We start from the raw sequence: 115,343 nt of genomic DNA, 5'->3' as shown, positions 1-115,343 counted from the left end.
GCTGCGCCGGCGCTGCGGAACACCCTCCCCGCGGTCCACGGCGACGTCGAGGTCCTTCTCGGCGGCGAGGTCCCCGGCCAGCGGGACGCCGACGGCCTCGACGAGGGCGTCGGCGTCGAGGCCGGTGGGTGCGGGGCCGCGCACGACGAGCCGGAGCCGGCTGGTGCGGGGCGCGAGGAGCTCGGCGACCCGGCGTGCCGCGGCGGCGGCGCGCACCCGGGCGGGGACCACGAGGAGGACCTCGTCGCAGGCGGCGAGGGCGTCGAGGCCGGCGCCGCGGGGGCGGGCGGGCAGGTCCCAGACGGTGAGCTCGTGGGAGCGCCGGGCGGCGGAGAGCACGGACTCCACGGCGTCGGTGGGCAGCTCGTGGCTGGCCTCGCGTCCCCAGGACAGCAGGTGCAACCCGGGTTCGGGGGCCACCACGGCGTGCAGCACGTCGGCGCGCAGCCTCCCGCGCACCCGCAGCAGGTCCGCCCAGCGCAGGCCGGGGAGGTCCTCGGCGCCGAGGAGGAGGTCGAGCCCGCCGCCGAGGGGGTCGCCGTCGACGAGGAGGGTGGCGCTGCCGCGGGCGGCGGCGGTGCCGGCCAGGGCGCTCGCCAGGACGCTGGCGCCGGCGCCGCCGCAGCCGCCGACGACGCCGACCACCTGGCCCGTGTCGGTGAGCTGGTCGGCGAGGTGGTCGGCGAGGTCGGCGAGGCGCTCCAGCAGCCACGCCTCGGCCTCGGGCAGGACGGCGACGTGGCAGGCGCCGGCGTCTGCGGCGCGCTGCCACAGGTCCTCCGGGGCGGGTGCGAGGCTCAGGACGACGACCTCCGTGCCGGACGGGAGGCGCCGGCCGGCGCGGCTGCCGGTCAGGACGTCGGCGCCCACGAGCAGCAGGCGCGCCCGCGTGCCGGTGGGGGCCGGGCCCGGATCGGGCGTCCGGCGGTGCGGCAGGGACGCGCAGCCGGCGGCGGCGGCGATGCGCTGGACCGCGGCGGCCAGCTCCTCGTCTGCGGTGCAGAGCACGGCGGCGTCGCCGGGGTGCGGGCTCGGGTGGCGGGTCGGGGCGGCCACGGCGGGTCCTCCTCGGTGCGGTGGGCGGGGGACCACCGTGGTGCGCCGAGGAGGCGGGGACGGTCGGGAGCGGCGCAGCTGTGGACGCGCGGCCCGGAGGGGCCGGTTGTGGACCGGGCGCGGGTCCTCGCGCCGGGAGGCCGGGGCGGCGACCGCGCATCCGGCGCCGGACGTGGAACGGCCCCCGCTGGGGGGGAGCGGGGGCCGTCTACGGTCCGGCTCGGGGGGGATGAGCCGGGTCCGGTGTGTAGCCCAGAGGGCCTACAGCAAGCATCTTCACCCCAATGGGGCAGCGATGGCAATTCCTGGGGCATGCCGAGTTGCGTGTCGCCCGGGAAGTGCTCTCGCACCCCGCCGACGGGTGCCCGTGGGTGCGCGCTGCACGAGGAGGGCGCTCACCCTAGCGCGAGCCGCTCGAGGAAGGCACGGGCGACGGGAGCGGCGGTGCTGCCCCCGCTGCGCCCCTCGGCGACGAACACGGCGAAGGCCGTGCTGCCCTGCCAGCCGACGAGCCAGGCGTGGGTCTCGGGAGGGACCTGCTGCCCGTGCTCGGCCGTGCCGGTCTTGGCGAAGACCTCCCCGCCGGGGCAGTCGCGCAGCACGGGGGCCGTGCCGTCGGTGACGACGGCGCGCATGAGCTCGTGCAGGGTGGCCACCGACGCGGCCGGCAGGTCGACGGGCGGTGCGGCCGCGCCCTCGGGGGCGGGGTCGACGACGAGGCGCGGCTCGACGGTGGCGCCGCGGGCGACGGAGGCGGCGGCGACGGCGAGGGCGAGGGGGCTGACGAGGGTGCGGCCCTGCCCGAACGCGGCCGCGGCCCGGTCGACGGCGGACTCGGTGACGGGCACGTCGCCGTCGAAGGCGTCCACCCCGACGTCCCAGCCAGTGCCGATTCCGAGCCGGGCCGCGGCGGCGGCCAGGTCCCCGTCGTCGAGGCGGGAGCTCAGGTCGGCGAAGGCGGTGTTGCAGGACATCGCGAAGTCGGTGCGGAAGGTCGTCTCCCCGAGGGCCTCGCCCTCGAAGTTGCGGAAGCTGCGCCCGTCGACGGTGAACGTCGGGGGGCAGGGCACCGGCTCGTCCGCCGTGAGGCCCTTCTCCAGCAGCGCGAGGGTGCTCACCACCTTGAAGGTGGAGCCGGGTGGGAACCGGCCGGTGAGGGCGCGGTCGCCACCGGTGGCGGGGCCGTTGGCGACGGCGAGGACGTCTCCGGTGGGGACGTCGACCGCCACGATCGCGGACTGCGGGCCGACGGTGGCGAGCACCTCGTCGGCGGCGTTCTGCACGCGCTCGTCGAGGGTGGTGCCGACGGCCTCGCCGGGGCTGGCGGGGACCTCGAAGAGGGTCCGCGCGGCTGCGCCGGTCCCCCCGGTGAGCTGGACGAGGACGCCGGGTGCGCCGCCGAGGCGCTCGTCGTAGCGGCGCTGCAGCCCGGACAGCCCCACCCGGTCGCCGGGGACGTGGCGGCCGCCGGACTCCTCGACCAGCTCGGCCGTCACCTCCCCGACCCCGCCGAGCAGGGACCGGGCGAAGGCGCGGGTGGGGGCGAGGGGCAGCACGCCGGCGCGGAAGACCACGCCCGGGACGGGCCGGAGCCGTTCCTGCTGCGCGTCGAAGTCGGTGCGGCGCAGGGTGAGGACGGGCACGAAGGCGTCGGGTTCCGCTGTTCGGATGCGCTCGGTGAGCTTGGCGGCGTCGACGTCGAGGACCTCGGCGACCGCTGCGGCGGTGGCTGCGGGGTCGCCGGTGCGGGCGGGGTGGACGCCCACGTCGACGACCTGCGTGTCGGTCACGACGGGGGTGCCGTCGCGGCCGAGGACCTCGGCGCGGGGCGGCTGCTCCCGGACGGCGGTCAGGGTGGCCCCCTCGGTGAGCTCGGGGTGGATCAGGGAGGGCGCCCACCGCACCCGCCAGGTGTCGGGCTCGCCCTCCGGGGGGCGGACGAGGTCGGCGGTGCTGCGGTAGGTCCACCGCTGGGGGCCGGCCTGCCACGACACGTCGTAGGTGGCGCGGGCGCGGCCCTCGGCGAGCCGGGTGCTGTCGACCCCGGCGAGCGCGACCTCGGGTCCGGTGACCCCTCCCGCGGCGAGCCCCTGCGTCGCGGCGGCGTACCGGTCCGTCACCGCGGCGGGCGTGACCGGCCCGTCCCAGGTGACCGCGTCCCACCGGCTCTCGTTCCAGGCGGCCGCGACGGCTTCCGCCGCTCGGCGGGCGGGTTCGGGATCGGGCCGGCGGGTGAGCACCACGGCGGCTCCGGCCCCGGCGGCGACGACGGCACCCGCGGCGCCGGCGATGAGCGCCGTCCTGCGCCTGACTCCCCCGCCCGGCCGGGTCCCCGAGCCGCCCCCCGCGCCGTCGGCGGTGCGTCCGGGACGGGTCGGCGGGTGGGGCGCCGCGGGCTCGCTCACGCCCCGATCCTGGCACGGGCCTCCCCGGTGGCGGCTCCGCCCGAGGGCGACTGCTAGCCTTTTGAGCGGAGGTGTCGCCTAGTCCGGTCTATGGCGCCCGCCTGCTAAGCGGGTTGGGGGCTACAACCCCCTCGCGGGTTCAAATCCCGCCACCTCCGCAGTGGAAAGCCCCGTCCCGGTTCGCCGGGGCGGGGCTTTCGTCGTCTCGCGGACGTTCCCGATGGTGGCCGCGGGAGCCGTCCGGGACCCGCCTGCGGCCTCCCCGCCGCGCCCAGCGCGGCTCGTCCACCGGACGGGGGGCGATTAGGCGCTGACGGGACGGGCCGCTATGGTTGACCCCGGCCGCTGCGCCCCGACACGGGATGCGGCGCCTGCGCCCGTAGCTCAACGGATAGAGCATCTGACTACGGATCAGAAGGTTAGGGGTTCGAATCCCTTCGGGCGCACTCGTTGAGACAGCGACGTGAGAGGCCCCCGAGCATGCTCGGGGGCCTCTTGCGTGTGCGCTCGCGGGCGCCCGGTCAGCTCCGGTCGGCGTTGACCGCCGCCAGGACGCGGTAGACCACGGCCGTGAGGGGAACCGCCAGGAGGGCGCCGGTGATGCCGAGCAGGAGCGTGCCGGCGGTGACGGCCACGAGGGCGACCACCGGGTGCAGCTGCACCGCCCGGCCCACGACGAGGGGTTGCAGCAGGTTGCCCTCCACCTGCTGCACGAGCAGCACGATCCCGAGCACGATGAGGGCGTCCTGCGGGCCGTTGGTGACCATCGTGACGAGGACGGCCACGGCCCCGGCCACCGTCGCTCCCAGGATGGGCACGTAGGCGCCGACGAAGGTCAGCAGCGCCAGCGAGAGCCACAGCGGGACTCCGACGAAGAAGAGCCCCGTGCCGATGAGCACGGCGTCGGCCAGGGCCACCAGCGTCAGGCCGACCACGTAGCCGGTGAGCGTGCCCCACGCCGCCCGTCCGGCGCGGTCCACCGTCGCCCGGTGCCGGGGCGTCACGCGGCGGACGAGCCAGCGCCACATCTCCTCTCCCTCCTTGAGGAAGAAGAAGACCGCGAAGAGGCCCAGCGCCACGGCGGTGAGCAGTTGCAGCAGGGTGCGCGCCCCGCCCACCGGGGTGGGGACCGCGCTGCTGACGGCGCTGACCATCTGGTTGCGCAGTTCGGCGACGCGGGCCGGGTCGAGTTGCAGCGGCCCGGTCGTCAGCCAGTTCCGGATGTCGTCGATGCCCTGCGTCACGACCGGGGTGAGGTCCTCCACCTGCTCGCTGACGCGGGACCACACGAGGGCGGCGACCGCGGCCGGGATGCCGACGAGGAGGATCAGCGACAGCAGGGCGGCGAGGACCGCGGGCAGGCCACCGCGGCGCATCCGGAGGGTGAGCGGGGCGAGCAGCGCGGTGAACAGCAGGGCCACCGCGATCGTGGCGCTGACCAGCCAGAGGCGGAGCACCACCGTGCCGACGAGCCAGCAGACCGCCGCGACGGCCAGCACGGCACCGGAGTAGGCGAGGGTCCGCACGGTCCAGGCCGGGACCCGCCTCCCGGGGTACCGCTCGGGGCGCTCCCCGGCGGGGCCAGCGGGCTGCTGCTCGGCGGCGTCCTCGGAACGCCGGCCCTCCGGTTGCCCGAGGACCGGATCAGCCTTCTCCATCGTCGCCTCCGGCGTCGCGCCCGGCGGGCAGGGGGACGACGACCGGTGCGGCCGGGCCCGCATCGGCGTCCGAGGGGACGGGCTCCGCCGGCACAGGTTCCAGCGGCGCGGGTTCCAGCGGCGCGGGTTCCAGCGGCGCGGGTTCCAGCGGCGCGGGTTCCAGCGGCGCGGGTTCCAGCGGCGCGGGTTCCAGCGGGGCCGGTTCCAGCGGCGCGGGTTCCAGCGGCGCGGGCTCCGACGGCGCGGGCTCCGACGGCTTCGGCGGCTTCGGCGGCTTCGACGGCGCCGACGTCTTCGGCGGTGGTGCCACGGTGTCGTAGTCCTCCCTGCCGACCGCGGTGCGCGCGAGGCCGGCATCGGTGGGCACCTCCACCGCGGCCCCGTCCACCACGACGCGGACCCTGCGCGTGGCGGGCAGTTCCGTGGCCGTCCACACCAGCTGGGCGACCGCCAGCAGCTGGTCGCCGCCGGAGACGCTCGCCAGCTCCCCGTCCGCCTGGACGACCACCGTCTCCGGGGACACCCCGTCGCGGGCGAGGACCTCGAGCCGCTGCGGTGCCAGGGCCGTGCGGATGCCCGACGCGGCCTCGGCGCCCGTGGGCCCGGCGACCAGGGCCTCCAGGGCGGCCTGGGGCGTCGCCTCGGCCAGCTCGCGGCGGACGGGGACCAGGCGGCCGTCCCGGACGAAGTACGCGGACATGACCATGGCCCCGCGCCGGGGCTCCCCCACGGTCGGCAGGTCGGGGGCGGACTGCCGGGGCAGCGGCACCGGACGCTCCTGCGGGGGGATGCCGCACGTCGTGGCCGTGGTCAGCAGGAGCGTGCACAGGCCGACCGCGGGCAGCACGCGCGCCCGGCGGACGCTCAGCGTCGCCACGGTGCCACCTCCAGCGGCAGGAGCACCCGGAACCGCGCACCGCCCTCGGGGCTGTCCACCACCGTGACGGAGCCGCCCAGGAGCTGCAGGTGCCGCTCGACCAGCGACAGCCCGAGCCCCGCCCCTTCGCTGCTGCTGCTCGCCGAGCCGCGCGCGCGGGCGAAGCGCTCGAAGATGCGCTCGCGCTCGGCGGGGTCCACGCCCGGTCCGGCGTCGTCGACGAGCACCTCGGCGTTGCGGCCCACCCGGGCGACCGTCACGCGGGTCAGGCCGCCGCCGTGCTTGTCGGCGTTGTCGACGAGGTTGGCGACGACCTGCCGGAGGCGGCGCTTGTCCGTGCGGACGACGAGGCCGTCGCCATCCGGCCCGCGGGTCACCAGGGGGTGGGCGTGCTCGGGCAGCGCCTGGCACACGAAGTCGGCGAGGTCCACCTCCTCCAGCACCAGGTCGTGGCTGCCCGCGTCGCTGCGGGAGATCTCCAGCAGGTCCTGCACCAGGCGGGAGAAGCGGTCCACCTCCTCCTGCAGCAGGTCCAGGGCCTCCCGCCCCGTTCCGGGCAGGCGCTCGCGGTGCTGCTCGACGAGGGAGAGCGCGCCGAGCATGGCCGTGAGCGGGGTGCGCAGCTCGTGCGCCACGTCGGAGGCGAACCGGGCGTCGGCCCGCACCCGCCGCTCCAGGGCGGCGGCGGTGCGGTTGAAGGACGTCGCGAGCGGCACGAGGTCGGGGTCGCCGTGGTGGTCGATGCGCGCGTCGAGCTGGCCCGAGGCGATCGCGGCGGCTGCGGCTCCCACCCGGTCGATGGGCCGCAGCGCCGGCCGGGTCAGCCACCAGCCGAGGCCGAGCGCCAGGACGGGCACGACCGCGCCGGCGACCAGGAGCACCGTGCCGAGCGTGCGGTACGTCTCGTCGAGCTCGTCGAGGGGGAACACCTCGAAGTAGGCGCGCCCCTCCCCCTGCAGGGGCACGCCGACGGCGAGAACGGTGTGCCCCCCCAGCTGGATGCGCTGGTGGGACGCCTCCCCGCGCAGCGCGGCCCGGCGCAGCGGGAGGGGGAGATCGTCGCGCCCGACGCGCAGGGACGTGGTGAACCACTGCCCGCCGTCGACCAGCAGCGACGTGGAGCCCGTCTCGCGGGGCAGCTGGGCGAGCAGCTGGGGGGCGGAGAGCCCCTCCGTCCGCAGTCCCCGCTGCAGCCGGTCGGCGTTGGCGAGGCTCTGGGCGGTCGTGACGCGTTCCCGCTGCAGGAGCAGGTACTGGGAGACGGTCAGCCAGACCCCCGTCGACGTGACCGCGGTGAGCAGGGCGGCCAGTGCGGTGAAGGCGAGCGCGGCGCGTCCACGCAGGCTGCGCCACCTGCGGAGGCGCCCCGCTCCGTGGCGGCGTCCGCTGCCGGTCGCATCGCCAGGAGGCGCGGTCACGGCTGGATCCGGTACCCCATGCCGCGCACCGTCACGATGTGCGCGGGCCGGCTGGGGTCGTCCTCCACCTTGCCGCGCAGCCGGTGGACGTGGACGTCGACCAGCCGGTTGTCGCCGAAGTAGCCGTACCCCCACACCCGCTCCAGCAGCTCCTCGCGGGAGAACACCCGGCCCGGGGAGGAGGCGAGTTCGCACAGGAGCCGGAACTCCGTCCGGGTCAGGTCCAGGCGCGTGCCGTCGCGCAGGACCACCGCGTCCTCGGGTGAGATCTCCAGCGGCCCCACGGTGATGGTGTGCGGGGCGCTGGCACCGTTGGCGCGGCGCAGGGCGGCTCGCACCCGCGCGGACAGCTCCTTCGGCACGAAGGGCTTGGAGACGTAGTCGTCGGCACCCGCCTCCAGCCCGGCGACGACGTCGTGGCTGTCCGCCCGGGCCGTCACCATGATGATCGGCACGTCGCTGCCGCGGCGGATCCGGCGGCAGACCTCGAAACCGTCGATCCCCGGCAGGACCAGGTCGAGCAGGACGACGTCGGGCTGGTGGTGCCGCAGGGCGTCCAGCGCCTCCTCCCCGGAGCCCGCCTCGACGACCTCGAAGCCCTCCCCGGCCAGGGTGAGCTGGACCACCCGGCGGATGCGCGCGTCGTCCTCGACGACGAGCACGGATCGGGTCACGGTCGCTGATCCTCCCCGAGCCCCGCGGTTCCCGCCACGCGGAACCGGGCGGGAACCGCCGGCCGCTCACTGGCTGGGCGGGACGGAGGCGTCGACCTCCTCCGCGACGACGAAGGCCCTGTCGTCGTTCTGGCCCAGGCCGGGGTCGATGTCCACGTCGAGGCCGGCGATGACCTCCTCGAGGTCGTCGATCTCGCGGACGGTCCCGGTGACCTGGACGGTCTCCCCCTCCGCGATGCCCTCGACGCCGCTGGGGGCGACGATGAGGAGCGGGTTCGCGCCGTCTCCCTCGGTGCTGCCGAGCACGAAGGCGGCCGGGGGGTGGACGCTGACGACGTCCCCGAGGATGGTCGCCTCCCCGTCGACCTGATCGCCGATGTTCTGCGCGAACTCGAGGTCGTAGACCTGGGGCGGGCCGCCCTGGATCGCCGGGCCGGGCTCCTCGCCGGGGGGCGGGTAGTTGTGCGGCGCGCCGGCGCCCTCGCGGGCCTCCGACGCCACCAGCTGGCCCTCGTCCTCGTCGTAGGCGGCGCAACCGGTGAGGCCGAGCAGGGCCACGGCCAGAGCGGCCGTCGCCGCCGCGGGGGTCCGGGGTCGTCGTCCGATGACCATGGGGGTTCTCCTCCTGCTGCGGTGGTGATGACCGTCCCCGCCCGCCTCGGCGGGGGACGGGCGGGGACGGCGTCCGGGGCCACCGGTGACCGGGGAGGTCACCGGTGGGGCGGTCACTGGGCGGGTGCGACCTCGGTGTCGACGCTGGTGGCGGCGATGTAGGGCTTCTCGCCCCACTCCTCGCCGATGTCGTCGCCGAGGTCGATGCCCATGCTCTCCTCGACCTGCGGGAGGTCGAAGGTCTCGTGGACGGTGCCGGTGACCTCGACGACCTGGCCCTCCTCCACGCCGGCGACCTCGGTGGCGCTCACGATGAGCAGCGGGTCCACGGTCGTGCCGGCGGTTCCGGCGATGACGAACGCGGTGGGCGAGATGACCTCGCTGACCTCGGCGGAGACCGTGACCGGCTTGTCGTAGAAGCTCTTGATGTCGTTGTAGAACTCGGGGTCGTAGGCGCCCTCGTAGGTGCCCACGACGGCGTTGGAGTCGTCGACCCCGATGTCCCCGCTGACCTCGCCCTCGCCGAGGCCGGCCTCGGTCTCCTCGCCGACCTCGATGTCCTCGGCGACGTTCTCCTGCACGTCCTCGACGGTCGTGCCGCGCTCGGGGCCCGCGGTGTCCCCGCAGGCGGACAGGCCCAGGGTCGAGGCCACGAGGACGCCGGCGGCGGCGACCCCTGCGCGGTGACGCGTGCGGAATGTGATCGTCATAGCTCCTCCTCGTTCTGGGTGGCTCGTTCTCGACGGCTCGTTCGTGCGCCACATCGACCGTGCCCCCGGCCGCGGGGGCCCACCAGCCGGATCCGACCCGCAGGCGCGAACGTCACACAGGTGTCATCCGGGCGGCCGGGTTCGTGACGCGCAGATGACGGTGGACGTGGCGGGGGGTGCGTGCAGGCGCGGGCGGCGGCCCCTCCTGCGCCGCCGGAACGGGCGGAGCCCCCGGCCGGGTGGCCGGGGGCTCCGTGTGACGATCCCGCGAGGGGCGCCCGCTCAGCGGACGGGGACGCTGCGCTGCGGCTGTCCGACGTAGTGGCTCAGCGGCCGGATGAGGGCGTTCGCCTCGAGCTGCTCGACGATGTGCGCCGTCCACCCCGTGACCCGGCTCATGACGAAGAGGGGCGTGAACACCTCGATGTCGAAGCCGAGCAGGTGGTAGGCGGGCCCGGTCGGGAAGTCGAGGTTGGGGTGGATGCCCTTCTCCTCCGCCATGGTGCGCTGCAGCTCCTCGTACATGCGCACCCACTTCTCCCCGCCGCGGGCGGCCGCCAGCTCGCGGAACGCCGCCTCCATCGTGGGGACGCGGGAGTCGCCGTTGCGGTAGACGCGGTGGCCGAAACCCATGATCTTCCGCTTGGCTGCGATCTCGCCGCGCAGCCAGTCCGCGGCCCGCTCGGGGTCGCCGATCTCGAGCATGGCGTGCATGACGGCCTCGTTGGCCCCGCCGTGCAGCGGTCCCTTCAGCGCCCCGATGGCGGCCGTCACGGCGCTGTGCAGGTCCGACAGCGTGGAGGTGACGACGCGCGCGGCGAACGTGGAGGCGTTGAAGGAGTGCTCCGCGTAGAGCACGAGGGAGACCTCGAAGGCGCGCACGGACACCTCGTCGGGGACTTCCCCGAAGCACATCCGCAGGAAGTTCTCGGAGTAGCCGAGCTCCGCGTCGGGTTCGACCGGCTCCAGCCCGCGGCGGCGGCGCATGTCGTGGGCGACGACCGCGGGCAGCTGGGCGAACAGGGTCAGCGACTTGGCGAGGTTGGTCTCGCGGTCGTCGCGCGCGGCCCGGGGGTCGCGCGCGCCCAGGACGCTCACCGCGGTGCGCAGGACGTCCATCGGGTGGCAGGTGGTGGGCAGGGCGTCCAGCACACCGCGCAGCACCGGGTCCAGCGCCCGCTGGGAGCGCTCCTCCTGCTGCTGGGCCGCCAGCTCGGCGGCGGTGGGCAGTTCCCCGTGCCAGAGCAGGTGCGCGACCTCCTCCATGCTGCACGACTGCGCCAGCTCCTGGACCGGGTAGCCCCGGTAGGTCAGCGAGTTGGTCTCGGGAACCACCTTGGAGACGGCGGTGGTGTCCACGACGACCCCCGCGAGGCCCTTGCGGATCTGCGGCTCCTCCGCACCGGACCCCGCGCCTGCCGCCGTGCCGTCCGTCGCTGCCGTCATCGCTGCGCCCCTTCCTCGTCCCGGCCCCCGGCGTCGTCGCCGGCGGCTGTCCCGCTGGAGCCGCCCTGGGCGGCGGTCGCACTGGAGCCGCCCTGGGCGGCGGTCAGGCTGAAGTCGTAGATGGCCGTGTCGAACTGGGCGTACGCGGAGTAGTCCAGCAGCTCGTACAGCCGGCCCCGGGTCTGCATCTGCGGGACCAGGCTCTCCTGGGTGCCCTCCGCCGCCATGGTCCGCAGCCCCGCCTCCACCGCGCCCATGGCGATGCGCAGCGTGGTCACCGGGTAGATGACGACGTTGAACCCCAGCGACTCCAGGGTGGCGGCGCTGAGCAGCTTCGACTTGCCGAACTCCGTCATGTTGGCCAGCAGCGGCACGTCGACCGCGGCGCGGAACGCCTCGAACTCGGACTCGTCGGCGAGCGCCTCCGCGAAGATCATGTCCGCTCCGGCGTCGGCGTAGGCCTTCGCCCGGTCGATCGCCGGGGTCAGCCCCTCCACACCGCGGGCGTCCGTGCGGGCGCAGAGGACGAAGTCCGGGTCCCGCCGCGCGGACACGGCCGCCCGGATCCGGCCGAGCATCGTCTGCACGTCCACGACGGCCTTGCCGTCGAGGTGGCCGCAGCGCTTGGGGTTCACCTGGTCCTCCAGGTGCATGCCCGACAACCCGGCGTCCTCGGCTGCGCGCACCGTGCGGGCCGCGTTCAGTGGTTCCCCGAAGCCGGTGTCGGTGTCCAGCAGCGAGGGCAGGCCCGTCGCGCCGGCGATGGCGCCGCCGCGGGAGGTGACCTCGGTGAGCGTGGTCAGCCCGATGTCCGGCAGGGCGAGGTCCGCGGAGAGGACCGCACCGGAGACGTAGACGCCGTCGAAGCCGATCTCCTCGATGAGCCGGGCGACGAGGGGGGAGAACGCGCCCGGCATCCGCAGCAGCCGCCCGGAGGCCAGCCCCGCGCGGAAGGCGGCGCGCTTGTCGGTGGCGGAGGTGGTGGAACCCAGCATCAGAAGATCCCCCTGCTCGTCCCGGGGGTGTCGCCGAGCCGGTCCGCGGGCACCTCGAACGTGAGGCGGTCCAGGTCGCCGGCTCCCAGGTCGGGCAGTTCCTCCACCGCGGCGAGGAAGCGGTCCTGCTCCTGCGGCTCGAGGACGCCCTCGGCGAGGGTGCGGAACTTCTCCACGTACTGCGGGCGGGAGAAGGGACGCGCCCCGAGCGGGTGCGCGTCGGCCACGGCGAGCTCGTCCTCCAGGACCGTGCCGTCGTCGAGGGTGATGGTGACGTGCCCGCCGAAGGCCTTCTCCGCGGGGTCGTGGGAGTGGTAGCGGCGCGTCCACTCCGGGTCCTCCTCGGTCCGGATGCGGTGCCACAGCTGGACAGTGTCGGGACGCTGCGCCCGCTCGGGGAGGTAGGAGTCGACGTGGTGCCAGCGGCCGTCCTGCAGGGCGACGGCGAAGATGTACGGGATGGAGTGGTCGAGGGTCTCCCTGCTGGCGTGCGGGTCCATCTTCTGCGGGTCGCCCGACCCCGTGCCGATGACGTGGTGCGTGTGGTGGCTCGTGCGGATGACGACGCTCTCGACCCGGGAGGTGTCCGGCACCCGCTCGCGCATCCGGCGGGCGAGGTCGATGAGGGCCTGCGACTGGTACTCCGCGGAGTGCTCCTTGGTGTAGGAGTCGAGGATTCCCCGCTTCGGCTCCCCGGCTGCGGGCAGCGGCACCGTGTAGACGTGCCCCGGCCCGGACAGCAGCCAGGCGATGAACCCGTCCTCGCCCTCGTAGATCGGGGCCGGGGAGGTCTCCCCGCGCATCGCCCGGTCCACGGCCTCCACCGCCATCTTGCCCGCGAAGGCCGGGGCGTACGCCTTCCAGGAGGAGATCTCCCCCTTGCGCGACTGCCGGGTGGTCGTGGTGGTGTGCAGCGCCTGCCCGATGGCCTGGTGGACGGTGTCCGCCTCCAGGCCGAGCAGGGTTCCGATGCCGGCCGCGGCGGCGGGGCCCAGGTGGGCGATGTGGTCGATCTTGTGCTCGTGGAGGCAGATCCCGCGCACCAGGTCGATCTGCACCTCGTAGGCGGTCGCCAGGCCGCGGACGAGGTCGCGCCCGCTGCGTCCGGTGTGCTGGGCCACGGCGAGCACCGGCGGGATGTTGTCGCCGGGGTGGGAGTAGTCGGCTGCCAGGAACGTGTCGTGGAAGTCCAGTTCGCGCACGGCCACGCCGTTCGCCCACGCCGCCCACTCCGGGGAGCTGCGCCGGTCCGGGGGCAGCCCGAACACGGTGGCTCCCGGCTGCATCGGGTGGGCGAGCGCCTGGGCGCGCGCGGAGACCACGGGGCGGCGCGCAACCGAGGCCGCGGCGACGGCGGCGTTGTCGATGATGCGGTTGCCCAGCATCTCCACGACCTCGTCCTCGACCTCGACCGGGTCGGTGGCCACGAGCGCCAGGCGCCAGGCGAGTTGCTGTTCCTTCGCCGGACCGTCAGCGGATCGGTGTGGGCGGACGGTGTGCGACTCCATCGTCGGTCCTCTCGACGTCCTGTGGGACGCACGCAGACTACGCCGCCGCCCGTCGCCGCCCGCGGCGCCTCATCTCCCTGCGCGCGACGGCCGGAGAAGGAGCCGCCGCACAAACGGCGACTTCCCCGGAGTTGGGCACTGGAGTTGGAATTGGAACACCGATTCACGTTTTTCCCGCGCTGCCGTTAGCATGGTTCGCGAACCCTCGGTTATGCAGGGAGAACGCCCGGCGGAACAGCCCGGCGGACCGCCCTGAACCGGGACGCTCACACCGACCGCTGAACCCGCTTCCCCCCAATCCGGAGTGCAGAATGGCCACACACGACGTCGCTCTCAAGGTCGCATCCGAACTCTCCGTCGGCAGCACCGACCTCGAGGTGCCGGTCAAGAAGAACGGCCGTCGTTACGGCGTCCTCACCATCAGCAGCAACGGTCTGCAGTGGAACCCCTCCACGAGCCGTCCGCCGGTCGGCGTCTCCTGGGACGACCTGCAGGACGCCCTGACCGCTGCCGCTTCCGGTGGGGAGGCCCCCGCGGCGAAGTCCGGCGGGCGTGCGGCGAAGTCCGCCCCGGCGAAGAAGCAGGCCTCGAGGTCGGCCGCCAAGTCCGTCCCGGCGCCGGTCGTCGAGGAGGCGCCCGCGCCCGCCGCGGAGGAGGTGCCCGCCGCCCCGGCGAAGAAGCAGGCCTCGCGGTCCACCGCCAAGCGCGGTGCGCAGAAGCCGGCCAAGGCCGACGTCGCCCCCGCGGCCGAGGAGACCCCGGCCGCGAAGACCGCCGCCAAGGCCCCCGCGAAGTCGGCGGCCAAGAAGTCGGCTCCGGCCAAGTCCGCTCCGGCCAAGTCGGCTCCGGCGAAGTCCGCGGCCGCCACCGTCGACGCCCGCGCGGTGCGCGAGTGGGCCGCGGAGAACGGCATCACGGTCGCGTCCCGCGGCCCCATCTCCACCAGCATCATCGAGCAGTTCCAGGCCGCCACCCGCTGAGCGGGCCGGCGCGGGTGCCCCCTGGCGGGGCGCCCGGACGCACGGGCACCTGAAACGCACGACGGGGGCGCCGGTCCGATCGGACCGGCGCCCCCGTCGTGCGTTCGGCGTCCCGCCTGCGGCGCCCCGGGCGATCGGCCCTCAGCGCTGCACGCGGCGCGCACGCCGTCGCCGGCCCGGCACCGGCAGCACCGGCGGAACGCGCTCCGCCCCGAAGATCTCGGCGCAGATGCTGAGGTAGAGCCGGTCCGGGACCGGCAGCCACTTCACGACCCGCAGGGCCTGGTCCTGCCCCGCGGACTCCATCACGAACTCGCCGTAGTGCAGCAGGCGCCCCAGCAGCGACTGGTTGTAGCTCATGTCGGTCACCTTGATGACCGGCATCATCGCCACCCTGCGGTTGAGCACGCCGTAGCGCAGCAGCAACCGGCGGTCCGTGGCGATGAACCAGTCGGCCCGCCACTCCAGGAAGCGCCACAACGTGCGCAGCAGGAGCGCGAACCACGCCAGCCAGAGCACGTCCCGCAGGTAGGGGATCACCGGCGCCACCACGTCCAGCCACAGCACCAGGGCGAAGCCGGCGACCACGCTCGCCACCGGCTCGGCGAGCTGCGCGGGGTGCCGCCGCACGGCGACGACGACCCGCTCGCTGGGCAGCAGGTAGCGCGACAGCGGGCCGACGACGTCCACCGGCAGCACCGTGCCGGCGCCACCCGTCTCGATGGCTCCGACCTCGACGGCGCCGATGTTGGCAGCGCCGATGTCGATGGCCCCGGTGGCGCGCTCGTCGCCGTTCACCGGCTCGTGACGGGGCACGCCCTCCTGCCCGCCGAACCCCGGCTCGGGCGCCCTGTGTGCTGGCACGACGCGCCTCAGCTCTGCAGGATCCGGTCGAAGAAGTTGAAGATGCTGCTGATCGCCGTGCTGATCCAGTCACCCACGCTGCGCACCGCGCTCGCGGCCTGCTCCGGCGACTTGTAGACCGCGTACAGCGCGAAGATCACCACCGTCCACCACAGGATCTTGCGCCAGTTGATCTTCATCCTTCATGCCTCCCCGATTGACGTGCCTGGATGGTGCTGACCCTGCGTGCTCACCCTGGACCCTGATGTGCACGCAGGGTCAGCATGCCTGATCTTCATCGTCACGCCGAGTGTCCGGGCCGTTCTCGTGCCGTCACGTCGGTGGATTCCCGCCCCGACGGGACGGCGACGGTGGAGGGACCGGTCCAGGAGGCCTCAGACGATGCCGTAGAGGCGGTCCCCCGCGTCCCCGAGCCCCGGGACGATGTAGCCGTTCTCGTCGAGGCGCTCGTCGACCGCGGCCGTGACGACGGTGACGCGCGCCTCCCCCTCGAACGCGGAGCGCACGACCTCGACGCCCTCGGGGGCGGCCAGCAGGCACAGCGCCGTCACGTCGACGGCACCGCGCTCCAGGAGGAACCCGATGGCCGCCACGAGGGTTCCGCCGGTGGCCAGCATCGGGTCCAGCGCGAAGCACTGCCTGCCGGAGAGGTCCTCCGGCAGACGGGTGGCGTAGGTGGTGGCCTGCAGCGTCTCCTCGTCCCGGATCATCCCCAGGAAGCCGACCTCCGCCGTCGGCAGCAGGCGCACCATGCCGTCGAGCATGCCCAGACCGGCGCGCAGGATGGGCACCACCAGCGGCTTGGGCGCGCTCAGGCGGACGCCCGTCGTCTGCGCCACCGGCGTGTGGATGGGGAACGGCTCGACGCGCACCTCCCTCGTCGCCTCGTAGGCGAGCAGGGTCACCAGTTCGTCCGCGAGGCGGCGGAACGTCGGCGAGTCCGTGCGCTCGTCCCGCAGCGCGGTGAGCTTGTGCGCGACGAGGGGATGGTCGACGACGTGCAGGCGCATGGCGGAGAACCTACCCGGACGGGCCCCCGCGCCGGGCTCTCCCGGTCCGGGACCGCGCGAGTCCGCCGTCGCGCGCTTGCCTCGACCGGCGTGGCGGGGGGTGCCACGATGCTTCCGTGCCCTACTTCACCGCCGTCCTGGCCTCCGACTCCTCCGGGTGGCGCGCCCGCGACGTCGACGTCCCCGCGGGTTCCCTCGAGGAACTGGCCGACGTGCTGCGCGCGGCCGCCGCGGGGGACAGCCCCGTCCTCGCCGCCATCGAGAGCGAGGACGAGTGGTTCGCACTCGTGCGGGCCGACGAGGGCGGCGACGTCCGCTTCTTCGTCTCCGACGCCCCCGCGGCCTCCTCGGGCAGCTACGGCCCGCTGTTCTCCGAGGAACTGCTGGAGACCGACTTCCCCCGCCCCGCCGCGGCCGCCACCGCGGACGGCGACGAGGACGCGGAGGACGCTGACGGTGACGACCCGGAGGACGGCGTGCGTCCGGTCGCCGAACTCGGCGGCGAGCCGGCATGGGCGGGGGACCCCGCACTCCTGGCGGACCTCGGCTGCCCGGCGGACGACCTCGTGGAACTGGCCGAACGCGGCGACGACCCCGCCGCCGCCCTGGTCGAGGTCGGGGAGCGCCTCGGCTGCGCGGACGTGATGGAGTCCCTGCGCTGACGGGGCTGCGCGTTCCGCCGCAGTACGAGGAGTGGATGCGGCTGGCGCTGGAGGAGGCGCGGGGCTGCCTGCGCACCGGCGACGTCCCGGTCGGCGCGGTGGTGGTCGACGACGCCACGGGCGCGGTGCTGGGCAGCGGCCGCAACGCCCGGGAGGCCGACGCCGATCCGACGGCGCACGCCGAGGTCCTCGCGCTGCGGGCGGCCGGCGCCGGCCGGGGCGAGTGGCGGCTGGCCGGCTGCAGCCTCGTGGTGACGCTGGAGCCCTGCACGATGTGCGCGGGCGCCCTCGTGCTGGCCCGCGTCGACCGCCTCGTGCTCGGCGCCTGGGACCCCGCGGCGGGGGCGGCGGGCTCCCTGCGCGACGTGGTGCGCGACCGCCGCCTGAACCACCGCGTCGAGGTCGTGGGCGACGTGCTGGCCGGGGAGTGCGCGCAGTTGCTCCGGGAGTTCTTCACCGAGCACCGGCGCTGAGGCGCCCGCACCACGCGCACCTCACCACTGCCGCCGCCCCTCGCCGTGTATCGTTTCCCGCGGTGGCGTGTCCGAGCGGCCTAAGGAGCACGCCTCGAAAGCGTGTGAGGGGGCAACTCCTCCGTGGGTTCAAATCCCACCGCCACCGCTCGTGACCGAGGGCCCCGCACCGGATGGTGCGGGGCCCTCGGTCGTCCGCGGCGTTCCGGCCCTAGGGCGCCGGGGCGGGCGGGCACCCTTCGGGCAGCGGCGGAGCGGGTGCCGGGAGGAGCGCCTCCTCCGGGGCGAGCTGCTCGTAACCCTGCCCGAGCACGAGCGCCACGTCCGCAGCCGCCGGGTCCTCCCGCAGCAGCGCACCGGGAACGCGGACCGCGAGGGCGTGGGCCGCGGGCGCCGCGGCAGGCGGGAAGACGATGTGGGCGCTCTCCACGACGGGTTCCCCGCCGCTGTTGGCGACGTTCGTCACGAGGAAGCCGCGGCGGCGCAGTTCCTCGGCGACGTTCCCGGCCAGCCCCCGCCGGTCCGTGGAGTTGAGCACCCGCACCCGGACGTCCGCGGGTGCCGCGACGGGCTGGACCGGGACGCTGCACGAGGGCTTCGCGGGCGCGGCCACCTTCCCCGGGTCCAGGTCCAGCTGCCAGCGCCCGGTGACGACCATGGCCGCCCCCGCGCCGACGGCCAGGACGAGGAGCACGACGAGCAGGAAGACGATGCGCTGGCGCCGGATGCGGCGCAGGCGCTTGCGGCGGGCGAACTCCTGGCGCTGCTCCCACTCGGCCTCGTCGGCGGCGTCCCAGCTCTCGCCGTCCCAGTCCTCGCCCTCGGCGTCCCAGCTCTCGCCGTCGGGTGGTTCGTCGGACAGGGCCTCGTTCGGGCGCGTCGCCTCCGGATCCCCGTCGTCCCGGGCGCCCCCCGGGGCTCCGCGGCCGCCTCCGCCGCGCACTCCGCCGTCCGGCACGTGCACCCCTTCCCTCGTTCCAGCCCGCCGGTCCACCCCGTCCGGCGGCGCGGGTCCCCGAACCCCGGTCGCGACCCCGGCCCAGCAGCAGTGTGGGCCAGGACCCGCCGGTCCGGGAGCAGACGCGTCAGTCCGGCAGCACCAGCACGCGCGCGTGCAGCACCGCCCGCTGGTGCAGCGCCGAGCGCACCGCCCGGTGCAGGCCGTCCTCCAGGTACAGCACGCCCCGCCACTGCACCACGTGGGCGAACAGGTCGCCGAAGAACGTGGAGTCGTCGGCGAGGAGGGCGTCGAGGTCGAGCGTGCGCTTGGTGGTCACCAGTTCGTCCAGGCGCACCTGGCGAGGGGCGATGTCCGCCCACTGCCCGACCCGCACGTACCCGTGGTCGGGATAGGGGCGCCCCTCCCCCACGGCCTTGAAGATCACCTGCTCAGTCTAGGAGCGATGCGGTGGACGCAGGCGGCGTTCGGCCCGACCGCGCGTCGTGTCGGCGACGGGCCGCGCGCGGTGGGGCCGGGGAACGGCAGAGGGGCCCGCACCTGCCGGTGCGGGCCCCTCGGGGGCGGAGGATAGGGGATTTGAACCCCTGAGGGCGTTAACCCAACACGCTTTCCAAGCGTGCGCCATAGGCCACTAGGCGAATCCTCCGTGGAGGAGCCTACCGCGACTGTCGGGGTGCGTGCTCCCCGGGCCTGCGGGCCGTCGCAGCGCACGCACCGGCACCCGGGAGCGGTGGGAGCGGTTGGCCGCGGCCCCGCGGCGCGGTCTACAGTGGGCGCGGCCCCCCGCGTGGTGCCATCCTGCTGAACCCCCCCAGGGCCGGAAGGCAGCAAGGGTAGGGAGGCTCTGGTAGGTGCGCGGGGGGTCCTGCACGTCCGCATCCGTGCGGACGACGGGCGGCCCCGGCTGTCGTCCGGCAGAGCTAGCCTCTGCGGGTGTCCACCGCCCTGTACCGCCGGTACCGCCCGGAGTCCTTCGCCGAGGTCATCGGTCAGGAGCACGTGACGGGCCCGCTGATGCAGGCCCTGGGCAAGGGCCGCATCACCCACGCCTACCTCTTCTCCGGCCCCCGCGGCTGCGGCAAGACGACCAGCGCCCGCATCCTCGCCCGCTGCCTCAACTGCGCCCAGGGCCCCACCCCCACCCCGTGCGGGGTCTGCGACTCCTGCCGCGAGCTGGCGCGCGGCGGGCCGGGCAGCATCGACGTCGTCGAGATCGACGCCGCCAGCCACGGCGGGGTGGACGACGCCCGCGACCTGCGCGAGCGCGCCACCTTCGCCCCGGCGAGGGACCGCTTCAAGATCTACATCCTCGACGAGGCCCACATGGTCACCCCGCACGGCTTCAACGCCCTGCTGAAGACCGTGGAGGAACCGCCGCCGCACGTGAAGTTCGTCTTCGCCACCACGGAGCCGGACAAGGTCCTCACCACCATCCGCTCCCGCACCCACCACTACCCCTTCCGCCTCGTGCCGCCGTCGCAGCTGTCCGCCTACCTGGAGGAGCTGTGCACGCGCGAGGACGTCCCCGTCGGCAAGGGCGTCCTGCCCCTGGTGGTCCGCGCGGGCGCGGGCTCGGTCCGCGACTCCCTGTCGGTGCTCGACCAGCTCATCGCCGGTGCGGGGCAGGACGGCCTGACCTACGACCGGGCGGTCGCCCTGCTCGGCTACACCCACGCCTCGCTGCTGGACGACGTCGTCGAGGGGCTCGCCGCTCAGGACGCCGCCACCGTCTTCCGGGTGGTGGAGCGCGTGGTGGACTCCGGGCAGGAGCCCCGGCGCTTCGCCGACGACCTCCTCCAGCGACTGCGGGACCTCGTCATCACCGCCGCGGTGCCCGACGACGCGGCGGCGGTGCTGGGCGTGCCCGAGGACCAGGTGGACCGGCTGCGCGCGCAGGCGGCCCACTTCGGGCGCGCGGAGCTGTCCCGGGCCGCCGACGTGGTCAACGCCGGGCTGGCGGAGATGACCGGCGCCACCTCGCCGCGGCTGCAGCTGGAGCTGCTCTGCGCGCGGCTGCTGCTGCCCGCCGCCGACGGGGCCGACGGTCTGGGTGCTCGGGTCGACCGGCTGGAGCGCCGCCTGGCCGCCGGGGCGCCGGCCGCTACCGCTCCTCTCGCGCCCGCACCCCGGGTCGGGCCGCCTGCCGGTGCCGCACCGAGCGCCGCTCCGGCCCCCGCGCCCGCCACCCCCGAGGCCGAGGCACCCGAGGCCGCCACCCCCGAGGCCGAGGCACCCGAGGCCGAGGCGCCCGAGGTGGCTGCACCCGCGGCGGCCCCGGCTGCAGCTCCGACTCCTCCCCAGGCACCGGCGACCCAGGCTCCGGCACCGGCGGCCCAGGCACCGGCTGCCGATCCGGCGCCCGCGCAGGCCGGCACCGCCGACGGCTGGCCGACGACGCGCCTCCCCGGCAGCGGGGCAGCGCCGGGGCAGACCCCGGCCCCGGCCGACGGTGCCGCCGAGGTGCCCGCCGCGGCGCCCGCCCCGCCCACCGGTGGCGGCGAGGAGGTCGAGGTGGTCCGCCGCCTCTGGACGGACGTGCTGGACCGGCTCTTCCGGCTGAAGCGGGGGGCCTGGACCCTGGTCTCGGAGAGCGCGACCGTCGCGGGCTGCCGCGGCGGCGTCCTCACCCTGCAGTTCAAGACCTCCGGGCTCGCCGCGACGTTCTCCCGCGGGACGTACGCGGACTACCTGCGCGAGGCGCTGCTGGACGCCACCGGCCTCGACTGCCGCGTGGAGGCGGTCTCGGCCGACGGGCAGTCCGCCGGCGGGCCGCAGGGCGGGCGGCGCGGTCCCGCCCGTCCCGCCCCCCGCAGCGCCGCCCCGCGCACCACCCAGCCGCAGCCCACCCAGCCGCAGCAGACTCCGCCACAGCCCGCCCAGCCGCAGCGCACCCCGGCCGGCCCCCCAGCGGGCGGACCTCCCACCGCCGCCCCGTCGCAGCCGGGCCGCCCCGAGCAGCCCGCACGCCAGGCCGGGCCCGCGCCCGAGCCCCCGGCCGCGGTCGTGCCCGGGCCGGACGACGACATCCCGTGGCCCGACGCGCCGATCGACGACCCCGGGGAGGAGCAGCTCAGCGCCCCCCGCCGCAGCCGCCCCGAGCAGCCCACCCCCGAGCAGCCCGCCCCCGCCCAGGCCACCCCCGCCCAGGTCCCCACCGGGCGTCCCGCGGCGCGCCCCGCACCGTCGGGTCCGGGCCCGCGTCAGCGCCCCGTCGCACCTTCCTCGCCGCCCGCGGCGGCCCCGGCGGCCCCGGCGGCCCCGGCGGACGACGAGCCGAGCCGCGACGACGTCGACGCCGAGGACTCCCCGCTGATGGGGCCGGCGGTCGTCGAGCAGATCCTCGGCGGGCGGGTCATCTCCACCGACGAGTAGCTGCGGCCGTCACCGCCCCGGACGCAGCCCGCCCGGGCGGCTCCCGGCCGGGCTGCGCTGTCCGCCCCAGGACGTAGGCTGCGGTCCGTGTACGAGGGAGTGGTCCAGGACCTCATCGACGAGCTGGGCCGGCTCCCCGGAGTGGGTCCCAAGAGCGCGCAGCGGATCGCCTTCCACCTGCTGCAGGCGGACCCCGCGGACGTGCAGCGGCTCGCCCACGTCCTCACCGAGGTGAAGACGCGGGTCCGCTTCTGCGAGGTCTGCGGGAACGTGGCGGAGGAGGCGCGCTGCCGGGTGTGCCGCGACCCCCGCCGCGACGTCTCGGTCATCTGCGTGGTGGAGGAGTCCAAGGACGTCGTCGCCATCGAGCGCACGCGGGAGTTCCGCGGCAGGTACCACGTCCTGGGCGGCGCCATCAGCCCCATGGAGGGCGTGGGCCCGGACGACCTGCGCATGCGGGAACTGCTGAGCAGGCTGTCCGACGGCGAGGTGCAGGAGGTCATCCTCGCCACGGACCCGAACCTGGAGGGCGAGGCCACCGCGACGTACCTCGCCCGCCTGCTGCGCCCGATGGGTCTGCGGGTGACGCGGCTGGCGTCCGGGCTGCCGGTGGGCGGTGACCTCGAGTACGCCGATGAAGTTACGCTCGGCAGAGCATTCGCTGGCAGGAGGTCACTTGATGCCTGAGCAGGACCTGGAACTGCTGGCCGTCGCGGGCACCACCGCGCTGGAGGCCCAGGGGTACCTGGACGCCGTCACCGAGGTCGCGACGGGCCGCATGAACGACACCGCGATCTCGGTGCTGCTCCTGGCCGTCAGCCAGGTGCTGCTCACGGGTGCGCGCCTGGGCGCGATCGGCGACTTCGTGCCGGTGGAGCGGTTCGAGCCCGACTCCGGTCCCGACCCGGACATCGACCCCGTGCGCGTCGGCCTGGCCAACGTCCTGGAGGGCCTCGACGAGTACGCCGACGTGGCGGACCCGCTGACCGATGCGCGGCTGGTGCCGGGGTCGCTGTCCGACGACCTCGCCAGCGTCGCCGCCGACCTCGTCCACGGGCTGCGCCACCACCAGGCGGGCCGGGTCGAGGAGGCGCTGTGGTGGTGGCAGTTCTCGTACCTGTCCTCGTGGGGGCTGCGGGGCACGGCCGCGCTGCGGACGCTGCAGTCGCTGCTGGCCCACCTGCGCCTGGACGTGGACGCCGAGGTCGCCGCGGGTGCGGAGTTCGACGCCCTGCACTCGCTCTGAGCGCCCGGAACCCCGTGGGACCGGAAACTTTCCGGCCTTCTCCCCTGTTCGGCCCGCTGCACTGAAAACTGGTCGGAAGTACTTCTGCGGCTCAGTAGGATGGTGCCTCGTGGCTCTCGTGGTGCAGAAGTACGGCGGTTCCTCGGTCGCAGACGCCGAGGGGGTCAAGCGCGTCGCCCGGCGCATCGCCGAGACGAAGCGGGCCGGTCACGACGTGGTCGTGGTCGTCTCCGCGATGGGCGACACGACGGACGAGCTGATCGACCTCGCGCAGCAGGTCACGCCGATGCCGCCGGCCCGCGAGCTCGACATGCTCCTCACCTCCGGTGAGCGCATCTCGATGGCGGTGCTGGCCATGGCCATCAACAACCTCGGCCTGGAGGCGCGCTCCTTCACCGGCAGCCAGGCGGGCGTCATCACCGACTCCGCGCACGGCAAGGCGCGGATCATCGACGTGACGCCGGGGCGCATCCGCACCGCCCTCGACGAGGACGCGATCGCGATCGTCGCCGGGTTCCAGGGCGTCAGCCAGGACACCAAGGACATCACCACGCTCGGCCGGGGCGGCTCCGACACCACCGCCGTGGCGCTGGCCGCCGCGCTCAAGGCGGACGTCTGCGAGATCTACACCGACGTGGACGGCGTCTACACCGCCGACCCGCGCATCGTGCCGACCGCCCGCAAGATCGACCGCATCACCAGCGAGGAGATGCTGGAGATGGCGGCCAACGGCGCGAAGATCCTCATGCTGCGGTGCGTCGAGTACGCCCGGAACTACGACCTGCCCATCCACGTGCGCTCCTCCTTCAGCCACCACGAGGGCACCTGGGTGACCGACGGCCCGGTCCCCGCGCACCTGACGTCGAACCCCCAGTCCAGCCAGGAGGGCACCGTGGAGCAGCCGATCATCGCCGGGGTCGCGCACGACCGCAGCGAGGCGAAGATCACCGTGGTGGGGGTGCCGGACACCCCCGGCACCGCCGCGCAGATCTTCGAGGCCGTCGCCGAGGCGGAGATCAACATCGACATGATCGTGCAGAACGTGTCGGTGGCCGCCTCCGGCCGCACCGACGTCTCGTTCACCCTGCCGAAGGCCGAGGGGCAGACGGCCGTGGCCGCCCTGGACCGGGTCAAGGCCGCGATCGGGTTCGAGCGCCTGGAGTACGACGACCAGATCGGCAAGGTCTCGCTCATCGGGGTGGGGATGCGCTCGCACCCCGGCGTCTCCGCGAAGTTCTTCAAGGCGCTGGGCGAGCGGAAGATCAACATGGAGATGATCAGCACGTCGGAGATCCGCATCTCCGTCGTGACGCGCGCGGACGAGCTGGACGACGCCGTGCGCGCCGTCCACAGCGCGTTCGAGCTGGACGGCGAGGCCGAGGCCACGGTGTACGGAGGGACCGGACGATGAGCACCCAGGAGAGCACCGTGAGCGACCAGAACGGCACCGGCCGCAGGAACGGCAAGCCCACCCTCGCCGTCGTCGGGGCCACGGGCGCCGTCGGCTCGGTGATGCTCGGGATCCTCACCGAGCGCGAGGACGTGTGGGGCGAGATCCGCCTCGTCGCCTCCGCCCGCTCCGCCGGCAAGGTGCTGCGCGTGCGCGGCGAGGACGTCGTCGTGCAGGCCCTGACCCCCGAGGTCTTCGACGGCGTGGACGTCGCGATGTTCGACGTGCCTGACGAGGTCTCCGCCGAGTGGGCGCCGATCGCGGTGGAGCGCGGCGCGGTGGCCGTGGACAACTCCGGCGCCTTCCGCATGGACCCCGACGTGCCGCTCGTGGTGCCGGAGGTCAACGGCGAGCAGGCCCGCAACCGGCCCAAGGGGATCATCTCCAACCCCAACTGCACGACCCTGACGATGATGGACGCCCTCGGCGCCCTGCACGCCCGCTGGCGGCTCACCGAGCTCGTCGTCGCCTCCTACCAGGCCGCCTCCGGCGCGGGGCAGCCCGGCGTGGACCGCCTCTACGACGAGCTGGAGGTCGTCGCCGGGAACCGCGGCCTCGGGCAGCGGGCCGGGGACGTCGCGGAGGCCGTCGCCGCCAAGCTCGGCGACGGGCCGTCCCCCTTCCCTGCTCCGCTGGCCCTCAACGTGGTCCCCGTCGCCGGGTCCGTGAAGGACGGCGGCTGGACCAGCGAGGAGCTGAAGGTCCGCAACGAGTCCCGCAAGATCCTCGGCATCCCGGACCTGAGGGTCTCCGCCACCTGCGTGCGGGTGCCCGTGCAGACCACCCACTCCCTCGCCGTGCACGCCACCTTCGCGGAGGAGATCACCGTCGAGGAGGCGCGCGCCGCGCTGGAGGCCGCCCCCAGCGTGGAGGTCCTCGACGACCTCGCCGCCGGGGTCTTCCCGACGCCCGCCGGCACCGTCGGCGGTGACCCCACGGTGGTGGGCCGGCTGCGCCAGGCGCTGGACTTCCCCAACACCCTCGACCTGTTCGTGTGCGGCGACAACCTCCGCAAGGGGGCGGCGCTGAACACCGCGCAGATCGCGGAGCTCCTCGCGGCCGAGTTCACCGCCTGAGGTCCGCGACCTGAGTTCCCCCCAGCGCGCCGGCGGCCCGGCGAGCGGCATCGAGGTGCTGCTCGCCGGGCCGCTGCGCTTCCTGCTGCCCCGTCCCGCCCGCACGACGGGTGCGGTGCGCAGCGCCGAGGCCGGGGCGAGCGCCGGGCACCTCGTGCAGTCGGCCGGGGTCCCGCTGACCGAGGTGGGCCGGATCCTGCTGGACGGGGCACCCGCCGGCCCCGGCACCCCGGTCCCGGCGGGGTCGCGACTGGAGGTCGAGCCGGTGTCCCGGCCGGAGGCGGTGCCGGCGGGCGGCTTCCTCCTCGACGTCCACCACGGCACGCTGGCCCGCCGGTTGCGGCTGCTGGGGCTGGACGCCGCCTACCGCAACGACGCCACCGACCCGGAACTGGTCGAGCAGGCCGTGGCGGAGAACCGGGTGCTGCTCACCCAGGACCGCGGGCTGCTCATGCGCCGGGCCCTGCCGCGCGGGGCGCTGGTGCGCGGGAGCGCCCCGGCCGCGCAGCTCGACGACGTCCTCGACCGCTTCGCCCCCGCCCTGGCGCCGCTGTCGCGCTGCCCCGCCTGCAACGGGGTGCTGCAGGACGTGGCGAAGGCGGAGGTGGCGCACCGGGTGCCGCCGGGCACCTGGCGCAGCTACGAGGAGTTCCGCGAGTGCACCGGGTGCGGGCGGGTGTACTGGCGCGGGGCGCACGCGGGCGAGATCGAGCAGGTGCTGCGACGCGCGGGCGCCGCCGACCGGTGATCCGCCGGGTGGTGGGCGGTCCGGGCCGCGGGCAGGCTGGATCCATGAGCGGACGCGAGGACGACGAGAAGAACGGCATCCCGAACCCGGAGACGGGGGTGGGCATCGGCGCGAGCGACGAGCCGAGCACCTTCGAGCCGGAGGAGACGGCCGAGGACGCTTGATCCCCGCGGGATCCACGGGTGCGACACCGAGGTGTCGCACCCGTGGATCCCGTCAGGATCGTGCGGAGCGGCTCGCGGCGGGAACCGCCCGGGCGGGCTGCGACGATGGGGCCGTGAGCGCCACCCTCGTCGCCAAGGACCTCGCCGCCGGCCACGGGGAGCGGATCCTCTTCTCCGGCCTCGACCTGGTCGTCGCCCCCGGTGACGTCGTGGGCCTCGTGGGCGCCAACGGAGCGGGCAAGTCCACGCTGCTGCGCCTGATGGCGGGGTTGGACGCGCCCGCGGCGGGCTCGATCTCGCTCAGCCCGCCCACGGCCGCGGTCGGCTACCTGCCGCAGGAGCCCGAGCGCCGGCCGGGCGAGACGGTCGCGCAGTTCCTCGCGCGGCGCACGGGCGTGACCGCTGCCCAGGACGCGATGGACGCCGCGGCGCAGCGGCTGGCCGAGGGCGCGCCGGGCTCGGACGACTCCTACTCCGAGGCGCTGGAGCGCTGGCTCGGCCTCGGCGGCGCCGACCTCGACGAGCGCAGCGCGGAGGTGGCCGCCGACCTCGGCCTCGACGTCTCCCTGGAGCTGCCGATGACGGCGCTGTCCGGGGGGCAGGCGGCACGGGCGGGTCTGGCGTCGCTGCTGCTGAGCCGGTTCGACGTCTTCCTGCTGGACGAGCCCACCAACGACCTGGACCTGGACGGCCTCGCCCGCCTGGAGCGGTTCGTGCAGCAGCTGCGGGCGGGCACCGTGCTGGTCAGCCACGACCGGGAGTTCCTGGCCCGGACGGTGGACCGGGTGGTCGAGCTGGACCTCGCGCAGCAGCTCGTCCGGGTGGTCGGCGGCGGCTACGAGGCGTACCTGGAGGAGCGGGAGGTCCAGCGCCGCCACGCCCGCGAGGAGTTCGAGGAGTACGCCGACACCCGGACGGGGCTGGAGTCGCGGGCGCACGCGCAGCGGGCGTGGATGGAGAAGGGCGTGAAGAACGCTCGGCGCAAGGTGAAGGACAACGACAAGATCGGCCGCAAGTTCCGCAGCGAGGCCACGGAGAAGCAGGCGGCGAAGGCCCGCCAGACGGAGCGGCGGATCGAGCGGCTGGAGGTCGTCGAGGAGCCCCGCAAGGAGTGGCAGCTGCAGATGAGCATCGCCGCCGCGCCGCGGGCCGGGGCGGTGGTGGCGACGCTGCGGCAGGTGGTGGTCCGGCGTGGGGGCTTCGCGCTGGGTCCGGTGGACCTGCAGGTGGACTGGGCGGACCGCATCGCCGTGACGGGGCCGAACGGCTCGGGGAAGTCGACGCTGCTGGCGACGCTGCTGGGCCGGCTCGCGCCGGACTCGGGTTCGGCGTCGCTGGGAGCGGGGGTCGTCGTGGGGGAGGTCGACCAGGCGCGGGGTCTGTTCCTGGGACCGGACCCCCTGGTGCGGGCGTTCGCGGACGCGGTGCCGGAGATGGCGACGGCGGAGGTGCGGACGCTGCTGGCGAAGTTCGGGCTGGGCGCGGCGCACGTCCTGCGGCCGGCCGCGGAGCTGTCGCCGGGTGAGCGCACCCGCGCGGCGCTGGCGCTGCTGCAGGGGCGGGGGGTGAACCTGCTGGTGCTGGACGAGCCCACGAACCACCTGGACCTGCCGGCGATCGAGCAGCTCGAGCAGGCCCTGGAGTCCTACCCTGGAACGCTGCTGCTGGTGACCCACGACCGGCGGATGCTGGACGCGGTGACGACGACCCGCCGCTGGCGCGTGACAGGCGGAACGGTGCACGAAGAGTGATCGCCTTCTAACCACTCGTGACCGTTCGTGGCGGACGTGTCACGACACGCGCCCGGTGATCGCCACAAGCTTGACGTGAACGTCCACGTCCCCTTCTCTCTTCCACCATGTCCCTACCCGGCGCCCTCCTCCTCGCGGCAGCCCCCGACACGGGCGCTCTCGCGAACATCGAGAATGCGATCGACAGCGTCTTCGCGCCTGTCACCAAGGCCATCAGCTCGGTGATCTTCTACACCGTCACCATCGGTGGAGCGACGTTCCCGCTCATCGTGGGCTGGCTCGTCCTCGCGGGCATCATCTTCACGATCTACTTCAAGGGCATCCAGGTCCGCGGCTTCAAGCACGGCGTCGACCTGGCGCGCGGCCGCTTCTCCGAGGCCGACGCCCCTGGCGAGGTCACCCACTTCCAGGCCCTGACCAGCGCCGTCTCCGGCACCGTCGGCCTCGGCAACATCGCCGGTGTCGCCGTCGCCGTGACCCTCGGAGGCCCCGGCGCGACCTTCTGGATGATCGTCGCGGGTCTGCTCGGCATGTGCACCAAGTTCGTCGAGTGCACCCTGGGCGTGAAGTACCGCGAGGTCCACGAGGACGGCACCGTCACCGGCGGCCCCTTCCGCTACCTGCCCGTGGCCTTCAAGAAGTTCGGCCCGCCCGCCGTCGGCAAGGTGCTCACCGGCATCTTCGCCATCGGGCTGTTCTTCTTCGGCGTGGCCGGCGGCAACATGTTCCAGGCCAACCAGACCTACGCGCAGATGCGCAACGTCACCGGCGGCGAGGACGGCCCCCTCGGCAGCGACGTGGCTGCCCTGATCTTCGGCATCGTCCTCGCGCTGCTCGTCGGTGCGGTCATCATCGGTGGCATCAAGTCCATCGGCCGCGTGACTGCCCGCCTCGTCCCGGCCATGGCGATCCTGTACCTGCTCGGCTGCCTCGTGGTCATCCTGGTCAACATCACCCAGGTGCCCGCGGCCATCGCCGCCATCTTCGCGGGCGCCTTCTCCCCCGAGGGTGTCACCGGCGGCGTGGTCGGCGCGCTCATCATCGGCTTCCAGCGGGCCGCGTTCTCCAACGAGGCCGGCGTCGGCTCCGCTCCCATCGCGCACGCCGCGGTGAAGACCCGCCACCCCGTCTCCGAGGGCTTCGTCGCCCTGCTCGAGCCGTTCATCGACACCGTCGTCATCTGCACCATGACCGCGCTGACGATCATCATCGCGAGCCCGACGCGCTGGGTGGACGCCCGCGCCGAGGTGGCCGCGACGGGCAGCATGAGCGAGGACGGCGTCGTCCTCACCTCCGACGCCTTCGCCGAGGTCATCTCCTGGTTCCCGGTCCTGCTCGCGATCGCCGTGGCGCTGTTCGCCTTCTCCACGCTGATCACCTGGAGCTACTACACCCAGAAGGCCTGGACGAACCTCTTCGGCCGCACCAAGACGAGCGAGCTCATCTTCAAGGTCGTGTACCTGCTGTTCACGATCGTCGGGACGGTGCTGACCTTCAGCGAGGTCCTCAACCTCGCCGATGCCATGCTCTTCGTCTGCGCACTCGTGAACATCGCGGGTCTCTACCTGCTGATGCCCGTCGTGAAGAGGGAACTGCGCGACTACATGGAGCACCGGCGCAAGGGTCACATCACCAAGGAGGACACCGCGCCGCTCACCTGACCGACCCGCACCCCCACCTCACGGGCGGGGACGTTCCGCGGCGACACACCGGCGTGTCGCCTGCCGAACGTCCCCGCCCGTTCGCGTGCCCGGGGGCGTCCCGGTTGGACCGGTCCCCGCAGCGCGTGAGAGCGTGGTCAGCGCAGGCACCGCAACGACGCGGTCGTGCAGTCCACGACCAGCACTTCCCGCGGAGCCCCTCTCGTGCCCCTCGCACTCCTCGCCCTCGCCGTCGGCGGCTTCGCCATCGGCACCACCGAGTTCGTCGCCATGGGCCTGCTGCCGGAGATGGCCGCCACGTTCGGCGTGTCCATCCCGACCGCCGGCTGGATCATCACGGCCTACGCCCTCGGGGTCGTCGTCGGCGCACCGACCCTCACCGCCCTGGCGCACCGGTACTCGCGCAAGCACGTCCTCATCGGGCTCATGGTGCTCTTCACCCTCGGCCACGTCGCCACCGCTCTGGCGCCGACGTTCGGCCTGCTCGTCGCCGCCCGCGCCGTGAGCGCCCTGTCCCACGGGGCGTTCTTCGGCGCGAGCGCCGTCGTCGCCCGCCACCTCGCCCCGCCCGGGAAGCAGGGACAGGCGATGGCGCTGGCCATCACCGGGCTCACCGTCGCCAACATCGTCGGCGTCCCGCTCGGCACGGCGCTGGGCCAGCAGTACGGCTGGCGGCTGACGTACGCGGTCGTCGCCGGCATCGGCCTGCTCACCATCGCCGCGCTGGCGCTGCTCGTGCCCGACGTCCGCACGCCCTCCGCGGGGCTGCGCGCGGAACTGTCCGCGTTCTCCCGCGCCCAGGTGTGGCTGACCATGCTGATCACCGTCATCGGGTTCAGCGGCCTCTTCACCGTCCTGAGCTACATCGCCCCGATCCTCACCGACCTCGCCGGCTACTCCCCCGGCAGCGTCTCGTGGCTGCTCGTGCTGTTCGGGGTGGGCGCCACCGCGGGCAACCTGCTCGGGGGCCGGCTGGCGGACTGGTCCGTGCCGCGCACGCTGCTGCTGGGGCTGTGCGCGCAGACCGGCGTCTTCGCCGTGTTCGCCGTGGCGGGCGGACGTCCCGTCGTGGCGGCGGCCGCGGTGTTCGCGTTCGGCTTCGCCGGGTTCTCGATGTCCACGGCGATCCAGACCCGCGCCATCGTCGCCGCCGGGGGCGGGGCGAGCATGGTCGCGGCGGCGCAGCAGGCGGGGTTCAACATCGGCAACGCGATGGGGGCCTTCCTCGGCGGGCTCGTGCTCGACGCGGGCCTGGGGTACCGCTCCCCGATGGTGGTCGCGGCCGGCCTCACCCTGACCGGACTGGCGGTGGCGGCGCTCGCGGGGTGGCTCGACCGCAGCGGGCGCGCCCCCCTGGAGCCGGCGCCGGCTCGACCGGGGGAACCCGCCGCCACGACCGGCTGAGATCGCGCGTCAGGCCGCGCGACGCCCCAGCGGGACGGCAGCGCAACACCGGCCCGGACGCTCACGGCGCAGGGACGACGACGGGGACGGCGGGGCGGGGTCGCCCCCGTCCCGCCGTCCCCGTCGTCGCGTCGGTTACTGCGCGGCAGCCTTGGCGGCGTCGACCGCGGCCGGTGCCACGGCGTTCGGACCGCCGAAGACCCAGCCCTTGCCGCTGAGCCGGGGAGCCTGGGCCTGGAGGTACTGCGTGGTCACGGTGCCGAGGGTCGCCTCATCCGCCGTGAACAGCAGCGGCACGCCCTTCGAGCCGGAGATCGGCGCTGCCGAGAGCGCGTCGATGGCGGCGCCGTCGCTCCCGCCGACCAGCGCGATGCTGTTCGGGTCGAAGTTCTCCTTGGCGACCGCCTCCTCGGCGACGAGGGCCGCGGTCTCCTGCCGCGAGTTGCCGGCGATGCGCTGGGTGGCCTTCAGCGACGCGTAGGTGGCGTCGGAGACCCGACCGGTGCCGCCGACCACCGTGCGGTTGGTGGACTGCAGCTTGTCGAGCGCAGCCTGCGTGGCCGCGGGAACCGAACCGGCCTCGGTCAGGAGGATCGGGTAGTTCTTCGCCCACGCGATCGGGCCGACGGTGAGGGCGTCCGCGGTGGACGTCCCCGAGGCGATGAACACCCGCTCCGGCGCGAACTGGTCCTCCACGAGCGCCACGGCGGCGGCGGTCGCGTACCGGTCGGGGCCGGCGAGGCGGTTGACCGTCATCCCCGCGTCCCTCCAGGCCTGCACCTGGCGGGCGGAGACCACGTTCTCGCCGCCAACGACCCAGATCTGCTTGGCGCCCAGGCGCTGCAGCTCCGCCTGGCTGACCGCGGGCAGGTTGTTGGTGGTGGTGTAGAGGATCGGCGCGGCCTTCAGCCCCGACAGGTACGAGGCGGTGAGGCCGTCGACGGTCGCCGTGCCGTTGACGATGACGACGTCGGTGGCGGACCCGGCGTTGGGGTAGAGCAGCTTCGAGGCGGCCACGGCGGTCTCGTAGCGGTCCGGCCCGGAGATGCGGGTGCTGAAGTCGAAGCCGGGAGCGGCGCTCGCCGGGGTGATGGACAGGACGAGGCCTGCTGCCCCGGCGAGGGCGACGGCCGCCGTGCGCAGGCGGCGGTTTCGGGGCTGGGTGCGGGTCGTGGTCATGATCGTCTCCAAGGGTGTGTGCGGCCGGGGCTCAGGTGGTCTTGATCTCGCCGTTGAGGCCGGCCGGGTAGAACCCGCCCTGGCTGACCCCGGCGCCGGGCGTGAGGTAGACGATGTTCATGACCTGCGACGGAGTGCGGGAGAAGGCGATGCCGTTGTCGTCGGTGGGGACGAGGTTGGCGCGCATGGCCTTCGGGTTTCCGGTGACGATGCCCTGGTCGAGGTCCTCGGGACCGTCGAGGGAGTCGCGGGCGTCGGAGATGGCGCCGGCTGCGGCGACCATGCCCCGGTCGTACATCTGGGTGCGGATGATGCCCGCGTGGTACGCCTCGACGGCGAGGATGCCCGCCGCGGCACCGATGAACTCGGTGTTGCCGATGAGGGGGGCCGCGCCCTTGTACGCCGTCACGCCGACGTCCTCGAAGAGGAACGCCCCGGCCAGGAAGGCCTCCTCGCTGGCGAACGGGTCGAACGTGGCGCCCGCCGGGATCAGGCCCGCGGCCTGCGCAGCCCCGGAGAAGCTCTCCTGGAGGTTGATGGCGGGACGGGAGACGGCGGCGGCGCCGAGACCGGTGCGCAGGAACTTCACGTGCGCGATCTCGTCGGCGGCGATCTCCTCCGCGATGTAGCGCATCTTCCGGCTCTTGAACGGCACGCGGTGCCCGCCGGTCACCGGACCCTTGGTGCCGGTGCCGTTGGTGAGGCTGTCGGCGATGCCGTGGCCGAAGGCGGCGAAGGAGTAGAACTCCGCCTCCAGGTACTCCAGGTTGAGCGCGAAGTTCAGCACGGCCCCAGCGCTGGGAGCGGCGGTCGCGGCGGAGGCGGCGGAAGCGGCCCCGGCACCGGCGAGCCCGGCGCCCACCGCGCCGGCGCTGAGCAGGCCGGCGGAGCGCAGGAAGTTCCTGCGGTCAGTGGCGTTCTCGGCACTGCGGTTGATCATGTCGATGACGAGCGACTTGCGGAACATGGACCATCCTCGATTCTCCCGGCCCGTACCGCAGCGCTGCAGTCGTGGCCGATCGGGCCGTCACGCACCCCGAGGGCCCGCAACGACGTGACGACTCCCCCCGTTCGAGCTGGAGCCGTACCCACTTCGTAGCAGGAGTGACAGCGGATGGCCAAAGATGCAGAAGTTTTCGGACCTCTACCGCGGGACCGGCTGGAGGGCTCCGCGCAGGCGGACGACACCGGGGCCGTAGCGCTCGTCGAGCTCTCGCTGCTCGGAGACCCGGGCCACGGGCACCCCCACCTCCACCGTCCCGGTGAGGACGTCGACCGAGCCCCAGGAGCCCTCGTACCGTGCGAAGACCTCATCGGCGATGCGCTGCACCTCCGCCTCGGTGCGCTGAGCAGGGCTGATGCAGAGGGCGCCGCCCCACACCTCGCGGACCGCCGCCTTCATCGCCTCCCGGTCGCCGACGGTCCGGACGTTGAGGACGACGCGCTGCGGGTCGTTGGCGAGCTCCTCGGGGATGTCCGTCCCAGGCGCTCCCGCGGGCAGGTTCTGGTCCATCCACGACCCGGCGTAGCCCTCGACGGCCTCGGCGCGGGCCGCCCCCGCTGAGAAGGCCTCGTCCGTGGCCCGGGCGGGATCGACGGGCTTCCAGCCACCGGGCGGGGTGGGGCAGGGGCTGCCGAAGTCGTGCTCGCGCGGCTCCTCGGACGCCAGGACGCCCCCGGCCGCCGCGGGCGGGCGTGGCGGCTGTGTCAGGGTGAGGGTGTCGCCCTCGACGGTGCCGACGACGAAGTAGTCGCCGTAGCGGCTGCCCGCCTTCGACTCGTACGACCCCGGCTCCAGCGCCGACCAGTCCCACCCGGCCAGCTCCAGCCCCCGGCACTGCGGCGGGTCGGAGGCGGCGACGGCGCCCGTGCACAGCTGCGGGTCGTGCGAGGAGTCCTCCAGCACTAGGCCCACGGCCCCCAGCGGCCCGTCGTAGCCGTCCGGCACCAGGTGCGGGGAGGGGGCCGGCTCGGCCGGGGCGGGGCCGGTCGAGGCGGGCGGGGCGGGCTCGGGCGGGGCGGGCGCCTGCACGGCGGCGCGCCCCGGGCCGCTGGGCTCCTGCCCGCACGCGGCGAGCAGCAGGCAGGCGAGCAGGACGCCGGGGCCGGTGCGGGCTCTCATGGGACCTCCGACGCAGCGACGGGCACGGGCGTTCCCCGGCTTGCGGGGACGTTCGGGCGACGACACGCGGCGCGTCGCCTGCGCAACGTCCCCGCCCCGCGCTCACTCCCCCGAGGCGGGGACGTTCGGCCGGGCGACACCGGCGCGTCGCCCGCACAACGTCCCCGCCCCGGGGTGGCACCCCACCCAGGGGCGGCAGTCACCCGGGGCGGCGTCAGGGCAGGTGGCGGCGCACGAAGTCCAGCTCGACGCGCATCTGCCGCACCCGCTCGTCGTCCACGAGGGAGCCGTGCCCCGCGTCGTAGCGGTACACCTCGTGCGCGGCGCCGCGGGCCCGCAGCGCCTCCAGGTAGTTCTCGATCTGCCGGATCGGGCAGCGCGGGTCGTTCTCCCCCGCCAGGACCAGCACCGGCGCCCGCACCGCGCCCACGTACGTCAGCGGCGAGGAGTCCCGGTACTTCTCCGGTACGTCCGCCGGGGAGCCGCCGAAGAGGGAGCGGTCGAAGGACTTCAGCCCCTCCATCTCGTCCTCGTAGGCGGCGACGTAGTCCGCCACGGGGACCCCGGCCAGGCCGAGCGCCCACCGCTCCGGCTGCGTGCCCAGCCCCAGCAGGGTCAGGTAGCCGCCCCAGGAGGCGCCGGCCAGCACCAGCCGCTCCGGGTCCGCGACGCCGGTGGCGACGAGGTGGTCGGCGACCGCGGCGATGTCGGCCAGCTCCGTGTGCCCGACCCGCTGCTCCAGGGCGTCGCGCCACGCCGAGCCGTAGCCGGTGGAGCCGCGGTAGTTGACCTGCACCACCGCGCACCCCGCGTCCACCCACGCCGCCGCGTAGGCGCGGAAGGAGTCCGTGTCGTGGTGGGTGGGCCCGCCGTGGGCCTCCACGACCAGCGGCAGCGGCCCCACGGCGCCCTCGGGCCGGCGCAGCAGCGCGTGGATGCGCCCGCCCTCGCCGTCCACCCACACGTCCTCCACGGGCACCGAGGGCGGCGCGACGGCACCGGTGGGCCGCAGCAGCACCTCCCCGGCGAGGTTGCGGACCGCGGTGGGCTGCGCGGCCGACGACCACGCCAGCCACACGTCGCCGTCGGGACGGGCCGTCGCCGCCCACACGCTGCCCTCGGTCGGGCCGATCGGCTCGGCGGCACCGGTCCCGACGTCCACCCGGTGCAGGAGGGTGCGGGCGTCGTGGTCGACGAGGACGACGAGGCCGCGGCCGTCGTGCGTCCACTCCGCCGCCGCGACCTCCCCCGGCACCTCCAGCCGGACCTCCTGCTCGGTGTCGGCGAGGACGTCCCACACGAGCAGCTCCCCCCTGCCGCGCCGCTCGTGCAGCACCAGCAGGCGCGGGTCGGCCGAGCCGTCGGGACGGGCCGGGGCGAAGGCCAGCGGGTTCAGGCCCTTCCCGGGGCCGTCCCACTTCTCCGCGACGGTCCCGGCGCCCTCGACGCGCAGCACCCGCAGGGCGTGGTGGCGGGAGTCGCCGTGCTCGCTGTGGGCGATCGCCACGAGGGCGTCGTCGGCGGACAGGTCCGCCACCCAGGCGTCCTCCCGGTGCTCGTAGAGCAGCCCCGGGGACCCGCCGGGGACGAGCACCTCGATGCGGGTGCCGTACTCGTCGTCGTTGCGCCCCACGACCACCACCCCGGTGCGGCCGAGCGCCAGGCCCGCGGAGTACGCGGGCAGGAGGCCGAGGGGGTCCTCGGTGGGGATCTGGGGGCCGGTGCCCCACGGCTGCCGCCGCCAGACGCCGTGCTCGTCGCCGGCGGTGTCGTCGAACCACCAGACCCACTCGCCGGCGGGGTCGATCGTGACGTGGGAGGTGCCCTCCGGCCGGGACGTCGCCTGCGTCAGCTCACCCGTCGCGGCGTCCCAGCAGTGCGCCTCCAGCACGCCGCCGACGGTGGCCTCGACGACCGTGCGCTGCGGTGCGAGCTCCGCCCACTCCGGCAGGCCGATCCGCCCGGCGCGGAAGCGCTGCTCCCAGCGCGGGACCTCCTGGCCGGGCTCCGCGGGGGCGTCCGACGCGGGGCTCGACCCGAGGGGCACGGCCGGGTCGGCGGCGAGGTGCGCGGGCTCCCGGTCAGCGACGTCACTCACGGTCCGATCCTGTCACGGCCTGCCCGGCGCGCTCCCCCGGCTTGCGGCGCTCCGGAGCCGTCCCCGACCGGGCGTCAGGGCAGGGGCCGCGGCAAGGCGAACCTCGTCGTCACCCGGTGCGCGAACAGCACCGAGTCCGGCGGGCGCACCGCGAGGCCGGGGAAACCCGCCGCGGCGAGCAGTCCCCCGGGAGCGGGAGGCACCCCCACCTCGTCGAGGGCGAGCACCTCAGCCCGCTGCAGCGGCCACGGCTCGTGCTCGTTCGCCACCCACCAGGTGCGGCCGGCGTGGGCGACGTGCAGCCCGAAGCGCGCGGTGAGGAAGTGCGCGAGCGGGGCGTCGGCGGCGTCCGCGGGCAGGTCCTCCCCCACCCGGACGACGATCCTGCTGCGGACGCCGCGCAGGCCGGGCCAGCGGCTGCGGGCCGTCCACACCAGCTCCCGGGCCCCCGCGCGGGTGCGTTCCGCCCCGCGCATCCGCGCCCACCGGTACGGCAGGCCGAACGCCGCCCGCGCGCCCAGGACGGCGCCGAGGCGGGAGGCGTCGAGGCTGGCGAACACCACCCCCCGCCGCCCCGCCGCGTCGCGGGAGTACATGCGGACGTTCGTCTCCCAGAACGTCCCCAGCCACGGCACGGCCGGGCCCCGGGCGGGGCCGAGCCCGACGAGGCGGAAGGGGATGAGGCCGACCCAGCTGCGGCCGCCGTGCTCGTCGGGGACCGTGCCCGGGGGCAGGTGGGGCGCCACCGCGCCGGGATCGACGGCCCAGTGCAGGAAGGCCACGTCGCACCAGTGCTGGCGCATCATCACGGGCCCGCGCAGCGGCGGGGCCTCGACCGGGAGGGGGGTTTCCACGTGCGGATCCTCCCCGAGCACCCGCGGTCGTGCAGCCGGGGCGGAGTGCCCGGCGGGGACGTTGCGCAGGCGACGCGCCGGCGTGTCGCGGCCGAACGTCCCCGCCGGGCACCACCACTCCGCACCACGCGTCGCGTCCGCGGGCAGCCCCGGCGGGGCGCTCACAGCCTCCGGAGCAGGGCGGCGTGGAAGTCGAGCGCCCGCAGGTAGGTGGGCACCCGGATCCGCTCGTCGCGGGCGTGCAGGGTGGCCCGCTCCTCCGCGGTGAGGTCGAACGGCTGGAACCGGTACACGCCGTCGCTGATCGCGCAGTAGTGGCGGCTGTCGCTGGCCTGCAGCATCACGTAGGGCACGACGACCGCCTCGGGGAACACCTCGGCCACGGTGGCGCTCAGCAGGTTCCACACCTCCCCCTCGGCCGGCGACACCGCGGAGGGTTCCGTCGCCTGCACCACCTCCACCGCCACCCCCGCGTCGCGGACGGCACGGCGGATGTGGCCGACGGCGGCCTCGACCGTGGAGCCGGGCGCCACCCGCACGTTGACGGCCGCCGCGGCGTCCTCGGCGAGCACGTTCGGGGCGGCGCTGCCCCGCAGCTGCGTGACGGCCTGGGTGGTGCGCACGAACGCCGCGGGAACCCCGCCCGCCCGGGCCAGCAGCGCCGCCAGCGGGCGCCCCGTGACCCGGAGGTTCTCGTACACCCACCGGTGCGGTGGCCCGGCGTGCGGGGCGACGGCGGCGAGCATCCGGCGCATCGTCGCGTCCACGCGGGCGGGGTGGGGGTGGCGGTCGAGGCGGGCCACCGCCCGCGCCAGGCGCGCGGTGGCCGTCACCCGCGGCGGCATCGCGGCGTGCCCACCGGGTTCGGAGACCCGCAGCACGACCGTGGCGATGCCCTTCTCCGCCACGCCCACCACAGCCAGGGGGACCCGCACCCCGGGCAGGATGCCCTCGACGACCGCCCCGCCCTCGTCGAGCACCAGCCGCGGGCGGGCACCGCGCGAGCGGAGCAGCGACACGACGGCCGGTGCGGCGGGGCCGGCGATCTCCTCCTCGTGGCCGAAGTGCAGGTAGACGTCGTGGCGGGGGCGGAAGCCCTGGGCGGCGAGCCGCTCCACGGCACCGAGGAGGGAGGCGAGGACCCCCTTCATGTCGAGGGCGCCGCGGCCCCAGACGACGCGGTCCGTACCCTCCCCGGTGACCTCCCCCGCGAAGGGCGGGTGGGTCCAGCCCTCCCCGTCCGCGGGCACGACGTCGTAGTGGGCCAGCAGCACCGCCGGTTGCCCCGCCTCGCGACCCGGCCACCGGTAGAGGGCGGTCCGGCCCGCGACGAGTTCGCGGTCCAGCACCTCGTGCGCCCGCGGGTAGAGGCCGGGCAGCGCCTCCAGCAGCGCGTCGAAGGCGGCCCAGTCGGTGGCGTCCGGCTCGATGCGGGAGACGGTGGGGAAGCGCAGCAGGGCGCGCAACCGCTCGACGGCGGCCTCCTGCTCCGCCGCAGCACCGGTCCCCGCGGCCTGGGTCACCCGGCCATCATGCCGGGAACCTCACGCCGGGACGAGGCCCTGCGACTCCCCCGCCGCCGGCGGCGCCCCTGCCAGTTCCCACGAGGCCAGGCAGGCGGCGGCGCTGAGGGTGGCGCGGTGCAGGCACTCCTCCAGCCCCGCGCCGTCCAGGCTCGCGGCGAGGAAACCCGCGAAGAAGGCGTCGCCGGCGCCGTTGGTGTCGACCACCTCGGGAACCTCCGCGGCGGGCACGTGGCGCAGTTCCCCGCCCCGTTCCGCGGCGAGGGCGCCGCGTGCTCCCTGCGTGCAGACCACCAGTCGCTTGCCCGCCGCCACCTGCGCCCGCACGAAGGCCTCCGGGTCGGCGAGGCGCTCGTCGCTGAGGAACACCACGTCCGCGGCGGCGAGGAACTCCTCGTGGAACGTGCTGGAGCCGTCGTAGTCGTGCAGGTCGCACCAGACCTCCTTGCCGGCCGCCCGTGCCGCGGGGAGGGCGGCGCGGGTGTGGTCGGCGAGGTCCGCCACGACCACGTCGGCCGCGGCGATCGCGGCGCGCTGCCGCTCGCGGCACTCCCCCGTCGTGTCGGGCGCGGCCTCGGGGAGGGTGAGGTACACCGACAGGCGGCGCCCCCTCGCGTCCATGAGGTTGGCGTGCCGCTCGGTGCCCTCGGTGCTGCGGCGGGCGAGGACCTGGACGCCGGCGCCGCGCAGTTCTCGCAGGACCCGCTCCCCCGCGGCGTCGTCGCCGAGCAGGGTGGAGAGCGTCACGTCGACGCCGAGCCGGCGCAGGTTCAGCGCCTTGCCTGCGGAGGTCCCGCCCAGCGTCTCGTGGTGCCGTTCGGCGAAGACGGTGTGGGGGCGCGGCTCGGGCAGTTCCGGAACGTGGACGAGCAGGTTCCAGGACACCGGGCCGATGACGTGCACTCGTGGCATCGGCAGATCGTGCAGCGGGTGGCAGCCGGCGTCCAGTGCTGGGCGGGGCGGGCTGGAAACCTTGCAGCGCCGCTGCCCCGCGCCGAGACCGGGACCGGGACCGGGACCGGCTGAGGCTGGCCCGAACGGGGTCCCGCGGGTGAGGATGGTCCCCGGCCCGGTGGGCCGGGGACGGGTGGACGGCATCGGGCGGGAGGTCGGACGTGACGGCAGGCGACGCCCTGACGGGGCTGCTGCGCCTCCTCGGCGCGCTCGCGGTCGTGACGCTGCGGATGACGGCCCTCGTGCTGCGGCTCTCCCTGGCCCTGGCCGCCGGCCTGCTGTCCCTGGCCGGCGTCGGACGGGGCGGCCGCGGCGAGCGGCGGCGCAGGCGGGGCGGGTCCTTCGCGCGGGGCTACCGCGCGGGCCGGCGGCTCTGGCGCTGAGGCCCACCGCCGAGGCCCACCGCGCGCCGGGGATCGGCACGCGGTGGGCGCGACCTCAGTAGCGGAAGCGGGAGACCAGCGACTGCAGCTCGTGCGCCATCGCGCTGAGCTCGGTGGCGGCGCGCTGCGACTGCAGGACGCCGTCGGTGGTCACCTGGGAGGCCGAGGCGAGGCCGGCGATGTTCGCCGCGATGCCGCCCGCGCCCTCGGCCGCCGCGGAGACGCTGCGGTTCATCTCACCGGTCGTGGCGGTCTGCTCCTCCACCGCGCTGGCGATGGTGGTCTGGTACTCGTTGATCTGGGCGATGATCGAGGAGATCTCGCTGATCGCGGTGACCGCGCCCTGGGTGTCGGTCTGGATGGCGTGGACCCGCGCGGAGATGTCCTCCGTGGCGCGCGCGGTCTCCTGCGCCAGCTCCTTCACCTCGCTGGCGACGACCGCGAACCCCTTGCCGTAGTCACCGGCGCGGGCGGCCTCGATCGTCGCGTTCAGCGCCAGGAGGTTCGTCTGCTCCGCGATGGAGGTGATGACGCCGACGACCGTGGCGATCTCGCGGGAGGAGTCACCCAGCTTGCCGACCTGCGCGGTCGTCGCCTGCGCGACGCTCACGGCGCTGGCGGCCACCCGGGCGGCCTCGTTGGCGTTGTGGGCGATCTCCCCGATGGAGATGCCCATCTCCTCCGCGCCCTTGGCGACCGTGGACACGTTGCCGGAGACCAGCCCGGCGGCGTCCGAGACGCCCTGCGCCTGGGAGGCGGCCAGGTTGGCGGAGGTCGCCATGGTGTCGGAGGTGGAGGCGAGCTCCTCCGCCGCGGCGGCGACGGAGTGCGCGGACGCCGACACCGACGCGACCACCGAGCGGACGCCCGTCTGGGCCTCCTCCAGGGCGCGGGCCATGACGCCGACCTCGTCGCGGGAGGTCACCGGCGCGGGCACCGTGAGGTCGCCGTCCGCCATCGCCAGCAGCGACTTCCGCACGAGGCGCAGCGGCCGGGTGATGGAGGTGACGACGACGTGGGCGAGCACGCACAGCAGGACGGCGGCGATGCCGACGGCGACCCACATGACCTGCTCCGCGCGGGTGCGGCTCTCGTTCGCCGCGGTCTCGGCGCGGGCGATGGTGTCCGCGAACAGGGCCCGCTCGTTCGCCAGGACGGCGCTCACGAGGTAGTTGTCGACGTCGATCTGCTCCCACGCCAGCCGAGCCGCGCCGGGGTCCTGCGCGGCTCCCGCCACGTAAGCCTTGATGGTGGTGGTGTACTCCGCGTAGACGCCGGTGAGGCGGTCGACGGCCGCGGACTCGGCCTCCGGCAGCGGAACGGCCTTCAGCTCGGCGAGGAGGGCCTCCGCGTCGGTGATCTTGTCCTGGAGGAGGGCCCCCTGCACCGAGGGGTCCTCGCGGACGATGGCCTGCAGCCCGTTCACCTTCAGCTCGCTGGCGACCCGGTCGAGCTGCAGGACGGTCGCACCGGCGAGGTTGAGGTCCTTCAGCTGGGTGGCCGTGGCGTCCGCGATGCGGCCGTTGTAGGTGGTCACGCCGAGACAGGTGGACAGCGCCAGCAGGGACGCAGCGACGAGCACGGTGAGCTTCTTGCGCACCGGCAGGTCGGTGAACGCCGCGGCGATGCGGTTCCCGCTGCGGGCGGGGGCGGTCGGGGTGCTCATGCGCGGGGCTCCTGGGATGCGGGGGGAGTGGTCGTCATCGGGAGCCTCAGCCCTTGACCTGCTCGGCGGTGTAGTACCCGCCGTCGACGAGGATCCGCTCGTAGTTGGTGGCGTCGACGTTGACCGGCTGGAGCAGGAAGGTCTTCACCTTCTTGACGCCGTTGTCGTACTGCTCGGTGTCGTTCACCATCGGGGTGCCTCCGGTGAGCAGCGAGTTCGTCATCTGCACCGCGACCTTGGCCAGTTCCCGGGTGTCCTTGTACACGGTCTGGGTCTGCTCGCCGCCGGCGATGAGCTTCACGGAGTCCAGCTCGGCGTCCTGGCCGGTGAGGACCGGCAGCGGCTTGCCGCCGGGGCCGTAGCCCGCGCTCTTCAGCGCGTCGAGGATGCCGCGGGTGATCCCGTCGTACGGGGAGAGCACGGCGTCCACCCGTGCGGAGGAGTAGGTGCCGGCGAGGAGCCCCTCCATGCGGGCCTTCGCCACGTCGCCGCTCCACTGCTGGGTGGCGACGTCCGCGAACTGCGTCTGCCCGCTGCGCACCACGAAGCGGCCGGAGTCGATGTGCGGCTGCAGGACGCTCATCGCCCCGTTGAAGAAGAACGTGGCGTTGTTGTCGTCGGCGGAACCGGCGAACAGCTCGACGTTGAACGGGCCGGGGCCGGCGCCCTCGAGGGCCTGCACGACGGCCCCGGCCTGCTGCACGCCGACCTTGAAGTTGTCGAAGGTCGCGTAGTAGTCGATGTTCGGGGTGTCGCGGATGAGCCGGTCGTAGGAGATGACGGGGATGTCCGCGTCCGCCGCCTTCTGCAGCACCGCCTTCAGCTGCGAGCCGTCGATGGCCCCGACGACGAGGGCCCGTTCCTTCTTGTCGACCATGTCGCCGATCTGCGCGATCTGCTCCTGGACGTCGTCGTCGGCGAAGCGCAGGTCCGTCTCGTAACCGAGCGCCTCGAACTGCTTGACGATGTTCTCCCCGTCGGAGATCCACCGCTGGGACAGCTTGGTGGGCATCGCGATCCCGATCGTGCCCTTGCTCGTCACGGCGGCGGGCTCGACGGTGGCGGCCGGGCTGGAGCAGGCGGTGCCCGCCAGTGCCAGCGCGGCGGCGGCCACGGCCAGGCGCATCAGCGCGTGCGGGCGGGGTGCGTAGGGGCGGCCCATGCGTCCTCCAGCGTCATCGGTGGAGGACCGGCGCCCCCCGTCCCCTCATCGGCAGGGCACCGGAGCTGGTTGAGCATCCAGGAGCGCCTTCCCTCCCCCGGTCGGACGTCGCCCGGACGGCCGACTCAAGCGGCTCCGGCCCCGGACCGATGATCACGGGTGGGTGGACTGCGCCACCCCGCCCGGCGGAGTCGCCGGTGACTGCAACGGCACCGCCATCGAGACGGCGGTGGCCGCGGAACTGGAGCGGCATGAGCGCGAGGAAGGCGGCGGGGCCGGCAGCCCGGCGCGAGCCTGCCCTCCCGGGACCGGTGGCGGCCGTGCGGCCGGTGGCGGTCGAGGGCCCGGGCCCGCTCGAGGTGGCGCTGGGCGAGGCCCTCGCCGAGGCCCTCGCCGAGCGCGACGCGGCCCGCGCCGAGCTCGCGGCGGCGGAGTCGCGGCGGGCGCTGCTGGAGGCCGCCGTGGAGTCCCTCGACGTCGGGGTGCTCGTGGCCGGTCCCGACGGGCGGATCGCCCTGGTCAACCGCACCGCCCGCCGCTGGCACGGCACGGAGGCCGACGCCCCCGACGCGGCCGTGCCCGCACCGGAGCGCTGCCACGTGTACGAGGTCGACGGGGTCACCCGCCTCAGCGCCCGCCGCTCCCCCCTGCACCGCGCCCTGCACGACGGGGAGGTCAGCGGCCAGGAGGTCGTCATCGCTCCCCCCGACGCCCCCACCACCACGGTCGTCTGCTCAGGGCGCGCCCTCACCGGCCCCGACGGCACCGTCCTGGGCGCCGCGGTGACGCTCACCGACGTCACCGTGGACCGCGCCCGGGAGGAGGCCCTGCGCGCCGCGCACGACCGGCTCAGCGAGCGCGGCGAGGAGCTCGACGAGACCGTGCGGGAGCTGACGCGCTCCAACGCCGACCTGGAGGAGTTCGCCGCCGTCGCCAGCCACGACCTCAGCTCGCCGCTGCGGGCGGTCGCCGGGTACCTGGAACTGCTCGGCGAGGTCCACGGCCACTCCCTGGACGAACGGGCCAACGAGTGGATCGACGCGGCCCTGCGCGGCACCCTGCGGATGCAGGAGCTCATCACTGCGCTCCTCGCCCACGCGCACGCCGGCGCCTCGGAGCACCCCCGGGAACTCACCGAGGTGCGGGAGGTCCTCGACCAGGCCGTGCTCGACCTGCGCGGGCGGCTGCGCGGCACCGGGGCGCGGGTGGTCAGCGACGGCCTGCCCCAGGTGCACTGCAACCCCGTGCTGCTGCAGCAGCTCCTGCGCCACCTCATCGGCAACGCCCTCGACCACCGCTCCCCGCAGCACCCCTGCCGCATCAAGGTCAGCGCGGAGCTCAGCGAGGACCGCTGGGTGTTCTCCGTCGCCGACAACGGCATGGGCATCCCGCCCGGGGAGCGCGAGCGCCTCTTCAGCCTGTCCGCGATGCTGGAGCAGGCGGCCCGCACGGGGCAGGGCATCGGGCTGGCGACCTGCCAGCGCATCGTCGAGCGACACGGCGGGCGCATCTGGGCGGAGGACGGCGCCAGCGGCGGCACCGTCATCCGCTTCACGATCCCGCAGCGGCAGCCGGGGCGGAACTAGGTGTTCTGACCACTGAGGTTGGTGACGCGGGAGGCGGGCGGTAGCCCGCCGAGTGCGGTGTGGTGACGGAGGGGGCACCTCCCGCTCGCGGGGGAACGACCAAGACCCACCTCGCTGTCGACGGGCGCGGCCGCCCGCCGGCGATCGTGCTGACCGCCGGCAACATCAACGCTCCCCCGCAAGCGGGCGGTACCCCCACCACCATTCTGCCGACCCTGCTCAGCCGGATTCGCGTGCTTCGTCGCAGCCCAGGACGGCCCAGAACCCGTCCCCCCGATCGAGTCGTCGGCGATGAGGGCTACAGCTCCCGCACCAACCGCCACTACCTCGCCTCCCGCGGGATCGCCGTCACGATCCCGGAACGCGATGACCAGCTCGCCAACCGCGCCGCGCTGCTACTGGCCTCGCCTCTGCTCTGGCTGAAGTGAAGACCCATCAGACATGACCTACGGCGTCTGCAGCGGCCCCGGCGCGAGGAGCACCTCGTCGTCGGGAACGGCGCCCGAGGGAGTACCGGACACGATCACCGTCGCTCGCTCCCAGGGGCGGTCCTGCTCCAGGAAGGGCAGTTCCTCGGCCATCCACTGGTGCCAGAAGGCGACCGTCTCCGCCGCGTCGCCGTTGACGCCCAGGGCGGCGTCGCGGGCGATGCCGCGGCGCTCCGCCTCCTGGAAGTCGGACTGCACCCACACCGACGCGTCGAGCAGCCCGGACACGGCGCGTTGACTCGAACCCACCCCCTCGACGATCACGAGGTCGAGCCCGGCGGGCACCTCGATCGCGCCGTCGCGTCCGCGGGCCTCCCAGGCGGAGGGGCGGTAGCGCACCGCCTCGCCCCGTCGCAGCGGCTCCAGCACCCTCTGCACCAACAGCGGCGCCCACCCGAAGTACGACTCGTGCCAGGAGATGTCGTCGATGTGGACGACGGCCGAGGCCGGGACGGCGGCGTGCAGGCGGTCGGCCAGGGTGGACTTGCCCCCGGCGCTGCGGCCGTCGACGGCCACGATGCGCGGGCGGCCCGCGGGCACCGGCGCCTGGTGCAGCAGCCGGAGCAGCTCTCCGAAGGATGCGGTGGCCCACGGACCGGCGGGCGGCTCACCGGGGGGCAGTGTGATCGTCATGGACCCAGCATGCCCGGCGGCGGAACCTCCCGGACGGGGGGTCACCTGGGCGGCCCGTCCCCGGCCACCGTGACGACGAGGTCGTGCCAGTCCTTGTGCGGTTCCGGGGCCGAGGCGGACATCACGTGCTTGAGCTGCGTGTACTCCTCCAGGCTGTAGGTGCTCATGTCCTTGGCCGAGCCGGAGGCCTTGTACCCGCCGTGCGGCATCTCGCTGATGATGGGGATGTGGTCGTTGATCCACACGCAGCCGGCCTGGATCTCCGCGGCGGCGCGCTGGGCGCGGAAGACGCTGCCGGTCCAGGCGGAGGCGGCCAGGCCGTAGCGGGTGTCGTTGGCCAGCGCCAGGCCCTCGTCGTCGCCGTCGAAGGGCAGCGCCACCAGGACCGGCCCGAACACCTCGTCGCGCACGATCTCGGAGTCCTGCGCGGCGCCGACGAGCAGGGTCGGCTGGTAGTAGGCGCCGCGGGCGAGTTCCCCGGTTCCGGGCGCACCGCCGGTGACGACCTCCGCCCCGGCGTCGCGGGCGCGGTCGACCATCGCCGCGACGCGGTCGCGGTGGGCGGTGCTGATGAGGGAGCCGAGGTCGGTGGCGGGGTCGTCCACGGCGCCCACCACCACGCCCGCCATCAGTTCGGCGACGCGCTCGACGAAGGCGTCGTAGTGGCGGCGCTGGACGTAGGCGCGGGTGGCGGCGGTGCAGTCCTGCCCGGCGTTGATCAGCGAACCGGCGACGGCGCCGCGGGCGGCGGCCTCCAGGTCGGCGTCGTCGAAGACGAGGAAGGGCGCCTTCCCCCCGAGTTCGAGGTGGACCCGCTTGATCGCACCGGCGGCGGTGGCGGCCACCTGCCGGCCCACGGCGGTGGAACCCGTGAAGGAGACCATGTCGACGTCCGCGTGGGCCACCAGCGCGGAGCCGACGGTGGAACCGTGGCCGGTCACGACGTTGATGACGCCGTCGGGGATGCCCACGCGCTGGGCGGCCTCCGCGAAGAGGACGGACGTGATCGGGGTGAGCTCGGACGGCTTCAGCACGATCGTGTTGCCGGCTGCGACGGCGGGCAGGATCTTCCAGCCCGCCATCTGGAAGGGGTAGTTCCACGGGGAGATGGAGCCGATCACCCCGATGGGCTCGCGGCGGATGCTGGAGGTGTGCTGGCCGGAGTACTCCGCCGACGCCTTGCCGTCGAGGTTGCGGGCGGCCCCTGCGAAGAACGAGACGTTGTCGATGGTCCCGGGGACGTCGAACCCGGCGGCGAGCTTGATGGGCTTGCCGCCCTGCGCGCTCTCCAGCGCAGCCAGTTCCGCGGACATGCCCTGCAGTTCCGCGGCCAGCGCGTGCAGCAGTTCCGAGCGCCGCGCCGGGGTGGTGCGCGACCAGCTCCGGAACGCCGCACGGGCGGCCGCCACCGCCTCGTCGACGTCCGCGGGCGAGGCGTGCACGTCCTCGGCGAGCCGCTCGCCGTTGGAGGGGTTGACCACCACGAGCTCCTCGGCGGACGTGCCCCGGCGCCGGCGTCCCCCGATGAACTGCTGCCCTGCGACGTCCACGGAAGCGGTCATGGTCTGGTGCTCCTTCGAGCGGGAGTTCGAGCGGTGGATCGGGATCAGGTCGGCGGTGGGACGCGCCCGGTCCGGACGGAGGACAGCGGCGGTCGTCTCCCCGCTCACCCCCAGGCGCGGGAGTTCGCCTCAAAGCTCTCCCGGTCGCTGTGCAGCGGTATGACGCAGAGGAGGTGGCCCCCGGGCGCCCGCAGCGTCCGGCAGTCGAGCCACCGCTGGACCTCCACCGCCCCGAGGCGCACCAGCCGTGCGGTCTCGGCCTCGACGTCGTCGGTCTCGATGTCGAGGTGGTAGCGGGGCTGGTCGTCGACCGCCTGGACCGATGTCACGACGTTCGGAACCGCTCCGGGCAGGGAGGTGAACTGCTCCTCGCCGGGGACCGGCAGCGCCGGCACCCCCAGCGCCGACGACCAGAAGGCCGCAGCGGACGGAGCGTCCTCGCGCGGTACGTCGATCAGGAGCGTCGAGACGCGGCTGCGGTGCACCCGGCGAGGGTAGCGACCCACCCGGCGCGACCCCGTGCTCCCGGGGTCCGGGGACGTCGGCTCAGCGCCCCTCGGCGCCGTCCGCCACCCGCTCCGCGCCCACGCGCTCGGCGCCGGCTCCCGTCGGCTGCGGGTCCTGCCGCCCCGGCTCCAGCACCCCGGCGCGCACGACGAGGTTGCGCCCCGCCCGCTTCGCCGCGTAGAGGGCGCGGTCGGCGCTGCCGATGAGGTCCTCCGGCTCCAGCATCCCCGGGCGCAGCTCCGCCACGCCGATGCTCGCGGTGGCCGACGGCGCCGCGTCCGGGCCCCGGACGCCCTCGATGGCGGCGCGGATGCGCTCGAACAGGACCGCGGCGTCGTCCTCCGCGGTCTCCGGCAGCATCACGGCGATCTCCTCGCCGCCGTAGCGGTACACGCGGTCGGAGGAGCGCAGCTGCGCACCGACCACCTCGGCGACGAGCTTCAGCCAGGCGTCGCCGGCCAGGTGCCCACCGGTGTCGTTGATCTTCTTGAAGTGGTCCAGGTCGATCATGCCGAGGCTCAGCGGGCGCCCGTGCCGGGTGCTGCGGGCCCACTCCACCGACATCTCCTCCTGCATGGTGTGGCGGTTCCCGAGGCCGGTGAGCTGGTCCTTCGCGGCGCGCTCGCGGGTGGCCTCGTGCAACTGCACCGCCTCCCAGTGCGCCGCCGCGCTGACGGTCAGGGTCTCCAGCGCGGTGCAGCCCGCAGGCGTCCCCGCCCCGTCCGCCAGGGCGTCGGGGAAGGCGACGTGCAGGACGGCGAGCACCTGCCCGGACCCGATGAGGGGCAGGGCGACGTGGTCCGGCCCCTCGCGCCGGCGGCCGTCGGTGGCCGCGGCCGCCACCACCTCCGCGTGCTCGTCGGTGCACGCCTGCAACGGGTCCGACCACGCCACGCAGCCGTGCGGCCCCTGCTCGGTGCGCACCCACAGCGACCCCAGCCCACCCGTCAGCTCGGCGCTGCTGCGCACCACGAGGCCCGCCAGCGCGGCCGAGGAGGTGCAGGCGGCCATCGCACGGCCCGCGGCCAGCACCGCCTCCAGCTGCTCGCGGGAACGGCGCACGTCCGCCTGCTGCGCCTGGGAGGTGGCGCGCTCGCGGTCCAGGTCCTGCGACAGCTGGACCAGGGCCGCGACCACGTCGTCCAGCTCCCCCGCGCCGGAGGCGGGCAGGTCACCCAGCACCTCGCCGCGGTGGATGCGGGCGATGGCGCCCTCCACCAGCTGCACCGGCGCCTCCAGCAGCTCCACCAGCCGGCGGGTGCGGCGCAGCAGCACCGCCACGGCCAGCGCCCCCAGGATCACCTGGGACAGCGCGAGGCCCTGCAGCGCGCGCTGCTGCACGCGCATCGCCGCATCGCGGCCCGCCGCAGACACCGCCACCGCGTCGGCGGAGACCCGCCGGTAGACGTCGAAGCTCTCCTTGCCCTGCACCAGGAACCGCGCGGTGTCCGCGACGGGCGCACCCACGGGCCGCTGAAGCGCAGGCTTCGCCCACTGCTGCTGCCACGACTGCTGCGCCAGCGCGAGGTCCACCAGCCGCGAGGCCAGCTCGTCGTCCGCGTGCAGGTGCCCGCGCAGCCGGGCCTGCGCCCCCGCCGCCGCGTCGCGGCCGGACTCGTAGGGCTGCAGGAACCTGCGGTCACCGGTGGCCAGCCACGCCCGCAGGCCCGTCTCCTGGTCGAGCATCGCCTCGTGGCTCACGCGCAGCTCACGGGTGATCGCGGTGTAGTCCTGCACGCGCGGCTGGGTGACGCCCAGCACGTAGGTCGTCACGGTCAGCATGAGGAGCACGGCCCCCACGACGGCCGCCAGGAGGCTGCGCACGGTGCCGCGCACGGCTCCGAGCAGGCTGGACCCGCGGGAGCCCGGAGGGGCGCCCGCTCCGGGGCCGACGACGCGGAGGAGTCTCACACTCCGGTGATCGGCACGCCCGCGCCGCCGCCTGAGGTCCCCCGTCCGCCGGATCCGCCACGCTCCGTGGCCGGCTCGTGCGCCCGACCCCACCCCGGAGAGGACCCTTTCCGGGGTGGGGAGGCCTCCCCGGCAACGGAAAGGGTCCTTTCCGTTGCCGGGGCGAGGGTCCGGCGGGGCGGGGCGGGAGCGGGGGCGGGGCTGGACGACGGCTCGGCTAGTGGGTGGCCGGACCCGCCTCGGGCGGGCGGGGCCGGTCCTGCGGGTGCAGACGCACCGCGACCAGCGCGACGTCGTCGTCCAGGGAGGCCGGCAGCATCCGCTCGAGGATGCCGTCGCAGAGCCCGTCGAGGTCCGCCCCCGCCAGGTCGGCGAGCACCCCCACGAGCCGCTCCAGGCCCTCGTCGAGGGACTGCCCCCGCCGCTCGATGAGGCCGTCGGTGTAGAGCAGCACCGTGCTGCCCCGCTCGACGGCCAGCTCCGAGTCGGCGCGCGGGAACTCCGGCGCCACCCCCAGCAGCAGCCCCGGGTGCCGGCCGTCGAGGACGGTGACGGTGCCCTCGGGGGAGACGAGGACCGGCGGCGGGTGCCCCGCGTTCGACCAGCGCAGGCGGGTCAGCCCCTCTCGCTCCTCCGCCGCGGTCTGCTCGACGCGGGCGACGAGCGCCGTCGCGGTCGTCTCCACCCCGAGCCCCTGCATCGTGGCGTCCAGGCTGCTCAGGACCGCCGCGGGCGTTCCCCCGCTGGAGTAGCCGATGCCGCGCAGCAGGGAGCGGATCTGGCCCATCGCCGCGGCGGCGTCGACGTCGTGGCCCATGACGTCGCCGATGACGAGGACGGTGCCGCCGTCCGGTTGCAGGAACGCGTCGTACCAGTCCCCGCCGACCTGCGCGGCCCGGGCGGCCGGGCGGTAGCGGACCACGATCTGGAGGTGGTCCGGCTCCGGCGGCGACGTCAGCATGCTGCGCTGCAGCCCCTCCGCGAGGCGCTGCTGCTGGGTGTAGAGGCGGGCGTTGTCCAGCGCCAGCCCCGCGCGGGCGGCCACGTCCAGGCCCGTGCCCACCACCGCGTCCGTGGCGTGCCGCTCCGGGTCGGAGCTGAAGAGGCTCAGCAGCCCGAGGACCCGTCCCCCGGCGTGCAGCGGGAGGAAGAGCACCGAGCGCGGCGCCAGCTCCGCCAGCAGCGCCCGCGCCTCCGCCGAGTGCAGGGCGCTCCCGATCGCCTGCACGGCTGCCTCGCGCACCAGCACCGGCTGTCCGCTGCGGAGGGCGCGCCGTGCGGGTGCGTCCTCGGCGAGCGCGGGCAGCCGCAGCGACGCGTACCGCTCCAGCACCTCGCGCAGCGCCGGGTCCTCGTGCCACCAGCCCAGGTCGCGCATGCCGCGTCCCGAGTCCTCGCCGGCCCGGTCGTCGACGGCGCTGACGATGCACCACTGCGCCAGCCCCGGCACCACCAGCCGGGCCAGCCGGCCCACGGCCTCCTCCAGGCCCACGGTGGCGGCGAGCGCCTCGTTGACGCCGGACAGCAGCTGCATCCGCTGCGCGGTGCGCTCCGCCCCCTCCCGGGCGGCCTCCGCCTCCCCGCGGGCGTCCTCCGCGGCGCGGCGGGCGTCCTCGGCCTCCTCCTGGGCGACGCGGCGGGCGGTGACGTCGAGGAAGTAGACCGAGAGGCCCTCCGGCGTCGGGGTGGCCCGGATCTCGTACCAGGCGTTCAGCGGATCCGGGTAGTGCGCGTCGAACGACACCGGCTGCCCCGTCGCCACCGCCTCGCGGTAGTGCTCCTCGATCGGGGAGCCCACGGCGGCGGGGAACAGCTCCCACACGTTCCGGCCGAGAACGTCCTCCCGCGACATCCCGATCAGCCGCTCCGCCTCGGCGTTGACGTAGGTGATCAGCCACTGCCGGTCGTAGGAGGCGTACCCCACCGACATCGTCTCCAGCACCCGGGCCAGGCGGGTGTCGGTGTCCTTGCGCGCCGTCGTGTCGTAGGCGGCGCCGAGCAGCCGCACCGCCCTGCCGCTCTCGTCGCCCAGCGCCCGGCCGCGGGCGAAGATCCAGCGCGTCCCCACGCCGGGCAGCTCCACGCGGTACTCGGCCTCGAACTCCCCGCACGCGGCGATCGCCGCCTCCAGCGCCCGGGTGACCCGGGGCAGGTCCTCGGGGTGGACGCGCTCGTAGAACGCCTCGATGCGGCCGCCGAAGCCGGCCCGGTCGTAGCCGAACATCTCCAGCAGCCGGTCGTCCCACTCCAGCTCACCGGTGAGCAGGTCCCAGTCGTAGCTGCCGATGCCGGCGGCCTCGATGGACAGTTGCCAGCGCAGGCGGCTCGCCTCGTACTGCACCGCCAGCGCGGACAGCTCCAGCTCGGTGACGGCGGCGACGGCGAGGTCGTCCAGCAGCGCCACGTCCGACGCGCGCCACGTGCGGGGTTCGGGGCCGAAGACGCACAGCGCGCCGAGGACGGTGCCGTCCTGGCCGCGCAGCGGAACCCCGAGGCAGGAGCGGACGGGGCCGGAGCGCACCGGCGGCAGCGACGCGACGCGCTCGTCCGCCGCGGCGTCCGCCACCACCAGCGGCCCCGCGCTCGTCGCGGCCGCCGCGCACAGCGCCGCCGCGAGGGGGACCTCCGCACCCGTCACGCTGACGTCCGAACCCGCCGCGGCGGCCACGGCCTGCGAGTCCGCCCCCAGCGACACCTGCGCCCACGGCGCCCCCGTCAGCCGCGCCGCCAGCTCCGCGAGCCGCGTCAGGGCCGGATGGCTGCGCACCGTCGCCAGCCGCCGGGTCGTCAGCTCCCCCGGCTGCGCGTCCCCTGTCTTGGTTCGCACCGCTTCGTCGTCGCCCCTGGGCGGCACCGCAGCACTCACTCCGCACTCCCGATCCGCAGACACCCCGGCCCGGGCGCTCGCCGTCGGGGACCTCTGCTGCGGCCCGTCGGGCACGTCAGCGCGCCCAGGATAGGTCGCCCCGTGGTCCGGGAGGGCCGCAGCGGGCCGCCCCGCTCACCCGAACCGGTCGACCGCCCGAACCGCCCGAGCGACAGGACCGGCCGACTGCCCCGAACCGGTCATGCCGGGCCGCGGGTCTCAAGGCGGTGGGGCACCGGCCCGATGGAAGGGGGCTGCGGGCCACCGCACCCGAGCACCGCACACGAGCACCGCGGGCCGGCACCGCGAGCCACCGGGAGGAGCGCGCATGACCGTCCGCCTGGGCGTCCAGCTCGCCGTCGTGGCCGCGCTGGTGCTGACCGCACTGGCCGTGCCCGCCCTGCGCACCCCCCTGCTGCTGGCGACGAACTGGCTGTCCGTCGCCCTGGTCGTCGCCGGGATGCGCCGCCACCGCCCCGGGCACCGCGGGGTGTGGGTGCTCGTGGTCGCGCTCGTCGCCCTGGTCGCCGCGGGCAACACGGCGGTGGCGCTGGCCGGCGCCGGGCCGGCCGCGCTCGCGGCGACCTCCGGCGCGCAGCTGACCGCGGTGGCGGCCCTGCCGCTGCTGCTGCGCACGGGTCCCGCGACCACCGCGGCGAGCACCGCCGGCGCCGGGAGGGCCCGGTGGCTGAGCGGACGCGTCCTGGACCTGTCGGTGCTCACCGTGGTCGTGGTGCTCGCCGCGAGCGAGCTGCTCCTGCGAGGCCTGGAGCTGCGCGCGGAGCGGGACCTGCCCTGGGTGCTGGTGGTCGCCCCGAGCCTCGACGTCGCCATGGCCGGCGCCCTGCTGTGGGCGGTGTTCTCCCGCACCCGGCTGGGCCCCGCCATGGTGCTGGCGATGACGGCCGGGTTCGGCTGCCTGGCCTACGACCTCCTCGTCACCCTCGACGGGCGGCGGGTCGCCCTGCCCGGGGAGCCGCTGCAGGCGCTGGGCATCGCGAACATGCTCCTGTTCGGCCTCGCCGCGACGCACCCGTCGATGGCCGCGCTGGGGGGCACCCGGACGCCCGCGCACCTGCGCCGCTCCTCCGTGCAGCTGCTGCTCCTCCTGCCGTGCGTGCTGGCGCCCACGGCGCTGCTGTCCGCCCGCGCCGCCGGCGCCCACCTCCACCTGCCCGGGCCGGTGCTGACGGCAGCCACGTTCCTCGTCATCGTCGCGGTGCTGCTCCGGGCCTTCACCGCGCTGCGGGGCAGCGAGGACGGCGCGGAGCGGGAGCCGCTCACCAGCCTGCTGAACCGGCGGGGCCTGGCCCGCGCCTACGCGGAGGCCACCTCGACGACCTCCACCTGTTCGCCCGTGCTGGTGATGGTGGACCTCGACGACTTCAAGCGCGTCAACGACCGGCACGGGCACGGCGCCGGGGACGCGCTGCTGCAGACGGTCGCGCAGCGGCTGCGCGCGGCGGTGCCGGCCCCCGGGGCGGTCGCCCGGCCGGGCGGGGACGAGTTCCTCGTGCTGCAGGACGCGGCGGGCGTCCCCGCCGCGGAGATCGGGCGGGCCCTCCTCGCGGCGCTCCGCGCCCCCGTCGACGTGGCGGGCAGCACCGTTCACGTGACCGCCAGCATCGGCGTCGTCGAGGTGCGCCGCGGCGACGACCTGGAGCGGGTCCTCGCCGACGCGGACATCGCCATGTACGCCGCCAAGGCGTCCGGGAAGTCGGCGGTGGCGGTGTTCTCCCCCGCCCTGCGCGAGGCCGCCCTGACCTCCTTCACCCTCGCCGAGGACCTGCGGGACCTGCTGGACGGCGGAGACCCGGCGCGCGTCGGCGAGCTCTTCGTGCTCCACCAGCCCCTCGTCGACCTCGGCACCGGCCTCGTCGTGGGGGCCGAGGCCCTGGTGCGCTGGCGGCACCCCGAGCGCGGCCTCATCCGCCCCGACGAGTTCCTCGGCGTGGCGGAGCGGCAGGGCACGGGCGCGCGGGTCGACGACCTGGTGCTGCACCGGGCCCTGGCACAGCTGCGCGCCTGGGACGCCGAGGGCCCCGCCGGGATCACCGTCAGCGTCAACCTCGGCCTCTCCAGCATCTGCGACCCCACGCTGGCCCGGCGCGTCCTCGCCGCGCTGGCCGAGCACCGCCTGGCGCCCGAGCGCCTCCACCTGGAGATCACCGAGCACGACGCCCTGCCCGACGACGACGCGGTGCGCGCCCGGCTGCAGGAGCTCGTCGACGCCGGGGTGGTGCTCAGCCTCGACGACTTCGGCGTCGGCTACACCTCGCTCAGCTACCTGCGCCGCTTCCCCATCAGCATCCTCAAGATCGACCGCTCGCTCGTCGCCCACGACGACGAGGCGTCACGGTCGCTGCGCGCGGGCATCGCCGCACTGGCGGCGACGCTGGACCTGCACGTGGTCGCCGAGGGCGTGGAGCACCCCCACCAGGCGCAGGCGCTGCGGGAGCTGGGCATCACCTTCGGGCAGGGCTACCACTTCGCCCCGCCGCTGGCGGCGGAGGCGTTCGCGCAGCACTGCGCGGCCCGGGCCGGCGCCACACCGGCGCCCCCGCCCGCAGCCCTCTCCCGATGAGGTGGCGCAGCGCGACGATCGCCGCCGTCGCCGCGATCTGACGCCACGACGGGGCGGTGGCCAGGCGCAGCAGGCCGGCCGCGAGGAGGAGGTCGAGGCCGATCCCGAGGGCGAGCGCGGGCCGTCGGGTGCTCAGCAGTGCACCCACCGCCGCCAGCAGCGCCGCGCCGGTGAGCAGGAGCGCGACGAGGCGGACGGCCTCGGCGGCGCTCGTCACGGCGCGCTCCGGTCCTTCCCCCCGCCCGTGGCCGACGGCCTCCCGTCGGCGTCGTCCTCGGCGATCTGGCGGCGCTCCTCCGCGATCTCCTTGGCGAGGAAGTAGTTCAGGGCGGTGCGGATCGCCGCGACCACGGCGAGCTTGGCGAGCTCCTCGAAGCTGGGCGCGACGGCGGTGCGCAGCACGTCGCTGGCGAGCTGGAACTCCAGGCCGAGCGCCAGGAAGCGGCCGAGGGTGAGACGGACGGAGACGAACTCCCGCGCGGTCCGCCGGGTCGCCACGGCCTTGAGGAAGCGGAAGAACGCCCACAGCGCACCCGCGACGATGACCACGGCGGCGCAGGCCTCCACGACCGTGACCAGGAAGCCCACGGCCTCGTGGAGCAGCTCCTCCGCCTCCTCGCTGTTCATGGTCAGCCATGCTCACGGCGCCCGCGCCGGCCCGCCACCGCAGCGCCGAGGGGGGGATCTCGCTCGCCGTGCGGACGCGGGGGCGATCAGTAGCATCGCCTGCGTGGGCGTCAGCCCGGCGGCGGTGACCCCGTGATCGGGCGACGACCGGGCCGGTGACCCGAGCGACGAGGGGGCACGGTGGCGAGGATCGAGCCACATCCGCGTCCCGGCACCCCCCACCTCCACGCGGGCAGGTTCGCCCAGCGCTACGCCCGCGCGGTGGTCGCGTGCCGACACGTCGTGGTCCTGGTCTGGATCGGCCTGGTCGCCGCCGTCCTGCTGACCACCTCCCCCGCGGAGGGCGGCCCCGCGGCGCGCCTGCAGGGGTTCATCGATCCCAGCGACCGGACCCTCGCGACGGAGATCGAGTCGGCGAAGGAGTTCGGGTTCCCGCTGATGTCGCGCACGCTGCTGGTGCAGCGCGACCCGGACGGGCTGTCCCCCTACGCGCAGGCGGAGGTGGTGCTGCGAGCGCTGGCCCTCAACCGCGGCGAGTACCCGGAGGCGGAGCCGGTGCGGGGCGCGCTGCCGGTGACGAACACGCTGGAGTGGTTCCCGGCGTCGTCGGAGCGCGGGACCACGGCCCTGACCTACCTCTTCATGGACCCGGAGGCGGGCACGGGACGGCAGACCGGCTCCGCGCAGCGCTTCGCGGCCAACCACCTGGAGGCCGACGACCACTACGTCGGCGTCACCGGCTCCATCCCCGCCCGGGAGGAGCAGTCCCACATCATCTCCGCCGCCCTGCCGATGGTGGAGCGCGTCACCCTGGTGGCGATCGCGCTGGTCGTGGCGCTGCACTTCCGCTCGGTGCTGGCGCCGGTGCTGGCCATCGGCACCGCGGGCGCGGCGTTCCTCGTCACCATCCGCCTGGCCGAGATCGTGGGCACCTTCTTCGACACCACCGTCCCGGAGGAGCTGCGGCCGCTGGTCCTCGCGCTGCTGCTCGGGGTCGTCACCGACTACGTGATCTTCTACTTGTCGGGGATGCGGCGCGCCCTGAACGACGGGCTCCCACGGCTGGAGGCCGCCCGCACGGCGAGCGGGCAGTACGGCCCCATCGTGGTGGTGGCCGGTGTGACGGTCGCCGCGGGCACCGCCGCCCTCGCCGCCGCCGACTCCCCCTTCTTCGCCGCGGTCGCACCGGCGATGGCGCTCGCCGTGCTCGTCGGGGTGGTCGTCTCCACCACGCTGGTCCCGGCCCTGATGGCGCTGCTGGGGCGGGCGCTGTTCTGGCCGACCCGCCGTCCCGTGCTGCGTCCCGCCCGCGTGCAGGCCGGGCAGGACCGCGGCATCCGCTTCCTGACGCGGCGGCCGGTGGCGCTGGTCGTGGTGCTGACCCTCACGGCGGGGCTGGCGGCGGCGTCCCTGCCCCTGCGGGACCTGCGCCTCGGGGTGGGCTTCGTGCAGTCCCTGCCGGAGACCGAGCCGGCCGGGCGGGCGGCGGCGGCTGCCGCGGAGGGGTTCACCCCGGGCATCGTGGCGCCGACCCTGCTGCTCGTGCGGGGGCAGGACGTCACCGCCCGGCGGGGGGAGCTGGCGGAGCTGAGCGCCGCCGTGGCGGCGCAACCGGGCGTCGCGGGCGTGCTGGGCCCGGGCACGCTGCCCGCCGAGCTGGAGGACCGGCTGCTGCTGGCCCCCAGCGGCGACGCCGCCCGCTACCTGGTGGTCTTCGAGGACGACCCGACGGGGGCGAGCGCGATCGCGGCCCTGCGCACTCTGCAGCAGCGCCTGCCGGAGCTGATGACCGGGGCGGGGCTGGCGGGGGCGAGCTGGGGCCTCGGCGGGGACACCGCGCTGGCCTCGGCCCTCGTGGGGATCACGGAGGGCGACCTGGGCCGGATCGCGCTGGCCGCCCTGGTGGTCAACCTGCTGATCCTGGTGCTGTTCCTGCGGGCCCTCGTGGCGCCGCTGTACCTGCTGGCCTCCAGCGTGCTGGCCCTGACCGCGTCCCTGGGCATCGCCACGTGGGTGTTCCAGGGGCTGCTGGGCCAGGACGGCATGACGTTCTACGTGCCCTTCGCCGCCGCGGTCCTGCTCGTCGCGCTGGGGTCGGACTACAACGTCTTCGCCGTCGGCAGCATCTGGGCACAGGCGCGGGGCCGTCCGCTGCGGGAGGCCGTGGTGCTCTCCGTTCCGCAGTCGTCGCGGGCGATCACGGCCGCCGCCGTCGCGCTGGCGCTGAGCTTCGGCGCGCTGGCGCTGGTGCCGCTGGCCCCGTTCCGGGAGCTGGCGTTCGTGATGGCCCTGGGGATCGTGCTGGACGCCATCGTCGTGCGCTCGCTGCTGGTGCCGACCCTGCTCGTCCTCTTCGGCCAGGTCAGCGGCTGGCCCGGGCGTGCACTGTCCGGGCGGGCCACCGCGGCCGCCACCCCCGTCCCCGCAGCCCCTCCCGGGAGCCCGTGATGCCCGCGCACAGTTCCCCGCCCCGCCCGGGATCCGCCCGGCGGCGGCCGACCTCGCGCCTGCTCGTGCCGCTGGCCACCCTGCTGCTGGGCGGCGTCGTCGGGGCCGTCGCCGTGACGGTCCTGCAGGACGACGGGGACGGCGGGCCCGCGCAGGTGAGCACCCCGGCCGAGTCCCCCGGCGGAGCTGCGGACGGCGCCGCGTCGCCGGTCGCGCCGCGCTCGTCCACGCCCGAGTCGCTGCTGGTCCCTCAGTCGTGCCTGGACCTGGCGGCGATGTCCCTGGAGACGCTGGACCTGGCGGAGCGGACCGCAGGGGCGATCGGGTCCATGAGCGCCCGGGACCTCGTGCCGGTGGTGGACCGCCTGGAGGAGCTCGACCCGCAGCTGCGGGAGCGCGTGGCGTCCTGCCGCGACGGCGCCGGAACCCCCTGAGGAGGGCTCAGCCGTCGTCGCCGCTGAGGAGGCTGCGGGGCTGGGACGTCAGGAAGCTCAGCGTCCCGTCGGTCTCCAGCACGATCGCGCTGACACCCTCCAGGTCCGCGTGCCCCTGCCCGCGGGCGGCCTGGCGCAGCTCGTCCTCGGTGACGCGGGCGCGGCGCATCGCCTCGCGCAGGAACCCGTCGCGGTAGAGCATCTGCGGCTCCGACTTCACCAGCCGCTCCACGCGGCGGCTGCGCATCGAGGCCCACGCGACGACGTACTGCAGCCCCACGAGCAGCACGAGGGCGGTCACCCCCTCCGCGAGGGCGACCGTGGAGGACAGCAGCACGGTCGCCAGGGTGGAGCCGAGCGCGACGGTGACGATGAAGTCGAAGGCGTTGAGCTTGGCGAGGGTCCGCTTGCCGGAGGTCCGCAGCAGCAGCACGAGCGCCACGTAGGCGATCGTGCCCACGACGAGGACCCGGACGATGCCCATCCAGCTGTCGAAGAACATGGCGCCACCCTCCCGGCTCCGCGACCGGACGGCGAGGCGGGAGCGGCCGCCTCACGCGCTGCGCGGCCAGCTCCACCCGTCGTTGAGCGTCAGCCTGTGCAGTGCCGTCCGCCGCTCCTCCTCCGCGCGCAGCACCTCCTCGAGGACGACGGGGTCGACGAGCGGGACGCCGACGGCGGCCAGCACGCTCATCGACGGAGTGGGCGGCGGGCCCGGTGTCGCCACCATCGCCGAGGTCACGGAGACGGTGTCGATGTAGCGGGTGATCACCTGCCGGACCGGCTCGGTGGCGCTGTCGTCCGGGCGCGCCTCCCCGGCGACACCGGCGCTGAGCAGGAGCACCGCCTCGTCCAGGACCGCGATGGCCCGGGCGGGCGAGGAGCTGGCCTTGCCGGTGTGGAAGTAGTGGAGCACCGGGTAGGCCAGGTGCTGCTCGGCGACCGCCGCGACCTCCCCGGTCAGGTCGACGAGGTGCTGCACGAAGGCCGAGCCGAACTGCCCGTCCGCCCACCCGCGGGCCACCAGCTCCTGCGGGTGGTGGCCGAGCGCCCAGATGCGCACGGCCAGGGCCCGGGCGCCCACCACCGCCTGCACCACCGAGAACAGGTACGTGATCGCCAGGGTGATCAACATGAAGCCGCTGAAGCTGGCCACCGCGGTCACCACCCGCCATCCGGGCGAGCTGGCGACGTAGTCACCCACGCCGAGCGTGGAGGTGGTGAAACCGGCGTAGTACACGACGTCGAGCACCTGGGCCGGCTTCCCGGTGTTGGAGTGGATGATCGTGCCGCTCCCGAGGAAGAGCAGCGCCCATCCGGCCCACAGCAGCACGAGCCACAGCAGCGCCGTCGACGCGAGCAGGAAGGTCCCCGCGAACCGCAGCTTCGTCTCCTCGTCGTCGACGGTGTGGCGCGAGAGCACGACCCGCCACAGGAGCCCGGTGAGGGGACGCGTCAGCGGGCCGGCACCGGCTGCGACCGCGAGCGTGGTCGTCAACGCGTCGACGAAGACGAGGACCAGGAGCGCGATCCCCAGCACGATCTCGAGCGTCGCGAGCATCGGCACATCATGCCCACCGCTCCCACGGGGCACCTCTCGCACGGCTGCAGGCAGTGACGGGGCGGCGCCCGCGGGTGGGCGGGGGGCAGCGCCCCTCGGCATGATCGGCGTGTGCACCAGCTCTACCTCGTCTACGCGGTCGCCGGTGTCGCCAGCCTCCTGCTGGCGCTCGTGAGCCGGAGGATCCGCCACCTGCCCCTCACGGAACCGCTCGTCGCCCTGCTGCTCGGGATCCTCGTGGGGCCGGCGCTCCTCGGCCTGGTCCACGTCGAGGACCGCACCCGGGACCTGCTCCTGCTGGAGGGTTCCCGGCTGCTGCTGGCGTTCTCGGTGATGGCGGCCGCCCTGCGCTTCCAGGCCGGCTCGCTGCGGCCGGTGCTGCGGGCGGTGGTGGTGCTGCTGGCGGTGGTCATGCCGGTGGCCGCCCTCGCCGCCGGTGCGGCCGCGCTGCTGCTGGGCCTGCCGCTGGCCCTGGCGCTGCTGGTGGGTGCCTGCCTCAGCCCCACGGACCCGGTCCTGGCGGCGTCGGTGGTGTCCGGGGAACCGGCGGAGGAGCGGCTGCCGGAGCGGGTGCGGCAGGTGCTGACCACGGAGAGCGGCGCCAACGACGGCCTCGCCCTGCCCGTGGTGGGCCTGGCGGTCGCCGCCGTCCTGCCGCACACCACGCCCGTCGACGCGGTCGGGCGGCTGGCGTGGGAGGTGCTGGGCGGCAGTCTGGTCGGCGTCGTCCTGGGCGTCCTCGCCGGCATCGGCCTGAACCTCGCCACGAAGGAGCGCGACCTCGCCGGCGGCCCGGAACTCGTCTACACGCTGCTGCTGGCCGTGGCCGTCCTCGGCGTCTCCCGGCTGGCGCAGACCGACGGGGTGCTCGCCGCCTTCCTCGCGGGCCTGGCGTACAACTGGTGGGTCGGCGACCGGGAGCGGGAGTCGGAGTCGAAGGTGGACGAGGCGGTCAACCGCTACGCGGTGCTCCCGCTGTTCCTGCTGCTGGGTGCCGTCCTGCCGTGGGCGCACTGGGCGGAGTTCGGTCCAGCGGCCGCCCTGTTCGTCGTGGCGGTCCTCCTGCTGCGCCGGCTGCCGTGGGTGCTGCTGCTGAAGCGGCCCGTCGGGCTGAGCACCCGCGACGCCGTCTTCGCGGGGTGGTTCGGGCCGATGGGGGTCAGCGCGGTCTTCTACCTGGCGCACAGCACCCACCAGGGCGTGCACGACGAACGGCTGTTCGCGGCGGGCACGCTCGCCATCGCGGCGAGCGTCGTGGCCTTCGGCGTCAGCGCCGCTCCCGGCACGCGCGCCTACGCCGGGGTGGCAGAGCGCGAGGATGCCGGCGCGGCACGCTGAGCCGCCGGCCCGTTGCGCCGTGCGGGTCGAGCATGCCCCGGGTGCGTCAAGTCGGGTGCTCGGCGCCCCGAAGCCTCTTGCGTGATCCCCGCCGAGCGCACGAGCGGAAGCTCCGCCGGACCCGCCCCGTGGGCGACCCGGTGCTTCCCGCTGGCCTGCCTCGTCGTCCTGGGGTTCTGGCCGGTGTCGCTGTGGCTGCTGCCCCCGCTGGCGGCGGCGGTCGCGGGGCTGTGCCTGCCCGCCGTGATGGCGCTGGGGCTGCACGTCCACCGGCCGGCGCAGCGGCTGCCGTGGGTGCTGCTGGTCGTGAGCCAGGGCTTCGGGGCGGTGTCGCACGTGGTCGCCGCGCTCCCGGGTGCCCCGGCGGTCGCCTCGCAGGGCCTGGCGGTGGTCTCGCACGTCACGGGCAGCCTGGTCGTGGCGTGGATCCTGGTGTGGATCGTCCGACGCCGGGCATCCGCCCGCCGGGGCCGCGCCTGCGCGGCGTGGCTGGAGGCGCTGGTCCTCGCGGCGGTGGTCGGGCTGGTCGCCGCACACGTGCTCGCCGAGCGCAGCGAGGTGTCCCTGACGCAGGTCGCCAGTGCCGCGAACCTGCTCCTGCTGGGCGTCGTCCTGCGCTACATCATCACCATCGCCAACACGGGGCCCGCCGTCACGATGCTGCACCTGTGCGGGCTGGTGGCGGTCGTCGGCCAGCTGCTCCAGCACCTGCCGGGCGAGCGGTTCGCGGCGGCGTACTTCGACACGCCGCCGCTGGCGGTGCCGATGGTGGCGCTGCTCACCCTGGCCGCGGCGCACCCGTCGATGGTGCTGGTCTTCGACCCCGACCTGATGGCGCGGCGGCGCTCGGCCTCCGTCCAGATGCTGGCGCTGCTGCCCCTGGTGGCGCTGCCGCCGGCGCTGTGGCTGATGGAGGGCCACCACGACGGGACGACGCTGCCGGTCTGGCTGTACCTGCTGGTGGGCGCGCTGGTCGCGGCCCTGGGGTTGCTGCGGGGCGCGTTGGCGCTGCGGGCGACCGAGCGCCGGGCAGCGCGCGACCCGCTGACGGACCTGCTCAACCGCAACGGTCTCGCGCAGGCTTTCGCCGCGCGCCGGCGACCGGCCGCGGGTGGTTCGGGCACGGCGGGTGATCCGGGGGCGGCGGCCGGCTGGGTGCTGTGCCTGCTGGACGTGGACGACTTCAAGCACGTCAACGACTCCCTCGGCCACGACGTCGGCGACACCCTGATCCTGGAGGTCGCGCGGCGGCTGACCTCGGCGGTGGGTCCCGCCGACGCGGTCGCCCGCACCGGCGGCGACGAGTTCGTGCTGCTGCTCGCCGCCGGGACGGGGGCGTCGAACCCGGAGCAGGTCCTGGACGCCGTGTTCACCGAGCCGTTCGCGCTCGCCGGGCGCCAGGTGAGCGCGCGGGCCAGCACGGGCCTGGTGCCGGTGGAACCGGGCTCCTCGATGCTGCAACTGCTCGCCGACGCGGACGTGGCGATGTACGCGGCGAAGGCCGCCGGGGGCGGGACGGTCGCCTTCACCGAGGACCTGCGCCGGCAGGTGCTGGGGCGGCGGGCGCTGGTGGAGGACCTGCGCGTGGTCCTGACCGGTGACGAGGCCGAGCGCGTGGGCGGGCTGCACGTGGTCTACCAGCCGCTGGTCGACATGGGCAGCGGGGACGTGCTGTCGTGCGAGGCGCTGGTGCGCTGGGAGCACCCCACCCGCGGGCGGGTCATGCCCGACCAGTTCCTGAGCGCGGCGGAGGACCACGGCCTGGGGGTGGCGGTCGACCGTGCGGTGCTGCGGGCCGCCCTGGCGCAGCTGGTGCGCTGGGACGCCGCCGGCCTGCCGCCGCTGTCGGTCAGCGTGAACCTCGGCCGCTCCAGCACCTGCCACCCGGGGCTGGCCCTGGACGTCCTCGACGCCCTCGCCGAGGTGGGGCTGCCCGCCTCCCGGCTGCGGCTGGAGATCACCGAGCACGAGCACCTGCCGAACGACCCGGCCATCGCCGAGGAGTTCCAGGCCCTGGTGGCCGCGGGCGTGGGGCTGTCGCTGGACGACTTCGGCGCCGGCTACGCCTCCCTGGACTACCTGCTGCGCTACCCGGTGAGCACCCTGAAGCTCGACCGCTGCATCACCGCTCCCCTGATGAGCGACCCGGAGTCGCCGCTGCTGGAGGGGGTGGTCGGTCTCGCGGCCCGGCTGGGGCTGACGGTGCTGGCGGAGGGGGTGGAGACCGCCGAGCAGCGCGAGCGCCTGGCGGGCCTGGGCATCGACCACGGCCAGGGCTGGTACTTCGCCCGTCCGCTCAGCGGCGACGACTTCGCCGGCCACGTCCTGGAGCGCACGGGCGGATCCCCGGACCTCGCCCGGGCGTGACCGCGGCGACGGCGACCGTCGGCCGGGGGAACCGCGAACCAGGGAACCCCGACCGGAGGGGAACCCTCAGGAGGCGGCGCTGCGGGGCTGCTCCGCCGGCCGGAACCCGTCCGTCGCGGGCATCGTCTCGAACAGCGGGCTGAGACCGGTGCGCTGCAGCACCTCCAGGCTGCTGCGGCTGACCCCGCGCAGCACCACCCGGGCGCCGCGGGCCCGGCACTGCCGCTTCGCGCGCAGCAGCACCGCCACGGTCACCGAGGACAGCCGGTGCACCTGCGTCAGGTCGATCACGAGGGTGGCAGGGCCCCGGTGCAGCACCTCGTCGAGGTGCCAGCGGAGCGTGCCGAGGCCCTGCAGGAGGGTGGAGTCGTCCAGCGCGATCACGACCGCGTCGTCGTGGCGCTCGAGGACGTGGATCCCCTCCACTCCGCTCACCCCCTCCCGGACCACCCATCGCGACCACCCGCCGGCCGGGCGGCGGGAGCTGGCCGCCCCACCGTGCGGCGGGGCGTGGACCCATCGTGGGAGAGGCACTTTGCGGTTCTCCGGACGTGGAGTTTGCGAACGTGTGACGATCCGCGCCGGAGGGGCCGTCCGGCACCGGGGCCGTGGCCGCGCTGGCAGCATGGCGCCGTGGCACCGCGACTGCTGATCCTCGACGACGACGACGGCATCCGGACCGCCCTGTCCCTGGCCATGGAGGACGACGGCTACGACGTGACGGCCTGGCCCAGCGCGGAGGAGGCCCTCGCCCACGTCGCCTCCGGCGCGCCGGTGGACGTCATGGTGGTCGACCTGATGCTCGGCGGGATCGACGGCTTCACCTTCATCAGGCGGGTCCGTCCCCTCAGCGACGCCCCGGTGATCGTCCTGTCCGCCCGGCAGGACAAGGGCGACATCGTGGCCGCGCTGGAGGCGGGGGCGGACGACTACGTCACCAAGCCGTTCGACCTGGCGGAGCTGTCCGCCCGGTTGCGGGCGCTGCGGCGGCGGCTGGAGGTGGCCCAGCCGTCCTCCGAGGTCGTCCTCGACCGGGAGCAGGGGCCGCTGGTGCTCGACCCCGCCGCCGGAACCCTGCGGCGGGGGACGGAGGCGGTGCACCTGACCGCCACCGAGTTCCGCCTGCTGTGCGAGCTGGCGTCCCCGCCCGGCCGGGTGCTCAGCCGGCCCGTGCTGCTGCAACGGGTCTGGGACCACGGCTTCTTCGGCGACGAGCGCCTCGTGGACGTCCACATCCGGCGGCTGCGCACCAAGGTGGAGCCCGATCCGTCCACACCCCGCCTCGTGGCGACGGTGCGGGGGCTGGGGTACCGGCTGGACGTGCGGTGAGGGGATGGGCGCGCGGGGGGCTGCGCACCCGGGTGGTGGCGTCCTTCACCCTCGGCGCCATGGCGCTGGCGGGGCTGGCGGCGCTGCTCATCTACGGGCTGGCGCGCGGGTACCTGGTGGACCAGCGCGAGCGCAGCGCCGTGCGCCAGGCCTTCGCCGACGCCTCCTACGTCCGCGACGGCCTGCGCACCAGCGGTTTCCCGGTCAGCGACGTCCTCGGCGGGGTGGCCCCGCCGGCGGGGGCCGCGATCCTCGTCCGCCGCGACGGCCGCTGGTACTCGACGTCGCTGGAGGTCGGTGACGAGGACCTGCCCGCCGGGCTGGTGGGCGTCGTGGAGGGCGGGGAGGCGGGGACGGCCTGGGCGAGCCAGGGTCGCCGCCCGGTCCTGGTGGTGGGGGTCCCCCTGCCCGCCGTCGACGCGGAGTACTACGCGGTGACGGTCACCTCGGAGCTGCAGAGCACCCTCGACGCCCTGCGCACCGCGCTCGTCGCCTTCGCCCTGCTCATCGCCGCCGGCGCCGGGCTGCTGAGCGCGTGGGCGGCGCGCCGGGCGATGGCGCCGCTCAACGCGGTCGCCGGGACCGCCGCCCGCATCGCCGGCGGGGAGCTGGGGACGCGGCTGGCGCCGACGAGCGATCCCGACCTGGCCACGATCGTGGGGTCCTTCAACAGCATGGTCGACGCGCTGGAGGAGCAGATCCAGCGGGAGGCCCGCTTCACCGCGGACGTCAGCCACGAACTGCGCTCGCCCCTCACCGCGCTGGTGACCAGCGTGGACCTGCTGCAGCGCCGCCGCGACGACCTGCCCGAGCGCTCCCGCCAGGTGCTGGACCTCGTGCGCCGGGAGCTGGACCGCTTCGCGCGGACGCTGGAGGACCTGCTGGAGCTGGGGCGGCTGGAGGCGGGGGCGAGCGCCGGCGAGCGCGTCGACGTGGCGCTGGGCGACCTCGTGCGGCAGGCCCTGGACCGGTGCGGGAGGCCCGTCTCGCTGCTGGCCGCGGCACCGGGCGGGGCGGCCGAGGTCGTGGTGCACGTCGACAAGCAGCAGCTCAGCCGCGCGCTGGTGAACCTCGTCGACAACGCGGAGCGCCACGGGCGGGGGCTGGTGTCGGTGTCGCTGCGCCGTGAGGGCGCCCATGCCCTCGTGCAGGTCGACGACGCCGGGCCGGGGGTCGCCGAGGAGGACAGGCAACGGGTGTTCGAGCGGTTCGCGCGGTCGGGCTCCAGGGGTTCCCTGCCGGGGGCGGGCCTGGGGCTGAGCCTCGTCGCGGAGAGCGTGCACGCCCACGGCGGCGCGGTGTGGTGCGAGGACTCCCCCCAGGGCGGGGCGCGGTTCGTCGTGCGGCTGCCCGCGAGGGCGCGGATCCCCCGCGGGGTTCCGGCGTGAGGGCGTCGGGGCCGCTCGCGCTGGCGGTCGCGCTCGTCGCCGGCGGCTGCGGCGCCCCCGGTCCGGGGGAACCGCACGTGCTGCCCCGCAGCGAGGTTCCCTACGACCTGCTGAGCCCGGCGCCGGAACCCGCGCCCGTCCCGTCGGGGTCGCCCGAGGTGGCGGCCGGGCCGCAGGCGTACTTCGTCGACACCAGCGGGCTGCTCGTCCCGGTGAGCGCGCAGGTCGCCGCCGACCCCGGGCACGGGGGCGGCAGCCGCCTGGACGGGAACGGACCGCGCAGGGTCGTCGCCCGGGTGCTGGCCCGGCTGAGCGCGGGGCCCGACGAGCGGGAGCGGGCGCGGGGGCTGGCCAGCGCCCTGGAGCCGGGGGTGGAGCTGGAGGTCCTCGGCGTGGACTCCGGGACGGCCACCGTCGAGGTGCCGCCGTTCGCGCAGGAGCCGACGGCCGACCGGCTCCCCCTGGTGGTGGGGCAGATCGTGCTGACGGCCACGTCCGTCCCGGGGGTCCACACCGTGCGGCTGCGTCGCGACGGCGAGGTGCTGGAGGTCCCGGTGCCGGGGGGTGCGCGGACGTCGGCCCTGCTGACGGCGGCGGACTACGCCCCGCTCACCGCCTCCGGCACCCGGGCGGTGCCGTGACGGTGCCGCCGTGACGGTGCCGCCGTGACGGGGTTCCCCGACGGGGCTTCCCCCCGGGCGACGAAGCCTCCTAGGGTGACGCGGGTCCCTCCGCCGCGATCCGGCGGTTCCAGGCACGCATGCACCAGGTGACGACAGACACCCATGCGACGAAGCATCCGGGAGTTCACGTGATCTCGAGCACCACCTCGTCCCGCCGCGCGCGCAGGGCGCGCACCGGCGTCTCCGCCCTGGCAGGCGCCGCGCTCCTGCTGACGAGCGCCGTCGGCATCGCCTCGGCCCACCCGACCCACGACGGCAGCGGCAAGGAGGCCGGTTTCGACCTCGTCGCGGAACAGCTCAGCCCCGGCGGCGTGCCGATGGAGCGGATGGGCCCGCAGCGCTGCGAGGACGGCAAGGCCGGCATCTTCCCGTGCCACAAGGTCGACCTGGCCGCGTTCCTGCCGCTCACCGAGATGGACAGCGTCTGGTCGAACGACGTCTGGGGCTGGACGGACCCGAAGACCAAGCGCGAGTACGCCCTCGTCGGGCTGTACGAGGGCACCGCGTTCGTCGACGTCACCGTCGCCTCGAACCCGGTCTACCTCGGGACGCTCCCGACGGCCCACCCGGGCAGCGGCAACATCTGGCGCGACGCCAAGGTCTACCGCGACCACGTCTACATCGTGAGCGAGGCGCGCGACCGCACGCCGGGCGCCACGACGGGCGCCGGCCTGCAGGTGTTCGACCTGACGCAGCTCCGCGGCGTCACCTCGGAGCGGCAGTGGACGGCGACCAACCACCTCACCGAGTTCACCCAGGCGCACAACATCGCGCTGAACGAGCAGAGCGGTTTCGCCTACGTCGTCGGGGCCTACGCGAACGTGACCGCGAAGGGCTGCGAGGACGTGCACGGCGGCCTGCTCGCCTACGACCTGAAGGACCCGGCGAACCCCGTCCTGGCCGGCTGCTTCGGCGACGACGGCTACACCCACGACGTGCAGTGCGTGGACTACGCCGGGCCGGACGTGCAGCACCGCGGCCGGGAGATCTGCATCGCGTCCAACGAGGACACCGTGACGATCGTCGACGCCACCGACAAGAAGGCGTTCGAGCAGCTCGCCCGGGTGCCCTACGAGACCAGCAGCTACACCCACCAGGGCTGGCTGACGGAGGACCACCGGTACTTCCTGCTCGGTGACGAGCTCGACGAGCTCAACGGCGAGGTGTCGGAGACCACGACCTACATCTGGGACCTGACGGACCTCGACGCGCCGGTGCTCAACGGCACGTACGGCCACGGCAACCCGGCGATCGACCACAACATCTTCGTCAAGCAGGGGCTGGCCTACCAGAGCAACTACACGTCGGGCCTGCGGATCACCGACACGTGGAAGGCGAACCAGGGCCGGCTCACCGAGCGCGGTTTCTTCGACGTGTACCCGGCCGACGACTCGACGACCTTCGCGGGCACCTGGAGCAACTACCCCTACTTCCCGTCGGGGACCGTCGTCGTGACGGGCACCGAGGAGGGTCTGTTCGTCCTCAAGCCCCGCGTGAAGTCCTCCGACAACGACCACCGCCGCGGCGCCAAGCCGTGACGCGCTGACCCGGTCGCGTTCGAGGGCCGTCGCATCCCACCGGGTGCGGCGGCCCTCGCCGTCGGTGCTGGTGCGCGACGGGTGCCTGGCGGGTTTCCGCGGCGGACGCCGACGATCACGGCTCCGGTTGCCCCGGCCACCGGGGCCGACGTACGGTCGGAACGGGTCCGGATCGTGGCTCTCCGCGTTGAACCATCGAGGTACTCGTGCAACCGCCCCGGCCGTCCCGTCCCTCCCCGCCGCCTGCCGTCGCGGCCGAGCTCGACCGCGGCGTTCCTCCGGCTCACGCCGGGGACCGCGTCCGCCTGGACCTCGCGCCGGACGCCGACGCCCTCGCGCAGGCGCGCCGCTTCCTCCACGTCTACGCCCAGCAGTCCGGGTTCGACGAGGACGGCGCCGACGACCTCGTGCAGGCCGCCGCGGAACTCCTCGCCGCCGGCGGCACCACCCACCAGCCGGTGGCGGTGGCGGTGCAGGAGAGCCGCGACGCGCTCACCGTCCTGGTCGACCTCGCGGGCCCGGCGACCGTCGACGTGGCCGACGACGCCGTCCTGCTGCTCAGCGGCCTCAGCCGCGAGTGGGGTTGGCGCCGCTCGTCCGAGGCCGTGCAGGTGTGGTGCGAGGTGCCCGTGCGGGCACCGCGCTGAGCCCGCCCGGCGGGCGGACCCGCTCGCATCCGGCCCGGCGCACCGGGCGACGAGTGACGACGAGGACGGGTGGGCGGACGTGAGGCAACGGAAGGGTTCAGGGGCCGAGCGGTCCGGGGCGGCGGTGTGGGTGTGGCCGGCCGGAGCGGGCGCGCTGGCGCTCGTGGCGGCCCTCGTGCTCGCCCAGATCCGCCCGGAGGCCCAGACCCTGCTGTCCCGACTGGCGTGGCCGGGCGGGACGGACTCGGCCACCACCATGCTGCAGGCCATCGCAGCGGCCTCGATCAGCACGATCACACTGACGTTCTCCCTCACCGTGGTGGCCCTGCAGCTGGCCTCCCAGCAGTTCTCCCCGCGGCTGCTGCGCGACTTCATGCGCGACCCGTGGACGAAGTCCGTCCTGGCGGTGCTGGTGGCGACCTTCGTGTTCTCGCTCACCGTGCTGCGCGGGCTGCGACCGGACGCCCCGGTGCCGGCGGCGGCCGTGTTCACGGCGTTCGTGCTGGGCATCGCCTCGATGGCGGCGGTCCTGGGTTTCATCAACCACCTCACGACCCTGCTGCGGGTCGACACGATGATGCTCACGGTCCACAACGAGGCGCGGCGGGCCATCGACGCCTTCTACCCCGACTACGGCGACCACCGGCCGCGCCGGCCGGAGGAGCTCGGCGTCGACTGGACCGCGGGCACCAGCGTCGCGGCACCGGGCAGCGGGTTCGTCCGCAGGGTCGACGTCTCGGCCCTCGTGCAGGCCGCCGAGGGCGCGGAGGCGGTGGTGTGGATCGACGTCCGCCCCGGGGACCACGTGGTGCGCGGCACGCCCTTCGCGACGGTCCACGCGCCGCACCTGGCGCACGGGAAGCTGGAGGAGCTCGAGGAGGCGATCCGCTCCGCGGTGGTGGTCGGCTACGAGCGCACGGTCGAGCAGGACTCCGCCTACGGGTTCCGCCAGCTCACCGACATCGCCGTCAAGGCGCTCTCGCCGGGCATCAACGACCCGGTGACGGCCGCGCACTGCATCGGTCACGCTGCCGACCTGCTCGTCCAGCTGGAGGGCAAGCGGCTCGGACCGACGCTCCACGAGGACTCCCGCGGCGTCGGGCGGGTCGTGGTCCCCGACCGGGACATCCGCTACTACCTCGACCTCGTCTGCGGGCAGATCCGCCGCTACGGCGGCCGGGAGCCGACCGTGCTGGTCGCGCTGCTGCGCATGCTGCGCGACATGGCGACCGCCGTGCGGGAGGACACGAACCGGGAGGAGATCGAGCGCCAGGTGGACCTGATCCTGGCGGAGGTCCCCGACTCCCTCGCCGCCGTCGACGTGCAGCGGGTGGAGGACCTCGCCCACCGGGTGCGCGCGACCCTCGCCGGCGACGTCCGCCGCGCCTACCAGGACCGCGCCGGAGAGACCCGCTCGCTCTGAGCCGGCGAGCCGGCCGGGAACGGGACCTCCGGCGACGGGCGGCGCCCCGGAGACGGCGGCCCCTCAGTAGCGCAGGACCGCCGCGAGGGGCCCGTCGAGGGCGTCCTCCTCGTCGAGGAGGTGGAGGCGTCCGCCGTTGCGCAGCGTCTGCACGGCCGCGTCCTCCAGCAGGTCCCGGCCCGCGGACGCGTCGTCGCCCCCTGCGAGGGTCACCTGGTCCGTGGACTCGTCGTAGCGGCCGCGGACCACCTCCTCCCGCGCGGTGAGGAAGAGGACGTCCACGCGCCCCTGGTGCGCCGCCCGCACGGCGTCCTCGACACCGGCCGCGGCCTTGGCGTCACCGTTGCCGAGGAGGGAGCGGAACCGCTCGAGGTCCGCGCGGCGCTCACCGTCCAGGCGTTCGCGCACGGCGGTGTAGGCCGCGTCGTGCAGGGCGGCGGAGTCGAGCACGTCGGGGTTGGTCTCCACGAGGGCCGCCAGCAGGGGACCGATCGTGCAGGCCTTGCGGACGTGCCCGCCCAGTTCCGCGTCGGCGACGAGCACGACGGGGACCTGGCGCTTCGCGGAGCGCGCGTCCAGGGCGCGCGCCACGTCGTGGGCGAAGTCCACGAGCCGGTTCTTGGCCCACTCCGCCGGGCTGTCGCCGTAGACCTGGGCGTTGCTGATGTCCACCACGCCGGTGTTCGGGCGAGCCGCGGGACTGGCCTGCACGGGGTTCTCGTAGTCCAGCTCCCCGATCTCCTCCTCGAGGTTCTTCGGGAAGCCGGCCTCCTCGTCCTCCACGAGGGCGAAGCGCGACGCCTGGAAGACGCGCACCGCGCCCGCGGTGACGGTGACCACGTCGAAGACCCCGTCCGCGGCCAGCACGGGCAGCAGCGGCCTCACCTGGAACCCGGAGCCGACCTCGACGTGCTCCTCGACCGGGAACGGCAGCTTGTGCACGGCCACCCCGTCACCGTCGAGGAAGAGGGCCAGTCCCTCGCTCTGGTGCTGCCAGAAGGGGTGGTCGCCGAGCAGCTCCGTCGCCGGGGCGAGGAACTCCTCCGCGTCCGCCGGCGCGACGCCGATCGAGTGCAGGCGCTCCCGCGCCAGCGTCGTGAGGTTCTTCAGGCGGATGGGGTCCTGGCGGATCTCGCTGCCCCGCACGTGGGTGGGCAGGTAGATCGACACGCCCAGGCGTGGCTCTGCGGACATCAGGGTCGTCAGGTCGTCTCGGGTGAACACGGTTCCTCCTCGGCTTCGTCGGCGGCGGGCCGGTGGGGCCCGCCCTCGGTCGCCCGGACCGTCAGATCGGGCCCTCCTCCACGGGCAGGTGGCGGAGGGAGTCCCCGCCCTTGTGCATGCCGGCCTTGTCGAAGGTCCGCTGCAGCAGCCGGGCGAGCTTCCTCACGGCGCCGGTGCAGGCCTCCTCCACGGAGCCGGCGTGCTCGGTGACCGCGACGGGCTGCCGGCCGGCCGGGCGCGCCTCGATCGTGCAGCGCATGTCGGCCACCTCGGACCTCCCGGCGGCCTCGTCGCCGACGTGGACCTCGACGCGCGTCAGGTGCTCCCGGAACCGCGCGAGCTCGTCGTCCACCTGGGACTCCAGGCGCTGGCTGAGATCTGCGTCCACGGTGCCGTGCCCGTCGGAGTTGACCAGGATCTGCATGAGAGCGCTCCTTCTGGTTCGTCGGGAAGGCTCGGTCGGTGGTGCGGTCCGAGCGCAACGACCACTCCCACCAACGTAGGCGCCGGGGCCCCGACGGCAAGCCGGACGCCGGGGCCGGAGGCGGACCTCGCAGCATCGCAACGAAGGGGACCGGGATCCGTCACGGGACCGCCGGACGATCGTCACGGCACCGTCACGGGGCCGGCCGCGGCAGGGCATGCTCGTGCCCGACGTGCGGTGGCGAGGAGACGCGGGAGCAGATGGACATCACCGGCTGGGTGGCCGACCTGCTGACCTCCGCATGGGCGTACGTCGCGGTCGTGGGGGTCATCGCGGCGGCGGGCGTCGTCGCCCCCCTGCCCAGCGAGGCGACCATGGCCACGGCCATCGCGCTCGGGGTGGCCGGGGACCTGGAGCTGGGCTGGGTGTGCCTGGCGACGACCGCGGGCTCGCTGACGGGTGACGTCGCCGCCTACGCGCTGGGGCGCTGGATCGGGCACCGCGCAGGGCACCGGGTGGCGGCCTCCGACCGGGCGGGCGCCGCCCTGCGGTGGCTGGCGAGGCACGAGCGCTCCTGGGGCCCCGGACTGATCGTGGGTGCCCGCTTCGTGCCCGGGGGCACGACGTCGGTGGGTGTGGCGGCCGGGCTGCTGCTCCACCCGCTGCGCAGCTTCGCGCTGTGGGCGCTGGTGGGGTCGCTGGTGTGGACGGGCTACGGGGTGGCGCTGGCGCTCCTCGCCCGTGCCGCGTTCCCCGGCGGCACCTGGCCGGCGCTGGTGCTGCCCGTGGTGGTCGCCGTCAGTGCCGGTGGCCTCCTCTGCGCCGCGGCACTCCGGTGGCGGCGACGCGGGCGGCGGACCGGGGAGGCGGAGGTGCGGGTCCAGCAGAGCTGAGGCTGCGGGGTGAGGATGGGAGGACCATGGACGACCAGGAGCGGAACCCCACTCCCCCGGCGGCGGACGCGCACCCCGCCGGTCCTGCCGCGTCGGGCCCGGCTGCGAGCCCCCGGGCCCGGAGGTGGGCCCCCCGGTGGATCCGCCGCGGGCTGGCCTGGCTGGCACTGCTCGCCGTCACCGCCCTCGGGGCCGGGCTCGGCGCCGCCCTGGCGCCGGGGGCCAGCACCTACGTCGGCCCGCTGCAGACGGAGGTCACGGTCCGCCCGAGCCTGCATCCGGGCGTGCGGGTGGACCTCCCCCCGGCCGGGCAGGTCGGCTTCGCCACCCACCGCGCCCCCGTCCTGGTGACGGCCCGCATCACGTCGGTGGACCTCGATGCCGCCGGCCGGCTGGTGCGCTCCCCCCAGCAACTGCTGGCGCTGGAGGCGACCGCCGGCAGGGCGATGCGCGCCGCCACCGTGCGGGCCGCCGTCAACACCGCGGTGTGCAGCCTCGCCGGCGCCGCCCTGGCGGGCTTCCTCGTCTACCGGGGCCTGCGGAGGACCGTGCAGACCACGGCCACCTGCCTCGGGGTGATCCTGGCGAGCGGCGCCCTGGCCGGCGCCACGTTCGATCCGGCCGCCCTGGGGCAGCCGCGGTTCACGGGCGTGCTCTCCCAGGCGCCCTACCTCGTCACCAACACCCGCAGCGCGCTGCAGCGGCTGCAGTCCTACCGCAGCGGCCTCTCCCAGATCGTGCGCGACGTCAGCGCCCTCTACACCGCCTCCGCCGGGCTGCCCGGCCAGGACCCGGCGCCGGGGGCCGCGGACCTCGGTGCGGACGTCACCACGCTCCTGCACATCTCCGACGTCCACCTCAACCCGCTGGCCTACGACCTCGCCCAGTCCCTCATCGAGCAGTTCGACGTCCAGGGCGTCGTCGACACCGGCGACGTCACCACGTGGGGCAGTGCCCTGGAGTCGACGACGCTCAGCCGCATCGGCGGTCTGGGGGTCCCCTACGTCTTCGTCCGCGGCAACCACGACTCCCTCGGCACCGCCGCGACCGTCGCCCGGCAGCGGGGTGCGGTGGTGCTCGAGGACGGGCAGACCGTCGACGTCGCGGGGGTGCGCATCGCCGGCATCGGCGACCCCCGCTTCACCCCCGACCCCGAGGGGCGGCAACCGCAGGGCAGCGAGGCCGACATCATGCGCGGCCCCACCGAGGACCTGGGAGCAGCGATCACCCGGTGGAACGAGGAGCATCCCGCCGACCCCGTGGACGTCGCCGTCCTGCACAACCCCAGCGCCCTGCAGCCCCTGGCGGGGAAGGTGCCGCTGGTCCTGGCCGGGCACACCCACAAGCGCACCGTCGACCTCGACGCCTCCGGCACCCGCTTCATGGTCCAGGGCACCACGGGCAGCGGCGGCATCAGCTCCGCGGCACTGGTCCGCCTCTCCGACGGCAAGCCGCTGCCGATGTCCGCGACGCTGCTGCACTTCGCGGCCTCGGGGCAGCGCCGCGGGGAGCTCATCGCCTACGACGAGGTCGCCGTCGCCGGCCTGGGCCTGGCGGCCGTGCAGATCAAGCGCACCGTCGTCCCGGCCGAGGAGACGGCCGGAGCACCCGGCTCCCCCGACCAGCAGCCGGGTGAGCCTGCGCCGACGTGAGGGCGGCCACAGCGGCGCACGCTTCAGTCGAGCAACGCCGGAGTCGATGCGACGAGGGACCTGACACCGATCGTGCCTCTGCAGCGCCGCCCTCCGCGGTGCGCGCAGCAGGCGGAGGAACCCCGTGAGCCCTCAGCTCCCCGCGCCGGCCGAGCAGTCCGAGCAGGCGCAGCAGGCGTCGATCCCCGCTCCGCGGGTCCCCGCGCGGGCCGCGGAGGCCCCACCCGCGCCCGCCCCGGTGGAGGTCTCGCTCCTGGGTCCCTACCTCGGCTACATCGGCTACTTCGTCGGCGCCGGCCTCATCAGCGGCGGCATCGTGCACTACCCGATCAACCCCGGCCACTACCTGCTGCTGGCCGCGGTCGGCGCGGCGGCCTTCCTGGGCGCCACCGTCCTCAACGAGATCGTCCTGACCACCACGCGGCTCGGCCGGGCCGCGGTGGTCCGCCTGGTGGCCTCCTCCCTCGTGCTGTCCCTGGGCATCGGGATGCTCTCCGGCGGCATCGCGCACTTCCTGGACTTCCCCGTCCGCAGCGCCGTCCTGGTCCCCCTGGGCATCCTGTGCTCGTTCGTGGCCTTCGCCGTGCGCAACGCCACCTCGCCGCTGAGGGTCGTCGTGAGCAGGACCGGCGCGGGCGTCGCGGTCCTGGCGGCGGTGACGTTCCTCGCGCTGCAGGCCTACGCCGGGCACCTGCTCGCGCACGGCGGCGGCGGCCACGGGCACGGCGAGGAGACCACCACCCAGTCCACCGAGGTCGGCGGGGACGCACACCACTGAGCGCGGGGGAGGCTCGCGCGACGGCCACCCGGAGCGGCTACGGCCGAGGTCCGGAACCCCTCCCGCGCCCCCTGCTCACAGCAGATCACCCAGGTCCGCCGCCCAGTCCGCGGCCTCGAAGGCGACGTCGCAGTCGGCGTCCGTCGGCAGCTCCTTCGGCTCGAACCACACCGTCTTGCCCGGCCCGAACTCCTCCGGCAGCTCCTCGATGCCCCAGGCGGAGGAGAAGGAGGCCACCAGTTGCATGCCCCGCCCGGTGGGTGCGGCCACGCCGAAGTGGCGGAGCTGCACCGGCAGGGGGGAGGAGTCGGTGACCTCGATGCGCACCCGCCCGCTCGGCATGGTCCGCACGGTGAGGGTGAAGGAGGTCCGGGCGTGCAGCATCGCGTTGGTGACCAGTTCGGAGACCCCGAGCTCCGCGGACTCCTCCAGGTCCTCCGCACCGAGGCGGGTGAGGACCCGGCGGACGTGACGGCGTGCGGCGGACACGCTGCTGGCCATCGACTCCATCACCACCGGTTGCCCCACCACCGCACCCGCGCCGGAGCCGGCGGGCGCCGGTGACGGCGGAACCCGCCCGCCCTCCTGCCCGCCGTCCTGCCCGCCGGCCGGCCAGACCGGCGTGGCCGGTGACCCCGGTCCCGCGGTCGAGGTGCCGGCGGGACCGGCGGGAACCACGTCCTCCGCCGGAGGCGGCGGAAGTGCACGCCAGGGGCGCGGGGCCTGCCCGCTCAGCTGGCGCTCGAACTCCCCGAAGAGCCAGCGGCGGTAGGCCACCACCTCCTGCGAGGCGGGCAGGGTGAGGAGGTACTGCTCGCGGCGGCAGAAGTCGTCGGCCTCCTCCAGCGCCTCGGCCATGCCGCGGGCCAGGGGGACCAGGGTGACGGGCACGGTGTACGTGACGTCGCAGAAGTCCTCCCCGGCCGCCAGGGCCGCCTCCATCACCGCAGCCGGGCGGGTCTGGAACGGGGCGTAGGCGCTGTGCAGCTGCGCTGCGACCTGCAGCAGCCGGGGCGGCAGGAAGGTCTCGGGGTGCTGCTGCGCCCCGATGCGGAGCAGGGTCAGCTCGCGCACCAGCGCGTCCAGGTGCTGCAGGTAGCGGGCGCGCGCCTGCAGGGGCACCCCGAGCAGGTGCACCTCCGCCAGGGCCACGTCCTCGCTCACGGATCGATCCTGGCACGAGTGTCCCGGCCCGAGCCGGGCGGCCCGAGCCGGGCGGCCTCGCCGCGACGGCCTTCCAGCACTCTGTGTAGGGTTACGGCTTCGCTCTGTAACTCAATGAGCGTCGGATCACCGCTGCAGCTCACGGGAGGCGTCATGGCGGATCCCGGTGCGGCGACCTCCGCCGGGTCACGGGCGTGGGAGCTGGAGCAGCGGGTGCTGCAGCAGGCCCTGGTCGCGCAACTGGGCATGGAGGCCCTGCGCGAACCCAGCCGCAAGGCACTGCTGGACCGCATCTGCCATGCCGTGTTCGCCGCCCTGGACATCGACGCGAGCCTGATCCTCACCCGCGGCGACCAGGGACGGCTGGAGGTCCACTCCTCCTTCGGCGAACCGCACCCCGCGGCTCCGGAGCGAAGAGGAGAGGGGGCGATGAACGCCCTCGACGCCCTGCTGGACCGCCTCTTCGAGGAGGGGATGCCGAAGATCGTCGGTGACTGGTGCGACAGCGGCCACCCCTCACCGCTGCCGGGGGTGCGCTCCTCCGCCGCCGTGGCCATCCCCGGCCCGGACCACCCCTACGGGGCCCTGCTCGCCCACAGCAGCCTCCCGAACGCCTTCTCCAACGACGACGCCCACTTCCTGCAGGCCCTGGCCAACATCGCCGGCGCCGCCACGGAACGCCTGCACGCCGAGGACCGCTACCGCCACGCGGCGCTCCACGACGGCCTGACCGGCCTGCCCAACCGTCTCGCGCTCGTCGACCGCCTGGAGCAGTCGCTGGACGCACTGCAGCGGGAGAGCAGCGGCCTCGCCGTGCTCTTCCTGGACATGGACAACTTCAAGGGCATCAACGACACCCTCGGCCACGGCGCCGGCGACGCCTTCCTCCAGGAGGTCGCCGCACGCCTGCGCTCGGCGCTGCGCCCCGGTGACACCGTCGCCCGCTTCGGGGGCGACGAGTTCGTCCTGCTCTGCCCCGGCATCTCGACCCCCCGCGCGGCCGGGGAGGTGGCCGAGCGGGTCATGGCCGTCCTGCGCCCCCCGGTGGAACTGCGCGGCAACCAGGACAGCGAGGTGGTGCACCCGGCCGCCAGCATCGGCGTCGCCCAGACCTGCGATCCGGACCGGACGGCGGAGGACCTCTTCCGCGACGCGGACATCGCGCTCTACCGGGCCAAGGACGCCGGCCGCGGCCGTGCCGTCCTCTTCCGCGCCGAACACGCCACCCAGCTCGCCACCCAGCGGCAGCAGGAGATCGACCTGCGCCGGGGCGTGGAGGCCGGCGAGATGTGCGTGCACTACCAGCCCACCATCGACCTGGCCCACCGCCGGGTCACCGGCGCGGAGGCCCTCGTCCGCTGGGCCCACCCCGAGCGTGGGCTGCTCCCGCCGGGGGAGTTCCTGCCCGTGGCCCTGCGCGCCGGGCTCATGCCCGCCATCGGCGGTGTCGTCATGGGTGAGGCCCTGCGCGAGGCACGCGACTGGCCGGACGGCATCCACCTCGCGGTCAACGTGGATCCCCACCAGCTCAGCGACCGCGCGGCGCTGCGCGCCATCCACGCCGCCCTGGACGCGGCGGACTGCACGCTGCAGCGCGTCGTCCTCGAGGTGACCGAAGCGGCGTTGCTGGACACCGGGCCCACCACCCTGCGGGCCCTGCGAGGGCTGCGGCACCGCGGCGTGCGCATCGCCATCGACGACTTCGGCACCGGCTACTCCTCCCTGGCCTACCTCGCCCGGCTGCCCGTCGACATCCTCAAGATCGACCGCTCCTTCGTCGACCAGCTGCACCGGCCCGGCCAGGGAGAGGAGGCGGTGGCCATCAGCCGGCTGATCATCAACCTCGGGCACACCCTCGGCCTGCACGTCCTCGCCGAGGGCACCGAGACCGCCGAGCAGCTCGACATCCTCACCGACCTGGGGTGCGACAGCGCCCAGGGCTTCCACATCGGTCGCCCGGCTCCACCGGAGGCCTTCCGGGTCATGGTCGACCTCCGGGAGGGCGAGCGGTCCACCGGCGGCGTCCGGCAGCGCTAGGCGGTGCCGCGCCGCGCCGGGAGGAATCGCCCGGATCGGGCTATCAAGGTCGACGTGGAACCTGCCGATACCTGGGGCGGGGAGCCCGGCTCCCCGTCCGAGAGGAAGGGCGACACGTGCACGACAGCACCGGCAGGGACCAGGCAGGCGAGCGCATCCACCGCCGGTGGTTGCCGCAGGGCACACCGCTGCCGGAGGACGTCTGGCTGCTGCGGCACCGGGTGTTCCTCGTCGCCGCGTGGGCGGCGTCCGCCGTGGCGCTCGTCTGGGCCACCGCGGCCCGCGGCCCGCTGCACGGGGTCCTGGACTTCCTTCCCCTCGCCGTCGCGGCACTCGTCGCCACGCTCGTCCGCCCCGGCGCCCGGCGCTGGGGACGGGAGGCCGCCGCCTGCGCGGTGATGCTGTCGCTGACCATGGCCGCGGCGGTCGCGGTGCACCTGTCCGGCGGCCTCATCGAGATGCACTTCCTGTTCTTCGTCGCCGTCGGCGCGGCCACGGCCTACCAGACGTGGGCGCCGCTCCTCACCGCGGTCGGCTTCGTCGTCGTGCACCACGGCCTCATGGGCACGGTCGCCGGCCACGCGATCTTCAACCATCCGGCCGCGCAGGAGCGGCCGGGGTTGTGGGCCCTCCTCCACGGGCTCCTGCTGGCCGTCGCGGCGGCGGTGGGGATCGCGTCGTGGCGCGCCGACGAGGTGGTGCGGGCTCGTCTCGCCGCCGTCGCCGCGCGCAGCAGCCTGATCATGGACACCGTCGAGGACGGCATCGTCGCCCTCGACGAGACCGGCAGCGTGGTGGAGGCGAATCCGGCGGCGGTGGCCCTGCTCGGCCGGGACGGCCCCGTCCTCGGGCGCCGGCTGTGCGACCTGGTCCCCGGCGTCTGCGACGACGACCAGATCGAGGCCTTGCTGCGCGGCGAGCGGCCCGCCGTCCCCCGGCAGGTGAGCGTGCTGGACCCTCGTGGCAGCGGCGGGGGCGCCGGGGTTCCCGTGGGCGTCACCGTGGCGCCCGTGCGCGGCGACGAGGCCGTGCGCGCCGTGGTCACCCTGCGGGACCTCTCCTCGGCGGCCCGCGCGGTCACGGCCGAGCGGGCCCTGGTCGACCTGACCGAGCGGGAGCGGGTCCAGCGCGAGGACGTCGCCGCCCTGATGGCCGCGGTGCGGCCGCCGACGCTGGCGGTGGAGGGCCTGGAGCTGGCGGTGGCCTACGAACCGGCTGCCAGCGCCCCTGCCGGCGGGGACCTCTACGACTGGCTGGTGCTGCCCTCCGGGGAGGCGCTGCTCATCGTCGTCGACGCGATGGGCCGGGGCACCGCCGCGACCCGCGAGGCCCTCGCCGTCACGTCCACGGTGCGCACCCTCGCCGTCGCCGGCTGCCCGCTGCAGGAGCTCGTCGCCCGCTCCGCGGCCGTCCTCGACGTGACCCACCCCGACCTGATGGCGACCCTGCTGATCGCCGTCGTGGACCCCGCCACCGGGCGCCTGCGTCTGGCCGGCGGCGGGCACCCACCCGCCATCCACGTCACCTCCACGGGGGCGCGGGAGGTCACCGCCGAGGGCCTGGGCATCGGCTACCCCGACCCCGGCAGCTTCGGCACGGCCGAGGTGGTCCTCGCCCCCGGCGACACCCTCGTCCTCTACACCGACGGCCTCATCGAGGGCACCCGCGACGTCCCCGCCGGCCTGCGGGAGCTGGCCGGGACGGCGGCGGGCATGACCGCCGTGCCCGTGGAGCAGTTCGCCCCGCGGCTGCTCACCGACGTCACCACCTGCGCGCTGGAGGAGGACGACTGCCTCGCCGTGGTCATCCGCCGCCCCGCCGCTGCGACCGCACCGCAGGAGATCGCACCGCAGGAGACCGCACCGCAGGAGGCGGGCCCCGCGGCCGCGTCCGGCCCCGGGGCGCCCCGGTTCGTGCGCGACGTCGCCGCCGACCTGGCCCAGGTTCCCCCCGCCCGCGCGGCGGCTGCGACCTGGCTGGCGGAACGCGACGTCGACCCCGAGGTCGTCGACACCTGCGCCCTGCTCGCCAGCGAGCTCCTCGCGAACGCCGTGCGCCACGCCCGCACCCCGGCGCAGCTGCGCCTGCAGCAGGCTCCTCGCGAGATCCTCCTCGAGGTCAGCGACGGTCTCGGCGTCGAGCCCCTCGTCCGGGCCGCCGACGAGGAGGCCACCGGTGGCCGCGGCATGCACCTGGTCGCAGCCCTGTCCCAGCGATGGGGAACGCACTCCGCAGCGGAGGGCAAGACCGTCTGGTGCGCGGTCCCCCTGCAGGAACCCCCCGCCGGCCAGGCGCCCCGGGTGCCCGCACGCGTGGCGTGAGGAACCCCTCCCCCGACCGGCCGACCGGCGAGCCGGTCCACCGCGGTCACCGGGTCGGCATCGACACCGGACCGGGACGGCTGCCCACCGACGACCCGAGAAGTCACACCGGGGACCGGACGGTTCCGGAATCCACGGGGGTCGTGGGTTCGGGTGGGATGTGCGCCGGCACCCGGTTGGGGCCGGCTTCTGCCGGACGGGGCCGGTCCTGGCGGTGCAGGCGCACGGCGATCACGGCGACGTCGTCCTCGGGACGGCTCGGCAGCATCTGCTGCAGCACCTGGTCGACCAGCTCGTCCAGGGAGGGGTCGTCGCCCGCGAGGTCGGTCAGGGTGTCCTGGAGCCGCTGCAGTCCTTCCTGCAGCGGCTGGTCGCGTCGTTCCACGAGCCCGTCGGTGTACATCAGCACGGTGGCCCCGCGGTCGAGGACGACCTCGCAGTCACGGCGGTCGGTGTCCGGCTGCACGCCGAGCAGCAGGTCCGTGGTGAGGTCGAGCAGCGGCTGCACCGACCCGTCGGGGTGGACCACCATCGCCGGGGGGTGCCCGGCGCTGGACCAGCGCAGCCGGGTCACGCCCCGGGCCCGCTCGTCGAGGGTCTGCTCCAGGCGGGCGGCGAGCGCGGTGGCGGTGGTGGTCAGGTCCAGGTTGGCGATGGCCCTGTCGGCCCGGGCGAGCACGTGTGCCGGGGAGTCGTCGCCCAGCGCCCCGAGGGTGCGCACGATCGTGCGGACCTGGCTCATCGCCGCGGCGGCCTGGGTGTCGTGGCCGACGACGTCACCGATGACGAGCATGGTGGCGCCGGCCGGCTGCATGAACGCGTCGTACCAGTCCCCTCCGACCTGGGCGGCTTCGGCGGCGGCGACGTAGCGGACCACGATCTGGCCGTGGTCGGGCTCGGGCGGGTCGGTGAGCAGGGAGCGCTGCAGGCCCTCGGCGAGGTCGTGCTGCTGGCGGTAGAGGCGCGCGGAGTCCAGCGCGAGGCCGGCGCGGGCGGCGACCTCGCGGGCGGTGGCCGTCTCGTCCGGCGTCAGCGGTGCCCGCCCGGGGCCGTTGAACAAGCTCAGCAACCCCACGGTGCGCCCACGCCCGCGGAGAGCGAAGTACGCCGCGGAGGTGGGTGCGAGCTGCTCGATCAGCTGACCTGCCCGTCCACCGGGAGTGAGGCGGGCGGCGATGGCGGTGGCGGCGTCCTCCAGGACCAGCACCGGCTGCGCCTGCCGCAGCGCCTGCAGGGGCAGGGATCCCTCTTGCAGCGCAGCGACACGGTGGGCGGCGTAGGCCCCCACCAGCGGTCGCAGCGCCTCGTCGCGGTGCCAGGAGCCCACGTCGCGCAGCGCCCGGCGCAGGTCCACCGCGCGGCTCGCCCGCGCCGTGGCGGGAGTGGTGATCGACGCTTCGTCCTCGACGAGGGTGACCACGCACCAGTCGGCCAGGGCGGGCACCACCAGCTGGGCCAGCCGCGCCACGGCCTGCTGGGCGTCGAAGGTCTCGCTCAGTTCCGCACTGACCGCGGCCAGCAGCGCCAGGCGGTCCGCGGCGGCCTCGGCGGCTTGCTGGGCGGCCTTGCGGGCGCTGATGTCGAGGAAGTACAGCCCGAGCCCGCCCTGCTCGGGCTGAGCGCGGACCTCCACCCACACGTCCAGCGGCGCCGGGTAGTACGCGTCGAAGACCCTGGCCCCACCGGTGGCGACGGCGCCGCGGTAGTGCTCCTCGAAGACGGAGCCGAGCGCGGCGGGGAACTCCTCCCACAGGTTCCGCCCCAGCAGCTGCTCCCGGGGACGGCCGATGATCTGCTCGGCCTGGGCGTTGGCGTAGGTCATGCGCCACTCGGCGTCCAGGGCCAGGTAGCCGACGGCCATCGCGTCGAGGATCTGCTCCATGCGGGCCCCGGCCTCCCGCAGCGCGGTGACGTCGTAGGCGGCGCCCAGCAGCCGCACCGCGTTTCCCTCGGAGTCGCGCGCGACGGTGCCGCGTGCGGCGATCCAGCGGATCCCGCCCCCGGGCAGCAGCACCCGGTAGGAGGAGGTGAAGTCCTCGCCGGTGGCGATGGCGGTGTCGATGGCGTTCTGGATGCCGGCCCGGTCGTCGGGGTGGATGCGCTCGTAGGCGGCGCTGAGGTCGTCGGCGAAGCCGGCCGGGTCCACGCCGAACAGGGCGTACATCTGCTCGTTCCACGTCAACTGCTCCGTGGCCAGGTCGAGGGTGTAAGTGCCCACCCCGGCGGCCCGCACCGACACCTCCAGCAGACTCCGGCTGGTCTGGTACTCAGCATCGAGCGCAGCCAGCTCCAGCTCGGCCGCCGCCGAGTCCGCCACCTGCTGCAGCAGCACGACGTCCGCCTCGCTCCAGGTGCGCGCAGCCGCATCCACCACGCACAGCGCACCCACGACCTGCCCGCTCCGAGCGGTCAGCGGCGCCCCGAGGTAGGCACCCACCGCCCCGGAGGCCACCGGCGGCAACGCGGCCACCCTGGCATCAGCACGGGTGTCGGCCAGGACCAGCGCAGAACCCGAGGCCACGGTCAGCGAGCACAGCGTGTCCTCCAGCCGCCCCTCTGCCCTGACGGCCCCTGCCTGGGAGCCGGCGCCTGCGGCGATGAGCTCCGTGTCACTCAGCAGCGACACCTGCGCCCCGGCGGCGCCCAGCAGACGCGCCGCCAGCTCGGCCAGCCGGTCCAGCCCGGGCAGGGCGCCCACCTTCTGCAGCCGCTCGGCCGCCGCCACCCTGGCCGCATCGGCCACCACCTCCGCGGCGGCCGACCTGACAGCCGCAGTGGACTGCACCTCAACGACGGACCGACCCGCCGGAACCTGACCTGCCGCAGCCGGACCAGCGCCCGCGTCGGCAGGGTCAGCGCCGGCCTGCCCCGGGCCCGGACGCGGCACCTGCGATGACCTGCCCGACACTCAAGCTCCCTCGACACCGCTGATCCGCCGGCCTCGCGCCGGCTGCCTTCGCTCGCGTCCCATCCTCGCCGGTCGCGCAGCGCTGTGGACCAGGATGCGGCGACCGCTCCACCTCCACGATGTCACGAGCGGCACCCGGAGGCGGGGCGCGCCCTCACGGGGACAGCGCGGCGAGGATCCACGCGTCGTCGGGCGTGCCGCTCACCCCTCGGGAGGTGCGGTAGAGCCGGCACTGCAGCCCGTAGCCCTCCCGGCCGTCGGCTCCCGGTTCGACGTCCCGGCCGTCGATCCGCACGCTCGGCGAGCCCAGGAACCGCAACCGCTGAGCATCCTCGTCGCTGCCGACGTGGACCAGGCGCACGCGGGCGGAGACGCCCCGGCTGCCCAGGAGCTCGCGCAGGTGCGGCAGGAAGCTCTCGTGGTTGGGACAGCCGTCGATGTAGAGCACGTCGACGACGAGAGGCTCCCCCTGACCGGCTCCGGTGGCGGCGAGTCCCGCTGCGTCCATGTCCGCGACGGTAGCCGCCACCACCTCCTCGACGCGCGCGCACCGCCCCGCCGCAGCCGATCGGCATCCGGCACCGGCCGTGGATCCCCCGACGGCGAACCTCACGCGGTGGCGGTCGTCGCGGTCCCGGGGAGGGGGTCGATCCAGGCCAGGTACAGCGAGCGTCCAGCCGGTGCCGGGCGCTGCTCGAGGCGGAAGCTGCAGAGGACCTCCCGCCCGTCGGCGTGCAGCACCGGCAGGGTCAGCGCTGCCCCGACGATGCGTGACTGCCCCGTGCTGAGGTGGCGGCTGAAGGCGGCGATGTGCGCTTCCCGCAGCCGCGGCGGGACGAGGGTCACGATGCGCCGGCCCACCAGGGCCGTCACGTCCCAGCCCAGGGCGGCGGCCAGTCCCCGGCTGACCGCCACGATCCGGTCGCCCTCATCGGCGGCCACCACACCGGCCTCGCTGGCCGAGACGACGTCCACGGCGGCGCCGAAGCCGTGCCCGTCGCCCCGGCGGAGGTGGTGCGGGTGCTGGGCGGTCTCGAACCGCTCCTGCGCAGCACCCGGCCACGGGCGCGCAGCCACCCCCTCCAGCTGGGACTGCAGCTGCGACTGCACCTGCTCGCACACCCAGTCGCGCACGGCGATGATCTCCGGCTGACCGGGGAAGGCCAGCAGCTCACCCCCTGCGGCGAGCCGCTCGGCAGCGTCCAGGGCGTCCTGCAACGCGGCTGCCGCCGGGCCGACCTCCGGATGCAGCGCCAGGTGCAGGTCGAAGGGCTCCGGCGCCTCAGGCAGGTGGCCGTCGAAGGCCTCATGATGTGCCGCCGACGCCGAGGGGGGCACTGCGTGCCGCTGGGCGTCTGCGATGGCGGCGATGATGGCGTTGGAGAAGGTCTGCCGCGCCAGCTCCACGCCGGCGAAGTCCACGACGACGTCCTCGCGCACGGCGGCGTAGAGGGCCAGTTCGCGCAGCAGCGCGTCGTGGTGCTGACGAGCGGCCATCCACAGCAGCGGCGGGATCGCCAGCAGCCGCACCTGTCGGGTCTGCTCGCTGGGGGCGTGCTGGACGGCCGTCTCGACGAGGTCCACCCCCTCGGGCAGCTCCCACTGCTCCTCGTCCCAGAGAGCGAGCAGGTCCTCCACCGACGGCTCCGCCGCGGGAGGGACGACGACGAACCAGACGATCTTGCCGTCGGCGAGGGGGGTCACGCCGCAGCTGTCGGTGATCGAGGCCACCAGCGCCATCCCCCGCCCGGTGCTGGCCTGCTGTCCGTAGTGGCGCTGCATCGGGATGACGGAGTTGAAGTCGCGCACCTCCACCCGCACCCCGTCCGGCTGCACCGCGACGCTGACCTCCGCAGGAGTCCGGGCGTGCAGGGCGACGTTGGTCACCACCTCGCTGAGCGCCAGCTCCGCAGCATCCAGGCACTCCTGCCGCCCCGCCTCCAGCAGGGCCTGCGCCAGCCAGCGACGCGCCTGCCCCGGCGCCTCCGGGACCGGCGCCAGCAGCAGGCTTCGACTCGACACACCCCATCTCACCACGATCGACCAGCGGATGACCTGTAGTGGTCTCAACCAGCCGCCGTCGCGCGGCCCGCGGGTGTGATGTGCCCCATCAGGTGGCCAGGCGCACCACTGCGGTCTGCGAGCACGGTCAGCAGGACGTCGACCGCCGCACGCGAGCCGTCTGCACGAACGCACTCCCGGCGCAGGGTCGCAGCAGCGACCTCACCCGAGAGCAGACCTGCGACGAGAGCCCTCTCGCCATCAGGGTCCCGGGTCACGGTGAACTCCTGGGAGCACCTGCCCAGCAGATCCTGGGGAGCGTGGCCGAGCAGCGCCGCCGCGGCTGCGTTGACGCGCACGAAGCGCCCACCGAGGTCGGTGAGAGCCATCCCGGTGGGCGCGTCGTCGAAGGCGAGCTGGAGGAGCCGTCCGGTGTCACCGAGTCGCTGCTCCGCCGCGACGGATGCGGTGACGTCCCGGCACGCATGGATCGTCTCCACCTGACCACCGGCGGTGCGCATCCGCTTCGACGTGCTGGAGAACCACCGGTCGCTCCCGTCGGCGTGCCTGACGCGGTGGGTGAGCGGCACCGAGGTGGAGCCGCCGGACCCACCGTCGGAAGTCAGGCGCGCCAGGTCGTCGGGGTGCAGGTGCTCGGCGATCGACGTGCCGATGAGCTCGGCGGGGGAACGCCCCAGGAGCGAACGGGACGCCGCCGACGCGAAGGTGATCGTGCTCTGGGCATCGGTGGCGAGCACGAGCTCCTCGCCCGTCCCGAGGGGCAGCGGCACGCCGGTTCCCCTCCGCAGGAGAGCATCCGAAGCCGGATGCTGCCGCTGCAGGACGTCGGTCAGCTCCGCGGAGGGGGCCAGGGGCATGCCGAAGAACCAGCCCTGCGCGAGGTCCGCGCCCATCGCCAGGAGCTGCTGCGCTTGCTCGGCGTGCTCGACGCCCTCGGCGCACACCCGGCGACCGAGGCTGTGGGCGGTGTCGATGACGAGCCGCACGAGCACGGCATCGGCCGGGCTGGTGGCGACCCGGTCGACGAAGGACCGGTCGATCTTGACGGTGTGCACGGGCAGTCGCCGCAGCGTGGTCAGCGACGAGTGGCCGGTGCCGAAGTCGTCGAGCGCCAGACGCACTCCGAGGCGGCGCAGGTCCTGGAGCCGGGACGTCGCCTCCTCGAGGTCGGCGATCGCCGCGGTCTCGGTCACCTCCAGGCACAGCCGCTCGGGTGCCAGGCCGGTGCCGGCCAGGACGTCCGCCACGTCGGAGACGAAGTCCGGATCCGCCAACTGCACCGCGGAGACGTTGACGGAGATGCGCATCGACGAGCTGACGGCACGCCAGCTCGCCACCTCGGCGCAGGCCGTGCGCAGGACCCACCGCCCGAGGTCGAGGATGAGGCCGGTCCGCTCTGCGAGCGCGATGAACTGGTCGGGCGCCACGAAGCCGAGTTCCACGTCGCACCAGCGAGCCAGGGCCTCGACCGCCGTGACCCGGCCGCTGCAGAGGTCCACCACGGGCTGGTAGTGCAGCTGCAGGCCACCTTCCTGGATGGTGCTGCGCAAGCGGCGTTCGATGCTGCGCTGCCGACGGACCGAGTCGGCGTCGGCGGAGGGCGGCACCAGCGCGGCGTCGAAGTGCTCCGCCCTGCCCCGCCCTCGGCTCTTGGCCCGGTACATGGCCAGGTCCGCCTGCTTCAGGAGCACGTCGAGCGACGAGGCTCGGCCGGTCTCGTGGGCACCGCTGCGGGCGACGCCGACGCTCGCACCGACGCTGACCTGACGCTCGACCTCCTCGACGGCGCCCCCTTCGGTGATCGTGAAGGGAGTCGCAGCCTCCATCACCAGCCGTTGGGCCAGCGCGGTGATCTGCGCAGGACTCATGCCGCGGTAGACGAGGACCGCGAACTCGTCCCCACCCAGGCGCACCACGAGGTCGTCCTCGCGAGCGACGCCGCGCAAGCGCCGCCCGAACTCGACGAGCACCTGATCGCCGGCCTGGTGACCGTGGAGGTCGTTGACCTCCTTGAACCCGTCGAGATCGACGTAGAGGAGGACCGCCTCGCCACCGGCCCGCCGGAGGACGTGCAGGTGCTGCATCAGGTTGAGCCGGTTCGGCAGGCCCGTGAGCGGATCGTGCAGCGACTGGTGGGCGAAGTGGCCCGCGAGGCGCTCGAAGACGGCCGCGACCCGGGCGATGCTGACACGCCCGTCGGGGTCCGTCACGACGATGTCGTCATGACGGGTGCCGGCGTCCGAACGGGCGAGCACCGCGCTGGCGGCGAGGGGGACGGGGGTGGAGGCGTCGAGGACAAGGGTGTCGGGGAGGTCGAGATCGCCGATGCGGCGGCGAGCGTGCAGGCCGCGACCGAACCCGAGACGGCCGGCCATGCGCAGCTCGAACCAGGTCCGGTCCACCAGGCACAGGTTCTCCGCGGTCTCCACCACCACGCTGCGCAGCGTCTCGTCGCGACGGAACACGGCATCGACGTGAGGCACGGGAGTCTGGGCGCCGACGGTGAGAGCCGGGCGCGCCAGCTCCCCCAGGCGACCGACCGCCGCACCGGCACCCGTCACGGCACGCGCCGCGGCTCCGAGGTCCGGCAGTCGCGCAGCCGTCTCGGCGACGCGCGTCAAGGTTTCGTACATGTCCGCCCATCCATCCTCGTGGAACACCGCCGGTCGAACCACCGGGAATCGGCCCGGTTTCCAGGAGTCGGGGCACCACGTCGGCACCCTGACCGCCGCGTTGCCGGGAAGCGCTCTCATGGTGCACCGCCTCGCACCCACCACGCGCGTCCAGAGTTCCGAGAGGTTCCGCGGAGCAAGCCGGCAGCGTGATCGGCACAGTCCACCAGTCGGTTCCTCGGCCCCTCGGCCCGAGCGGGCCGGGTCGGAGTTCGACCGCAGTTCAACCGCTGGAGGTCTGTGATCCGCGCCGATGCCTCCCGGTGCCACCGCGAACCCAGGCCGGTGGTGCGGGACTGCGCGGACCGGAACGCGGGCACGCGGATCGCATCGCCACGACTGCTCCGTGCCTTCGCGTGGAATTCACGTTCCGCTTCCTCGACCAGCGACGTGGGGACACCCGCACTGTCCGGCTCGTCACGGAGCAGGATCTGATCGATCGCGCTGCAACCGAGTCCGGATGCCTGCTGACCGGGATGCCACAGCGGTGCGCGCACGTGCAGCAGGTCGCGGTCCACGCACAGGAGAGGCGGCCACCGGCACGGGCCAGGCAGCACGGCGACCCGCTCCCGCACCGGAGTTCGCGTCGATCTGAGCGCCGCAGCGTCCGGACCCTGCGGCGGGTTTCGCCGGGCCGGCCTGCGCGCGCCGTTCACCGCCTCCGCGGCGTCACCACGAGCGTCGAGGACGCGCTCGCACCGCAGTGCTCCTGGCGCCGAGGATCCGTCGGTGCGCGGTCGATCCGCTGACGCGGCTCAGACGCTCTGCGGCCACAACCCCAGCCGGCGACCTGCCTCGTGGTGCGTCGCGGCCGCCAGGTGCAGAGCGGCGACCACCTCTCGCGTGGTGAAGGGACAGCACGGCCGGGCGAAGGTGAAGAAGCCTCCCCACGGAGACGGGAGGGACAGCACCGAAGGTCCTTCGGAGCCGCGCTCCGGGTGGCTGCTCAGCAGGGAGTTCGTGACGACCTGGGCGCGGAGCAGGCCGGCCACGACCAGCGGCGCGGCACCGGGTTCGGCACGGACCTTGTCGACCGCCGCCTCCACCGCTCGGCTCCAGGCAACGGCCGCCCCTGCGTCGACCGCGTCGGCCCTGGTGTCAGGTGCGTGCTCCTGCGCAGCACCGGAGGAGGAGCTGTCCGGGCGAGGTGCGCAGCAGCGCGGCCCCGGAACGGGGTCGGTTCTCATGCCTCCACCGTGCCCTCGGCGCATGACGCGAGCATGAGCATCACGCAACGCTTCGTGAACACATCAGCACATCGAGTAATCGCGTCCGCTCGCAGGCGCCGCAGGCGGTGGGCCACCCCAGCGGGGGGCCGAGCGGTGGCGCAACACCCTGCCACTGGAGCGGCGCAGCACCCCGACCCGCACCCGACGCCGACGCAGCGCCCTCGACGCCCTGCCCGCCGAGACGCTGCTCGAGGTCGGCGTCGACATCTCCGACCAGCGGTGGACGCCGCTCACCGACGGCGCAGCACCCCGACCCCGACCTCGACGTCGTCCTCGACCGGCAGTCGACCGGCACCGCGACCACGCAGCGGATCACCCCGGCAACGTCAGAGGCCCGCCACCCTTGCGGGCGGCGGGCCTCTGACCTGCGACGTCACGTGTCGGGGTGACAGGATTTGAACCTGCGACCTCTTCGTCCCGAACGAAGCGCGCTACCAAGCTGCGCCACACCCCGTGAGCCTCGGAAAGGATAGCCGACGCGGGGCGGTGCCGCCGACCCCCGTCACCCGCCCGTCGCGGGGACCAGCGTCAGCAGGGTCGCCTCGGGGTGGCAGGCGAAGCGCACGGGCGCGTAGGGCGAGGTCCCCAGACCGGCGGAGACGTGCAGCCACGCCTCCAGGCCGAGCGGCTCCCGCCACCGCGACAGGCCGCTGGCCATCTGCCGCGGCAGGTCGCAGTTGGTGACGAGCGCCCCGAAGCCCGGCACGCACAGCTGCCCGCCGTGGGTGTGCCCGGCGAGGACCAGCGGGAAGCCGTCACCGACCATCGCGTCGAGGGTCCGCCGGTAGGGGGCGTGCGCGACACCGATCGTCAGGTCGGCCCCCGGCGACGGCGGGCCGGCGACGTCGTCGTAGCGGTCCCAGCCCAGGTGGGGGTCGTCGACGCCCACGAACTCCAGCGTCCGCCCGCCGACCCGCCGGGTGGCGCGGGCGTTGGTGAGGTCGGCCCAGCCGGCGTCGGTGAGGCCGCGCACCAGCTCGTGGGTCGGCAGCCGCGGGGCCTGCTCCGCGATGGGCTGGGCCTTGCCCAGCAGGTACCGCGTCCAGTTCCTCGGCTTCGGGGCGTAGTAGTCGTTCGACCCGAGGACGAAGACGCCCGGCAGGTGCAGCAGTGGCTCGAAGGCGTCCAGCACGGCGGGGACCGCCTCCGGGTGCGCGAGGTTGTCGCCGGTGTCCACGACGAGGTCCGGCTCCAGCTCCGCCAGGCCTCGCACCCAGTCGCGCTTGCGGCGCTGGGAGGGCACCAGGTGCAGGTCGGAGACGTGCAGCACCTTGATCGGCTCCGCGCCGGCGGGCAGGACCGGCACGTCGAACGTGCGCAGGCGGAAGGCACGGACCTCGTAGCCCGCCGCGTAGCCGAGGCCGGCGGCACCCACCGCGGCGGTGGCTCCGAGCAGGCCGAGGGGAACGGCGAGGCGGCGCATCGGCCCATCCTCGCAGCCGCCCGCTCCCGCGCCGGGGCGTCCCTCCCCGCAGCGGCGCGGAACCGGCTCGACAGGGGTGGAAGGATCGCCCCCATGCCGAGCACCTCCCTCAAGGACACCCTCCAGGACGACCTGACCACCGCCATGCGCTCCCGTGACGAGCTGCGCGCCGCGACGCTGCGGATGGCGCTGACCGCCGTGAAGGCGGAGGAGGTCGCCGGCAAGGCCGCCCGGGAGCTGTCCGACGAGGAGGTCCTGAAGGTCCTGCAGCGCGAGGCGAAGAAGCGCAAGGAGGCCGCCGAGGCCTTCGCCGGTGCCGGCCGGGCGGACTCCGCGCAGCGCGAGCGCGACGAGCTGGGCGTGCTGGAGGGCTACCTGCCTGCACCGCTCAGCGACGAGGAGCTCAGCTCGATCATCGACGACGCGGTGATCGTCGCCACCGGCGAGGGCCTGACCGGGATGGGCGCGATGGGCGCGGTCATGACCGCCGTGCGGGGCAAGGTCGCCGGGCGCGCCGACGGCGGGCGCATCGCCGCGGCCGTCAAGGCGCGCCTCCAGACCGGCTGACCGGCGCGGGGGCCGCCCGCTCCCCCACCGCGGCCAGCAGCAGGCCGACCGCCCGTTCCAGCTCCCCCAGGGTCGCGGAGCCGTAGCCCAGCACCACCGCCGGGCCGTGACCCGGCGCGGCGGGGTCCAGCGCGTACGCCGCGAGGTCGGCGAGCAGGACCCCGCCGTCGGCCACCCGCGCCAGCACCGCCGCGGCGTCGGCGCCGGCGGGCAGGTCGACGACCGCGTGCAGCCCCGCCTCCAGCCCCCGCAGGCGCAGCCGCGGGTGCGGGGCCAGCAGCCGCTCCAGGCGGGCCCGGACGTGGGCGTAGTCCCGCCGGCTGCGGGCGATGTGGCGGCGCAGGCTCCCCGCCGCCAGGTAGCGGGCCAGGGCACGCTGGTCGAGCGCGCTGACCGGGGTGCCGAGGTCTCCCCGCACCGAGCGCACCGCCGCCCCCAGGGCGGGCGGCACCACCACGTACCCCATCCGCAGCCACGGGGTGAGCACCTTGGAGAACGTGCCGACGTAGACCACCCGCCCGCCACGGTCCAGGCCGGCCAGGGCGGGCAGGGGCGCCACGTCGAAGCGGAACTCCCCGTCGTAGTCGTCCTCCACCACGACGGTCCCGCGCTCCTGCGCCCAGCGCAGCAGGGCGAGGCGCCGCTGCAGGGGCAGCCGTCCGCCCAGGGGGTACTGGTGGCTGGGGGTGACGAACACGAGAGCCGGCGCGGGCCCACCGCGGGGCAGGGCGTCGACGACGAGGCCGTCGTCGTCCACCGGCACGCCCACCAGCTCGCCGCGGTGCCGGGTGAGGACGGCCCGCGCCGCCGGGTAGCCGGGGTCCTCCACCACCACCGGGCGCCCGGGCAGGTCGAGGGCGTGGGCGAGCAGGGACAGCGCCTCCCCCGTGCCGGCGGTGACGAGGACGTCCTCCGCCCGGGCGTCGAGGCCGCGTGCGGCCCGCAGGTGCGCGGCGATCTCCTCGCGCAGCTCCGGCAGCCCCTCCGGCGGCCCCTCCACGTCGGGCACCTCCGCGACCGCCGCCCGCCACGCCCGCGTCCACGCCGGGTCGGCCAGGCGGCGGGTGCTGGGACGCCCGGGCCGCAGGTCCACGACCCCCGGCAGCGGGCGCGGGGCGTCACCCGGGCCCCGCCCGGATGGCCGTGGCGGGACCCCGGCCGCGGCCAGGGAGGCGCTGAGGAAGGTGCCGGAGCCGTGCCTGCCCTCCAGGAACCCCTCCCCGTCGAGCTGCTCGTAGGCGGCGAGGACGGTGCTGCGGGCCACGCCGAGGCGCGCGGCGAGCACGCGGGTCGGCGGCATCCGGCTGCCGGGGGGCAGCAGGCCGTCGAGGGCCGCGCTGCGCAGCGCGGCGGCGAGCTGGACGTGCAGGGGCACCGGTGAGGCGCGTTCCAGCGCGAGGGGGACGTCGAGGTCGGCAGCCGGGCGCACGGGCCCTTCCTACCGCAGCACCACGGCGGAAGTGGCCTGTCGGCCGGAGGCGGGAGTGGCCCTGCCCCTCGGACCACTCCGCGGCCAGCATCAGCGGGGTGAGCACCCTCGCCATCACCGACCGCACCCGCATCACCCGACTGCGCGACCGGCAGGTCCCCGACCGCCGCGCGCTCCACGACGTCCTCGACTCCGCCCTCGTCGCACACGTCGGCGTCGTCCGCGACGGCACCGCCGTCGTCCTGCCCATGGGCTGCGCCCGTGACGGGGACGGCCTCCTCCTGCACGGCTCCAGCGGCGGGGGCCTGCTGCGGGCCGCAGCCACCGGCGCGGAGATCACCGCGACCGTCACCGTGCTGGACGGGCTCGTCTACGCGCGCACGGTGTTCGACAGCTCCATGAACTACCGCAGCGCGATGGTCGTCGGCGTGGCGCAGGTCCTGGAGGACGACGCGAAGGTGGCGGGGCTGCGGGTCCTGTCCGAGCACCTCATGCCCGGCCGCTGGGACGAGGTCCGCCCCCCGACCCCCCGGGAGCTGGCCGCGACCCTGGTGCTGCGCCTGCCCCTGGACGAGGCCAGCGTGAAGGTCCGCTCCGGCGCCCCCTCGGACGACGCGGAGGAGCCCCGCGACGTCTGGGCCGGCGTGGTGCCGCTGGCCGTGGCGGTCGGCGCGCCGCTGACCGGGCCGGACGTGCCGGCGGCGGTGGAGGTGCCGGCCAGCGTGCGGGCCCTGCACCGCACCCTGCCGGGGAGCTGACCGTCCCGGACGCGAGAGGGCTCCCCCGGCAGGTGCGGGGGAGCCCTCTCGTCGGTTCCGGATCAGCCGGCGCGGGTGCCGTTCAGCCCTCGTCGGCGAGCGTCGCCGGGGCGGGGGCCGGTGCCGGCGGGGCCGGCTCGGCGGGCGGCTCCGCTGTCGGCTTCGGCTTCGGCGCCGGCTTCGGCGCGGGCCCCGAGCTGCGGATGAGCACGACGGTGTCGCCGGTGTCGGCGCTGCGCCCACCACCCGGGCTGGTCTGCGCGACGTTGCCGGCCTTGATCTTCTCCGACGCCACCCGCTTGGAGGAGACCACCACCTCGAACCCGGCGGCCTCCAGCGTCGCCTTCGCCGAGGCGACGCTGCGCCCGGCGACGTTCGGCACGCGGGCGGCACCGTCGGGGTTGATGGTGGTCAGGCCCCTGTCCGTGCCGGGGACGAACCCGTCCGACGGCAGGCCCAGGACCTCGGAGGCGGGCCGGACGACGTCCACCCAGGTCGGCGCCGCGATCGTGGAGCCGTAGACGCGGTGGTAGCGCTTGCCGTTGATGGTCTCGCGGTTGAGGGTCGTCTCGCCCTCGTGGTGGCCGACCCACACGGCGGCGGCGAGGTACGGGGTGTACCCGGCGAACCACGTGTTCGTGCTCTCGTTGGTGGTGCCGGTCTTGCCCGCGGCCGGCCGGCCGGGCTTGCTCACCCGGGCGGCGGTGCCGCTCCAGACGCCCTGCAGCGCCTCGTTGACGTTGCGCGCGACGTTGGGGTCGAGCGCCTGCGTGCACTGCGGACCGGGCACCGGGAGCGGGTTCCCGGCAGAGTCCCGGACCTCCAGGACCGCGACCGGCTTGCAGTACAGGCCCTCGGCGGCGAACGCGGCGTAGGCGCTGGCCATGGTGAGCGGCGCGATGCTCTGCGTGCCGAGCACCGCGGCGGGCAGGTGGTCGTCGAGTGCCGTGGTCTTCTCGCTGCCGCGGACGCCGTTCTTGACGTCCGGGCTGCCCTTGTGGACGCCCAGGGATTCCGCGGTCCTGGCGATCTCGCAGAGGTCGAGCTGCCTGGCCATGTTCATGTAGGCGGTGTTGATGGAGTTCCGGGTCGCGTCGCGGACCGTCATCCGGCCGTTCTTCTGGCTCTCGGACCCGGCGTTGTTGAAGTCCTTGGGGTCACCGGTCTTCTGGCCGCACGCCGTGAACTCCTTCTGACCGGTCACGAGCTTCGGCGGGGCGTTGACGACGGAGTCGAGGGACTTGCCCGACTTCAGCCAGGTGGCGAGGGTGAACACCTTGTACGTCGAGCCGGTGGGGAACCCGACCCCGCCGCCGAACTCCTGGTCCACGTTGTAGTTCACCGTCGTGACGCCGGGCAGGTGCTCCTCCGGGGACCACCGCGTGTTCTGCGCCATGGCGAGGATGTGGCCGGTGCGCGGCTGCACGACAGGGACGGCAGTGCGCACCGGCTGCCCCGGGTTCACGTGCCGGTCCACGGCCTCCTGGGCGATGCCCTGCACGCGGGGGTCGAGGGTCGTCCTGATCGTGAGGCCGCCGCGGCGCAGCAGCTTCTGCCGGTCCTCCACGGTCTTGCCGAACGCCGGGTCGTTCTTGACGATCCGCGTGACGTAGTCGCAGAAGTAGGCGGCCGAGTGGGCGTTGAGGCAGCCCTGGTAGACGGGGCTCAGCCGCAGCTCCAGCGGGGAGTTCACGGCGTCGAGGTACTGCTGCGCGTCGAGGTGACCCGTGTCGCGCATGCGCTTGAGGACCACGTTGCGCCGCGCGACGGAGTCCTCCGGGTTCTTCACCGGGTCGTACTCGACCGGGTTCTTCACCAGGCCGGCCAGGACCGCCGCCTCCGGCACGGTCAGCTCGGCGGCCGGCTTGCTGAAGTAGAACCGCGACGCGGCCTCGACACCGTAGACGTGGTTGGCGAAGTAGGCGATGTTCAGGTAGCCGTTGAGGATCTCGTCCTTCGACATCTCCTTCTCGACGTCGATGGCCATCTTCATCTCGCGCAGCTTGCGCGCGTAGCCCTTCGTGCCGCGGGAGGCGGTGGCCTCCGCGATGGCCTCCTTGTCACCGCGGGCCGCGGCCTGCTCGACGAGGACGTTCTTCACGTACTGCTGGGTGAGCGTCGAGGCGCCCTGCGTCCCGCCGTCGCCCGCCGCGTTGTTCACCACCGCCCGGCCGATGCCCTTGAGGTCCACGGGCCCGTGCTCGTAGAAGCGGGAGTCCTCGATGGCGATGATCGCCTGCTGCATCGCGGGGGAGATGGCCTCCAGGGGCACCACCACGCGGTTCTGCTCGTAGACGCGCGCCATCACCGTGCCGTCGGCGTAGAGGATGGTCGACGCCTGCGACAGGGTGTCGTCCCCGAGGTCGGCCTTGATGCCCTCGAAGAGGTCCACGCCCTCGCGCGCCACCGCGCCGGTCGCCCCGACGGCCGGCATCACCAGCCCCGCGGTGAGCACACCGCCCGCTGCGCTGACGGTCACGAAGGCCGCCAGGAGCCGCATGACGGGGCGGCGTGGACGAGCGGTGGAGCGGTTGGCCATGCACCGAGGGTAGACAACCGGAGCGCCCCGTGGACGCAGTCCGCGATGAGCGCGTCGCAGCGACACCGGACCGTGACTGATCCATCACGAGCGGTTCACCACCCTGAGGTGGTGAGGACTAGTCCGTTGGAGCTACGGACGGTCGTCACAACGTGCTCTACAGCGACGTCGGAAGTCGAGTCTACGGTGGGTGGGCACCCCTTCGCTGGGTGTTGGGGGAAGACACAGGATCGCTGCTCACGGGGGGAACCGGCGTCGCCGCCGGGCCGCGGGCAGTGGGGCGGAGGGAACCACCGATGGTGTGGACTTTGGAATGGGCCGGCCGGGGCGCGTGCGCGTCGAACTCGGCGGACGAGCTGTTCGTGCAGGGCTCCGCGCAGAACCGCGCCAAGACGGTGTGCGCCGGCTGCCCGGTGCGCACCGAGTGCCTGGCCGACGCGCTGGACAGCCGCATCGAGTACGGCGTCTGGGGCGGCATGACCGAGCGCGAGCGCCGCGCCCTGCTCAAGCGCCGCCCGAACGTGCAGTCCTGGCGGCGCCTGCTCGAGACGGCCCGCGACCAGCACCTGCAGCAGGCCGCGACCGCCGTCACCGGCGCTCCCGCCAGCCAGGCCGACGTGCCGGCACCGGCCGCAGCCCACGCGAGCTGAGCCCCGCAGCCGCCGGTCCCGACCCGCCGCGGCGGGGAGGGACCGGCGGCCCGGCGGCGGACTACGGTGGCGCCCATGACGACCTGGGAGTACGCCACCGTGCCGCTCATCGTGCACGCGACCAAGCAGATCCTCGACCAGTGGGGCTCCGACGGCTGGGAGCTCGTGCAGGTCGTGCCCGGACCGAACGGGAACGGCCTCGTCGCCTACCTGAAGCGGCCCTCCCAGTGAGCGCCGCCCCCGGGTCGATCCAGGCCCGCCTCGACGAGCTCGGCCTGGAGCTGCCGCAGGTCGCCGCCCCCCTCGCCAGCTACCTCCCCGCCGTCCGCGACGGCGACCACGTCTGGACCGCCGGGCAGCTGCCCTTCGTCGAGGGGAAGCTGCCGCTCACCGGCAAGGTCGGCGACGGGGACGGGTTCGTCTCCCCCGCGCAGGCCCAGGAGCTCGCCCGCACCTGCGCCCTCAACGGCCTCGCCGCCGCCGCGGCCGTCGCCGGCGGGCTCGACGCCATCGAGCGCGTCGTGAAGGTCGTCGGCTTCGTCGCCAGCGACCCCTCCTTCACCGGCCAGCCCGGTGTCGTCAACGGCGCCAGCAACCTCCTCGGCGACCTGCTGGGCGACGCCGGCGTGCACGCCCGCAGCGCCGTGGGCGTGGCCGTGCTCCCCCTCGACGCCCCCGTCGAGGTCGAGTTCGTCTTCCGGGTCCGCTGACGTGGGCGAGGACGCGGGCGGGGCCTGGGCCGGCGGCGACGCCACCCCCCGCGCCACCTGCGTCCTCGCACCCAACCCCGGGGCCATGACGCTGGAGGGCACCAACACCTGGGTGCTCTCCGAGCCGGGCTCCGCGCGCGCCGTCGTCGTCGACCCCGGCCCGGACCACCCCGGCCACCTGGAGCGCATCCGCACCGCCCTGGCGCGCCGCCGCACCCGCCTCGCCGCCGTGCTCCTGACCCACTCCCACCTCGACCACACCGAGGCCGCGGAGCGGGTGGCCGCCGAGGCAGGGGTCGACGTGCACGCCGCGAGCACGTGGACCGACGGGGAGGAGCTGGACGTCGAGGGCCTCCACCTCGTCGTGCTCCGCACCCCCGGGCACACCGCCGACTCCGTGTGCTTCGCGCTGCCCGCGGACCGCGCCCTGCTGACCGGCGACACCGTCCTCGGCCGCGGCTCGACGGTGCTCGCGGAGGACGGCTCCCTCACCGACTTCCTCGCCACCCTCGACCGGCTCTCGGCGCTGGCGCACCCCACCCCGGAGCGACCCGCCCTCGACGTCCTGCTGCCGGGCCACGGCCCCCTCGTCCGCGACCCGGCGGCCGTCCTGGAGCAGTACCGGGCGCACCGGGAGGAGCGCCTCCAGCAGGTCCGCGACGCCCTCGCGGCCGGAGCCGGCTCGCTCGCCGACGTCGTCGCCCGCGTGCACCCCGGCCTCGACCCCGCGCTGCAGCGGGCGGCGACCTGGTCGGTGCGGGCCCAGCTGCTCCACCTCGGGGTCGAGCTGCCCGCGCAGCACGGTTGCTAGGGTCGGCGGACCGCCCAGACCTCAGGAGGTGCCGTGTCCGAGGACACCGCGGTGGACGCCGCCCGTGACCCCGCGGGAACGCCCGCCGACCCCGAGGTCCTGCGGGAGCTGGGGGTGCTGCGGCACAGCATCGACAACCTCGACGCCGCCCTCATCCACCTGCTCGCCGAGCGCTTCAAGCTGACCCAGCGCGTCGGCGTCCTCAAGGCCACCCACGCCCTGCCGCCCGCCGACCCCGCCCGCGAGGCGGAGCAGCTGGAGCGGCTTCGGGGGCTGGCGGTCACGGCGCAGCTGGACCCGGCCTTCGCGGAGAAGCTGCTGGCGTTCATCATCTCCGAGGTGATCCGTCACCACGAGAGCATCCCCCGCGGCTGAGCGGGGGCCGGCGTGACGGCCCGCCTGCGGGCGACCCGGGACACGCCGCTCCCGAGCGGGCGGCACGCCGAGGCCGCGGTGCAGCCCGCAGGCTCGCTGTCGGCCCGGGCCGCCCCGCCTCAGCGGGCGCGGCGGGCGAGGCGCTCCACGTCGTGCAGCACGACCGCGCGGGCCTCGAGCCGCAGCCAGCCGCGGGAGGCGAAGTCCGCCAGCGCCTTGTTCACCGTCTCGCGGGAAGCGCCGACGAGCTGCGCGAGCTCCTCCTGGGTCAGGTCGTGCGCCACCAGGAGGCCGTCGCCGATGGGCCGGCCGAAGCGGCGGGAGAGGTCCAGCAGGGCCTTGGCGACACGACCCGGCACGTCGGTGAAGACGAGGTCGGCCAGCGCCACGTTGGTGCGCCGCAGCCGCTGCGCCAGCGCCTGCAGCAGGTGCCGGGCCACCTCGGGCCGGCGGCCCAGCCACTCCAGCATCTCGTCGTGGCTCAGCGCCATCAGGTCCGTCTCCGCCACCGCCCGCGCCGAACTGGTCCGCGGACCCGGGTCGAACAGGGACAGCTCCCCGAACATCTCCCCCGGACCCATGATCGCCAGGAGGTTCTCGCGGCCGTCGGGGGCGCTGCGCCCGAGCTTGATCTTGCCCTCGCGGATGACGTACACGCGGTGGCCCGGCTCCCCCTCGGAGAACAGCACCTGGCCGCGCTCGAGGTGCACGGCCTCCATCGACGCCAGCAGCTCCGCGGCGGAGTCGTCGTCGAGCGCGGCGAACAGCGGCGCCCGCCGCACGACGTCACCGGCCCGGTCGACCGTCCGGTCACCGGGAACCGGGCTCCGCAGCTCGCCGTCGTCCACGTCGCGATCCTCCTCCGAAGTCGTCCCGTGCGGGCCCTCCGGCCCCGGCCGGGCGCCCCCGCAGCGGTCGGGATCAGTCTGCCCCACTCCGGGCCCCTCGTGGCCCCCGGTGTGCCCCGCGAAGCGCGCGTCGCGGCGGAACGGCCGCCTCAGCGGTCGGCGAGCGCCCCGCAGTGGTGCTCGACCAGCACCTCGGTGGCCGCGGCCAGCTCCTCGCGCAGGGCGCGCTCGTAGTCGCCGAGGCGCCGCTGCGCGGCGGTCAGCCGCCGCAGCGCCTGCTCGACCGCCCCCGGGCCCGGGTCGGCGGCGAGCCCGGGCAGCACCAGGTCGCGCAGGCCCGCGGAGGGCTCCGTCAGGCCGTGCGCCGCCAGGTCCGCCACGGCGTGCAGGTCGAGCGGGCCGCCGTCGGAGGCCGCCTCCAGGGGGACGCGGAGCTCGTCCACCCCCGTCACGAACGCCAGCACGAGGTCGCGACGGGCCCGGACCAGCCGCAGCCAGTGCGCCGTGCTCTCCGCCTCCGCCAGCAGCGCGCGGCGCCGCGATCGCAGGGCCGGCAGGGCCAGCTGGCGCAGCTCCAGCCGCACGCTCTCCCGGGCCGCGGCCTCCCCGGCGGGCCCGCGCGGGACCTGCGCGTCGGCGCGGGCGATCCCCACCACCGCGACGGTGGCCCCTGCCTCGTCCTGCGCTCCCGCACTGCTTCCCATGCCCCGGCCATCGTCGTGCCCCGCTCCGCCCTTGACGCGCGGGGCGGCTGCCTCACCCGAGCGGCACATCGGTTCCGGCCGTCCGGCGCAGCCCGCGGGCCCGGACGGCGCAGCCCCCGCCGCAGGGCCCCGGCTGCGGGAGGGCGTCGGGGCTGCGCCGTACCCTCGGGTCGTGGCCGCCGACCCCTCCCAGGGCTCCCCTCCCCGCCCGCGCGGACGGCGCCCGGCCGGCGGCTCGCACGCGGCCGAGACCCCGCTCGCCCTGACCCGGCGGGCGCGGCGCATCCACCGCATCCTCGCCGGGCGCTACCCCGACGCCCACTGCGAGCTGGACTTCGGCACGCCCCTGCAGCTCCTCGTGGCCACCGTCCTGTCCGCGCAGTGCACCGACAAGCGCGTCAACCAGGTCACCCCGGCGCTCTTCGCCCGCTACCCCGACGCGGCGGCCCTCGCGGCGGCCGACCGCGCGGAGCTGGAGGAGCTCATCCGGCCGACGGGGTTCTTCCGCGCGAAGGCCGACGCGATCCTCAAGCTGAGCGCCCGGCTGGTCGACCACTACGACGGTGAGGTGCCCCCGCGCCAGGCGGACCTGGTGATGCTGCCGGGTGTGGGGCGCAAGACCGCGAACGTCGTCCTGGGCGACGCGTTCGGCATTCCGGGGCTCACCGTCGACACCCACGTGGGGCGCCTGTCCCGCCGGCTCGGGTTCACCACCCACGAGGACCCCGTGAAGGTGGAGCAGGACCTGGCAGCGCTCTTCCCGCGTCGCGACCACACCATCCTGTCGCACCGGCTGATCTTCCACGGCCGGCGGACGTGCCACGCCCGCCGGCCGGCCTGCGGCGCCTGCCCGGTGGCGTCCCTGTGCCCCTCCTACGGCATCGGGGAGACCGACCCGGTGAAGGCGGCCGCCCTCGTGACCGACGCCGGGCCCGCCGACGGCCCGGTGCCCGCGTGAGCCCCGGCGCCCCGGCGGGCGACGCCCTGCCCGGCTGGCTGCTGCCCCTGGCGCAGGCCCTGCCGCAGGTGCGCGCGGGCAGCGCCGACTGGCCGGCGCGCTCCGTCGTCGTCGACCCCACCGCCCCCCGCCGTCCCGCGTCGGTGCTGCTGCTGCTCGCCGAGGACCCCGAGGGCGGCGACGGCGGGGCGCTGCTGCTCACCGAGCGCGCCACCGGGCTGCGCAAGCACTCCGGGCAGGTGGCCTTCCCCGGCGGCGGCGCCGACCCCGACGACGACGGCCCCGCCGCCACCGCGCTGCGGGAGGCCGCCGAGGAGACCGGCCTCGACCCCGCCGGCGTGCGGGTCCTCGGCACGCTGCCCCCCATCCACGTCCCCGTCAGCGGCTACGAGGTGACCCCCGTCGTGGCGTGGTGGCACACCCCGGGTCCGGTGGACGTCGTGGACCCCACCGAGGTGGCCCGCGTGGAGGTCGTGCCCCTGGCGGAGCTGGCCGACCCGGCCCGCCGCTTCCGGGTGCGCATCCCCGCCGGGTACGTCGGTCCCGCCTTCGCCGTGCGCGGGCTGCTGGTGTGGGGGTTCACCGGGGAGGTCCTGCACCGGGTCCTCGCCCTCGGGGGCTTCGAGCGCCCGTGGGACCGGGCGCGCCGCGTGGACCTGGCCGACGCCCTCGCCGACGTCGACGCCGCCCTCCGTGCCTCCGGGGGCACCCCGTGACCGGTTCGCTGCTGCTCGACCTCGTCCTCGTGATGCTCCTGCTGGCGCAGATCGTCGCCGGCTACCGGGAGGGCCTCGTCGTCGGGGCCTTCGGGCTGGCCGGGCTGGTCGGTGGCGCCGCCCTCGGCGTCGTCGTCGTGCCGCAGGCCCTGGCCGGCTGGGCGGCGGGCACCCCCCGGACCCTGGCCGTGGTGGTCACCGTCGTCCTGCTGGCGATGCTGGGGCGCCTGCTCCTGGGCCTGGCGGGCATGCGGCTGCGGCGCGGGGTGGAGTCGCGCCCCGTCCGCCTCGCCGACGCCGGGCTGGGTGCCACGGCGGGCGTGGTCTCCACCGTCCTCGTCATCTGGGTCGCCGCCACCGCCGTGCGCGGCTACCCGCTGCCCGCCGTGACCGACGCCGTCGCCGGGTCCCGGGTGGTCGCCGCCGTCGAGGCCGCCGTGCCGGCGTCGACGACGCGGGTGCTGTCCTCGTTCTGGACGACGGCGGAGGAGACGGGCTTCCCCCGCGTGTTCACCGCGATGCACGAGGAGTCGGTGCAGCCGGTGGCCCCGCCGGCCCAGGAGGTCCCGCAGACCCCGGGGCTGCTGCTCGCCCAGCCGAGCCTGGTGAAGGTGACGGGGGTGGCGCGCTCCTGCGACCGCGGCCTGGCGGGCAGCGGCTTCGTCTACGGGCAGGACGGGCGGGCGGCCCTCGTGGTCACCAACGCGCACGTCGTCGCGGGCATGACCGAGCCCCTGGTGCAGCCGCAGGGCGTGGGCCTGCGCCACCGCGGGCGCGTGGTGCTCTTCGACCCCGCCCGCGACGTCGCCGTGCTGGAGGTGCCCGGCCTCGACGCCGCCGCCCTGTCCGTGGTGCCGGACCTGGTGCGCGGCGACCCCGCGATCGTGGCCGGCTTCCCGCTGGACGGGCCCTACACGCTGGCGACCGCCCGGGTGCGGGAGGTCGTGGAGGCCCGCGGCCGCGACATCTACGACTCCGCCGACGTGCTGCGCGAGGTGTACGCCGTCTACGCGACGGTCGAGCCGGGCAACTCCGGCGGGCCGATGCTCACGGAGGAGGGGAAGGTGGCCGGACTGGTCTTCGCCCGCTCGGTGGAGCGCGCCGACACCGGCTACGTGCTGACCTCCGACGAGCTCGCGGAGGCCCTGCAGCCGCTGCGCCTGCCGCTGCGGACGGTCGACTCCGGTGCCTGCACCCCGCAGACGCCCTCGGGCTGAGCCCCGCCCGCCGACGGGGAGCGGGCGGGGTCCTACCAGCGGGCCAGCCAGGACAGCAGTGCGGCGCTGACGTGCTCCGAGGCCTCCTCGGGGAGGAAGTGCCCGGCCCCGTCGATCTCCTGCACCCGGTGCGGGCCGGCCACCAGGTCGGAGGCCGCCCACACGGTCTCCGCGCCCAGCGTCGGGTCGAGCCGGCCGTGCAGCTGCAGGACGGGCACCTCGACGGGCCTGCGCAGCGCGGCGGCGAAGCGGCGCCCCTCCTCCCGCAGCGGGGAGCGCACGATCCAGCGGTGGTACTCGCTCGCCGAGTGCGCCACGAACGGCACCCGCATCGCCGAGCGGTAGCGCTGCAGGGTCTCCTCGTCGGGCCAGCCGGGGGCCGACCACGACGTCAGCACCCGTTGCACCCCCTCGCCGGTGACGAGCTCCCGCTCGGGCAGCGAGGGGACCTGCGAGGCGGCCAGCGCGGCCAGCGCCCTGCGCCCGGCGTCCCCGGCGCGCAGCAGGTCCAGCAGCGCCGAGCGCCACAGCAGCGGGTGCGCCGCGCCCAGCACGGCGACGCCCCGCACCAGCCGGGGGGTCAGCGCGGGCATCGCCCACGCGGTGCGCCCGCCCAGGCCGTGGCCGACGACGAACGCCTCGCTCTCGCCGAGCGCCCGGATGACGGCGGCCACGTCCGCGGCGGACGTGGCGGTGTCGTAGCCGCGGGGCGGCTTGTCGGAGGCCCCGTAGCCGCGCAGGTCCATCGCGACCGCGCGGTACCCGGCGTCGGCCAGGTCGCACAGCTGCCAGCGCCACGCCCACCAGAACTGCGGGAAGCCGTGGAGCAGGACCACGAGGGGCCCCTCACCGGCCTCGGCGACGTGGAAGCGGGCGCCGTGGGCGGAGACGAAGCGGTGCTGCCAGGGTCCGTGGACGAGGACGGTGGAGACGTCCTCGGTGTCCTCGGGACGCACGGCAGGCCCGGATCAGTGGTGGCCGGCGCGGTCCAGCTGGCGGTGCTGCGGGCCCTCCAGGGCGTGCCCCTTGCCGGTGGCGCTGGCCTTGAGCACGGCGACGGTCTCCTTGGTGGTGCGGATGGTCCGCTCCGGCGGGCCGACGCGCTTGATGCGCCCGTAGCCGACGAGGGCGAGCAGCCCCGCGCCGAGGACCAGCACACCGCCGACGATGAGGAAGCCCGCCCAGACGGGCAGCCCGAGGGCGGCGAGCACGAAGGCCAGGGCGACGCAGATGAGGATGAAGGCCACGGCCCCCAGGAAGCCGGCCGCCCCGAAGAGCGCGCCGCCCAGCGCGCCGTTCTTCACGTCGGCGGTGATCTCCGCCTTCGCCAGGGCGATCTCGTGGCGGATGAGGTCGGAGAGGTCCTGGCTGGCGTCGGCGACGAGCTGGCCGATGCTGCGCTCGGCGCCGGGGATGCCGGGCCGGGGGGTCGGGTGGCTCATGGGGGCTCCTCAGGGCTCCTCGGGGCGGCGCGCCGTCCAGACGGGACCGGCGAGAGAAGACCCTAAGTGCCAGGGCTGCCCGCCGCGCGACGCCCCTCCGCGCGGACCCGCGCCGGAGAGCGAAGAAGGGGGCACCGCCGCCGACGGGGGCACCGGCGGCGGTGCGAGTCCGACCGCCGACGGGGGAAGACAGCGGCGGACCACTGCAGACAGTAAGACCCTCAACCAGCTCTGGGCATGCTTTTCCGCGAGATCGTCGGCGTGGCGCGGGACCCGCGCGCCACCCCTCACCCGGGTGGCGCCGATTCCTCACGGACAGGACAGGAACGGCCACGCGGAGCGACCGGATGCGGCCTCAGGCGTGCAGCAACCGCTCGTGGTCGTCGTGCCCCGCCGGCTCCAGCTGGATCGTCGAGTGCACCACGTCGAAGTGCTCCGCGATGCACTCCTGCACCTGGTCCAGCAGCTGCGGCGCGTGCCCGTCGAGGAAGCACCCCGGCTCCACGCTCACGTGCACCGACAGCACCGGCAGCCCCGAGGTCACCGTCGAGGCGTGCAGGTCGTGCACGTCCACCACGTGCGGCACGCGCAGGATGTGGGCCCGCACCTCGTCCAGGTCGATGCCCTTCGGGACCGTCTCCAGCAGCACGTCCACCGCCTCGCGCAGCAGCCGCCACGCCCGCGGCACGATCAGCACCGCGATCGCCCCGGCCACCACCGCGTCCACCCGCTGCCACCCCGTCAGGCGCATCACGACCGCGGCCACGATCACCCCCGCGCTGGCCACCGCGTCGGTGAGCACCTCCAGGAACGCGCCCCGCACGTTGAGGCTCTCCTTCGAGGCCCGCGCCAGCAGCAGGATCCCCACGGCGTTGCCGACGAGACCGACGACGCCGAAGATCAGCATCTCCGCGGTCCGCACCGGCGACGGCTCCGCCAGGCGCTGCACGGCCTCCACCACGACGAGGACGCCCACCGCGCCGAGGACCATGGCGTTCGCGGCGGCGGCCAGCACCTCCGCACGCGCCAGCCCCCACGTGCGGCGCGACGTCGCCGGCCGCTGCGCCAGCTGCACCGCGACCAGCGCGAAGGCCAGTCCCGCCGCGTCGGTCACCATGTGCCCGGCGTCGGCCAGCAGCGCCAGCGACCCCGACAGCAGGCCGCCGACGACCTCCGCCACGAGGACCACGAGGGTGATCGCCAGCACCACGGCGAGGCGGCGGCGGTGCCGGGCGGAGGCGGTCGCCAGAGCGTGCCCGTGGCCGTGTCCGTGGCCGTGCCCGTGGTGGGTGCCCATGGCTGCCACTGTAGGAGCGGGCCGGGCGCCCTCAGGAGGGGCGGACGCGGGCCACCACGGCCCGGTGGTCGGTGCCGGGGACGTCCACCACCGCGCTCGCCACCGGACGCCAGCGCCGGGCGTCGGCCAGCACGTGGTCGATCGGCGCCCCCAGGAGCGCCGGCACCCGGGAGGGCCAGGTGCCGCGCGAGCCCGTCCCGGTGGCGACGCTCACGTCCACGCACTCCCCGAGCGCGCGCAGGGCCGGGTGGTCCGGCGTGGCGTTGAAGTCCCCGCCGACCAGCGCCCCGGGGTGCGTCTCGCACCAGCGCACCGCCGCCAGGCCCTCCGCCTCCCACGTCGGCAACCCCTCCCCCACCGGGGGGTAGGGGTGCACCGCGGCCAGCGGCGGGCCGTCGCCCGCGACCGGCACGGCCGCCACCGCGCCCAGCCGCATCGGCAGCTCCCTCGCGGGCAGCTTCCGGTAGGGACCCCAGCGGTCGCTGACGAGGAGGGAGGTGGAGGTGTTCTCCGGCCCCCGGCCCTCGTGCGCGAGGACCTGCAGGGCCGGGCCGCCGCCGGTGCGCACCGCCGCCGCGACCTCCCCGGCGAAGCGCGCGGTCGTCTCGGGCATCGTCACCACGTCCGCCTGGGTGCGCAGGACCAGCGAGGCGACCGCCTGCACGTCGGCACGGGAGAACTCGGTGTTGACGGTGACCACCGTGACGTCACCCGCCTCGGCTGCGGGCAGCTCCCCCGCCCCGGCGCCCCGGTGCAGCACCACCGCACCGCTGACGGCCGTGGCCAGCGCGAGGGCGCCGGCCGCCGGTGCGGCGCCGCGGGCCCGCAGTGCCACGGCGCCGAGGAGCACGGTGACCGCCGCCAGCCCCAGCACCCGGGGCACCGGGAACGCCGCCGCGTAGAGCCAGGGGCGGGTGCCGGCCAGGCCGAGGAGTGCGGGCTCGACGATGGTGAGGGCGCCCGCGGCGAGCACGGCCGTGGTGGCGGTGCACGCGGCGCGGCGGAAGGAGACGGCCACCCCTCCACGATGCCGCACGCCCGCGGCCGCGACGCGCACCGGACGCGGAGGGGACGTGGAGGTCCTGGGCAGCGGCCCGCGCCCGGTTCGCACGGCCCGGCTGCGGGGCTGGGACGGGGGCGTCCGGCCGGCCGGCGCCTGCGCGGCGGCGGCCGGACGTCCCCCTCGACCGGAGCGGCCTCAGTCCTCCGTGGACTTCGACATGCCCGCCCGGATGGTGTCCATGACGCCGGCGTCGGTCAGGGTCGTCACGTCACCGGTCGCCCGGTTCTCCGCGACGTCCCGCAGCAGGCGGCGCATGATCTTGCCCGAGCGGGTCTTCGGCAGCTCCGCCACCACCATGATCGACTTGGGCTTGGCGATCGGCCCGATCTCCTGCCCGACGTGGTTGCGCAGGTCGATGATCGTCTCCGGCCCCTCCTCCTCGCCGCCGCGCAGGATGACGAACGCCACGACCGCCTGCCCCGTGGTCTCGTCCGTCGCGCCCACGACGGCCGCCTCGGCGACCTTCGGGTGCGACACCAGCGCCGACTCGATCTCCGCCGTGGACAGCCGGTGCCCCGAGACGTTCATGACGTCGTCGACGCGGCCCAGCAGCCAGATGTCGCCGTCCTCGTCCCGCTTGGCCCCGTCACCGGCGAAGTACATGCCCGGGAACCGCGACCAGTACGTGTCGGCGTAGCGCTGCGGGTCGCCCCACAGGCCGCGCAGCATCGCCGGCCACGGCTCGGTGAGGACCAGGTAGCCGGCCTCCCCGTTCCCGACCGGGTTGCCCGCGTCGTCCACCACCTCCGCCACGATGCCCGGCACCGGCTGCTGCGCCGAGCCCGGCTTCAGAGCCGTCACCCCGGGCAGCGGGGAGATCATGTGGCCGCCGGTCTCGGTCTGCCACCACGTGTCCACGATCGGGGCCTTGCCGCCACCGATGACCCGGCGGTACCAGGACCACGCCTCGGGGTTGATGTTCTCCCCCACGCTGCCCAGCAGGCGCAGGCTGGAGAGGTCGTGGCGGCCGGGGTACTCCTCGCCCCACTTCATGCACGTGCGGATCGCGGTGGGCGCGGTGTAGAGGACCGTCACGCCGTACTTGGCGACGATGCTCCACCACCGGTCCTTGTCCGGGGTGTCCGGCGTGCCCTCGTAGACGACCTGCGTCGCACCCAGGGCCAGCGGGCCGTAGGTGATGTAGCTGTGCCCGGTGACCCAGCCGACGTCGGCCGTGCACCAGTACACGTCCCGCTCCGGCTTCAGGTCCAGGACGTTGCGCGAGGTGTACGCGGCCTGCGTGAGGTAGCCGCCGCTGGTGTGCAGGATGCCCTTCGGCTTCCCCGTGGTGCCCGAGGTGTAGAGGATGAAGAGCGGGTGCTCGGAGTCGAACGCCTGCGCCTCGTGCTCCTCCGGCGCGGCGGCCAGCGCCTCGTGCCACCAGACGTCGCGACCCTCGGTCCAGTCGACCTGCTCGCCGTTGCGCCGCACCACCAGCACGTTGGTCACGCTGGAGGCGCCCTTGGCCAGCGCCGCGTCCACCGCCGGCTTCAGCGTGGTCGGCTTGCCGCGGCGGTAGCTGCCGTCGCAGGTGATGACGACCTTGGCCTCGGCGTCCTCGATGCGGCTGCGCAGCGCGTCGGCGGAGAAGCCCCCGAACACCACGCCGTGCGGGGCGCCGATGCGCGCGCACGCCAGCATCGCCACGACCGCCTCGGGGATCATCGGCAGGTAGATCGCGACCCGGTCGCCGGCCTGCACGCCGAGGGCGGTGAGGGCGTTGGCCGCCTGGCGCACCTCCCGGGCGAGGTCGGCGTAGGTGAGGCTGCGGGCGTCGCCGGGCTCCCCCTCGAAGTGGATGGCCACCCGGTCGCCGTTGCCGGCCTCGACGTGGCGGTCGACGCAGTTGTGCGCCACGTTCAGGCGCCCGTCGACGAACCACTTGGCGAAGGGGGCGCCGGACCAGTCCAGGGTCTCGGTGAAGTCCTGCTCCCACTCCAGCAGGGTGCGGGCCTGCTCCGCCCAGAAGCCCAGGCGGTCGGCGGCGGCTCGCTCGTACAGCTCGGCCGAGGCGACGGCCTCGGCCGCGAAGGCGGGGTCGGGGGCGACGGTCTGTGGAGCGTGACCCGTCGGCTGCGACTGCGTATCGGTCATCGTCCGCGTCCTCTCGGCGTGGGTGCGCTGCGCGATCCCGCGGGGGCGCACCGCTGCGCCACCGTCGGCGGACACGACACTAGTGCGCGGGCGCCCGCCGCGCCCTGGGCTCGGCCCCCGCATCTGCGCCCTGGCCCGGAAAAGGTCCCTTCCGTGGGTGCAGGCGCCCCTTCGGCCCCGGAAAGGGTCCTTTCCGGGCGGGCGGACCGGGGCGGGGCGGGGCGGTCAGGCCTGCGGCCGGCGGGACGCCCCCATGGCACCCGCGCTGGCCACCACGACCAGCGCGATGGCGAGGACCGCGTGCAGGCCGAGGGCCTGCCCCAGGACCGCCAGCCCCGCCAGCGCCGCCACCGCCGGCTCCAGGCTCAGCAGGATGCCGAAGGTGCGGGCGGGCAGCCGGCGCAGCGCGGCCAGCTCCAGGCTGTACGGCACCACGGACGACAGCACGCCCACCGCGGCGCCCGCCAGCAGCAGCCACGGCTCCAGCAGCGCCGTCCCCGCCGTCGCCACCCCCGCCGGCAGCACCAGCACCGCGGCCACCACGCTGGCCACCGCGAGGCCCGACTGCCCCGGCACCGCCGCCCCCACCCGCGCGCTCAGCAGGACGTAGGCCGCCCACAGCGTCCCCGCCACGAGGACGAGGACGACGCCCACGGGGTCCAGCGCGGTGGCGCCCTCCCCGCCGCCGAATCCGAGCAGCACCACCCCGGCCAGCGCCAGCACGACCCACAGCAGGTCCCGGCGGCGGCGGGTGAGGACGGCCGCCAGCGTCAGCGGCCCGAGGAACTCGATGGTGACGGCCGGGCCCAGGGGCAGGCGCTCCAGCCCGGCGTAGAAGGCGCTGTTCATCCCCGCCAGCGCCCCGCCGAACGCGAGCACCGGCCCCCACTGCCGGCGCGTCCAGTGCCGCACCCGCGGGCGGACCCAGACCATCAGCAGCACGGCGGCCGTCGTCAACCGCAGGGTCGTCGCACCCGCCGGGCCGACGGCGGGGAACAGCTGCGCGGCGAAGGCGGCACCCACCTGCACCGACGCGCAGGAGCCCAGGACCATCAGCACCGGCAGCAGCTGGCTCTGCCCGTGCCGGTCCGTCCCGGCCTGCACGCTCGTCACGAGCGGCCACGCTACGTCGGCGCCCCCGGGGTTCCCGCACGGCCCCGGCCGGCGCGGGGCGGCTCGGGCCCCGGCGCGGGGACGTTGCGCCGGGCGACACCGGCGCGCCCCCGGCCGAACGTCCCCGCCCGCACCGCACCAGCCGGGCGCTGGACCAGCCCCGGCGGCGGGTCAGCCGAGCAGGTGGGCGCCCGCGACGGGGGCGCGCTCGGGCCACTCGGCCCGGAAGGCGTCGAACATCCCCGGCGCCACCGGCCGGGACACCCAGTACCCCTGGACCGAGTCGCAGCCCATGTCCCGCAGCCGGTGCCACGCGTCGGGCGTCTCCAGGCCCTCGGCCACGACCTCCAGGGCCAGGTCCTTCGCCAGGGCGACCGCCGCGCGCACGATCGCGGTCTCGGCCGGGCTCGGGTCGGCGGTGCGCCACAGGAACGCCCGGTCGATCTTCAGCTCGTCGAAGGGCAGTTCGCGCAGGCGGGCCAGGGAGGAGTGGCCCTGCCCGAAGTCGTCGACCGCGATGTGGAAGCCGCAGCGGCGCAGCTCCGCGAGGGTCTCCGCGATGCGGTCGGCGTCGGCCATCACCGCGTCCTCGGTGACCTCCAGCCGCACCTCCGACGGCCGCGCCCCGCACTCGTGCAGGATCCGCATGACGCGATCGGGCAGCTCGGGGTCCAGCAGGTCGGAGGGGGCGAGGTTCACGGACACCGTCATCCCCCACGGCCGCCACGCCACGGCCTGTGCGGCGGACTGGCGCAGGACCGTGTCCGTGACCCGCCGCATCAGGTTGGTGTGCGCGATGGCGGGCAGGAACTTGTCGGGCGTGAGGATGCCCATGCGCGGGTGCTGCCAGCGCACCAGCGCCTCCGCCCCGCAGATCCGGCCGTCGGCCAGGCTCACCTGCGGCTGCAGGTAGGCGATGACCTCACCCGCGCCGAAGGCGTCGCCGATCTCCCCGGCCAGCGCCAGCCGGACGCGGGCCTGGTCCTCCATCGCGCGGGTGTAGGCGGCGACCTCCTTGCCGCCGGCCGCCCCGTAGGAGGTGCTCAGCTCCACCGCCGACAGCACCTCCGCCGCGGTCCGGCCGTCGCGGGGGAAGGAGGCCACCCCGGCGGTCGCGCGGGCGTGGACGTTGATGCCCTCCAGGCCGAAGGACTCGTCGAAGCAGCGGACGAGCTCGGCGGCGCGGTCCACGCCCCGCTCGGAGTCCTCGTCGGGCAGGGGCACGAGGACGCTGAACTCGTCCTCCCCCGCGCGGGCGACGAACTCCGCGGAGACCGCGTCACCGGCGAGCCGGCCCGCGATCTGCACGAGCAGCTCGGTGCCCAGGTCCTGCCCCAGCGCCAGGCGCAGCTGCTTGTAGCCGCCGACGTCGAGCAGCACCAGCGCGAAGGGCTTCTCCTGCCGCACGAGCTCCCGCAGCCGCTCCTCGGTGGCGCGGGCCGTCGGCAGGCCGGTGGTCTCGTCGCGCAGGGCGCGGTGCTGGGCGTCGGCGAGCTGGCGGGCCTCCCGCAGCGCGGCGACGAGACGCAGCAGGCACAGGATGAGCGCGACGGCGGCGAGGAGGACGGCGCCCAGCGGCACGTCCGCCCAGCTGGCCACGACGAGCACGAAGGTCGCGGCGAGACCGGAGCACAGGGTCACGCCGGAGGCGGCCGCGCGGGGGCGGGCCGCGACCCGGGTGCCCAGCGCACCGGCCGCGGCCATCGCCAGCAGCGCCGCGGCCCACAGCAGGTCCGAGGTGAGGTCCTTGCCGCCGCCCTCGACGGTGCGCACGAGGTAGCGGGTGTCACCGGCGCCCAGCAGCAGCACGCCCGTGGCCAGCACGACGAGCGCGGTGCGGCGGTAGCCCCCGGCCCGCCACAGCCCCAGCAGGCAGGCGGCGATGATGACCAGGTCGCCGACCGGGTAGAAGAGCGCGAACGGCATGGTCGCGGCCGCGACGCCGACGTGGGGCCACACCGGAGCCACGACGAAGGAGGTGGCGACCGCGGCGCCGCCGATGAGCACGATGGGCCCGTCGAGGGAGGCGCCGCGGCTGCGGTCGCGCGCTCCGGAGCGGCGGGCCAGGCGCAGGGCCGCGACGAGGACCAGCGGGTACATGGCGAAGAACACCATGTCCGCGACCGAGGGCAGCCCGGTCAGCGACAGCGGGATCCCGTAGACGTTGACCAGGTCACCGGCGAACCAGGCGGCGACACCGCCGGCGACCGCGAACCAGGCGAGGCGGTCCTCGCGCTGGCGCAGGGGGCGGCGCAGCGCGAGCAGCAGCACGCCGGTGAGCCCCACCCACCACAGCGCCCGCGCGGGGCCGAGGAAGCTCCCGGTGACGACCACGACGGCGGCGTACGCCACGAACGGCAGCGCGGCCAGCGCCACCAGCGCCGGGGCGCGCCTGCTCTCGGTCATCACCCAGGGACGATCGTCATGGCGGGCGCGCGCCTTGAGCCGGGTGGGCACCTGGGCCCCCACCCGGCCCAAGCCCGGCCCCTACTTGCGGCCGGTGCGCCAGCGCATGCCCCAGCCGTACGCCTCGTCGAGGGCCTGCTGCCCGCCCTGCACGTAGCGCACCTCCCGGCGCACCGTGACGTCGCGGCCGTCGGACGTGAGCAGGGCGACCGCGCACATCGGCGAGCGCGGGTCGTGCTCGTCGAGGTGGACCTCCACCTGCGGGCCGCTCGCCGGGAAGAGGGTCACGACCCCGTTGGCGGCGGCCCAGTTCGGCACGCCCTCGTAGATGAAGGCGTAGACGAGCACCCGGCGGATCTGCGCGGCCTGACCGAGGTCCACGTGGAGGTTCTCCCCGCCGCTGCTGCTGCCGCTGCGGTCGTCGCCGTCCAGGCGCAGGATCGGCTGCGCGCGGCGGTCGTCGAACATGCCACCGAGGGCCTGCACGGCTCCCTTGCTGCCGTCGGCGTACTCGTAGAGGGCGCCGAGGTCGAGGTCGACGGGTCCGGCGGCGGCGTTGCGGAGCTTGTCGAGGAACCCGCCCTGCGCGGCCGGGCGGGCGTTCCAGTTCAGGTTGACGCGCAGGACGCCGCCGGCGGAGCCCTGCTTGCTCAGCGAGACGGAGGGGGCGGCCTTGGTGAGCGTCACCTTGCTCAGCGACACCCCACCGGGCGTCCCCGCTCCCCCGTCGGCGCCGGGACGCGACGGCTCCGGCTCCGGCTGCTTCGGGCGGCGGGTGTAGTCGATGGGCACGGCGGGGCCTCCAGGGGACGGGAGCTGCTGGGCGGACCGCGCGGACCCGCCGTCCCAGCATTCCGGGGGGCGCCCGGACGGGGCAAGCGCGGTCAAGGGCGCGGACCCGGGCGCCGATGATCCCGGGGGGCCCGGAGCCCCCCCGGGCCCAGAGCCGGCACCGGGAGCGGCAGGAGGTGCGGCGTGCAGTGCAGCGGGGAGGACCGCCTGCCGGCGAGCGCGCTGCCCGGGCGGCGCCCGGTCCGCTCCGCCGCGCCGTTCGCGCCGGACCGGCGCCCGTCCACCGCCTTCGCCGTGACGGTCGCCGGGCTGGCGCCCGTGGCCCTGCTCCTGTCCTCCCTGGACGCCTTCGTGCTGCCGGCCTGGCTGTTCCTGCTCACCGGGGGCCTGGTGGGGACCCTGGCGCAGAGCCGGGTCCAGCGCTGGCTGGCGGGCGGCGACGAGGAGGACGGCCGGCTCTGGCTGCGCATGGCGGTCGCGATGGTCCTCTTCGGCGTCACGACCGCCTGCACGGGCACGACGTTCCTGCTGCCGCTGGCGGCGCTCGTCGTCGGCGCCAGCCACATCGACACCTCGGGCGGACGGGCGTGGCGGCCGGTGGCCGGGTGCGCCGGAGCGGTACTCCTCGCGCTGGAGGCGCTGGTGCACCTGGGCCTGCTGGACTCGCCGCTGTCGCCGGGTGCCTCCCACGGCGTCGCCCTGGTCGCGGCCCTCGTCGCGATGCTGGCGCTGCTGACCCTGGCCCGCACCGAGGACGACCGGCGGGCGCTGATGTGCGAGGTCCGGTCCGCGGAGGCCTGGTTCCGGGCGCTGGTGCAGGACTCCCACGAGGTGCTGGCGACGGTGTGCGCGGACGGGACGCTGTCCTACCTGAGCCCCTCGGCGGTGTCGGCGTGGGGGGCGGACCCGGAGGTGCTGCGCGGCACGCACTTCCTGGACCTGCTGCACCCCGAGGACGTGCTGGAGGCCAACGCCCGCTTCTCCCAGTGCCTGGAAGCAGGCGGTGCGGAGCCGGTGCGGGCCGAGGTGCGGCTGCGGGTCGCCGCCGGCGAGCACCGGTGGATG

The 115,343-nt window shown here is 75.1% G+C and carries 97 protein-coding genes, 5 tRNA genes, 1 other RNA gene and 2 pseudogenes (1 of these 105 running past the window's edge); 46 read left to right on the top strand and 59 right to left on the bottom strand.

The genetic code is table 11. The features are described from left to right. Positions 1-1,056: the 5' portion of a septum site-determining protein Ssd gene (gene ssd / locus CLV92_RS22000; RefSeq protein WP_211291177.1), read on the bottom strand. The gene continues 72 nt to the left of window position 1, outside the view; 1,056 of the gene's 1,128 nt are visible here — the first part of the coding sequence; its start codon is at positions 1,054-1,056; its stop codon lies beyond the left edge, outside the window. Between the two features lie 395 nt (positions 1,057-1,451). Continuing rightward, positions 1,452-3,461: a penicillin-binding transpeptidase domain-containing protein gene (locus tag CLV92_RS15935; RefSeq protein ID WP_104434312.1), complete on the bottom strand. Its 2,010-nt coding sequence runs from the start codon at positions 3,459-3,461 to the stop codon at positions 1,452-1,454. A 67-nt stretch (positions 3,462-3,528) separates the two neighbouring features. On the opposite strand from CLV92_RS15935, the gene CLV92_RS15930 reads away from it, so the two are divergent. Together CLV92_RS15930 and CLV92_RS15925 are read left to right on the top strand one after the other, a co-directional pair. After that, positions 3,529-3,619: transfer RNA gene (locus CLV92_RS15930), tRNA-Ser, on the top strand. 215 nt (positions 3,620-3,834) lie between these two features. Beyond that, positions 3,835-3,907 (top strand) — tRNA-Arg (locus CLV92_RS15925). A gap of 75 nt (positions 3,908-3,982) precedes the next feature. Here the strand turns inward: CLV92_RS15925 and CLV92_RS15920 are convergent. From CLV92_RS15920 to CLV92_RS23245, 10 genes and pseudogenes are all read right to left on the bottom strand, one after another. Beyond that, a complete protein-coding gene (locus CLV92_RS15920) occupies positions 3,983-5,119 on the bottom strand; it encodes an AI-2E family transporter (RefSeq protein ID WP_158257284.1) in 1,137 nt (378 codons plus the stop codon). Further along, positions 5,106-5,996, bottom strand: coding sequence for a GerMN domain-containing protein (locus CLV92_RS15915; RefSeq protein WP_104434307.1), 891 nt, complete (start codon positions 5,994-5,996; stop codon positions 5,106-5,108). Before CLV92_RS15915 ends, CLV92_RS15920 begins: the two co-directional genes overlap by 14 nt. Next, on the bottom strand, positions 5,984-7,414 hold the full coding sequence (locus CLV92_RS15910) for a sensor histidine kinase (protein WP_104434306.1): 1,431 nt from the start codon (positions 7,412-7,414) through the stop codon (positions 5,984-5,986). The genes CLV92_RS15915 and CLV92_RS15910 overlap by 13 nt, the downstream gene beginning before the upstream one ends. After that, entirely contained in the window at positions 7,411-8,088 is a 678-nt protein-coding gene (locus CLV92_RS15905; RefSeq protein ID WP_104434304.1) for a response regulator transcription factor, read from the bottom strand. Before CLV92_RS15905 ends, CLV92_RS15910 begins: the two co-directional genes overlap by 4 nt. A gap of 66 nt (positions 8,089-8,154) precedes the next feature. After that, positions 8,155-8,700, bottom strand: a complete 546-nt coding sequence (locus CLV92_RS21550) for a hypothetical protein (protein WP_158257283.1) — start codon at positions 8,698-8,700, stop codon at positions 8,155-8,157. Positions 8,701-8,813: 113 nt separating this feature from the next. Beyond that, positions 8,814-9,410: a hypothetical protein gene (locus tag CLV92_RS15895; RefSeq protein WP_104434302.1), complete on the bottom strand. Its 597-nt coding sequence runs from the start codon at positions 9,408-9,410 to the stop codon at positions 8,814-8,816. Positions 9,411-9,692: 282 nt separating this feature from the next. After that, on the bottom strand, positions 9,693-10,856 hold the full coding sequence (locus CLV92_RS15890; RefSeq protein ID WP_104434300.1) for a bifunctional 2-methylcitrate synthase/citrate synthase: 1,164 nt from the start codon (positions 10,854-10,856) through the stop codon (positions 9,693-9,695). Between the two features lie 92 nt (positions 10,857-10,948). Continuing rightward, positions 10,949-11,851, bottom strand: a pseudogene (prpB, locus tag CLV92_RS15885) (methylisocitrate lyase); the annotation flags it as partial. Continuing rightward, on the bottom strand, positions 11,851-13,359 hold the full coding sequence (locus tag CLV92_RS15880; protein WP_104434296.1) for an MmgE/PrpD family protein: 1,509 nt from the start codon (positions 13,357-13,359) through the stop codon (positions 11,851-11,853). The pseudogene prpB and the gene CLV92_RS15880, both read right to left, overlap by 1 nt. Before the next feature lie 403 nt (positions 13,360-13,762). Beyond that, complete coding sequence (locus tag CLV92_RS23245; RefSeq protein WP_425433583.1) at positions 13,763-14,272, bottom strand: pentapeptide repeat-containing protein; 510 nt, start codon at positions 14,270-14,272, stop codon at positions 13,763-13,765. Between CLV92_RS23245 and CLV92_RS23240 the strand changes: the two are divergent. Further along, positions 14,241-14,339: pseudogene (locus tag CLV92_RS23240) on the top strand (Lsr2 family DNA-binding protein); the annotation flags it as partial. The gene CLV92_RS23245 and the pseudogene CLV92_RS23240 overlap by 32 nt on opposite strands. Positions 14,340-14,480: 141 nt before the next feature. On the opposite strand, the gene CLV92_RS15870 reads toward CLV92_RS23240, so the two are convergent. The 3 genes from CLV92_RS15870 to upp all read right to left on the bottom strand — a co-directional run bounded on the left by CLV92_RS15870 (position 14,481) and on the right by upp (position 16,213). Beyond that, positions 14,481-15,203 (bottom strand): PH domain-containing protein, encoded by a 723-nt coding sequence (locus CLV92_RS15870; RefSeq protein WP_211291176.1) that lies wholly within the window; start codon positions 15,201-15,203, stop codon positions 14,481-14,483. Positions 15,204-15,211: 8 nt separating this feature from the next. Continuing rightward, positions 15,212-15,382 carry a hypothetical protein gene (locus tag CLV92_RS21800; protein ID WP_170112768.1) on the bottom strand — a complete coding sequence of 57 codons (171 nt, stop codon included), beginning with the start codon at positions 15,380-15,382 and terminating at the stop codon, positions 15,212-15,214. A 195-nt stretch (positions 15,383-15,577) separates the two neighbouring features. Further along, positions 15,578-16,213: a uracil phosphoribosyltransferase gene (gene upp, locus CLV92_RS15865; protein ID WP_104434292.1), complete on the bottom strand. Its 636-nt coding sequence runs from the start codon at positions 16,211-16,213 to the stop codon at positions 15,578-15,580. 116 nt (positions 16,214-16,329) lie between these two features. On the opposite strand from upp, the gene CLV92_RS15860 reads away from it, so the two are divergent. The 3 genes from CLV92_RS15860 to CLV92_RS15850 all read left to right on the top strand — a co-directional run bounded on the left by CLV92_RS15860 (position 16,330) and on the right by CLV92_RS15850 (position 17,496). Next, positions 16,330-16,875 carry a tRNA adenosine deaminase-associated protein gene (locus CLV92_RS15860; protein WP_104434290.1) on the top strand — a complete coding sequence of 182 codons (546 nt, stop codon included), beginning with the start codon at positions 16,330-16,332 and terminating at the stop codon, positions 16,873-16,875. 5 nt (positions 16,876-16,880) lie between these two features. Next, positions 16,881-17,348 (top strand): tRNA adenosine(34) deaminase TadA, encoded by a 468-nt coding sequence (gene tadA, locus CLV92_RS15855; protein WP_342762352.1) that lies wholly within the window; start codon positions 16,881-16,883, stop codon positions 17,346-17,348. A gap of 61 nt (positions 17,349-17,409) precedes the next feature. Further along, positions 17,410-17,496, top strand: a tRNA-Ser gene (locus CLV92_RS15850). A 63-nt stretch (positions 17,497-17,559) separates the two neighbouring features. Here CLV92_RS15850 and CLV92_RS15845 read toward each other — a convergent pair. The 3 genes from CLV92_RS15845 to CLV92_RS15835 form a co-directional block, all read right to left on the bottom strand. Further along, entirely contained in the window at positions 17,560-18,306 is a 747-nt protein-coding gene (locus CLV92_RS15845) for a LytR C-terminal domain-containing protein (RefSeq protein ID WP_146099588.1), read from the bottom strand. Positions 18,307-18,433: 127 nt separating this feature from the next. Continuing rightward, the gene (locus CLV92_RS15840) at positions 18,434-18,733 is read right to left on the bottom strand and encodes a type II toxin-antitoxin system VapB family antitoxin (protein WP_104434284.1); all 300 of its coding nucleotides are present in this window, start codon (positions 18,731-18,733) and stop codon (positions 18,434-18,436) included. Between the two features lie 137 nt (positions 18,734-18,870). Continuing rightward, positions 18,871-18,955: transfer RNA gene (locus CLV92_RS15835), tRNA-Ser, on the bottom strand. A gap of 128 nt (positions 18,956-19,083) precedes the next feature. On the opposite strand from CLV92_RS15835, the gene ffs reads away from it, so the two are divergent. From ffs to CLV92_RS15785, 10 genes are all read left to right on the top strand, one after another. Further along, positions 19,084-19,180: signal recognition particle sRNA small type (ffs, locus tag CLV92_RS15830), an RNA gene on the top strand. A gap of 62 nt (positions 19,181-19,242) precedes the next feature. Next, positions 19,243-21,681 carry a DNA polymerase III subunit gamma and tau gene (locus CLV92_RS15825; RefSeq protein ID WP_104434282.1) on the top strand — a complete coding sequence of 813 codons (2,439 nt, stop codon included), beginning with the start codon at positions 19,243-19,245 and terminating at the stop codon, positions 21,679-21,681. 87 nt (positions 21,682-21,768) lie between these two features. After that, positions 21,769-22,368 carry a recombination mediator RecR gene (recR, locus tag CLV92_RS15820; RefSeq protein ID WP_104434280.1) on the top strand — a complete coding sequence of 200 codons (600 nt, stop codon included), beginning with the start codon at positions 21,769-21,771 and terminating at the stop codon, positions 22,366-22,368. Continuing rightward, complete coding sequence (locus CLV92_RS15815; RefSeq protein WP_104434278.1) at positions 22,361-22,927, top strand: DUF5063 domain-containing protein; 567 nt, start codon at positions 22,361-22,363, stop codon at positions 22,925-22,927. The genes recR and CLV92_RS15815 overlap by 8 nt, the downstream gene beginning before the upstream one ends. A 109-nt stretch (positions 22,928-23,036) precedes the next feature. Then, positions 23,037-24,338, top strand: coding sequence for an aspartate kinase (locus CLV92_RS15810; protein WP_104434276.1), 1,302 nt, complete (start codon positions 23,037-23,039; stop codon positions 24,336-24,338). 17 nt (positions 24,339-24,355) lie between these two features. Further along, positions 24,356-25,453, top strand: coding sequence for an aspartate-semialdehyde dehydrogenase (locus tag CLV92_RS15805; protein ID WP_245886884.1), 1,098 nt, complete (start codon positions 24,356-24,358; stop codon positions 25,451-25,453). 55 nt (positions 25,454-25,508) lie between these two features. Then, positions 25,509-26,201 (top strand): Mut7-C RNAse domain-containing protein, encoded by a 693-nt coding sequence (locus tag CLV92_RS15800; protein WP_211291175.1) that lies wholly within the window; start codon positions 25,509-25,511, stop codon positions 26,199-26,201. Between the two features lie 277 nt (positions 26,202-26,478). Next, positions 26,479-28,116 carry an ABC-F family ATP-binding cassette domain-containing protein gene (locus CLV92_RS15795; RefSeq protein ID WP_104434270.1) on the top strand — a complete coding sequence of 546 codons (1,638 nt, stop codon included), beginning with the start codon at positions 26,479-26,481 and terminating at the stop codon, positions 28,114-28,116. A 107-nt stretch (positions 28,117-28,223) separates the two neighbouring features. Beyond that, positions 28,224-29,777: an alanine/glycine:cation symporter family protein gene (locus CLV92_RS15790; RefSeq protein WP_104434268.1), complete on the top strand. Its 1,554-nt coding sequence runs from the start codon at positions 28,224-28,226 to the stop codon at positions 29,775-29,777. 204 nt (positions 29,778-29,981) lie between these two features. Next, positions 29,982-31,181 (top strand): MFS transporter, encoded by a 1,200-nt coding sequence (locus CLV92_RS15785; RefSeq protein WP_104434266.1) that lies wholly within the window; start codon positions 29,982-29,984, stop codon positions 31,179-31,181. A 135-nt stretch (positions 31,182-31,316) separates the two neighbouring features. On the opposite strand, the gene CLV92_RS15780 is transcribed toward CLV92_RS15785, so the two are convergent. The 7 genes from CLV92_RS15780 to CLV92_RS15750 all read right to left on the bottom strand — a co-directional run bounded on the left by CLV92_RS15780 (position 31,317) and on the right by CLV92_RS15750 (position 39,869). Then, positions 31,317-32,360, bottom strand: coding sequence for a cell wall-binding repeat-containing protein (locus tag CLV92_RS15780; RefSeq protein WP_104434264.1), 1,044 nt, complete (start codon positions 32,358-32,360; stop codon positions 31,317-31,319). 31 nt (positions 32,361-32,391) lie between these two features. Next, positions 32,392-33,327, bottom strand: coding sequence for a ferritin-like domain-containing protein (locus CLV92_RS15775; protein ID WP_104434262.1), 936 nt, complete (start codon positions 33,325-33,327; stop codon positions 32,392-32,394). A gap of 177 nt (positions 33,328-33,504) precedes the next feature. After that, positions 33,505-34,482, bottom strand: a complete 978-nt coding sequence (locus CLV92_RS21795; protein WP_170112767.1) for a hypothetical protein — start codon at positions 34,480-34,482, stop codon at positions 33,505-33,507. 214 nt (positions 34,483-34,696) lie between these two features. Continuing rightward, positions 34,697-36,580 carry a prolyl oligopeptidase family serine peptidase gene (locus CLV92_RS15765; protein WP_245886878.1) on the bottom strand — a complete coding sequence of 628 codons (1,884 nt, stop codon included), beginning with the start codon at positions 36,578-36,580 and terminating at the stop codon, positions 34,697-34,699. Positions 36,581-36,654: 74 nt separating this feature from the next. After that, entirely contained in the window at positions 36,655-37,434 is a 780-nt protein-coding gene (locus CLV92_RS15760) for a YqjF family protein (protein ID WP_245886876.1), read from the bottom strand. Positions 37,435-37,595: 161 nt separating this feature from the next. Then, positions 37,596-38,957 carry a M20/M25/M40 family metallo-hydrolase gene (locus CLV92_RS15755; protein WP_104434258.1) on the bottom strand — a complete coding sequence of 454 codons (1,362 nt, stop codon included), beginning with the start codon at positions 38,955-38,957 and terminating at the stop codon, positions 37,596-37,598. A gap of 21 nt (positions 38,958-38,978) precedes the next feature. Further along, positions 38,979-39,869, bottom strand: coding sequence for a carbohydrate kinase family protein (locus CLV92_RS15750; RefSeq protein WP_104434256.1), 891 nt, complete (start codon positions 39,867-39,869; stop codon positions 38,979-38,981). Between the two features lie 203 nt (positions 39,870-40,072). Between CLV92_RS15750 and CLV92_RS15745 the strand changes: the two genes are divergently transcribed. After that, positions 40,073-40,294, top strand: a complete 222-nt coding sequence (locus CLV92_RS15745) for a hypothetical protein (protein WP_104434254.1) — start codon at positions 40,073-40,075, stop codon at positions 40,292-40,294. Positions 40,295-40,349: 55 nt separating this feature from the next. Here CLV92_RS15745 and CLV92_RS15740 read toward each other — a convergent pair whose 3' ends face one another. Both CLV92_RS15740 and chvE read right to left on the bottom strand, forming a co-directional pair. Then, a complete protein-coding gene (locus tag CLV92_RS15740) occupies positions 40,350-41,960 on the bottom strand; it encodes a methyl-accepting chemotaxis protein (RefSeq protein ID WP_104434252.1) in 1,611 nt (536 codons plus the stop codon). A gap of 46 nt (positions 41,961-42,006) precedes the next feature. Beyond that, positions 42,007-43,122 (bottom strand): multiple monosaccharide ABC transporter substrate-binding protein, encoded by a 1,116-nt coding sequence (gene chvE, locus CLV92_RS15735; protein WP_211291174.1) that lies wholly within the window; start codon positions 43,120-43,122, stop codon positions 42,007-42,009. Between the two features lie 251 nt (positions 43,123-43,373). On the opposite strand from chvE, the gene CLV92_RS15730 reads away from it, so the two are divergent. Both CLV92_RS15730 and CLV92_RS21065 read left to right on the top strand, forming a co-directional pair. Then, entirely contained in the window at positions 43,374-44,708 is a 1,335-nt protein-coding gene (locus tag CLV92_RS15730; protein WP_146099587.1) for a sensor histidine kinase, read from the top strand. 146 nt (positions 44,709-44,854) lie between these two features. Next, a complete protein-coding gene (locus tag CLV92_RS21065) occupies positions 44,855-45,136 on the top strand; it encodes a hypothetical protein (protein ID WP_146099586.1) in 282 nt (93 codons plus the stop codon). Between the two features lie 18 nt (positions 45,137-45,154). Here CLV92_RS21065 and CLV92_RS15725 read toward each other — a convergent pair whose 3' ends face one another. The 5 genes from CLV92_RS15725 to CLV92_RS15705 all read right to left on the bottom strand — a co-directional run bounded on the left by CLV92_RS15725 (position 45,155) and on the right by CLV92_RS15705 (position 52,636). Further along, entirely contained in the window at positions 45,155-45,829 is a 675-nt protein-coding gene (locus CLV92_RS15725; RefSeq protein WP_245886874.1) for a uridine kinase family protein, read from the bottom strand. Positions 45,830-45,870: 41 nt separating this feature from the next. Continuing rightward, positions 45,871-47,391 carry a gamma-aminobutyraldehyde dehydrogenase gene (locus tag CLV92_RS15720; protein ID WP_104434373.1) on the bottom strand — a complete coding sequence of 507 codons (1,521 nt, stop codon included), beginning with the start codon at positions 47,389-47,391 and terminating at the stop codon, positions 45,871-45,873. A 104-nt stretch (positions 47,392-47,495) separates the two neighbouring features. Next, positions 47,496-47,876, bottom strand: a complete 381-nt coding sequence (locus CLV92_RS15715) for a VOC family protein (protein WP_104434248.1) — start codon at positions 47,874-47,876, stop codon at positions 47,496-47,498. Positions 47,877-47,937: 61 nt separating this feature from the next. Beyond that, complete coding sequence (locus CLV92_RS15710) at positions 47,938-49,734, bottom strand: sensor domain-containing diguanylate cyclase (protein WP_158257282.1); 1,797 nt, start codon at positions 49,732-49,734, stop codon at positions 47,938-47,940. A gap of 292 nt (positions 49,735-50,026) precedes the next feature. Further along, the gene (locus CLV92_RS15705) at positions 50,027-52,636 is read right to left on the bottom strand and encodes a SpoIIE family protein phosphatase (protein WP_245886872.1); all 2,610 of its coding nucleotides are present in this window, start codon (positions 52,634-52,636) and stop codon (positions 50,027-50,029) included. A gap of 367 nt (positions 52,637-53,003) precedes the next feature. Here CLV92_RS15705 and CLV92_RS15700 point away from each other — a divergent pair, with 367 nt between their 5' ends. After that, complete coding sequence (locus CLV92_RS15700; RefSeq protein ID WP_104434244.1) at positions 53,004-55,259, top strand: putative bifunctional diguanylate cyclase/phosphodiesterase; 2,256 nt, start codon at positions 53,004-53,006, stop codon at positions 55,257-55,259. Here the strand turns inward: CLV92_RS15700 and CLV92_RS23090 are convergent. Continuing rightward, the gene (locus tag CLV92_RS23090) at positions 55,141-55,407 is read right to left on the bottom strand and encodes a DUF1622 domain-containing protein (protein ID WP_342762351.1); all 267 of its coding nucleotides are present in this window, start codon (positions 55,405-55,407) and stop codon (positions 55,141-55,143) included. The genes CLV92_RS15700 and CLV92_RS23090 overlap by 119 nt on opposite strands. Before the next feature lie 65 nt (positions 55,408-55,472). Then, a complete protein-coding gene (locus CLV92_RS15690; protein ID WP_104434240.1) occupies positions 55,473-55,886 on the bottom strand; it encodes a DUF1622 domain-containing protein in 414 nt (137 codons plus the stop codon). 180 nt (positions 55,887-56,066) lie between these two features. On the opposite strand from CLV92_RS15690, the gene CLV92_RS15685 reads away from it, so the two are divergent. Both CLV92_RS15685 and CLV92_RS15680 read left to right on the top strand, forming a co-directional pair. Continuing rightward, the gene (locus tag CLV92_RS15685) at positions 56,067-58,334 is read left to right on the top strand and encodes an MMPL family transporter (protein WP_104434238.1); all 2,268 of its coding nucleotides are present in this window, start codon (positions 56,067-56,069) and stop codon (positions 58,332-58,334) included. After that, positions 58,334-58,768, top strand: coding sequence for a hypothetical protein (locus tag CLV92_RS15680; protein WP_104434236.1), 435 nt, complete (start codon positions 58,334-58,336; stop codon positions 58,766-58,768). The genes CLV92_RS15685 and CLV92_RS15680 overlap by 1 nt, the downstream gene beginning before the upstream one ends. A 7-nt stretch (positions 58,769-58,775) precedes the next feature. On the opposite strand, the gene CLV92_RS15675 is transcribed toward CLV92_RS15680, so the two are convergent. Together CLV92_RS15675 and CLV92_RS15670 are read right to left on the bottom strand one after the other, a co-directional pair. After that, positions 58,776-59,270 carry a DUF421 domain-containing protein gene (locus tag CLV92_RS15675; protein WP_104434234.1) on the bottom strand — a complete coding sequence of 165 codons (495 nt, stop codon included), beginning with the start codon at positions 59,268-59,270 and terminating at the stop codon, positions 58,776-58,778. Positions 59,271-59,321: 51 nt separating this feature from the next. Further along, positions 59,322-60,329: a potassium channel family protein gene (locus CLV92_RS15670; RefSeq protein WP_158257281.1), complete on the bottom strand. Its 1,008-nt coding sequence runs from the start codon at positions 60,327-60,329 to the stop codon at positions 59,322-59,324. 111 nt (positions 60,330-60,440) lie between these two features. Here CLV92_RS15670 and CLV92_RS15665 point away from each other — a divergent pair, with 111 nt between their 5' ends. Further along, the gene (locus CLV92_RS15665; RefSeq protein WP_104434230.1) at positions 60,441-61,667 is read left to right on the top strand and encodes a cation:proton antiporter domain-containing protein; all 1,227 of its coding nucleotides are present in this window, start codon (positions 60,441-60,443) and stop codon (positions 61,665-61,667) included. A gap of 81 nt (positions 61,668-61,748) precedes the next feature. Next, positions 61,749-64,034: a putative bifunctional diguanylate cyclase/phosphodiesterase gene (locus CLV92_RS15660; protein WP_104434228.1), complete on the top strand. Its 2,286-nt coding sequence runs from the start codon at positions 61,749-61,751 to the stop codon at positions 64,032-64,034. 66 nt (positions 64,035-64,100) lie between these two features. Here the strand turns inward: CLV92_RS15660 and CLV92_RS15655 are convergent, their stop codons facing one another. Next, positions 64,101-64,469, bottom strand: a complete 369-nt coding sequence (locus CLV92_RS15655) for an STAS domain-containing protein (protein ID WP_158257280.1) — start codon at positions 64,467-64,469, stop codon at positions 64,101-64,103. A 198-nt stretch (positions 64,470-64,667) separates the two neighbouring features. Here CLV92_RS15655 and CLV92_RS15650 point away from each other — a divergent pair, with 198 nt between their 5' ends. From CLV92_RS15650 to CLV92_RS15625, 6 genes are all read left to right on the top strand, one after another. Continuing rightward, a complete protein-coding gene (locus tag CLV92_RS15650) occupies positions 64,668-65,363 on the top strand; it encodes a response regulator transcription factor (protein WP_104434224.1) in 696 nt (231 codons plus the stop codon). Beyond that, entirely contained in the window at positions 65,360-66,751 is a 1,392-nt protein-coding gene (locus CLV92_RS15645) for a HAMP domain-containing sensor histidine kinase (RefSeq protein WP_211291173.1), read from the top strand. Before CLV92_RS15650 ends, CLV92_RS15645 begins: the two co-directional genes overlap by 4 nt. Then, positions 66,748-67,392 carry a GerMN domain-containing protein gene (locus CLV92_RS15640; RefSeq protein WP_158257279.1) on the top strand — a complete coding sequence of 215 codons (645 nt, stop codon included), beginning with the start codon at positions 66,748-66,750 and terminating at the stop codon, positions 67,390-67,392. Before CLV92_RS15645 ends, CLV92_RS15640 begins: the two co-directional genes overlap by 4 nt. Before the next feature lie 170 nt (positions 67,393-67,562). Then, complete coding sequence (locus tag CLV92_RS15635; RefSeq protein WP_211291172.1) at positions 67,563-68,972, top strand: choice-of-anchor B family protein; 1,410 nt, start codon at positions 67,563-67,565, stop codon at positions 68,970-68,972. A 206-nt stretch (positions 68,973-69,178) separates the two neighbouring features. Further along, positions 69,179-69,619 carry a hypothetical protein gene (locus tag CLV92_RS21545; protein ID WP_104434218.1) on the top strand — a complete coding sequence of 147 codons (441 nt, stop codon included), beginning with the start codon at positions 69,179-69,181 and terminating at the stop codon, positions 69,617-69,619. Positions 69,620-69,698: 79 nt separating this feature from the next. After that, the gene (locus CLV92_RS15625; protein ID WP_104434216.1) at positions 69,699-71,042 is read left to right on the top strand and encodes a DUF2254 domain-containing protein; all 1,344 of its coding nucleotides are present in this window, start codon (positions 69,699-69,701) and stop codon (positions 71,040-71,042) included. A gap of 63 nt (positions 71,043-71,105) precedes the next feature. Here the strand turns inward: CLV92_RS15625 and CLV92_RS15620 are convergent, their stop codons facing one another. Together CLV92_RS15620 and CLV92_RS15615 are read right to left on the bottom strand one after the other, a co-directional pair. After that, entirely contained in the window at positions 71,106-72,266 is a 1,161-nt protein-coding gene (locus CLV92_RS15620) for a baeRF3 domain-containing protein (RefSeq protein WP_104434214.1), read from the bottom strand. Between the two features lie 61 nt (positions 72,267-72,327). Then, entirely contained in the window at positions 72,328-72,690 is a 363-nt protein-coding gene (locus CLV92_RS15615) for an HPF/RaiA family ribosome-associated protein (RefSeq protein ID WP_104434212.1), read from the bottom strand. 260 nt (positions 72,691-72,950) lie between these two features. Between CLV92_RS15615 and CLV92_RS15610 the strand changes: the two genes are divergently transcribed. The 3 genes from CLV92_RS15610 to CLV92_RS15600 all read left to right on the top strand — a co-directional run bounded on the left by CLV92_RS15610 (position 72,951) and on the right by CLV92_RS15600 (position 76,013). Beyond that, positions 72,951-73,583, top strand: a complete 633-nt coding sequence (locus tag CLV92_RS15610; protein ID WP_104434210.1) for a DedA family protein — start codon at positions 72,951-72,953, stop codon at positions 73,581-73,583. Between the two features lie 26 nt (positions 73,584-73,609). After that, entirely contained in the window at positions 73,610-75,235 is a 1,626-nt protein-coding gene (locus CLV92_RS15605) for a metallophosphoesterase family protein (protein WP_104434208.1), read from the top strand. A 124-nt stretch (positions 75,236-75,359) separates the two neighbouring features. Continuing rightward, on the top strand, positions 75,360-76,013 hold the full coding sequence (locus CLV92_RS15600) for a hypothetical protein (RefSeq protein ID WP_104434206.1): 654 nt from the start codon (positions 75,360-75,362) through the stop codon (positions 76,011-76,013). 75 nt (positions 76,014-76,088) lie between these two features. Here CLV92_RS15600 and CLV92_RS15595 read toward each other — a convergent pair whose 3' ends face one another. Then, positions 76,089-77,177 carry an ATP-binding protein gene (locus CLV92_RS15595; protein WP_104434204.1) on the bottom strand — a complete coding sequence of 363 codons (1,089 nt, stop codon included), beginning with the start codon at positions 77,175-77,177 and terminating at the stop codon, positions 76,089-76,091. Positions 77,178-77,291: 114 nt separating this feature from the next. On the opposite strand from CLV92_RS15595, the gene CLV92_RS15590 reads away from it, so the two are divergent. Together CLV92_RS15590 and CLV92_RS15585 are read left to right on the top strand one after the other, a co-directional pair. Then, positions 77,292-79,214: a putative bifunctional diguanylate cyclase/phosphodiesterase gene (locus tag CLV92_RS15590; RefSeq protein WP_146099581.1), complete on the top strand. Its 1,923-nt coding sequence runs from the start codon at positions 77,292-77,294 to the stop codon at positions 79,212-79,214. A gap of 116 nt (positions 79,215-79,330) precedes the next feature. Further along, positions 79,331-81,535, top strand: coding sequence for an ATP-binding SpoIIE family protein phosphatase (locus CLV92_RS15585; protein WP_104434200.1), 2,205 nt, complete (start codon positions 79,331-79,333; stop codon positions 81,533-81,535). 103 nt (positions 81,536-81,638) lie between these two features. Here the strand turns inward: CLV92_RS15585 and CLV92_RS15580 are convergent, their stop codons facing one another. From CLV92_RS15580 to CLV92_RS15550, 7 genes are all read right to left on the bottom strand, one after another. Continuing rightward, the gene (locus tag CLV92_RS15580; protein WP_104434199.1) at positions 81,639-84,320 is read right to left on the bottom strand and encodes a SpoIIE family protein phosphatase; all 2,682 of its coding nucleotides are present in this window, start codon (positions 84,318-84,320) and stop codon (positions 81,639-81,641) included. Positions 84,321-84,597: 277 nt separating this feature from the next. Beyond that, positions 84,598-84,951 (bottom strand): DF family (seleno)protein, encoded by a 354-nt coding sequence (locus CLV92_RS15575; protein WP_146099580.1) that lies wholly within the window; start codon positions 84,949-84,951, stop codon positions 84,598-84,600. A 101-nt stretch (positions 84,952-85,052) separates the two neighbouring features. Further along, positions 85,053-86,465 carry an ATP-binding protein gene (locus CLV92_RS15570; RefSeq protein ID WP_158257278.1) on the bottom strand — a complete coding sequence of 471 codons (1,413 nt, stop codon included), beginning with the start codon at positions 86,463-86,465 and terminating at the stop codon, positions 85,053-85,055. Between the two features lie 44 nt (positions 86,466-86,509). Beyond that, on the bottom strand, positions 86,510-89,098 hold the full coding sequence (locus CLV92_RS15565; RefSeq protein WP_104434195.1) for an EAL domain-containing protein: 2,589 nt from the start codon (positions 89,096-89,098) through the stop codon (positions 86,510-86,512). A 794-nt stretch (positions 89,099-89,892) separates the two neighbouring features. Then, entirely contained in the window at positions 89,893-90,324 is a 432-nt protein-coding gene (locus CLV92_RS15560; protein WP_146099578.1) for a hypothetical protein, read from the bottom strand. A gap of 422 nt (positions 90,325-90,746) precedes the next feature. Further along, positions 90,747-90,820, bottom strand: a tRNA-Pro gene (locus tag CLV92_RS15555). 48 nt (positions 90,821-90,868) lie between these two features. Further along, a complete protein-coding gene (locus CLV92_RS15550; protein ID WP_104434191.1) occupies positions 90,869-91,789 on the bottom strand; it encodes a metallophosphoesterase in 921 nt (306 codons plus the stop codon). Positions 91,790-91,882: 93 nt separating this feature from the next. On the opposite strand from CLV92_RS15550, the gene CLV92_RS15545 reads away from it, so the two are divergent. Continuing rightward, complete coding sequence (locus tag CLV92_RS15545) at positions 91,883-92,356, top strand: GatB/YqeY domain-containing protein (RefSeq protein WP_104434189.1); 474 nt, start codon at positions 91,883-91,885, stop codon at positions 92,354-92,356. On the opposite strand, the gene pdxR is transcribed toward CLV92_RS15545, so the two are convergent. Further along, a complete protein-coding gene (pdxR, locus tag CLV92_RS15540; RefSeq protein ID WP_104434187.1) occupies positions 92,331-93,785 on the bottom strand; it encodes a MocR-like pyridoxine biosynthesis transcription factor PdxR in 1,455 nt (484 codons plus the stop codon). The genes CLV92_RS15545 and pdxR overlap by 26 nt on opposite strands. A gap of 98 nt (positions 93,786-93,883) precedes the next feature. Here pdxR and CLV92_RS15535 point away from each other — a divergent pair, with 98 nt between their 5' ends. Then, positions 93,884-94,543, top strand: coding sequence for a pyridoxamine 5'-phosphate oxidase family protein (locus tag CLV92_RS15535; RefSeq protein ID WP_211291171.1), 660 nt, complete (start codon positions 93,884-93,886; stop codon positions 94,541-94,543). Between the two features lie 82 nt (positions 94,544-94,625). Here CLV92_RS15535 and CLV92_RS15530 read toward each other — a convergent pair whose 3' ends face one another. Next, positions 94,626-97,082 (bottom strand): transglycosylase domain-containing protein, encoded by a 2,457-nt coding sequence (locus CLV92_RS15530; RefSeq protein ID WP_146099577.1) that lies wholly within the window; start codon positions 97,080-97,082, stop codon positions 94,626-94,628. 296 nt (positions 97,083-97,378) lie between these two features. Here CLV92_RS15530 and CLV92_RS15525 point away from each other — a divergent pair, with 296 nt between their 5' ends. From CLV92_RS15525 to CLV92_RS15510, 5 genes are all read left to right on the top strand, one after another. After that, complete coding sequence (locus CLV92_RS15525; RefSeq protein ID WP_104434183.1) at positions 97,379-97,732, top strand: WhiB family transcriptional regulator; 354 nt, start codon at positions 97,379-97,381, stop codon at positions 97,730-97,732. A gap of 75 nt (positions 97,733-97,807) precedes the next feature. Next, on the top strand, positions 97,808-97,963 hold the full coding sequence (gene sp36, locus CLV92_RS21055) for a Sp36 family protein (RefSeq protein WP_146099576.1): 156 nt from the start codon (positions 97,808-97,810) through the stop codon (positions 97,961-97,963). Beyond that, entirely contained in the window at positions 97,960-98,442 is a 483-nt protein-coding gene (locus tag CLV92_RS15520) for a RidA family protein (RefSeq protein WP_245886870.1), read from the top strand. Before sp36 ends, CLV92_RS15520 begins: the two co-directional genes overlap by 4 nt. A 1-nt stretch (position 98,443) precedes the next feature. Further along, the gene (locus CLV92_RS15515; protein WP_211291170.1) at positions 98,444-99,253 is read left to right on the top strand and encodes an MBL fold metallo-hydrolase; all 810 of its coding nucleotides are present in this window, start codon (positions 98,444-98,446) and stop codon (positions 99,251-99,253) included. 33 nt (positions 99,254-99,286) lie between these two features. Further along, positions 99,287-99,628, top strand: a complete 342-nt coding sequence (locus tag CLV92_RS15510; protein ID WP_245886869.1) for a chorismate mutase — start codon at positions 99,287-99,289, stop codon at positions 99,626-99,628. Between the two features lie 119 nt (positions 99,629-99,747). Here CLV92_RS15510 and CLV92_RS15505 read toward each other — a convergent pair whose 3' ends face one another. Then, positions 99,748-100,476: a Crp/Fnr family transcriptional regulator gene (locus CLV92_RS15505; protein ID WP_245886868.1), complete on the bottom strand. Its 729-nt coding sequence runs from the start codon at positions 100,474-100,476 to the stop codon at positions 99,748-99,750. Positions 100,477-100,625: 149 nt separating this feature from the next. Beyond that, positions 100,626-101,180: a hypothetical protein gene (locus tag CLV92_RS15500; protein ID WP_104434181.1), complete on the bottom strand. Its 555-nt coding sequence runs from the start codon at positions 101,178-101,180 to the stop codon at positions 100,626-100,628. A 262-nt stretch (positions 101,181-101,442) separates the two neighbouring features. Here CLV92_RS15500 and nth point away from each other — a divergent pair, with 262 nt between their 5' ends. From nth to CLV92_RS15485, 3 genes are read left to right on the top strand one after another with little or no spacing between them, the layout of a single operon-like run. Further along, a complete protein-coding gene (gene nth, locus CLV92_RS15495; RefSeq protein WP_342762350.1) occupies positions 101,443-102,138 on the top strand; it encodes an endonuclease III in 696 nt (231 codons plus the stop codon). Continuing rightward, positions 102,135-102,854, top strand: coding sequence for an NUDIX hydrolase (locus CLV92_RS15490; RefSeq protein ID WP_211291169.1), 720 nt, complete (start codon positions 102,135-102,137; stop codon positions 102,852-102,854). The genes nth and CLV92_RS15490 overlap by 4 nt, the downstream gene beginning before the upstream one ends. Then, on the top strand, positions 102,851-104,071 hold the full coding sequence (locus tag CLV92_RS15485; protein WP_104434175.1) for a MarP family serine protease: 1,221 nt from the start codon (positions 102,851-102,853) through the stop codon (positions 104,069-104,071). The genes CLV92_RS15490 and CLV92_RS15485 overlap by 4 nt, the downstream gene beginning before the upstream one ends. 32 nt (positions 104,072-104,103) lie before the next feature. Here the strand turns inward: CLV92_RS15485 and CLV92_RS15480 are convergent, their stop codons facing one another. The 8 genes from CLV92_RS15480 to CLV92_RS15445 all read right to left on the bottom strand — a co-directional run bounded on the left by CLV92_RS15480 (position 104,104) and on the right by CLV92_RS15445 (position 114,278). After that, the gene (locus CLV92_RS15480; RefSeq protein WP_104434174.1) at positions 104,104-105,027 is read right to left on the bottom strand and encodes an alpha/beta fold hydrolase; all 924 of its coding nucleotides are present in this window, start codon (positions 105,025-105,027) and stop codon (positions 104,104-104,106) included. A gap of 12 nt (positions 105,028-105,039) precedes the next feature. Beyond that, entirely contained in the window at positions 105,040-105,513 is a 474-nt protein-coding gene (locus tag CLV92_RS15475; RefSeq protein ID WP_104434173.1) for a phage holin family protein, read from the bottom strand. Between the two features lie 355 nt (positions 105,514-105,868). Further along, positions 105,869-106,810: a cation diffusion facilitator family transporter gene (locus tag CLV92_RS15470; protein ID WP_104434172.1), complete on the bottom strand. Its 942-nt coding sequence runs from the start codon at positions 106,808-106,810 to the stop codon at positions 105,869-105,871. Between the two features lie 31 nt (positions 106,811-106,841). After that, a complete protein-coding gene (locus CLV92_RS15465; protein ID WP_104434171.1) occupies positions 106,842-107,828 on the bottom strand; it encodes an endonuclease/exonuclease/phosphatase family protein in 987 nt (328 codons plus the stop codon). 180 nt (positions 107,829-108,008) lie between these two features. Next, the gene (gene acs, locus CLV92_RS15460) at positions 108,009-109,967 is read right to left on the bottom strand and encodes an acetate--CoA ligase (RefSeq protein ID WP_104434360.1); all 1,959 of its coding nucleotides are present in this window, start codon (positions 109,965-109,967) and stop codon (positions 108,009-108,011) included. Positions 109,968-110,192: 225 nt separating this feature from the next. Then, positions 110,193-111,020: an EamA family transporter gene (locus CLV92_RS15455; protein WP_104434358.1), complete on the bottom strand. Its 828-nt coding sequence runs from the start codon at positions 111,018-111,020 to the stop codon at positions 110,193-110,195. A gap of 231 nt (positions 111,021-111,251) precedes the next feature. Beyond that, positions 111,252-113,486, bottom strand: a complete 2,235-nt coding sequence (locus CLV92_RS15450; RefSeq protein ID WP_104434170.1) for a putative bifunctional diguanylate cyclase/phosphodiesterase — start codon at positions 113,484-113,486, stop codon at positions 111,252-111,254. Positions 113,487-113,567: 81 nt separating this feature from the next. After that, complete coding sequence (locus tag CLV92_RS15445; protein ID WP_104434169.1) at positions 113,568-114,278, bottom strand: TerD family protein; 711 nt, start codon at positions 114,276-114,278, stop codon at positions 113,568-113,570. A 183-nt stretch (positions 114,279-114,461) separates the two neighbouring features. On the opposite strand from CLV92_RS15445, the gene CLV92_RS15440 reads away from it, so the two are divergent. Further along, positions 114,462-115,343, top strand: an 882-nt coding sequence (locus CLV92_RS15440; RefSeq protein WP_146099575.1) for a PAS domain-containing protein, incomplete at its 3' end; no start/stop codon positions are given.

Origin of the sequence: Kineococcus xinjiangensis (assembly GCF_002934625.1) — a bacterium.
In the GTDB taxonomy this organism is placed as follows: Bacteria; Actinomycetota; Actinomycetes; order Actinomycetales; family Kineococcaceae; genus Kineococcus_A; species Kineococcus_A xinjiangensis.
Note: the sequence above shows the minus strand (reverse complement) of the source record. Positions and strands in the feature narration are given on the sequence as shown.

Coding starts and splice junctions, on each gene's coding strand:
- CLV92_RS15920 (WP_158257284.1), bottom strand. CDS start 5,119: ATGGAGAAGGCTGATCCGGTCCTCGGGCAACCGGAGGGCCGGCGTTCC.
- CLV92_RS21550 (WP_158257283.1), bottom strand. CDS start 8,700: ATGGTCATCGGACGACGACCCCGGACCCCCGCGGCGGCGACGGCCGCT.
- CLV92_RS15895 (WP_104434302.1), bottom strand. CDS start 9,410: ATGACGATCACATTCCGCACGCGTCACCGCGCAGGGGTCGCCGCCGCC.
- CLV92_RS15890 (WP_104434300.1), bottom strand. CDS start 10,856: ATGACGGCAGCGACGGACGGCACGGCGGCAGGCGCGGGGTCCGGTGCG.
- CLV92_RS15880 (WP_104434296.1), bottom strand. CDS start 13,359: ATGGAGTCGCACACCGTCCGCCCACACCGATCCGCTGACGGTCCGGCG.
- CLV92_RS23245 (WP_425433583.1), bottom strand. CDS start 14,272: ATGCCGTTCTCCGCGGCCCACTCGCGCACCGCGCGGGCGTCGACGGTG.
- CLV92_RS21800 (WP_170112768.1), bottom strand. CDS start 15,382: ATGAAGATCAACTGGCGCAAGATCCTGTGGTGGACGGTGGTGATCTTC.
- upp (WP_104434292.1), bottom strand. CDS start 16,213: ATGCGCCTGCACGTCGTCGACCATCCCCTCGTCGCGCACAAGCTCACC.
- CLV92_RS15815 (WP_104434278.1), top strand. CDS start 22,361: ATGCCTGAGCAGGACCTGGAACTGCTGGCCGTCGCGGGCACCACCGCG.
- CLV92_RS15790 (WP_104434268.1), top strand. CDS start 28,224: ATGTCCCTACCCGGCGCCCTCCTCCTCGCGGCAGCCCCCGACACGGGC.
- CLV92_RS15780 (WP_104434264.1), bottom strand. CDS start 32,360: ATGACCACGACCCGCACCCAGCCCCGAAACCGCCGCCTGCGCACGGCG.
- CLV92_RS15775 (WP_104434262.1), bottom strand. CDS start 33,327: ATGTTCCGCAAGTCGCTCGTCATCGACATGATCAACCGCAGTGCCGAG.
- CLV92_RS21795 (WP_170112767.1), bottom strand. CDS start 34,482: ATGAGAGCCCGCACCGGCCCCGGCGTCCTGCTCGCCTGCCTGCTGCTC.
- CLV92_RS15750 (WP_104434256.1), bottom strand. CDS start 39,869: ATGCCACGAGTGCACGTCATCGGCCCGGTGTCCTGGAACCTGCTCGTC.
- CLV92_RS15740 (WP_104434252.1), bottom strand. CDS start 41,960: ATGAGCACCCCGACCGCCCCCGCCCGCAGCGGGAACCGCATCGCCGCG.
- chvE (WP_211291174.1), bottom strand. CDS start 43,122: ATGGGCCGCCCCTACGCACCCCGCCCGCACGCGCTGATGCGCCTGGCC.
- CLV92_RS15730 (WP_146099587.1), top strand. CDS start 43,374: ATGAGCGCGAGGAAGGCGGCGGGGCCGGCAGCCCGGCGCGAGCCTGCC.
- CLV92_RS15725 (WP_245886874.1), bottom strand. CDS start 45,829: ATGACGATCACACTGCCCCCCGGTGAGCCGCCCGCCGGTCCGTGGGCC.
- CLV92_RS15720 (WP_104434373.1), bottom strand. CDS start 47,391: ATGACCGCTTCCGTGGACGTCGCAGGGCAGCAGTTCATCGGGGGACGC.
- CLV92_RS15700 (WP_104434244.1), top strand. CDS start 53,004: ATGACCGTCCGCCTGGGCGTCCAGCTCGCCGTCGTGGCCGCGCTGGTG.
- CLV92_RS15690 (WP_104434240.1), bottom strand. CDS start 55,886: ATGAACAGCGAGGAGGCGGAGGAGCTGCTCCACGAGGCCGTGGGCTTC.
- CLV92_RS15680 (WP_104434236.1), top strand. CDS start 58,334: ATGCCCGCGCACAGTTCCCCGCCCCGCCCGGGATCCGCCCGGCGGCGG.
- CLV92_RS15675 (WP_104434234.1), bottom strand. CDS start 59,270: ATGTTCTTCGACAGCTGGATGGGCATCGTCCGGGTCCTCGTCGTGGGC.
- CLV92_RS15670 (WP_158257281.1), bottom strand. CDS start 60,329: ATGCTCGCGACGCTCGAGATCGTGCTGGGGATCGCGCTCCTGGTCCTC.
- CLV92_RS15615 (WP_104434212.1), bottom strand. CDS start 72,690: ATGCAGATCCTGGTCAACTCCGACGGGCACGGCACCGTGGACGCAGAT.
- CLV92_RS15610 (WP_104434210.1), top strand. CDS start 72,951: ATGGACATCACCGGCTGGGTGGCCGACCTGCTGACCTCCGCATGGGCG.
- CLV92_RS15605 (WP_104434208.1), top strand. CDS start 73,610: ATGGACGACCAGGAGCGGAACCCCACTCCCCCGGCGGCGGACGCGCAC.
- CLV92_RS15590 (WP_146099581.1), top strand. CDS start 77,292: ATGAGCGTCGGATCACCGCTGCAGCTCACGGGAGGCGTCATGGCGGAT.
- CLV92_RS15575 (WP_146099580.1), bottom strand. CDS start 84,951: ATGGACGCAGCGGGACTCGCCGCCACCGGAGCCGGTCAGGGGGAGCCT.
- CLV92_RS15565 (WP_104434195.1), bottom strand. CDS start 89,098: ATGTACGAAACCTTGACGCGCGTCGCCGAGACGGCTGCGCGACTGCCG.
- CLV92_RS15560 (WP_146099578.1), bottom strand. CDS start 90,324: ATGAGAACCGACCCCGTTCCGGGGCCGCGCTGCTGCGCACCTCGCCCG.
- CLV92_RS15550 (WP_104434191.1), bottom strand. CDS start 91,789: ATGCGCCGCCTCGCCGTTCCCCTCGGCCTGCTCGGAGCCACCGCCGCG.
- CLV92_RS15545 (WP_104434189.1), top strand. CDS start 91,883: ATGCCGAGCACCTCCCTCAAGGACACCCTCCAGGACGACCTGACCACC.
- CLV92_RS15530 (WP_146099577.1), bottom strand. CDS start 97,082: ATGGCCAACCGCTCCACCGCTCGTCCACGCCGCCCCGTCATGCGGCTC.
- CLV92_RS15525 (WP_104434183.1), top strand. CDS start 97,379: ATGGTGTGGACTTTGGAATGGGCCGGCCGGGGCGCGTGCGCGTCGAAC.
- sp36 (WP_146099576.1), top strand. CDS start 97,808: ATGACGACCTGGGAGTACGCCACCGTGCCGCTCATCGTGCACGCGACC.
- CLV92_RS15500 (WP_104434181.1), bottom strand. CDS start 101,180: ATGGGAAGCAGTGCGGGAGCGCAGGACGAGGCAGGGGCCACCGTCGCG.
- CLV92_RS15475 (WP_104434173.1), bottom strand. CDS start 105,513: ATGAGCCACCCGACCCCCCGGCCCGGCATCCCCGGCGCCGAGCGCAGC.
- CLV92_RS15470 (WP_104434172.1), bottom strand. CDS start 106,810: ATGGGCACCCACCACGGGCACGGCCACGGACACGGCCACGGGCACGCT.
- acs (WP_104434360.1), bottom strand. CDS start 109,967: ATGACCGATACGCAGTCGCAGCCGACGGGTCACGCTCCACAGACCGTC.
- CLV92_RS15455 (WP_104434358.1), bottom strand. CDS start 111,020: ATGGTCCTGGGCTCCTGCGCGTCGGTGCAGGTGGGTGCCGCCTTCGCC.
- CLV92_RS15450 (WP_104434170.1), bottom strand. CDS start 113,486: ATGACCGAGAGCAGGCGCGCCCCGGCGCTGGTGGCGCTGGCCGCGCTG.